We start from the raw sequence: 115,343 nt of genomic DNA, 5'->3' as shown, positions 1-115,343 counted from the left end.
CATAGGCAAGGCTTCCTGGCTCGGCGCGAACCGCGATGTGGTGACCTGCTTCCTCAAGGCGCTGATCGAAGCGCATGCGCTCACCAATGATGCGGCTAAGCATGGCATCACCCTGCCGATCTTCCAGCGCATCACCACGCCCGACAGTGAATCGCTGGCGCGGCGAGGCCTGGAATATATGCGCGGCATGGGCATGTGGCCGGACGGCCTTGCCGTGCCGGACAAGGCGCTCAGGACGACGATCGACCTGATGGTCAGGGCAAACCTGCTCGACGAGTCGAAGCGCAGTGCGGCTGAAGGTGTCTTTGACAGGTGCTATCTGGAGGGCGCCGCCTGATCGGCGGCGGCCGGCGAATCTTCGATCCGTGCGGACCCAGCCGTCCAGCGACGATGCCCATGCGTCAATGCTTGCCGGTCTTGATGACCTTGTCGAAGTAGGGTGCCGGCGCGACCTTTGCCTTGATTTCGCGGACCTGATGCGCCTCCACCGTATTGCGGCGCGACTCCGGCTCGCCCCACATAAGTGTGACCTCCGTCCCCGGTTGTGCATGCTCGAGGTCGACAAGTCCCAGCGAGATGAAGCGGTTGGCGTTCGCCGTGAAGGCCGGCCAAGTGGAGATGCCCGCAACTTTGCCCTTCCTCATGACGGCATCGACCTGGAATGTCGCGTACATGGGCATCGGCATGCTGAGAAACTTGGCGGGCGTCCCGTTGGCCGGGAAGATGGAGTCACGCATCACGGCGGTCGCGTCCTCATCGTTCCACTCAAGCGTCACCTTTGTGCGGCGCTGGTTGTTCGCCTTCTCAAGCAAGGCGTCGCGGCCGATGAAGTCCCGGCCGAAGTCGATCACGTTCCTGTAGCCGAGTTCGATCGGATCGACGTAGTAATCCGTGATGTCGTCCGACACGAAGCTGCCGCCGAGTGAGGCGACCGACTCCAGGAAGTAGCTGTTCAGCCACTCGCGGTATGGCTTCATGTCCTCGCCGTGATAGATGGCCGGCAAGGGCATCGGCACCCAGCCGGACTCCTGCGCGGTGGTCGAGTAGGCGAGTGCGCCGATCTTGCGCAAGCCGTACTTCTCGCCGGTCTTCTCCAGCGCCTCGCGCACCGCCTGCTGGTCGTCCCAGGCTCCGTAGATCTCGAAGCCGGGTTCGCCGGCCATGCCGTGCCGCAGGGCGCGGACGGATTTTCCCGCGATCTTGAACTCACCGATGTTGAAGAACTTGATGTCCGGCAGGCTGCCGCCCGTTACGTCGCGCATCAGCGCAAGGGCGTTCGGCCCCTGGATCTGGACGCGGAACACTTCGCGTGTGCCGGAGCGGATCGAGAAATTGTCGTCCTTCTTGGCCTCGACGTCGTAGTCGCTCTTCTGCGCATTGTAGAGCACCCAATCGCTGGCGAAAGGAGCGCCGACGACGCGGAAGAAGTCGTCAGCTTCCCGGAAAATGATGGCGTCGGCGATGTAGTATCCGTCATGGCCGGCCAGCACGAGCTGTTTGGCGCGCAGGACCGGGAATGGGTCGAATTTGTTGACTGCGATCTCCGAAAGGAAAGGGATGACCTGCGATCCGCGCAGGTGCAGTTCGGTCATGTGGTAGGATTGCTCGAGCAGCGCGCAGCTATCCTTCCACGCACGCACTTCGTCGCGCCAGTTCGTAAACTCCGGTGGGATGACGGGAAAGCGGTAGGGGCCAAGATTGGAGCCACGCAGCAGGTTTACGGGTCCTCCCGCCGTTTTCAGGATGCTCTCGAGGCTCTTCGGTGCCGCATTCGTCGTTGCCATATAGCTCTCCTCCATTTGCCTTGTAATTTCCCTTGGCTGCCCGAACGCGGCTTGGGCCTCGGCAAGTTCGCTTGAGAACAATGCCACGATCCACCTCTTATGGGGGCGTCCTCCAGCGCAACCATTCGCCGCGGCGCCAGGATGGCGCTTGCATCTCGCGGTGAGAGGCCGTGCGGGAAAGCCAAGATATCCTCCCAAATGAGCTTCGATTAGCTGGCTCCGATCCGGTCGGCAAGAACGATCCAGAAATAGGAAACTCATTCAGATTCTAAATAGTATCCAAAAACTATAATGAATGTCAATTGTCTGTTTCTCTGAGGAAGCATCAAAGGAACATCCGGAAATGGGAGGCTGGCTTTGGCAAGCCGTCAACTCGATCGCCACGACGCTCGCCAGTCTGCCACCGACCATAATAAGGCGGTCAATGGTCGAATAAGCAGACGACTTTGAACGCTTGGCTTTTCTCCCTTTGTCTGGAGCAAGGGAACGATTGACGCCGGAGACAGAGGCCCGCTCGGCCGAAGCTATTAGGAACCTTCAAGGTTGGAACGTGGCCGTCGGATAAACGCCAAGAGCGAATGTCACTATCAGTTCGGAATGGGTTGGCCATCCGGTGGCGGGACGATACGGAACAATACGGGAAGGTTTTTGATTTTTGCCCACGAAAAATCCAATGAAATCAATGCCTTCGCCGCGCCCTCCGGGCCCACCATTATCGTTATTTATCAATGGGTTACGAAGCGGTTCGCCCAAATTGATTCAAGAAGGTGATCCAGCCATTCGCTGAGCCGCATTTATCTTCTACCGAGTGGCAGCAATGCGCCTCATGTCGGCTGCTTTGAAGCGCGACCCCGCGAATGACCCCGACGGTGCACACTAGTCGGCAGCACCCCCCTAGCTGCTGTCTCGTTGCCATTGTGAACCCGCATCTTCGCTTACTTGTGGGGATTGAGCAGACTGCGCGCTACGTCTTCTATATGCGCCCGCATGGCGAATTCCGCCTGGACGGCGTCGCGACCGCTGATCGCATCCAGAATATTCCTGTGCTGCTGCGCATAGTGCTCCCGTCGCTCCGGCGTGAGTACAGCCTGTCGCAGCTGGCTCCATGTTCTTTGCCGTCTTATCGCGTTGAAGCTATCGAAAATCGAAAGCAGGAGTCTATTGCCCGTGACCAGACACAGTGCCCGGTGAAACTGCCCATCCCAGGACTCCCACGCTGCCGGATCTCCGGAGGCCCTTCCCTTCTGAACAAGTACGAACATATCGGAAATTTGAAGTTCGCTCGCACGCAGCGCTGCCATTCGGGCGATCTGAGGTTCGATCGCCAGGCGTGCCTCGAGCGCCTCGGCCGGACTCGTGTTTGCGGTAATGAACGACAGTTGTGTCGGTGCTTTTTCCGGACGCGAACCAACAAAGGTGCCCTGACCGACATGGCGCCAGATCCGTCCTTCCGCTTCGAGCCGATCAAGTGCCACCCGCAACCCCATTCGACTGACGTCAAGCTGACGCGCCAGATCGCGTTCCGGCGGAAGCCGGCCCTGCGGCTGGAATCGGTTCTCCCGCAGCATTTCGTCAAGTTTCTGGTGAGCGTAGTCGGACCTTTTCATTTTAGACCATTCCATATTGGTTTATTTTGGTTGGCGAGCGCCCACCGTGTTGACAGGGTCCATACGTTGGGGAATAGATAATGAAATTCATAACAAGAACACTATCAAGATTTAGACCAATAGACAATGGTCCAAATCGTTGGGCCGATAAGCAAGGGGAAGGTTGCCAGATGTCTCGTATTTCCAAAAGTGCCGGTTCCGCCATTGCGCTCGTCTTTGCGGTGGGCGTTGCACATGCAGCTGAGGTGACGCCACCAGCGGATATCGCCAAGGCAGGCAAGATCACGTATTGCGCGGAATTCGGGAATCCGCCGCTCGGCTTCTATGATGAAAACCAGGTTTTGGGTGGTCTGGATGTCGATATCGGCACCGAGATCGGGAAGCGGATGGGGGTAAAGGTCGAATGGAAGGAAACTGCATTCAGCGCGATCATTCCGGCTCTCCTGGCGAAGCAGTGCGATGCCATTCTGTCGCAGCTTTTCGACAAGCCGCAGCGCCGCGAAGTCGTTGATTTCACCAACTACATGTATTCGAGCCAGTCGCTCTTGGTGCCGAAGGGAAACCCCAAGAACGTCAAGGGGCTTGATGATCTTTCGGGCCTCAAGGCCGCGGTCGACAATGGCACGACGATCCAGAGCCTGCTGGACGAACAGAACAAGAAATTCAAGGAAGCTGGAAAGCCTGAAGTAACCGTCACCGTCTTCCCCAAGGATTCCGATGCCCGCCAGGCGCTGCAAATTGGCCAGGTCGATGCCTACGGAACCACCCTCGAAACAGCTGCTTACTTCCTTCAGAAGGCGGGCCATATCTTCGACATAGGCGGTGAGCCGTTCAGCAAGATTAAGACCGGGATCGCCACCCGCAAGGGTGAAGCCGAGATTCATGACGCCATCCAGAAGGCTTTCGATTCGATGAAGGCGGACGGCACCTACAAGAAGCTACTCGCGAAGTGGGGCCTCGAGGGCGACGCAATCGAATAGGCGGCCTTCATGAATTTCGAATGGAGCGTTTTCTGGGAATATCTGCTGTGGCCAAGCTCGGTCTATTTGCATGGCCTCTGGTTGACCTTGAGCATCAGCGTGGTCGCCCAAGCATTCGGAACCCTTCTGGGGCTGTTCGTGGCCTTAGCCCGAATTTCGCAGCATCGCATTCTACAAGTGCCCGCGCGAATCTTCGTGTGGGCGTTTCGCGGCACGCCATTGTTGGTGCAGATCGTCTTCATTTACACAGGTTTGGCGGCCGCGAACATTTTTCGCTTCGAGGACATCGATCTCGGCTTCGCGGTCCTTCCCGGCAATATGCAGGCAGGAATTCTTGCGTTGACGCTGAACGAAGCGGCCTACATGGCGGAGATCATTCGAGCGGGAATCAATTCCGTCAACATAGGCCAGGCGGAAGCATCAAAGTCCCTGGGTATGACTTATGGCCTCTACATGCGGCGCATCATCCTCCCGCAGGCTGCGCGCGTAGTTGTCCCGCCACTGGGCAACGAATTCAATGGCATGCTGAAAAACACAACACTGTTGAGCGTGATTGGCGTTCCCGAACTCCTGCTCGCAACGCAGATGGTAACCTCTGTAACCTTTCGAGTTTTTGAGCTGTATATGGTGGTCGCCTGCTACTACCTGACGCTCACCACGCTCTGGGGCTTCGTACAACAGCGCCTCGAGTTACGGTTCGGCGATCCTGCCGCGGCCGCTTCCCGCAAACTTGGATCCAAGGGATACAGACGTCTGTTCGGTTTTGGCCAGATTGGAGAACCGCGATGAGTGATGATCCGGCGGCCGAGCCTGCGATTGTCACGGTGCGCGGAGTGGAAAAACGCTTCGGCGACCTTCAGGTTCTTAAGGGAATCGATCTTACCGTTCGCAAGGGAGAGGTGGTCGTCATCGTTGGTGCGTCGGGGTCGGGCAAGACGACGTTCATACGCTGCATCAATCATCTTGAGAGAATTCAAAAGGGTCGGATCGAGGTCAACGGCCATTTGATCGGCTATCGCGAACGTAATGGCCAGCTTGTGGAAGACAGCGAGCGGAACATAGCTCGTCAGCGCTGCGAGATTGGAATGGTCTTCCAGCTGTTCAATCTGTTTCCACACCTGACGGCCCTCGAAAACATCATCGAAGCACCGATTCATGTGCGCAAGATCCCACGTGAGGAAGCGCTCCGGACAGGCCGCGCGCTGCTCGCTCGCGTTGGCTTGGCCGAGAAAGAGAATACCTATCCCGCGCAACTGTCTGGTGGTCAGCAGCAGCGTGTGGCCATTGCCCGTGCTCTGGCCATGCGTCCTGCCCTCATGCTGTTCGATGAGCCGACCAGCGCGCTCGACCCTGAGATGATTGGCGAAGTGCTGGACGTCATGAAGGAACTCGCCCGCGAGGGCATGACCATGATTGTGGTGAGCCACGAGATGGGCTTCGCGCGCGAGGTGGCAAACCGCGTAATCATGATGCATGGCGGCCGGATAATAGAGGACGCTCCTCCGGAGCAATTCTTCACCGCGCCGACACATGAGAGGACCGTGGCATTTCTGTCTCGGGTCATTAGCAAGTGAGACCAAGAGCGGTAAGCATGAATACGATCCGCGATATTCTAAGTACCGGGCCCTTTGAGGCTCGAGCAATTGGAGCTCCAGCTCGCCCGGATGTCCCCTTGGGAGAACTGCTGGCTTTTGTCGACCGGACGGTCATATCTCTCAACAATCTTGGCATTGGGAGGGGTGACAAACTCGCCATTGTTCTCGACAACGGCCCCGAGATGGTCGCCGCCTTTCTCGCCTGCGCAACCGCCTGTACCACCGCTCCACTCAATCCAGCCTACCGCGAAGACGAGTTTGTCTTTTATCTGGACGATCTCAAGGCGAAGGCGCTTCTCGTCGCAGCCGATAGCAACAGTCCGGCGCTTGCTGCGGCTGCGCGTGTCGGGATACCGATAATCCACCTGCATGCGCGAACGGAAGGTCCAGCGGGGCTCTTCGATCTCTCGGGCGCGTCGGCGGCGGCCACCACGCCTGGACCGGCTGAGCCTGAGGATGTCGCTCTGGTCCTGCATACTTCTGGTACGACCTCCAGACCCAAGATAGTGCCGCTCAGTCATACGAACCTGCTGACTTCAGCGGCAAATATCGTACGGACGCTCAAGCTCGAGCCGTCGGACCGTTGCCTTAACATCATGCCGCTCTTTCATATTCACGGTCTGGTCGCGGCCGTGCTGGCAAGCCTGTCAGCTGGCGGCAGTATCTTCTGCACGCCCGGATTCAACGCCCTGAAGTTCTTCGGCTGGATGAACGAGGCTAGACCGACCTGGTATACGGCCGTGCCGACGATGCACCAGGCGATCCTGGCGCGCAGCAGTGGCAATGCGGAGATTATTTCCGCCAACCCTTTGCGGTTCATCCGTTCGAGCTCGGCATCTTTGCCAGCGCCCGTCTTCGCCGAAATGGAACGGGTTTTTGGGTGTCCGGTGATCGAAGCATACTCGATGACTGAGAACGCCCATCAGATGACGTCCAATCAGTTGCCGCCAGGCCAGCGCAAGCCAGGAAGTGTCGGCCTCGCCGCGGGACCCGAGGTTGCGATCATGTCCGAAGACGGAAGATTGCTTCCTCAGGGTCAGGAAGGAGAAATCGTCACACGCGGGGTAAACGTCACGCGTGGTTACGAGAACAACCCGAAAGCGAATGCCGAGGCATTTGCTCACGGCTGGTTTCGCACCGGTGATCAGGGTGTGATGGACGATGACGGTTTTCTTCGCCTTACGGGCCGGCTGAAAGAGATCATCAACCGCGGTGGCGAGAAAATCGCTCCACTTGAGGTCGATGAAGTCTTGATGGCCCACCCTGCGGTTCACCAGGCTGTGACCTTTGCCATACCGCATGACAAGCTTGGTGAGGATGTCGCGGCTGCCATTGTCCTCAGGGAGGGAGCCCAGGTGGGCGAGCGTGACATTCGCGAGTTCGCAGCCGGTCGGCTTGCCGACTTCAAAGTGCCACGACGTGTGGTCTTTGTGCCGGAAATCCCGAAGGGCGCCACGGGCAAGATGCAGCGCATTGGCCTCGCGGCGAAACTTGGGCTGGCATAGCCATGATCAACTACAATCACGCGCCAGCATTGATCCGAGCGATGCCCACTCGCTTCAGGGAAGCGAATGCGAGCCCGATAGGATGCCAAGCCCGGGGCCGGCGCGACATTTTGCAATCGTAACTGACAAGCAATGGGAATGGTGACTCAGCTTGAGGCCCGCCGTTTTCATTCTGCGCGTTGCCAATAGGAGAACACTGTGCGCGACTTCCAACTACCTGGCCGCTCTCCGGCAATGGCCACGAGCGGCATGGCGGCCACCCACAACCCGCATGCGGCGCGAGTGGCCATTGAGGTGCTGCAGAGAGGAGGCGCGGCAATCGATGCGGCCGTTGCCGCAGCCGCGGTGCTTGCAGTCGTGGAACCGCAGCAAACCGGAATCGGCGGCGACTGCTTTGTCATCATGGCCAAGAACGGCACCGATCAGATTGTTGCCTATAATGGCTCCGGGCGAGCACCTTCCAGCCTTCCAGCTGACGGGCTTGCCGTTGGCCAGGGCCAACTTGAAGATTCGAGCCCGCATGCCGTCACCATCCCGGGCGCTATTGATGCGTGGACCCGGCTTGTGGCGGATCATGGACGCAAGGAAATCGGCGAGCTTCTTGCTCCGGCAATTGCCTTTGCGCGGGATGGATTTCCGGTTCACCCTCGGGTGGCGCAAGATTGGGCTGTGGATGAACCGCGGTTGCGGCGCGACCCCAATGCAACCCGCGTTTTTCTTCCGCGTGGCCGGGCCGCTCGGGCTGGGGAGATATTTCGCAACCCGGGCCTGGCTGACGCGCTCAGCCTGATCGCCGCCAAAGGGAGAGATGGATTCTACAAGGGGCCCGTGGCTGAGGATATCGTGAGCTATCTGCGCAGCCTGGGTGGCCATCACACCCTTGAAGATTTCGAGATCGCCGCAGGCGAATATGTCGAGCCGGTCCGGACGGATTACCGGGGCATGGAGGTCTGCCAGATCCCGCCCAATAACCAGGGCATCACCGCGCTCCTCATGCTCAATATCCTCGAGGGTTTTGATCTCGCGGCGCTCGAGCCTTTGGGCGCCGAGCGTCTCCATCTTGAAATCGAAGCCGGCAGGCTGGCCTACCGTGATCGTGATGCTTTCATCTGCGACACGCGGCATGCCGCATTTCCAGTGAATGAAATCCTGGCCAAGGATTACGCCGCACGCCTGCGAAATGAAATTCGTCGCGACCGTGTGGCAGACCATCTGCCGCCGCCACTGATGCGCAAATCAGACACTGTCTACCTGACAGTCGTCGACCGTGATCGCAACTGTGTCAGCTTCATCAATTCTGTCTATTGGGGCTTTGGCTCAACGCGAGTCTCGCCAACCTATGGTATCACGCTTCAAAATCGCGGCATGGGCTTTTCGCTCGATCCCACCCATCCCAACGCGATAGGGCCGGGCAAGCGCCCCCTCCACACGATCATGCCCGGGCTCGCCATGAAGGATGGTCGACCATTCCTTTGCTATGGGGTCATGGGTGGCGACTATCAACCATTTGGACATACACACGTATTGACCGGCATCGTCGACTTCGGGCTCGATCCGCAGGAGGCGATCGACCAGCCCCGCGTCTTCCATTCGCTGGGTGACACTGAGGTCGAGCGTGGCGTTCCGGTCAATACAGTCGAGGGGCTAAGAAAGCTCGGCCACCGGGTGGTCCAGCCAGCCGAACCGCTCGGCGGCGGACAAATGATAAAGATCGACTGGTCCGAAGGGGTGCTTATCGGGGGTTCTGATGCGCGTATGGATGGTTGCGCCCTTGGCTACTAGGTCGTCGACACCGGCCCCTCCATGCCGACAGTTCGACCGCGAGAGCTGGATGGGATGCTGATGCAAGGTTCGGCGGTGCAACGGGGGATCGGCTGATGCGTATCTGCGTCTTCGGCGCGGGAGCGATCGGAGGTCTCGTCGGCGCCAGGCTCGCCGCGCAAGACGGCGCCGAAGTGAGCCTCGTTGCCAGGGGTGCGCACCTTGCCATCATGCGCGAGAAGGGTTTGACACTGAAGTCTGAAGCGGGCGAGACCACCGTCACGGTGCGCGCGACGGATCAGCCGGCAGATCTCGGGCCGCAAGATTTCGTATTCCTGGCGCTCAAGGCTCATTCGCTTCCAGGCATCCTTGAAAGCCTGAAGCCGCTTCTGGGGCCCGAAACGGCGGTCGTCACGGCGCAGAATGGCGTTCCCTGGTGGTATTTTCATAAGCATGGCGGCGTGCATGAGGGGCGCCGTATCGAGGCCGTCGATCCGAAGGGGCTGCTGTGGGGCACGATTGGGCCTCAGCGTGTGATCGGCTGTGTCGTGCATCCGGCCGCAGAAATCGAGGCCCCCGGCATCATCCGCCACATCGAAGGCGATCGGCTGCCGATCGGCGAACCTTCAGGCGAGAAGACCGAACGCATCGCCAAACTGGCTGCGCTCCTCGTCTCGGCGGGTTTCAGGGCGCCTATTCGCCCGCAAATCCGCAATGAGATCTGGGTGAAGCTGTGGGGCAATCTCTCGCTCAATCCAGTTTCCGCCCTGACCGGCGGAAAGCTCGATGAAATCTGCGCCGATCCAGGCACGCGGGCGATCATTCGCGCAATGATGGTCGAAGCTCAAACGATCGGCGAGGCTTTGGGGGCAAGTTTCGGCGTCGATGTCGATCGACGGATTGCCGGCGCGGCCGCGGTCGGCGCGCACAAGACATCAATGCTGCAGGATCTGGAACTGGGCCGGCCGATGGAGGTCGATGCTCTGGTGTCGGCCGTCCAGGAGCTAGGCCTTCTCACCGGTCAGGCGACCCCGACGATCGATATCGTCGAGGCGCTCATTCGGCAGCGTGCGAAGCTCGCCGGCTGTCTTTGACGACCACCCCCTGCAGGCCATTTTCATCCAGACCGCCCCTAGGGAGTGGGCTTAATGAGAGGGTCAATTAGGTTCGGATCCGGCTATATCGCACACGGATCGTTGCTTCTTCCTAGTTGAAGTCTATATTGCAACTCCACGTATTGATCAAATTTATCCAGATTTCCAACTTGATCGCATTTCCGAATTGTGCGTTCCAATTGCTCACGACATGATCACACAGAGATTGGAACTTTGGTTGAAAATCATGATCGCTAGTTGAAATCTTTATTACGACATCTGGGACGGCAGCCGCGTGCACTGCCAAGGAATTAAATGCTATTGCTGTACACTGATTTAGCTCGACGATGATATCGTGATCAGGAACGTTGAGAACCTCTTTTGTCGCCTGATAAAGAATATCCATCATTGAGGCGCAGCGATCGGTCAACTGTTTTTGAGCTTCAGCGGATTTAGGGTAAATTTCGATGTAAGCCATTATAGTATATTCCTCTGCCTTCTGTTGTCTTTTCTATAAAGTTAAATTAGAAAATTATCATAATATAAAATAGTATTTGGCATGGGCTATTTTTATCTACTTTTTACTTCCATCAGTTCTATCGGAAATCCAATGGACGGTTCCATGTCCATCTTAACTTCTCTAGAGAATTCAGATGAAAGCGTGTCAGTCACCTGCCACCCGAGTTTTGATAGCCGATCCAATTCTGCGTCCATATTAGGGGTGAGGAAGCCAATTTCACTCAAGTGCCCAATTGGTGCGCCGCACCCGGTATCGTATCCCAGCCGTTGTTTTTCGAGAGGCTCCATTAGTTCAAGATAGAAATTGTCGTTCACCCACGCGCCGCTGACAAAAGCTTCACCTTTGAATAGATCTCCTTCAACACGAGTAAACCCTCCTTTGCCGATACCAAAAGACTCAGTCAGCAACCTTTCCGTGCGACCGATGTCGTCAACCCGAATGCAGACGTGGTTCATGATGAGCCTCTGTTCCTGATGGCATTTTTTTACCAAGCGCATCATTCGGCTCTCGAAACCTTCTTCTCTGTCTTGATTTTCCATAGCTAATTCCTCCAATAGTTTCGCTAATCAAAGATAGAAAGTATTGACAAGGTCGGTCGTCAAGCGCGGGGAACCAATTAGTCGTGGCTGTCAACGCAAGCGGCAACTCGCTCCTTGAGGTCAATCCCGTCCCTTAGGCCGGGTCGGTCAAAACATCCGGCGAGGCACAGACGCATCTAGCCCCCCGGCGCGACAACATTCAGGACGCAAGGACCAATTGCATCAAGGCAGTATCCCCCTTCGAGCACAAACAGGTGGGGGCAGCCCAAAGATGCAACGGTTTCGCCAATCCGGTTGAAATCAGCCAACTCCAGGGCCAGACGCCCCGCGGGATCGTTGGCATAGGTATCCACGCCGAGTGCCACCACCATATAGTCAGGAGAATAATCGCGCAGCCTCTCGAGTGCGGTCGTCAAACCTTCGCTATAGCCCGACCAGTCGGTGCCGGGTTGCAGTGGCAGGTTCAAGTTGAAGCCTTCTCCAGCCTCGGCCCCGATCTCCTCGGCGTAGCCGGAGAAATAGGGATAGTCCACCGCAGGATCGGCGTGGAGAGAGATGGTAAGGACATCGGACCTGGTCCAGAAGATGTCTTGAGCCCCGTTGCCATGGTGAGCGTCAACGTCCAGGATTGCGACCCGGGCGCCATCTCGCGTCAGTTCCTGTGCGGCCAGCGCGGTATGGTTGGTGTAACTCGTTCCACCACCCATGTTCCAGCAGGCATGGTGCCCCGGAGGACGAGCCAGGACCAGGCCCGGCAATCCAGAGACGCGAAGGTCCCTGGCAGCCTGAAGGGACGCCCCTGCTGCGCCCAAGGTTGCAGGCCACATCGCCGGCGTGATCGTACTTACGCCGTCGAACATGTAGTAGGCGATCTTGCCTTCTATCGCGCTTGGGCATCGAGGCGGCCGATTGCGGTGCGGCCAGACGAAGCCGACGCCGTCGAGTTCGGTTCCGAATGAGCTCGACCATTCATCCCAAGCCGTGGCCAGGAAATCGAGGTAGTCTTCGGAATGAATTGTGCGCAGATCTTCCTTCGATGCAGGTGCACAGTCCAAGACATCGGTGTGGCCAGCCTGTCGTAAGACGTCCAGAACAACGCTGGTGCGCTCCGCCACGTCGAGCGTCGGGATGAACCTCCCAGGGGTGAGTTCGACTTTCGATTGATGCTCCAGATGAGCATCGCATTTGTAGATTTTCATCTGCTAATCCCCGGTTGGCTCAGGCGCTACTTGCGATCCGAAGATCGGGCGGCACCTCTGTCAGCGCGGTGTGAAGGGCTTCGAAGCACCGGTCGGCGTCGGCGGTGCTGAAGGCCAATGGCGGCCTTATCTTGATGACGTTTCCCAAGGGACCTGTCGAGGCAACCAGGACACCGAGGCTCTTCATCCGTTCACGCACCCAGCGGGCTGCGAGTTTCGCGGGAGCGCGCGATGTCCGATCGACGACAAGCTCGACTCCGTAGAAGAGGCCGCGCCCATGAATGTGGCCGACAAGCTCGTGCGTGCCGATCAAGCCGTCGAGAGATGCCTTGAGATGCGCACCGACACGCTCGGCGTTGCCTTGCAGGTTCTCGCCCTGCAGAACGTCCAAGGTGGCGTTGGCGACAACCGTCGAGACCGTGTTGCCGCCAAACGTGTTGAAATAGCCAGTGCGACGCTGGAACTCCAGGGCAATTTCGCGACGCGTCACGAGCGCGGCGATAGGGTGGCCGTTGCCCATCGGCTTTCCCATGGTGACCATGTCGGGACGAACATTGAAGGCCTCGAAGCCCCACATGTCCGTGCCCGATCTTCCGAAGCCCATTTGAACTTCGTCGGCGATGCACAACGCTCCTGCGCGGCCCGCTTTCTCGAAGGCAAGGCGCATGTAGTCCTGTGGCGGCACCAGGGCGCCGTTGCCGTCAAAGATCGAGTCGATCAGCACGGCTGCAGCCCCGGGCCCCCTTGCTCCAAGGCGGGCCGCTGCTTCCGTCACGTGATCAGAGTATCGTTCCGCTAAATCGGCCTGGTCGCCTCGGTGGATGCCCCGGTAGACATTAGGAGCCGGCACCGCCTCGACCCAACTCGGCTTGTCCTTGATGTCGTATTCCAGCAACGAAAGCGGCGCGACCACCGATGTGTTGCCATGATAGCTGTTCTCCGTGACGATCACGCCTTCGTTGCCGGTAACCGACCGGGCAATGCGAACCGCCAGGTCGTTGGCCTCCGAGCCGGTGCAGACAAAGATCCAGGTATCCAGGCCTTCGGGGAGGGTCGCAGTCAGCCGCTCTCCCAGCCGCAGGATCTCGCTGTGAAGATAGCGGGAGTTGGTGTTGAGCGTGGCCGCCTGCTGGGCGAGCGCCTGCACCACATAGGGGTGGCAATGCCCCACGTTGGCGACGTTGTTGTAGCAATCCAGGTATTCCGTCCCGGAAGCGTCGAAGAGTTTCGTGCCGCGACCGCGCACGAGTTGCAGCGGCTCGTTGTAGAACGTGTAGGCTTTGCCCAGGACGGATTCCCTGCGCGACACCAGGGCTTGGATATCGGTCGCAGTCTGTTCCACCACGGGCGATGAGATCGGAGTGGGCACCACGGACGGTGTCATCGAGGCGACGAACGCGTCGTCGTCGATGTTGGCGAGGCGTGATACGGCGGCCGAGTACAGGGATTGCAGTTCGTCGAGATGCTGGTCATTCCGGCCGTTGACGACAGCCTGGTAGCGGACGAGCCCAACCTGCAGGATCAGCCGGGCCAGCACCAGATCCTTGAGCACCGCCAGATCGGCGGACTCAAGTGGCATATGGATTTGGTAGCCGCGGACGACCGCTGCCGCGGCCGCCAAAGGCTCCGGGCTCCAATGGATGAAAGACGCCACGGCAACGGCGAGGTCCTGCGCGACCGTCCCATAGACCATGTCGCCAAAGTCGATAACACCCACGACTTCGAGCAAAGGCTCGGCCCGGACCAGGACGTTGCTCTCGTGGAAATCATTGTAGATAACCTGCGATCGGAGGCGCGGCAGTGCTGCCAGGGTTGACCCGGCGAAGTGCTCCAATGCCCGGTCGACATCTGGGCGGATTTCTTCTGGGATATAGTCCCGCAGCCAATCACCAAGGACCAGGCTATTTGCCAGGTCCCACGGCATCGGTCGAAGGGCGCCGCGATGATTGAATCCCTGGAGCGCGCGTGCCAAACGGCCTTGCGCCGCACCGAGGCTCAGAAGGTCGTCGGTGGACAGATTGAAGCCTCGCTGGCTCAACAGATCCATGACGGTCTCGCCGGCGACGTACGAGAGAACCCGCAAAGCATACCTTCTTCCCTCTCCAGCCGAGATGCTGGAAAGCAGGTCACCTGCAAGGGTCCTGCGCACCCGTGGGACCTGGAGCGCCGGGTCTACCTGTTCGATATGTTCAAGTGCTTTCGCCTGAAAGATGAGACTTTCCTCATCCTCTTCGAGAGATGCAATCTTGACGACAAACCTCTCGCCGGCGGCAGTGACAAGACGATAGTTCTGTTCTCTTTCCCCTCCCAGCTGATGCCATTCGCCTGACAGCCCGTAGTGTTCGAGCACATGGTCCGCGACCGGCTTCAGGTCCAGTTGCGGCGCCTTGATGCTGCGCAGGAGAGAGCGCGCTTCAGTCTCGGTGATTTTCGTTTGCATGGTCGAACTGGTACCTCGATTTCGACGCCCGGCCAGCTACGCAGTCATAGCAGACGTGAGCGCGTCGCCCAGATCCTGGCGTCTCATGAACCCTACCGTTCTGCCGGTGGAATTGCCGAAGGCGATCACGCTGGCCCCGCCCTGGAAGGTTTCCGCGACTCTTCGAAGTGTCGCCTCAGCCTCGAGTTGCACGTCGAATTCGCCCGGCTCTCCACGCTGCATGAAATTTTCCGCCGTCAGTATTCGACTGCGTTCCGCGCTCGCGGTGAATGCTCTCACATAGGAATCCGCGGGGTTCAGGATCAGTTCCGCAGCCCTGCCGGTCTGGACGAGCTCGCCCTTGCGCAAAAGGGCGATGCGATCTCCAACGCGAGCAGCCTCGTTGAAGTCATGGGTCACGAACACGGCAGTCTTGGAGAGCGTTTTCTGTAGCCTGAGAATTTCGTCCTGCATCTCTTCGCGAATGAGTGGGTCTAGCGCTGAAAAGGGCTCGTCCAGCAGCCAAAGGCTCGGATTGGTTGACAAGCTGCGAGCAATGCCGACGCGCTGCTGTTGGCCTCCGGAGAGCTCGTGCGGGTAGTGATCTTCTTTGCCGGAAAGCCCGACAAGCCCAATCATATCCAGCGCCTTCTGCCTCCGCTCAGTTGCGCGCACGCCTTGGATCTCCAGTGGCAACTCCACATTGCCGACCACGGTACGGTGGGGAAGCAGCGCAAAATTCTGGAACACCATGCTCATGTGCGTACGACGCAGCAATTGCAGGCTCTTTTCAGGCACGGCGCGCAAGTCCTGACCCTCGAAGCGCAACTCTCCGGCCGTCGGCTCCACCAGGCGCGTCAAGCATCTCAGCAGAGTGGACTTTCCGGATCCGGAAAGCCCCATGATGACCAGGATCTCGCCCTTCGCCACGGAGAGATCGATGCCGGCCAACGCGACGAAACCGCCGCGCTGCTCCACCGAGGAGATATTCTCACTCAGTGGCGCTTCGGGATCGATACTATGTGCCTTGGCCGGTCCGTAAATCTTCCAAAGGTTCTTGCAGCTTAGCATGCCCGACAATCCTCAGCCCAGTTCCCTGGCTTCGTTCAACATGATCGCGTCAGAGGAGGTATAGCCGCCATCGACTGCGATGTTCGTGCCCGAGACAAAGCTGGCCCGCTCGGACAGAAGGAAGGCGACCACGCCAGCGACTTCGTCCGGCCTCCCGTCTCGCCCAAGAGGTGTGACTGACGCTGATCCCGAGGACGCCCCAGTCGTCATGTCGGTTTGTATCCATCCCGGCGAGACGGCGTTGGCGCGGATGTTTCGGGAGCCGAAATTGCATGCGAGGCTCTTGGCCAGATTGACCATCGCCGCCTTGGACGCCGCGTAAGCCATGCTTGCGTAGGAGCCGAAGAATGCGTCGGTGGAGGCTACCAAAACCACCGATCCTCCTGACACGATCTGCTTCTGCAGTCCAAGAGTCAGCCGCAACGCTGCATTCAGATTTACTTCGAAGGTGCGGTCCCAGATCGAGATGTCATATTCAGTAAATCGCTCGAATTTGACGATTCCCGCATTGTGGACGATGCCCCGAAGCTGGACACCCTGCAGGCGCCGCATCAACTCGTCCTGACTCTCGCGCGCGCCGGCATCGAAATGGTGAAGCGTGACGTTGCGCCCCAAGTCGTCGCCATACGAAACGAGGCCCTCTGCCGCTGTCGCATCGCTGATGTAGGTGGCATGCACATCGTAGCCATCCCGGAGCAACATCTCCGCAGTCGCTCGCCCAATACCGCGGGACGCGCCGGTGACCAGCGCAATCGGAGCTTCACTTGGATTCGACATATTGTTCCTCGATCCTCTTTTTGGCTTTTGGTCTTAGTTTCTGATCTTGATCCATTTCAAGGAACAGGTTCACGCCTTTGCAGGCATACTGCAGGGCAGAGGTCAGAATTTCCTTGGCACTGGCCGCGTCGGCCGCCTCCAAGGCGTCGATGATCGCAACCAGGGCCGCATTCAGTCTCGTGACGATGCCCTTTTCCTCGAAGGCCTCGCGCGCCGGCGGAGCTGTCTTGATCCAGACGCTTTCGATCATCTCGATGAGCGCCTGAGATTCCCCTCGCACATAGATCTTCATCAGAAGGCCGTTGAACCGAGGGGCGTATCCTACGGTGTCGCCAGCCTCGATGTCGCGCTGCATGCAATCGGCTTCGCTTCGGAGCGCCTGGATCGTTTCACTCGATATGCGCGCGGCGGCCCTCTCTAGCGCCAGGCATTCGAGGCTCACCGAGATCTCAAGGTATTCGTTGAAGCTCTGCCGGGAAACGAAGGGGACACGTGCCGATCGGTTTTCCTCGACGATAAGAATACCCTCTTCGCCTAGGCGCCGGAACGCGGTGCGGACCGGCATCGGGCTGACGCCCAGTTCGGCGGCGATATCGCGGATCTTCAGGCGCTGTCCGGCCCGCCACCGGCACTCAAGGATATCCTGACGGACAAGCTTGTACACGCGGTCCGAAGCGGTCGTGCTCTGTTCGTCCTTCTTTGTCATTTGTGACTCATTTGTGATATATGTCGTCCATACATACGTTGTATTGAACCCGATGTTCCCCAGCAATGCAACCTATTTTTCCATTTTTGTGATTGACATGTGATAAGAGTGGGCCCTACTTTGGGCTCATAGGTCATTTTGAAAGGGGTGTTTCGCGATGCGGTTTCCACTCTCGTCAGTCACGTTGGCGTCTGTGCTTTGCGCCAGTCTGTGCATTTCTTCCGGCGAGGCGCTCGCCGCCGCGCAGTCCCAGGATTCGGTACGGCTGGCGGTCGTTAGTGCGCCCGACGCGGACTTCATCACGAACGTGTTCGGGACCTTGCTCAAGAAGGCCGGATACAACATCCAGTACGTGCATACCGACTACACGGCGCAGTTCACGGCCATAGAACTCGGCGACCTCGAGATCAGTCCCGCAATCTGGTCGTCTTCTCCCGAGCTGATCGCAGCTGCGCTTGCGTCGGGCTCTGTGACGAAGGTGGGGTCGGTCGGCGTCAAGATCAGGGAAACCTGGTGGTACCCGAACTATGTTGCTGAGCTATGTCCGGGATTGCCGGACTGGAAGGCGCTCAAGGATCCTGCCTGCATCAAAGCGCTGTCCAACCCAGAGACGGACGGAAAGATCAATTATCTCGGAACACCGGCAGACTTTGATGCCGACGACGAGCGCCGCATCGCGGCGCTAGGCCTCGACGTCCACATAACCTTGCCGGGTACCATGGCGGCCATGGTCGCCACGATGCAGGGCGCTATCGAGAGGAAAAAGCCGATCATCGGATTTGGTTTCGTGCCTCACTGGCTGTACGGCTCCGGCGTGGGTACCTTTGTCGATTTCCCGCCCTATGAGGACGCGTGCCGCAGCGATCCCGCCTGGGGCGTCAACCCCGATCTCGTGGGTGACTGCGCTTTGCCCACGGGAGATATCATCGAATTGATCAACAATGATTTCGCCAAGCGCGAGCCCAATGTAACGGATCTCTTGAAGAAGTTTGTTCTGACCAATGACGATGTTGCCTGGGGCATCCTTAAGCAGGATAAAGGCGGACTTACGCCCGAAGCTGCCGCGGCTGAGTGGATTTCCACCAACGAGAAAAAGTGGTCACCGTGGCTTCAATAACCTTCGGCGCGACATCTGTGGCGCCGCTCATCCGCCACAAATGGCTGCTGAGCAGCCGTTTGTGGGTGACATTCGGCCTCATTTTGCTCGTCGCTGCCTATGTTGGGCGGGAGGTGCTGCCCGAAGGGTTGTACGTCTGGCCGAAGCAATGGCTGCTGCCGTTGCTTAAGATGTCCAACGATGTGCTCAACCAGTTGCTTCGCCGATCCGAAATTTTTGGCGAGCCTCTTCGGGTCTGGACGCGTGCGGGTGGGGAGGCAGTCGGCCTTCCGATGCGGGGCTTGCAGAACCTTCTGACCACCGGCTGGTCCTTTCCGGGTCGCACTGCAGCCGAAACGGTTACTCTGCCGCCATTGTCGTGGGTGTCGGTGGTTCTTGCTGCAACTTACATGGGTTGGCTCGCCGGTGGGCGCCGCCTGGCTGTCCTGGCGTTTGCAACTTTCGCGTACTTTCTTGTTTTCAATCTTTGGGCTCAAGCGACATTGACGCTCGCTTCCGTGGCGTTTGCGATCGTCGTCGGCGTGATCTTTGGCCTGGTGCTTGGCGTGATGCTGTTTCGTTGGCGTTGGCTCGAAACCGTATTGAACCCCGTCTTCGACGTCATGCAAACGATTCCGCCATTTAGCTATCTGGTGCCAGTCCTGATCCTCTTCGGGTTCGGTCCCGTCGCGGCGTTGGTGGCAACACTGATCTTCGCTTTGCCGCCGATGGCGCGAGCGGTGGTGTATGGCCTGCGTCGGTTGCCGGACCATACGTTCGAACTGTCCAGCATGACCGGTGCCTCCCGCTGGCAGGGCACATCGAAGATCCTCTTGCCAAGCGCGAGGGACGACCTCCTTCTGGGCGTCAATCAACTGGTGATGATGGCTCTGGCTATGGTCATTCTGGCTTCGATGATCGGCGCAGGTGGTCTGGGAGCGGAAGTGCTTCGCGCGATCCAATCCCTCAAGATCGGTCGCGGGTTGGAGGCGGGGATTGCGATAACACTGCTGGCCGTACTGCTTTACGGCTATGGGCATTCCATCGCCGTGCGTCGACCTTCTCATCTGTCTCGACCGCAACCGATAAGGCACCTCGCGATCCTGGCCGCCATCCTCGTCATTCCCACAGTCGCGGGAGTCGCAATCGCACCTCTGGCGCAATATCCGGCCGAGTTGACGATCTCGACCGCTGATTTCTGGTCACGCGTCATCAGTTGGCTGAACGGCAACTGGGGCGATGGTTTCGAAACCGCCCGGCTGACCATCACGCTCGGCGTCATTCGGCCCTTGTTGACGATACTGAGAGATCTCGGCTGGGCGTCGATTGTTGCTTCCATGCTGTGTTTCGGCTTCGCGCTGCGGCGGCCTTCTCTTGCTGTCCTGTCTTGCGCAACGCTCATCCTGATCGCTGCCATCGGCTATTGGGACAAGTTGCTGATCACCTTCAATCTGGTGACGGTCGGAACGCTGCTCTCCCTTTTTGTCGGAGCGCCCTTGGGAGTATGGGCCGGATCTTCGCGCCGCGTGCACGCGGTGTCGGAGGTTGTCGTCACGACCCTGCAGACGTTGCCTTCCTTCGTATATCTGGTGCCCGTTGTCATGCTTCTGGGTCCCGGAGATGCAACCGCGGTGATCGCCATTGCGCTCTACTCCGTGGCGACGACGGTGCGATACACGGACCATGCCATCCGCAATGTCGATCCAACCACGATCGAAGCCGCGGTGGCGTTCGGGGCCACCCCACTTCAAACGTTCTGGAAGGTTCGTCTGCCTCTTGCCCGACCTGGTCTGATGCTGGGTCTCAACCAAACGATCCTCATGTGTGTTGGGATGGTGGTCATCACGGCGCTTGTTGGCTCACAGGGGCTTGAACTGGAGACCGTGGATGCCATCGCTCGCGTCGAGGCCGGCAGAGGATTGCTTGCAGGCCTTGCGATTTCCGCACTGGCAATCATCCTGGACCGCTATGTAGGCGCGGTCGCGGAGAAATTGAACGCCCCCGGCTCGCCCCGCGCCAAATCATCATGATCATCTATGTTCCGGCTGCCCGCTACGGCTGCGGAAATGTGAACATTGAGGGTGGCACGTTGAAGTCATTCAGGGCCTCGATGGCGGGACGCGCCGTCGGCCAATTCCATGTCTTCCGATTCCAGGAACAACGCGACACAAGGAGAGGGTTTCGCAATGGTTGACTTTAATGAGCGCCTTGTAGCGCTGCGGGCGAAGTTCGCCGACAGTCTCGAGTTTCATGATCCGAAATTTCGCAAGGTTGGTGAGAAGATATTTAGCGGGGGGACACGTCTGGCGCCGTATTCCGGCATCTCAACCTTTGCCGGCTTGCCATTGAAGGCAATCGATTTCAAAGCACCCGACTTCGGCGATCTCCAGGTGGCGGTGGTCGGCGTGCCAATGGATCTTGGTGTAAGCAACCGGCCCGGATCGCGTTTCGGGCCACGTGCAATACGGGCAATTGAGCGGATTGGGCCGTACAATCACGTCCTCGAATGCGCGCCTGCGCTCGATCTTAGGATCGCCGACATAGGCGATATTCCTTTCGCAAGCCGCTACCGCCTGGAGCAAAGTCACGATGATATCCAGGCGGCGATTGCGGCGGTCGTCGCTGCGGGCTTAATTCCCGTCTCGGTTGGAGGTGATCACTCGATCACTCATCCTATCCTCAAGGCCGTCGGCCGCGATCGTCCGGTCGGGTTGATCCATATCGATGCGCATTGCGACACGGGCGGCCCTTTCGATCAGACGAAGTTCCATCACGGCGGCCCGATGCGTAACGCGGTCTTGGACGGCGTGCTCGATCCCGCTCGGACAATCCAGATCGGAATTCGCGGCTCGTCGGAGTATTTGTGGGAATTCTCCTACGCCTCCGGCATGACGGTCATCCACGCCGAAGAAATTTCGGGCCTTGGAATCGAAGCCGTGATCCGCAAGGCGAGGGCGATTGTAGGCGACGGCCCGACCTACCTTTCTTTTGATGTCGACAGCGTCGATCCGGCCTTCGCACCGGGGACAGGCACTCCAGAGATTGGAGGGCTCACGACGCGCGAGGTGTTGGAGCTCATCAGGGGACTGAAGGGCGTCAATCTTGTTGGCGCAGACGTCGTCGAAGTGGCTCCGCAATACGACTCGACGACCAACACAGCGCAGGTCGGCGCACAGGTGCTCTTTGAAATTCTAGGCCTGCTGACGTTTAGCCCTTCGCTTGCTTGAGCGAGGGAGTGAGCCTTATTCGAATTGGGAAGGAGCGTCGTTATGCTCGATAAGCGGAAGTTCTATATCGGCGGCGAGTGGGTATCGCCAATCGCCGGGCAGAACCTGGAAGTTCTGAACCCTGCAACCGAAAAGCCGATTGCCGTCATTTCCATGGGTACGGCAGAAGATATCGACAAGGCTGTCGCGGAAGCAAAAAATGCCTTCGGGTCCTACAGCCAAACCACTCTTGAAGAGCGCCTCCGGCTGCTCGAAAGATTTCTGGCCATTTATATGCGTCGTTACGACGAGATGGCTGAAACAATCACGTTGGAGCTTGGCGCCCCTATCACCATGAGCCGGCAGCAGCAGGCCGATGTCGGTGTTGGCCATCTGCAGGGATTCATCGATGCGCTGCGTGGTCTGAAAGCTCGCGAGGAATTGCCGAACGGCGATATTATTTTGCGCGAACCTATCGGCGTCTGTGGTCTGATTACACCCTGGAATTGGCCGATTAATCAGATCGCTCTGAAGGTGGTGCCGGCCCTCGCGACGGGTTGCACATGCATCTTGAAGCCCAGCGAATTCACGCCTCTCAATGCCATGCTGTATGCTGAGATGATTGATGAGGCGGGCTTTCCTGCGGGTGTCTTCAATTTGGTCAATGGTGGCGCCGACTGCGGCGCGGCTCTTTCAAAACATAGGGACGTCGACATGATGTCTTTCACAGGCTCAACGAGGGCCGGGATCGCAGTCAGCAAAGATGCTGCGGACACTGTGAAAAGGGTCACCCTGGAGCTTGGTGGCAAATCTCCGAACATCGTTTTTGACGATGCCGATCTCGACGAGCGGGTTTCCGCCAGTGTGGCCGAATGCTTCAATAACTCCGGCCAGTCCTGCGATGCACCGACGCGGCTCCTCGTACAGCGCTCTGTCTATCAAAGGGCAATCGAGATAGCGCGTCGCGCCGGCATGGCCGCCGAAGTAGGGGACCCCATGGAGGAAGGCGCGCACATTGGGCCTCTGGTGAGCGAAATTCAGTTCGCCCGTGTGCAAACCTTGATCAACGCTGCCATTGATGAAGGTGCGAAATTGATCGTTGGCGGCCCGGGCAAACCGGAGGGTTTTGAAGCTGGTTATTTCGTAAAGCCAACTATCTTCGTCGACGTCGAGAACGAGATGCGAATCGCACGGGAAGAGGTTTTCGGGCCGGTTCTTGCGATTATTCCTTTTGATAGCGAGGAAGAAGCCATCACCATTGCGAATAACACCGCCTACGGCCTTGCCGCGTATGTGCAGACCGGTGATCCGAAGAGAGCAGAAAGGGTGGCTTCGCGTCTGCGGGCTGGCATGGTGCATATCAACGGAGCGCCGCACCGCTACGGAAGTCCATTTGGCGGCTACAAGCAGTCCGGTAATGGCCGCGAGGGCGGCAAGTTTGGTCTTGAAGATTTTCAAGAAGTAAAAGCAATTCACACACCTGATGCAATCTAGAGCGTAGACTTATTACCGCGTAGTAAGATGCGGATTAGCACGAGTTTGAGGGCGGCGAGATAGTTCTCCGCGAGCTCGTCGTAGCGGGTCGCGATACGACGGAACAGCTTGACCTTGTTGAAGAAACATTCGACGCGGTTGGCCCTAGGCGAGATATCGGGCCGTGCTCTCTGCTCTATGACGGCAGCGCGCAAGGCGCCAGTCTCGACGCAATTGCCTTTGATGTCGCAACTGGCAGGAGCAGACGTCCTGGAGTCTCCCTGCCGATGCACAGTTGGAAGGGGATGCAGTTCGCTCTGGGGATGAAGTAACTAGCTCCGGCAACGCCGCTTGGGACCGGGATTAGCGCCCGCTGCTCTAGCAACGAGCGTTTGCTCATTCCCCTAGGCCGAGAAACACCTGGCAGCACAAAGATGCCTAGAGTGGAGATTGCTGCCCAATCTAAGATCACTGGGCCAGAAGATATTGAGCGTTCCCCAAAGCCTCGCGACAGCATTCCTAGTCGAGTTCGATGATGCTGCAGCCATAGGCCGGGAGCGACAGCTTACCGCCGCGTACTTTGCCATCGCCGAGCAAATCCTTGCCCGCGGGGACATTGCCGATGCTTGCCGGCTCGCCCAGCGTGTTGAGGATGAACAGCAGGCGGCGGTCCTTGCTCTCGCGGATGGTCGCCTCGACGCCGGCCGGCATGTCGGCGATGAGCGGCACGATGCCGGCGGGCGCCAACACCTGATCGGCCAGCACCCCGACCAGAGCATCGCTGAGGTACGTGCCGAGGTAGATCACTTTGCCCTTGCCGACTTTGCGCGAAGTCATCGCGGCTTGGCCCTCGGCGAAGCGACTGGCCCAGCTGCCGATAACCTCCGTGCCGGGCGCGGTGTTGAGCAGCTCATAAAGATGCGCCGCCGTCACCTGCGCATTCCCAATCTTGAGCTTGTATTGGCGGCTCGCCGACGTCGCCGGCAGCTTCTTGCGCACCGTGTTGGCGCCGAAGCGGCCGCCATGTTCGAACATGCCGTCGCCGCCGATCGGCGGCAGCAACCCGAACTCCTCGACCGTGATCCCGGCCAGCGCCGAGAGCGTCTTGCCCGGCGAGGTGTCGCGGATGACGTGGTTGTTAACGTCGCGTGATCCGGTGCGGCCGCCCAGGATTATCGTTCCACCCGCCTTAGCGAAGGCCTCGACCCGCGCCGTCCACGCATCGGTCCATTTCAGCCAATGCGGCACATAGAGCGCCTTGAGCTTGCTGAGATCATCCTCGGGATGGATGAAGCCGCAGGCGATGTTGTGGCGGTAGCAATAGCGGTGCAGCAGCGTCGCATCGTCCTGCGGGCTCGGCATGCCGATGGGGCAGGAGCGGTGCATCTCCTGATTGTCGAAATCTGATCCGGCGATGCCCAAATCCATGCGCACATGCGTGCCGAGGATCTTGTCCTTGAGCGCCGTGACCTCACCCGCAAACTGCTTGGCCTCGTCATAGCGACGCCGCGGGATGTCGTCGTGATCGATGATGCCCATCCAATAGATCTCGGCGCCGAAATGCGCCGGCCGCCAGCGGAAGAACATCACGCCATCGGCGCCGCGCGCCACCGAGGTATAGGCCATGCGGCGCATCTCTCCGGGTTCGGGCGTCAGCGTCGAGAAGTTCGGCTGCGCACCGAAGCCCGATTGCTGCTCGGGCACGATGAAGTTGCCGGTGAAGCCACGGCAGATGTCGAGATGCAGCGCCTGCGCCTCGCCGACGCCCCCAAGGCGCTGCATCTCGTCATAGAGGTGCGGATAGATGTCGAAGCCGAGAAAATCGAGATCGGTCGAGAACTCGCCGCGGAAGTCGATGTCGTCGATCCGCCCCAGATTGTGGAAGAGGAACCAGTCTGGATTGGCGGCGCGCATAATTAGCACCTGATCGTGCTGGAACCGCGCCGTGACGAAGGCGAGGAAGCGGTGATAGTCGACCACATGGGTCGGCCCGACCGGGGCCGGGGCGTAGTCGAGGGGCAGCACCACTTGATCGAAATCGTCGTAGGCGGTGGCCCAGAAATTTCCGCCCCACGCATCGTTGAGCGCGGCGATGGTCTTGTACTTGTACTTGAGAAAGGCCTGGAACTCGGCCAGAGTCACCGGACCGTAGGACAGCGATCCAGAGGTATTGAGCTCATTGTCCGTCTGCCAGCCGATGATGTGCGAATTGCCGCGATAATGCTCGGCCATCGCTTTAGTGATGCGCTTCGAATGCTCGCGGAACACTCCGCTCGCAAGATTGGCGTGCTGGCGCGAGCCATGGCTCATGGCGCGGCCATTGGCATCGACGCGCAAGACTTCGGGATAACGCAGCGTCAGCCAACGCGGCGGCGTCGCCGTCGGCGTGCACATGATGGTCTTGATGCCAGCCTTGCCCAACACATCTATGGCGCGGTCGAACAAATCGAAGTCGAACGTCCCCTCATGCGGCTCGATAATATGCCAGGCGAATTCCGCAAGTCGCACCGCGTTGAAGCCCGCGGCTGCCATGCGGTCGGCGTCGCGCTGCCAATAGCTCTCATCGACATGCTCCGGGTAATGCGGGGTACCGACGAGGAAAGTGTCGGTTGCGATCGGCCGCCAGACAGAGAGCGGCGCGGATTTCGAGGCAGTCGTCATAGTCGGAAAACTCCAGGCGATAGTCTATTTGATGGCGCCGGCGGTGAGGCCGCCCTGCCAGAACCGCTGCAGCAGCAGGAACACCACGATGACCGGGATGATGCTGACCAGCGCGCCGGTGATGATAATCGAGAAGAGCACCTGTCCGCCGCCACCGCCCTGCTGCGCGAGCTGATACCAGGTCGCAAGGCCGACCGTGATCGGCTGATACTCCGGCGTGCGCAGCACGATCAGCGGCAGGAAGTAATTGTTCCAGGTCCCGACGAACGAGAGCAGCGCCACGGTCACCATGCCCGGCGCCACCAGCCGCAGCACGATCGCGCGGAAGATCACGAACTCGCCGGCGCCATCCAGACGCGCTGCGTCGAGCAGTTCGTCGTCGACGCCCTGCTCGATATAGACGCGCATCAGATAGACGCCGATCGGCGAGATCATCGAGGGCAGGATCACGCCCAGCGGATTATCGCTGAGTCCCGAAAGCGCCAGCAGCAGGAAGGTCGGCACGACGAGGGCCGTCTGCGGGATCATCACAGCGCCCAAGACCAGTGCAAACAGCAGATTGCGGCCGACGAATTTGAATTTGGCTAACGCATACCCTGCCGCAGTAGCCAAGATCGCGGCGCCAAGCCCGGCGACGGTCGAATAGAGCAGGCTGTTGAACATCCAGCGCATGAAGACGCCGTTGTCGCGCGCCAGAAGATCGCTCAGATTCTGCCAGAAGTTGAACTCGGTGCCGAAGCCGAAGCCGAACGTGGTGAACAGGTCGCCATTCGTCTTCGTTGCCGATAGGACCAGATAGACCAGCGGCATGAAGCTGTAGAGGAGGAACAGTGACAGCAGCAGCGTGAGCATGATCCGCGAGCGCCGCTGCTCGCCGGGTCGGCGCTTGGCAGCTTCGAAAGTAGCTATGTCGGTGGTCGCAGTCATCATTGCTCCGGCCGACGGCGGTTGGCGATCAGGGTGAAGATGTAGGATGCCCCGGCGATCACGATGCCAAGCACGAACGAGACGGCGGCCGCATAGCCATACTGCTGGTTCGAAGTCGCCAGCGAATAGGCATAGAGGTTCGGCGTGTAGCTCGAATTGATGGTGTTTCTGGCGAGCGCGCGCATCAAATACGGCTCATTGAACAGCTGCAGTGTGCCGTTGATTGAAAAGATGATGGTAAGCAGGATCGCCGGCCACAGCAGCGGCAGCTGGATCATCCGCGCAAATTGCCAAGGCGAGGCGCCATCGACCCGCGCGGCCTCGGCGAGGTCCGAAGGGATCGCCTTCAGCGCGGCGTAGTAGATCACCATATTGTAGCCGACATATTCCCACGTCACGATATTGGCCAATGAGAAGATCATCACGCCCGGCGACAGGAAGTCCGGCGGCGGCAGGTTGAACGCCTTGGCCATCTGCGTGAACGGGCCGAAGGTGGGGCCGTAGAGATAACCCCAGATGATCGTCGCGATCACGCTCGGCACGGCGTAGGGGAGGAAGAAGCCGAGCCGGAAGAGGCCCTTGGCATAAACCTGGCCACGATCGAGCACGATGGCGAACAACAGCGCCAGGCCCAGCATGATCGGCACCTGCACGATGCCGAACAAAACGAGGTTCCACACGCCGCCCCAGAATTTGGCGTCTCCCATGACCTTGATGTAGCTTGCTGCACCCGCGAATTGCCGTCCGCCCACCAGCGTGTCGCGGTAGAGGCTCATGTAGAACGCATAAACCAGCGGCGCGACGATGAAGGCGATAAACAGCAGCACGAAGGGCGCCAGGAACAGATAGGGCGTGAGCTTTCGTGACGTGAAACCGCCCGATCGCGCTGGGCGCGTCGCTGCGGCTGGCGAATTCGACAATGCCATGGTCCCCCGTCCGGCAAGATGAAGAGATCGGGCGCGCCGGTCAAGCGCGCCCGGCCGTTGCCCGGGAGGAGTCAGGCTACGGTGAAGCCTTGTTCTTTCGCGTATGTGACCACGGCGTCCTGGATGCGGTCGAACGCGTCCGACAGCGTGCCCTTGCCGCCGATCGAGGCGCCGAATTCATCGGTCATCGACTGGTACAAGAAGCCCTGAAACGGGCTCCACTCAAATGGCGTCACAGCGTTCGCCGATTTGGCGAACACTTCGTTCACCGCCTGGCCGCCGTAGAAATCCATCTTGTTGCCCGCCCATTCCGGGCTCGACAGCAGCGCGGAGGTACAGGGGAAGAAGAATTGCTTGGTGGTGTAGAGCATTGTGGCTTCGGGATTCGTTGTCAGCCAAATCGCGACTTCGGCGGCCTCGGGGAGATGTTGGGTCGCTTTCATCACGGCCAGTGATGAGCCACCCCAACTGCCGGTCGCGAACTTGTTCGCGTCCCACTGCGGCAGATCGGCGGCACGCCACTGGCCCGCGCTGGTCTTGGCGAACGAGGTCAGGAACACCGGGCCCCAGCCCGCAGTGAGCCAGCTGGCATAGCGGCCCGTGTCGAGGCCGGTGTACCACTCATTGTTGAACCCCGGCTTGGTCTCGATGACACCCGCGGTAATAAGGTCCTGCCAATAGGCGGCGAAGTCCTTGGAAATCTTGTCGTTGATTCTAATCACGAGCTTGTCGCCATCGCGGCTGACCGGCTTCCAGCCCATCGGCCACAGCAAAGCAGTGACCCAGTCGCCTGAGCTGAACAGCGCGTCGGTGATGAACACATTCGGATCGGCCGCATGGATCTTCTTGGCCGCATCGGCAAACTCGGTCCAGGTGGTGGGCGGCGTGATCCCCTGCTTGTCGAAGATGTCCTTGCGATAGAGCATCGCCATCGGACCGGTATCCTGCGGCATGGCGTTGACCACATCGCCCTTGGCGACCTGTTTCCACGTGGCTTCGGGGAACTCGCCCTTATGGGCATTGGCGTACTGGCCGATGTCGGCGAAGGCGTCGACCTGGCGGAAGCTCTCGAGGTGCTGGTATTCGATTTGGACGACGTCGGGCAGGCCGCTGCCCGCCTGCAGGCCAGCACGGACCGCCTGATACTCCGGCTCGCCCTGGCCGGCATTCACGAGTTCAATCCGGATGCCCGGATGCGCGGCGTTGAACATGTCTACCTCAAGCTGGAGATTCGGCACCCACGACCACACAAGCACCTTGACGGGCTCGGCACCGCGAACTGCCGCAGGCAGAGCCCCTACCGCAACGCTCGCACCCGCAACTTTCAAGAAGTCACGACGCTGCATCGTCCGCCCAAGCGGATTGAAAATCTTCGTCATTGAAGTCCTCCCACGAAAGATACGCTCCCACACGACGCAGGACGCGGTTTTTCTTTCAGTCAGAAACTTAATGCCGACATACAGTCGCTGTCAATTACGGTCGATTGATCTTTATTCGCCCATCACGAGGCTGTCGCCAGGGTTGAGGGTCGTCGCATCGAGCACCAGACGCACCGCGCCCAGGACGATATCGCGGTGGCCCAGCGCGCCCATCACGAGGCGCGGCGGGTCATACACATTGCCCCTGAGGCGATGCCGCAGCACATCGAGCACCAGATCACCGCCGCCGACGATTCGGCCCGCCAGTACGATGATTTCCGGGTTCATGAAGGCAGCAACACTGGCCACCGCCATCGTCGCATAGTCGAGCAACTCGGTGACAACAGGCGCGATTTTGTCCGCCTGCCGGTCGGTGACGGCGGCCAGGGTGAGCTTTCCCGCCGCATACTGGGTGTTGGCCTCTTCGAGCATCTTGGTCGCCTGTTCGGGGATGCCGAAAAAGCGCAGAGATTGCTTGTCGCCCAGATGTTCGAACGGCCGCCCGGTGAGGAGGGGGTCGTCGAGATACCAGCCGAGCTCGCCCGCCGCATGCGAGTGCCCGCCATAGAGCTTGCCGTCGATCACGACGCCCGCGCCGGCGCCGGGCCCGATCGAGAGGCTCACGACGCTGTCGGCGCCACGCCCGGCCCCGAATCCCCATTCGCCCACGGCGGCGAGGTTGCGCCCGTTCTCGACGACGATGGGCATCTGAAAATGCTCGCTGAGCCGCGCCCGCAACGGCATGTCGCGCCAGCCGAGCCCGAGCGTCAGCACCACTTCGCCCTCCGGCTGCCTGACGATCGAGGGCAGGCCAATGCCGATGCCGCGAATGGTCTGGCCGCGCGGGCGGGGGGCCGCCATCAGCCGGCGGATCAGGCCGACCAGCTTCTCGAAATTGCGCTCGCCATCATCGTCGGCCGTCTCGTGCATTTCGGTCTGCACGACGCCCTCGAGATTGGCCACGGCGCCATAGAACTCGCCCTTGCCGGCCTCGATGCCGATGATCGCATGCGCCGCGCCGCGGAACTTGATGCGTGCCCGGGGACGGCCCCGGACATTGGCCTCGTCAAACCCGTCATACGCCACCAAATCCTCGGCAATCAGATCCTCGATCACCCGCATCACCGTCGGGATGCTGATGTTCAGTCGCTCGGCGAGGCTCGAAGGTGATGCCACTCCTTCGGTGCGGATCAAATCCACCACGGCCGAACGATTGAGTCGGCGTAACAGGCTCGACGTCGTGGGCTGGCGCTTCATTCATGGACCAGTTGCAAAAGGCCGGCGGACCGGCAACGAGCGTCGGCATAGACCAGAACCGTGCCAGAGTCCGCCTTTTTCTGATGACGCCGAACGTCAGTTGTCGCTCCGCAGTGAAAGCTACCGCGGTAGCCCGTTCGATGATTAAGGCGATCCGTGGCGGGCGCCCAAGCCCTCCGGAGTCAATGCGCATACTCGTGCAAATAACTGACGCCGGTTGCTTCAATCGGTTACGAGCTCGTCCGCCTTTGGCGCGGAACCAACATCAAATGACCGCTTTTGGCGCAAAGCGGTCCGCACTACGCTGGACGCAACGGTCGGCTTTCTTGCCAGTCATCCTGAAAGCTGCCAGGCCGTCAACGGCCCCATTTCGGTCATTCACTACCAGGGAGTTCCTGACGACCTGCGGCTACATCGGCGATATCTCGAAGCCTGTAATTAGTCGCGTTCATCGTCCTTAGGTTCGCCAGACCATACGAGAGAATACGAAGGAAACGGCTTGGCGAACCATCCGCTAACGTATTGATTTCCTGTAGAAAACGCTGTCCCTCTGGGTCCACAATTTTGTTATAAATCAGTGCCTTATACTTAATTCTTTGAGTTTGAATTGACCGTTGTCAGGTGAGCCCCCGACTTTGAGCGAAATGGTTTGGGCCTGTTCGTCAATTTTCTCCGTCTCGTTGATGGCACCCGTCACACGTAGCTCACGCTTCCCGGCTTCGAAAGACCCTTCAGCGTTGCCCGCGGCAATCCGCGGCAGCGGCGTGCAAATGGGCGGGTTCTGATCGTCGGCGTAAGGCGATTAATGGCGATCACAACGTGGTTCGTTTCCGCATCGGCCTCGCATCGGCTGGCAGTAGTTACCCTGAAATGCATGGGGGTGCCATGGACCGACATTTCCAAATGCATCTGCATTGGTCTCGCCCAGAGGGACCACGCCAAGGAGGCAGGTCTTGATCGCAACAAGGCTCTGCAAACATATCCGCCGTGCTCCGGGGCTGATCGAGCCTCCAGATGCGGGCTATGCATCCGATGACCTCACAATCTGTGAGGTGTATGAAGGCTCACCGGATGCGCTCTCCGTCGTCGCTGAACAGTCGCGCCGAGGTGGGCGCGAAATGCAGGGTGATCTTGTCGCCGGTCCTTGGTTGTGACGACCGGCGCTCCGCGATGATGGTCTCGCCGCTCGCCAGCGTGGTGTGAACATAGGACGTGGAGCCCATCGCTTCGACGAATTCCACGTTCGCCTCGAGGTCGATACCCTTGTCCTGGTCGAGATGCTCCGGCCTCAAACCCAGCTGCAGTTTCCGTCCGGGCTCAAGCGTGGTCCGTGCCGGGGTGTCCATCTCCCGGCCGCCAAATGCGAGGCGGCCCCCCGCCTGCACAGTGGCCGTCAGAAAATTCATCCGGGGAGAGCCGATAAAACCTGCGACGAACGCGTTGTCGGGATCTTGATAGAGATTTTGGGGCGTGCCGATCTGCTCGATGCGCCCACTGCGCAACACGATGATCCGATCGGCCATGGTCAGCGCTTCCGTCTGATCGTGCGTCACATAGATCATGGTGTTGCCAAGGACCCGGTGCAGCTTGGCCAGTTCCACGCGCATCTGCACCCGGAGTTCGGCATCCAGATTGCTGAGCGGCTCATCGAAGAGAAACACCTTCGGGTCGCGCACGATCGCGCGTCCTATTGCAACCCGCTGGCGCTGTCCTCCGGAGAGATGAGCCGGCTTGCGCTGCAAATAATCTTCGAGCTGCAGGATCTTGGCCGCGCGCCCGACCTTGTCGGTTATTTCCTGTTTCGGGCGGTGCGCCATCCGCAGGCCGAAGCTCATATTGTCCGCCACCGTCATATGCGGATACAGCGCATAGGACTGGAACACCATCGCCACTCCCCGGTCGGCAGGCTCCGCGTCTGTCACATCGTCACCGGCGATGAAGATCTCGCCTCCGCTGGTCTCTTCGAGCCCGGCAATCATGCGCAGCAGGGTGGATTTTCCGCAGCCCGATGGACCCACGAATACGGCGAACTCGCCCTCTTCGATCGAAAGCGAGACATCGCGGATGACCTCCGTCGATCCAAAGCTCTTGCTGACATGTTTCAGTTCGACACGCGCCATCGACTAACCTTTCACTGCGCCCACGGCGATCCCCGAAACAATTCGCCGCTGGAACAGGATGTAAAGAACAACGATCGGCGCCGCCGCGATGACGATGCCAGCGGTAAACAGGGGTATCTGGTCCGAGTACTGGCCCTTGAGCGCGGAAATCCCCACCATAAGGGTGCGGTGCTTCTGCATGACCAGCAGGGAAATCAGAATGTCGTTCCAGCAGCTGAGGGTGTTGAGGATAGCCAGCGTCACCAAAGCCGGCATTCCCAGGGGCAGCATCACATGCCACCAGACCTGCAGCAGCGTGGCCCCGTCGATCCGCGCTGCTTCGATCAGCTCGCGCGGCAGTCCGGAGTAGAACGCCGTCATCATGTAGACCGAGAAAGGCAGGAAAAATGCGGTGTATGACAGGATGAGCCCGATATGCGTGTTGACGAGGTCGAGGGCAAGCATCGTGCGCATGAAGGGCACGAGAACGACCTGCACGGGGATCATCAGCGACGACAGGATTACCGCAAACAGGAAGCGCCGATAGGGAAAGCGCAACGACGCCAGAGCAAAGCCGGCCATGGAAGACACGACCATCAACAGGATGACCGCGCCGAGCGTCGCAATCACGGAATTGAGGAAGTACTCATTGAGGTGTGCGCGGGTCCAGGCCTGGACGAAATTGTCGAACGTGGGCTTCAGGGCCAGCCCGAAGCGGTCGCGCATGTAGTCGTCACGGGTCTTGAACGCATTGTTGATCGCGAAAAAGATCGGGTAGAGGCAGCTCAAGGCCAGCAGCCCCATCGGGACCGCCGCAATCCTGAGGGCCAGCCTCTGTCGTTTTCCTGCTCCTGACACAACGCCCCCTTCAGATATTCGCGTTGCGTGACAGGATGCGGATCTGCAGCCACGCGAGAATGCTCGTCATGACGAACAGGACCATCGAGATGGCGGCCGCGTAGGCGGGGCGGTTGAGCCTGCCCTGGGCGGCCCAGATAAGATATTCGGGCACCGTCGTTGCCGTTCCGGGGCCGCCGCCGGTCAGCACGTAGATCAGCCCGAACATCGAAGTCAGCAGGCCGATGGTGGTAATCACCGTCGAGAACTCGATGATCGGGCGAAGCTCGGGAATGATGACATGCCACCAGATTTGCCACATCTTGGCGCCGTCGAGACGGGCCGCCTCGACCATCTCCTTTGAAACGGTCGACAGACCGGCAAGGAAGATCAGCACACCCATGCCGAAGGTCGACCAGCATTGGATCGCGAGCGTCACCGGAAGCGCGGTCGCCGAGTGCCCCAGCCAGTCCACACCCTTGATGCCCGCGAGGTCCAGCAGCGCGTTGAGGTTGCCATTGAAGCTCAGCACCACGCTGAAGATCGAACCGATGATGACGCTCGAAAGAATTGCGGGAAAGAAATAGACGGAGCGAAAGAACGTGCGTCCCGGCACGCCCTGGTGGATCAGGATGGCCAGCAGCATCGGAATGGTCACAAAGATCGGCACCGAAAGCAGCACCACGACGGCGTTGGCCATGGCGGAGCGGAAATTCGGGTCGTCCAGCGCCCGCAGATAGTTGCCGGCGCCGATGAACTGGCCAGGGTCGGTCGAAGTCGCGCTGGTCAGGGAGATGCCAAACCCCCAGAACAGCGGAAAAATGCGGAACACCAGAACAAGCAGGATTGCCGGAAGCAGGAACAGCAATGCAACGCGCGCTTCTGCTCGGCGGCCCCGACTCCGGCGGGAACGGGGCCGCACGGCCTGGCCAGTCTGGTGTAACGAATTGACGGTCATGCACTGGTCGCTGAGCTTGGGGATGGGGGCGCATGGTCGCGCCCCCCGCTGAGAAGATTACTTTTGCGGCTTGGCCTCAGCCTGGACCTTGTCCAGAGCAACCGCGGCCTCGTCCACCGTGGTTTCACCATTGTACAGAAGCTGGCTCTGGCGGTGCCATTCGTCGAGCTCTGCTGCCGAGGAATTGGCGTGCGTGGTCGGAACCGCTCTGGTTGCAAGCCAGCCCATGATCTGCTTGAGGCCGGGGCTGTCGATACCGGAGGTGTTGACTTCAGTGTTTGCGGGCACCGATCCGGTGTCGTTGACCAGATATGACAGGACCTCCGGCGAAGCGAGGATCCGCACCGCGTCAACGGCGAGATCGATGTTGGGAGAGTCCTTGTTGACGCCGTAGCCGACGCCGCCATCAAGCGGTACCCCGGGAGCGCCTTCATGCTGATCGGCGGCGACGGTCGGCGAGGGCATCGGATAGACGCCGACCTTGTCGACACCCATGTTCTTTTCGAACTGCTTCCAGTGCGCGACGTTGGAGAGCAGGCCCATCACGTTGGCCCCGACGCCTTGCTCGAAGAGAGCGAACTCGTCCATGAACATGGTCTGCGAGTTTCCGCCCTCCTGATACCAGCCGTTCTTGGCGGTATCGACCCAGGCCTGCAGGATCGCCTTGATCGGCGCATCCGACCAATGGAGCTTGCCGGCCAGCCAATCGGCCTGCTGTTGGGCGGTCAGCGACTGGTTCGCTGCCTCCGACAAGAAGAATTCAGCGTTGTAGCCTTCCTTGTTGGCCATCATGAAGCAAGCGGGTTTACCCTGCGCCTTGAAGGTGTCGCAGACCTTGGTCAACTCGGCCCAACTTGTCGGCGGCTTCTCCGGATCGAGCCCTGCGGCCTTGTAGAGCGCCTTGTTGTAGTAGACGACGTGACCCTGCAGCGTCGTCGGGATGAAGTACAGCTTGCCGTCAGGTCCGGTGAACGCAGACCTGCCAACGAGCTTTGAGATCAGGTCGGGCAGCTTGTCGTCGAGCGGGATCAGCCCGCCGACCAGGGCCTTGGCCTGGGCGCCACCATTGGCCCAGATGACGTCAGGGCCGGCTTTCGAAGCGAGCGCCGTACCCAGCAGCGTGTAGTACTCGGCATCCGGCTGGGACAGGAGGTTGAGCGTTGCTCCCGGGTGCGCGGCCTCGAATGCGGCCTTCGCATGATCGTAGTATGTCGCGTGGGCGGCATCGTCCACGTTAACGTCCCATACGGTGATTTCCTGTGCCAGCACGGGCGAGGCGACCATCATGGTCGCAATGGCAGTCAATATCTTCAGTTTCTGCACGTCATTCCTCCCTTTTTATCTAACAAACTTTCGCTTCATCCAGCGCTCGCTGCGAGTTTGGGACGCCCATCAACCCGCGGGTTGACGGGCGCATCGCCAAGGTCTTCGCGCGACAGGATTTCAGGGCGCGCCCAGGCCAGACGCGCAGTCTCCGACAAGACCAGCCCATGGCCCGGTCGGTCGGGCGCATAAATCCAGCCGTCTTGAATTTCGATTGTCTGCTCGACCAGGTGGTCGAAGTTCTGGAACGAGTATTCGAGCCACTCGACTTCGGGCAGCGCACAGGCCATGTGCACGCCGATTTCAAGAAACGTGTTGCCAAGCGTCACCGGAACGCCGAGTTCAGCTGCCAGCCAGCCGATCCTCATCACGTCGGTCACCTGCCCATGAACGTTCAGCATGTCGGTCGCCCCGGCCTGCATCAAAAGGCGCTTGCCGGCGGCGTCGAGGTATTCGCCTGAATTGATCATGGTCCAGGGCGTTGCCGCCTTCAGGTTGCGAAGGCCATCGAAGTCATGGCGCAGGATGGGGTCCTCGACCCACAGCAGATCATAACCAAGGCTATGAATTTTCTGCAGTTTTACCGATGCCTCCTTGGCCCCCCAAGCCTCGTTGGCGTCAATCATGATCGACGAGCCGGGCCGCACCGTCTTCCTCAGCAGCTCCAGCCGGGACAAATCCCGGTCGAAATCAGGATGGCCCACCTTGATCTTGAACGCGCGGTAGCCGATCGCCTCGGCATGGGCAAAGAATGCCTGGAACTCATCGTCGCCAAGGTGGAAATCGAGACCGGATGCATAGGTTTTCACGCGCTTGCGCCGGCTTCCCAGGAGCTCGTGCAGCGGCAGGCCGACCAGCTTTGCGCTTAGATCCCACAACGCAACCTGCAGGGCTTCCTCGAAAGGCAAGCCGAAGGCGCGCCTGTTCCCGCCGCGGGGTCGCTGGACCCGATGCACRAGCGCCAAAGGCGATTGCCCGACAAGGTCGGGCCAGGCCTCCTCGTCAAAGACCCGAACGATCTCCGCCTGGCTCGGCAAAGGGTGAAACAAGCTCTGGATAAAGCCCAGCCCGACCAGGCCATTCTCGGCAACGAGCTCAAGCGCGGCGACGTGAGCTGTATCGATGCGAACCTGGCTGTCGCCAATGGTCCGGTCCCGGGCGAATTGATAGCGGGTAATACGATACTCTGCGATGCGCATAGGCGGTCTCTGATATGTCAGAACGCGCGGTAGATATTTCAGATTTGGATAAGAGGCAAGTGGCCAGGCGCAAAACAGCCGGACGACAGGCACGGCAGCGCTGTGGACAACGCCTTGTCGACCGGACTTATGCGTGAATTCTCCAGGTGTCTGGGGCGCAAGGGAAAGCGCTCCCTCGTCGCGAGGCGATCCCCAAACAGCCCAGGATGCCGGCCGCGCGCTGCGCGATGCCCCCGGTCAGCCATATCCGGCACAAGTGAATTGATAAATGATCATGCGATATTCTACGATGCGCACGATCGGTAATGTTTCAGAATCGTATTTAGATATTTCAGATGTAGGGAGACAAAGGTGGCTCAGCACGAAGACCAGCCCGACGAGCCCACTGGAGCATCGGGCCAACGTCTTGGCGATCGGGCCTACACGCGAATTCTCGAAACGCTGTTTGAGCGGAAAATTCCTGCCGGGGCCTTTCTGTCGCAAGGCGATCTCGTCAAGATGCTGCAGATCCCGGTTGCGCCGCTGCGCGATGCACTCAAGTTGCTCGAGGCGGAGGGGATCGTCATCATCCATTCGCGCTCGGGCATCCAGTTCGTCAAGCCCGGGTTCGAACTCACCAGATCGACCTATCAGTTTCGCAGCATTCTGGAGCGCGCGGCGACAGGCGTTTACGCGCAAACAGCCGAAGAGGCGGAATTGGCGGAACTGGAACGACGACACCTGGCGGCCATCGAAGAGATCGAGCGCAGCGGCCTCACTGACCGCGGCAGGGCCGACCTCGAACAACTCGAGACCTTGCTGCATCACTCCATCATTGCCAGCCTGAACAATCCATTGATCGACAGTTCCTACAAGCGGCTGCACAATTACGTTCGGCTGATCCGGCTGGACAGAAAAGTCACCGTGCCTCTCGTGCTGCAGTCGCTGCGCGAGCACATGCAGGTCATCCTGGCATGCAAGGCGCGCGACCCCGAGGCAGCCGCCGTGGCGATGCAGGCGCATCTGGCGTCGGCGCTGCAGCGCGGTCTGGGCCTCTACTACGGCTACTAGGGTGCTGAACTGGATGACGGGGTCGGCCCGAAACTGCGGGCAGGACTACTCGACGCGCAGCACGCGCCCGGTCGCATCGGTGACGAAGGCGCCCTTGCTTTGGTCAAGCATCACCAGGGCATTGCCAAACGGATCGCGGACAACGGCGCAACGGCCGATCGGGATGTCGAACGGCTTCTTGATGATAGCGCCACCCGCTTCGACGAAACGTTCCGCCGCGGCGTCGACATCGTCCACAAGCAGGTCCACCGCGGGACCCAGATCGGTATGCAGGACCAGCTCCGTGTCTGTTCCCGGCATTCCCAGCCCGGCTGCATCTGGCGATCGCCAGAGAAGCGGATGCCCAAGGGCTTCGCAGTAGAACCCAAGAGCGGCATCCATGTCAGCCACCTTGAGCATCACGCAATCGATCTTGTGGAACAGTGGTCCGCTCATGATGCCTCCGACGCGTATCTGGGAGTTGGCGCGGGCCGACGGCGCCTCAGCGTGCCGATGTAGGCTTCCGAGACTGCGCGCGCGATGTCTTCCATGCGCGATGGCGTCCGTTCGACGGCTGTCGCAAGGGCGGCCACCTGTCGGTCGTTGATTTCCTTGTAGGGTGCGATCATGAGCCCCCGTATCGAAATGACTGTAGGCGACAGGTTTGCCGATCCGGGCTCGTTCGGCAAGCGCTCCACGCGTCAGCGCATCCGTCCCCTCTTCATGCATGATGGCATGGACATCCCCAGAAGCTGTGCCCGCCGACGAAGGTTTTTCACACGGCCACGAGGCGGGCCAACAGTGACGCGGTATCTGTGCCCGCCAGGCCAAGGTCGCGGACGCTGCTCATGTGATTGACCGCCGCAAGCGTTGTCCGTGAAACAGCCAGTCCTTGCTTTTCCAGCTGGTTCGCGAAGATTGCGGCCTGGTCGTGGAAGGGCGGTGTTTCATCGGCGCCGACCGCGATCTCGACGGCCACGGATGGATCGAAGCTGTGGTTGATCGGCGAGAACCGGCGGACGTCTTCATCGGTGATCGCGATCTCGGCGGCAAGGAACGAGGTCTGCAATGGCTTCAGGTCGTAAAGGCCGCCGAGCAGCAGTGCGGCCTTGATGCGGGAAGGCCGGCTGTCGCCGTCGAAAAGCATCGTTGCCAGATGCGCGCCCGCTGAATGACCGCTGACGGTCAGCAGGTCGGGATTGCCGCCATGGTCTGCTATATGGTCGAGCACCCATCGCCTGGCGCGGCGCACCTGGTCGACGATCGTGGCCATCCTGACGGCAGGCATCAGCGCGTAGTCGACAATGACCGCGATCGCCCCTGCCTTCGTCACGGTCTCGGCGACATAGGAATAGTCGCGCTTGGAAAACATGCGCCAGTAGCCGCCGTGAATGAACATGTGCACCGGCAGGCGGTCGCGTTTGCCCTCGGGAAAGAACAGATCGATGGTCTCGGTGGCGTCATCTCCGTAGGCGACATCGGCGACCATTGGAACGTTCGCTCTGGTGTCCTCGCTTCTGCGTACGATCTCGGCAACGATGTCGTCGAACTCGACCACATGATCGCGAATGCGAAACGGATCTTTGGGGTGATGTCCGGTCAAAGGGTCACGGCGATGTACTTCGCCTCCATGAACTCGGCAACGCCGTGCTTCTGACCGCCTTCGCGGCCCAGCCCGCTCTGCTTGACCCCGCCGAAAGGCGCCGCCGGATCCGACATCAGGCCGCGGTTGAGCGCGATCATGCCGGACTCGATCTTCGATGCCACGCGCATCCCCCGGGCCAGATCACGCGTGTAGATGTAGGCCGCCAGACCGTATTCGGTGTCATTGGCCTTGGCGATGACATCCGCTTCGCTGTCGAAGCGCATGATTGGCGCCACCGGACCGAATATCTCCTCATGGAGCATTGCGGCGTCGCAGGACACATCGCGAAGCACCGTCGGCGGGTAGAAGTAACCCTTGCCGTCGCCAATCGCTCCTCCGCACAAAACCTTGGCGCCACGGGCAACCGCATCCTGGACGAGCCGGTCGATGTTGTGCACGGCCTTCATGGTGATCATCGGACCGCACTCGGTCGGCGAATGGGTGCCTGGACCCATTGTGAGGGCAGCCATGCGTTTGCTCAAGCCTTCCGCGAAAGCATCATGGATGCCGGCCTGCACGTAAAGCCTGTTGGCAGCGGTGCAGGCTTCGCCGGCATTGCGCATCTTGGCAACCATCGCACCGTCGAGCGCAGCCTCCAGGTCGGCGTCGTCGAAGACGATGAACGGTGCGTTGCCGCCAAGCTCCATGGAACAGGAGATGACGTGTTTTGCGGCCTCGGCCAGCAGCACGCGGCCGACGCCGGTCGAGCCGGTGAAGGACAGCTTTCGCACGCGCGGATCGGCCAGCATAGCCGCCGTCACCGGCCCGGGGGTCGAGGTCGTCAGCACGTTGACAACGCCGGGCGGCACGCCGGCTTCCTCATAGAGTGCTGCAAGCGCATAGGCCGTCAGCGGCGTCTCGCTGGCGGGCTTCAGGATAACCGTGCAGCCGGCCGCCAGCGCCGGAGCGATTTTGCGTGTCGCCATGGCGGCCGGGAAATTCCATGGCGTGATGAGTACGCAAATGCCGATGGGCTGGTAGTCGACGATGATCCGGTTCGCGCCCGAGGGCGCGAGGCCGAACTCGCCGCTGATGCGGACCGCTTCCTCGGCGTTCCAGCGAAAGAACTCCGCGGCATAGGCGACTTCGCCGCGCGCATCGCGCAGCGCCTTGCCGTTCTCCAGCGAGATCAGCGCCGCCAACGTCTCCGCCCGTTCGGTCATCAGTTCGAAGCAGCGCCGCAGGATTTCCGATCGCCTGCGTGGCGGGGTCTCGCGCCAGCCGGCCGCCGCCTTCGCGGCGGCGTCGACAGCGGCGGCGGCATCAGTGAGCGTGGCATCGGGAACTGCCGCGATCACGGCTTCGGTCGAGGGATCGACCACCTCGATCACGCGGCCCTCCGATGAGGGCCGCCAGCGTCCGCCAATGTAGAGACCGTGCGAGACCGTGGCGTAGTCGAACATATCTTGATCCTCGTCGGATATGCCTGCGGCAATGTTCATTTTGAATGAGCTCCTGGTCGATCACATCATGGTGGCGGACATGTCGCCGTCAAAAGCGGCCCGGACCAACCGTCGCATCGCGGCGAGGTCGAACGGACGCGGATTGTTCTTGATCAGCCGGTCGATGCCGAGCGCCTGCTCAGCCGTCCAGTCGATCTTGTCTTCGGGAAGACCCAATTCGGCCAATGTCGGTGTGATGCCGATGGCGCCAAACAGCCGGCTCACCTCACGGATGGTGGCATGCGCCAACGCATCGGCGCCGCCGCCCGGAGGGGAAAGGCCAAGAGCAGTGCCGACTTCGGCAATTTCGTCGGTCGCGGCGGCCAGGTTGTAGGTCATCACATAGGGCAGCATGGTGGCGACGCCCAGGCCATGCGGGGTGTGGGTAAGCGCACCAACGGGATACTGCACCGCATGAGCGGCGGCCGTTCCCGCCGTGCCGAAGGCGCAACCGGCGGCCAGCGCTCCCATCATGACGTCGGCGCGCGCATCCTCGTCCGATCCGTCGCGATATGCCTTTTCGAGACTGCGCCCGAGCAGCCTGATGGCCAGAAGCGCGAAATGGTCGGTCAGAGCGCTCTTGCCGATGAAGACGTGCTGCTGCGGCAAATGAGGGTCGGCGCCGCGTCTGGCCGCTGTGAAGGCCTCGATGGCGTGCGTCAGCGCGTCGGCGCCGGCGATCGCCGTCAGGGACGGCGGACAGGTCACCGTCAGATCCGGGTCGCAAAGCGCCACGGCCGCGATGAGATGCGGGCTCGCGATACCCACTTTCAGCGTCCGATCCGGGTCGGAGATCACGGCGACAGGGGTCACCTCGGAGCCTGTCCCGGCCGTTGTCGGCACAGCGATCACGGGCAGGGTAGGGCCCGGTACCTTGAACTCGCCATAGTAGTCCTCGAGCCTGCCGCCGTGGCTGAGCAGAAGTGCTGCGCATTTGGCCATGTCGAGGCAGCTGCCGCCGCCGATCCCGATCACCATGTCCGGCTTGAAATTTTTCGCCTCCGCAATGCAGGTGGCCACGCTGTCACGAGGCACATCCGGCAGCGTTCGGTCGAAGACCAGCGTGTTAATCGAGGCTGCCTGCAAGCCAGCCAGAATTTCGGCGAACTGCGATGTTGCCGCGAAGCGCTCATCGGTACAGACGAAAGCGCGGCGTCCATATTTGGCGGCAACGGCAGGCAGGACATGGCGCTGGCCTTTTCCGAATAGAATCTCGCTCGGCAGGCGCGCTGCTGCAAACAAGCTCATGCACGAGATCCTTCGACGACGGATTGGGAGCCGACGGGCCTAGCTTCGTTCCAGAGATCGACGTCGACGCTGCAGGTTGTTGTCATGCGATGTCCCTATAAAATCGTATAGGATATAGGATTGAATTGGGCGGAGCATCGTGTTAGTGGGTGCTTCTGTCAAGAGGCTAACGATGCAGAACACGGACCTGACGGTTGACAATGAAGCCCGAGCGAGCGGCCGCATCCAGCGCGCCAACAGCCTGGCCGGCGACGTCTACGAGGCAATCTTCGCGCAACTGATGTCTTTGAGAATTGCTCCGGGATCGCGCATTACGGTCGACAATCTGGTGAAGGAATTCAACGTCTCGCATACGCCCATTCGCGAAGCGCTTGGCCGGTTGGAGGGGGAGGGCCTGGTGGTGAAGACCCACCTGATCGGCTATCGCGCCGCCCCGCAAATCACTCGTCGGCGCTTTGACGAGCTTTACGAGCTGCGCCTTCTGCTTGAGCCTGCTGCGGCGGCCAAAGCCACCGCCACACTGGACGAGGAGCGCCTTGCCGTGCTGCAGGAGGCGGCTGGTGTCATGGCCCGTCGGGTGGGGAAAGACGAACGTCTGCGCTATTCCAACTTCGCCCGTCAGGATGCGATCTTCCACGACAAGATCGTCGAGTTCGCCCGCAACGAGCTCATTCGCGAGACGCTGAATCACCAGCATACCCACTTCCACATCTTCCGCCTGATGTATCACTCGCGGGTGACCGAAGAGGCGCTCGACGAGCACGAGGCTATTCTCGCGGCCTTTTCCGCGGGCGATCCGGACGCCGCCGAAAAGGCCATGCGTGCGCACATCGAGAATTCGCGGGACCGGCTCCTGCCTGCGTTCGAGTAGCCCTGGCGATGTTGCTTGTCCGAGGCACCTTCAAAAGCGCGGCGCGCCAGTGTTCGCCCAAGCCGCCGCCTGCGAATGCTGTCCCCCATTCCACGCCGATTTCGATCCCGAGAAGCGAGGCGCGAAGTGCACCTCACCCCTGAAACAAGCCGAGAGGAAAAGACATGCCAGCCAAAAAAATCCTGATGCTGACCGGTGATTTCACCGAGGAGTATGAGATCTTCGTCTATCAGCAGGCGATGGAAGCGGTGGGACACACCGTTCATGTCGTGTGCCCCGACAAAAGCGCCGGAGACATGATCAAGACATCGCTGCATGATTTTGAGGGCGACCAGACCTACACTGAAAAACCCGGCCACAATGCGCTGATCAACAAGACCTTTTCCGATGCCGAGAAGCAGATCAGCCAATACGACGCTGTCTACTGCGCCGGCGGCCGTGGCCCTGAATACATCCGCACCGACAAGCGCGTGCAGGCGATGGTGCGTCATTTCCACGAGGCCAAAAAGCCGATCTTCACGATCTGTCATGGCGTCCAGATTCTGATCGCGGTCGACGGCGTCGTGCGTGGCAAGAAGGTGGCGGCGCTCGCTGCTTGCGAGCCGGAGGTAACGCTTGCCGGCGGCACCTACATCGATCTGTCTCCCACCGATGCCTATGTGGACGGAACGATGGTTTCAGCCAAAGGCTGGACGGCGCTTGCGGCGTTCATCCGCGAATGCCTGAAGGTGCTTGGGACGGAGATCCGCCACCCTTGAGCCTTTCCTCGACGCATTCCCGAGGGGATGCGTCGGTTCCGCCGCGGCGCCGTCATTCATCAAGTTCAGATCAGTGAACGCACCAGCGTTGCTCGTGCCGAAGCGAGATGCGCCTGGCAGGCCCGTTTGATGCGTTCGGAATCGCGGCTTTCGAGGGCATCGATATAGGCAACATGCTCGAGGATAGCCGCCTGGTTGCGCTGCTTTTCGTCCTGCTTGTTCCACTGGTAGTGGTAGTGAAAAATGAAGCTGATGATGTCGTAGAAATCGTCGATGAAGCGGTTCGGCGCCGCCTCGTTTATGAGCCGGTGAAAGCGGTTGTCGAGGCCGGAAAAATCGTGAAAGCGGATTTCAATTCGCTTCAGCAGTTCGGCATGCGCAATCTTGAGCGCAGCGAGCTTGTCCCACAGCGGAGAATTGTCGGGCTGGCGTGAAAACAGATGCGCCGAGCGCAGCTCGAACATCACCCGGATCTCGAACAGCTCAAGCGCGAAATCCTCGGTGAAGCCCTTGAAAAGCCAACCCGTATTCGGTCTTTTCTCGATCAGTCCAAAGCGGCTGAAGCGGATCAGGAATTCGCGAATTCCGTTGGTCGCAACGCCGAACTGGCGCGCCAGCTCAAGCTCGTTGATGCTGGTGCCGGGTCTGGTGTCGCCGCGCAGCATCCACTCCATGAATTGCTGTTCGACATGCTTGGCCCGCGGCGTGGTTTCGGCGTCGGGATAACAGTCATTTTCATCGACTGCTCGTCCCGCCGTCCTGATGCCGTCGCGTACAGTGACAAGCTCACGGCGAACTAGTTCTTGCAGAACCTTTCGGACGGTGGTGCGGCTGACGCCGATGAGCCGCCTCAGCTCATTTTCGGAGGGGAGTTCCCCGGCCAGTTGTCCGTCGCGCAGCATAGTTGCAGTTCGATTGAAGGCCTTCTTGTAGACGGTGTCGGTTCGCATCGCACCTCCAAACAATAGCTTGTCCCTTTTAGCATGAACTTTATCCATAAAAAACAACTTGACCCAACCATGCCAGTTGTTTTTTATCGATAAGAAGAGGACCTAAGCACGATTTGAGTTTTTGACGACGCGGCTCGCACGAGCTTCGGCGGGGAGGGGAATTTTGCCTGAAACGGGAGACACCGGCACCGCTGTCGGCGAGGCTGCATTGCCAGTACCAAGGAAGCAGGAAGCCGTTCCCGGCCTTGCGCTTGGCCTGGCGCTGCTGAGCGCAGGTCCGGTCGTCATCCTGGTCTTGCTGATCGTCGTTCTCAGCTTTCTGTCGCCGTATTTCCTGACGGGGCGCAACCTCAGCAACATCCTCGCCCAGACCGCCGTCATCTCGGTTGTGGCGATGGGCCAGCACCTGGTCATTCTGACGCGCGGGATCGATCTCTCCGTCGGCTCGAACGTCGCACTGGCTTCCGTCGTTGGCGCACTCAGCTTTCATGCTGGCGCGCCCGCCTTCGTGGTGATCGTGGTGATGGTTGGCTGCGGCGCGGCGGTCGGCGCCATCAATGGGCTCTTCTACGTCTTCGGCCGGTTGCCGCATCCGTTCATCATCACCCTGGCGACATTGAGCATCGCCAAGGGGCTGGCGTTGCAACTGGCCGACGGACGGGCCATCCCGGGAATGCCGCCTGCCATCGATGCGCTTGGCCGCGAGGCGGTCTGGGGTCTGCCTGGATCGGTCTTTGTGGTTGCGGGCGTTGCCGCGGTTCTTTTCGTCATGGCCAAAACGATGGTCTGGGGCCGTTGGATCTATGCCGTAGGCGGCCGGCCCGACGCCGCCGTGCGCATGGGCATTCCCGTGTCCTGGGTCCTGGTTTCGGTCTATGTGATCTCAGGGCTGTGCGCCGGCATCGGCGCGGTCATCCTTGCCGGCCGTACCGACGCCGGTTCGCCTTTGTTCGGCAATCTGCTGGAACTGGATACGATCGCGGCGGTGATCATCGGTGGCGCCAGCTTTCTCGGCGGCCGCGGCCATCTCGGCCATGCTTTGATCGGCGCCATCATGATCGGCGTCATCCGCAACGCGCTCAACCTGCTCAACGTCAACGTCTTCTTCCAGCTCATCGTTATCGGCGTGGTCATCGTCATAGCGGTCGAGTCCGACGTGCTGCGCAACTATCTCGAAGGGCGCGTGCGTGTCATCCAAGCTGGGAGGCAGTCATGAGCGCCGTTGCAACCAGCGTCGATCTTGCGGCCCTCGCCGACCATCCCGTGCTTGCGGTGCGTGGCGCGACCAAACGTTTCGGCTCGGTTGTGGCGCTCGACGATGTCAGCATCGAGGTGCGCCGAGGCGAGATCGTCGGGCTGCTCGGCGACAACGGCGCCGGCAAATCGACACTGACCAAATGCATCAGCGGCGTGCACCAACTCGATGCCGGCGCAATCCTTTTGGACGGTGCGCCAACGCAGATACGCTCCCCTGCGGATGCGCGCTTCGCCGGCATCGAGACCGTCTATCAGGACCTGGCGCTGTTCGACAATCTGACGCCGGGACAGAACTTCTTTGCAGGTCGCGAGCTGGCCTGGCCGCAATGGCTCCCGCGTGGTTTGCGCTTTCTCCAGCAGCGCAAGATGGACGCCGAGACTCGCACATTATTGATAAATCTCAAAGTCACACTGCCGCGGCTGGACGCCGTCGTCGCCATGATGTCGGGCGGTCAAAGGCAAGCCATCGCCGTGGCCCGGTCGACTGTGTTTGCCCGCAAGGTTGTGATCCTGGACGAGCCGACCGCCGCACTTGGCCTGCGTGAATCGCGGCAGGTGCTCAACCTGGTCGCAGCGCTCCGCGACCAGGGCAACGCCGTCATCCTGATCACCCACAATATGGAACATGTAGTCGAGCTTGCCGATCGCGCCGTGGTGCTTCGCCAGGGCCGCAAGGTTGGTGAACTTGTGCCAACCAAGGACAACAAGCAGGAGCTGGTTTCCATGATCGTTGGAGCCTGATCCGTTCGAAATTTGGGGGCCGTTCCGGTCCGCAAATGCCTGAAGCGACTTCCGCCGGAAGACGCCTCAATTCCAAGGGAGGAATGGAATGTCAATGAACCGAAAACTGTTCGCTGGGCTGGCGATCGCTGTTGCGTTTGCGATGCCGGCTTCGGCCGCCGACAAGATCAAGATCGGCCTGATTACGAAATTCCCGGTGCCGTTCTACTCGACCATGGAGGATGCCGCCAAGAAATACGCGGCCGCTCATCCCGAGATCGAACTGGTCACCGGCCAGGGCCAGGCGGCTACCGACATCGAGGGCCAGATCGCGCTGATCGAATCCATGATCACGCAAGGCGTCAAGGGTCTGGCGATCACGCCGGTCGATCCGACCGTTGCGCCGTCGCTCGACAAGGCGGTGGCTGCCGGCATCAAGGTGGTTCTCGTCGACAACAGCATTCCTGACTGGAAAGGTCAGACAGCACTGGTCTCCACCAACAATCTCAACGGCGGCAAGATCGCCGGAGAGTACCTGAAGACCGTGCTCAAGAGCGGCGACAAGATCGGCATCCTGCAAGGGGTTCCCGGGGTGCCGGCGCTGGACGACCGGGTCACCGGCATGATGGAGGGTCTCGGCGACGTCAAGGTCGAGGTCGTCGGCAAGGGTGCAACCAACTGCACGCTCGAACTTGGCACGTCAGTGACCGAAGACATCCTGACCGCCAATCCCGATCTCAAGGCGATCTACGCGGCCTGCGGCCCGCCAATCCCGGGCGCCGTCAAATCGATCAGCAATGCCGGCATTGCCAACGACAAGATAATCCTGGTCGGCTTCGACGCCTGCTGCGGTGAGATCGAAGCGATCAAGTCGGGCGCGGAAGATGCCAGCGTTGCACAATTTCCGGCAAAAATGGGCGAGCTTGGCATCGACACTGTCGTCAAGGCGATCCGCGGGGAGGCCGTCGAGGCCAATGTGGATACCGGCGCCGGCCTCGTGACGCTGCAGAACGTCAAAGACTTCGAATAGGCTCCCACACCTTGGCCCGGCGGTCATCCAGCCGCCGGGTTCTTTTTGGAACATTTCAGGAAGATGGTCTGAATGAAAGCGCTCGTGTGCCGCAAGCCCGGCGAATTGATCTTCGAAGATCGCCCGGCGCCCGACCTACCGGGCCCCGGATGGGCGCTGGTCAGCATCAGCCATGTCGGCATCTGTGGCACCGACTACCACATTTTTGAAGGCAAGCATCCGTACCTGGTCTATCCACGTATCATGGGGCATGAACTCTCGGGGACCGTGACCGTCGTAGGCGAAGGCGTCGCCATCGCGGTCGGAGAGCGGGTTGTCGTAAATCCCTATTTTTCCTGCGGCAAATGCATTGCGTGCCGTCACGACAAGCCGAATTGCTGCGTATCGATAGAGGTGTTGGGCGTTCATCGCGACGGCGGCATGTGTGAAGAATTGATGGTGCCTGCCAGCAACCTTTACCCGGCCGCAGGACTGTCACTCGTTGACGCGGCAGCTGTCGAATTTCTGGCGATCGGCGCCCACGCGGTGAGGCGCTCCAGGCTAGCTGCTGGCGTCCGTACGCTGGTCATCGGCGCCGGGCCTATCGGATTGGGTACGGCATTGTTTGCCCGTCTTGCAGGCCAGGCGGTGACGGTCATGGACATGAGCAGGGAACGGCTCGACTTCGCCGAAGGTCAACTCGGGTTTCCTGTCATCGACAATGCTTCGGCCTCAGCTGTCGACATGGTGCGGGAGCGAACCGATAGCGACGGTTTTGACCTCGTCTTCGACGCGACCGGCAGCAAGGTCTCGATCCAAGCCGCGTTCAGCTACGTGGCCCATGGCGGCGCAATGATATTAGTCAGCGTCATCAAAGACGAGATCAGCTTCTCCGACCCCGAGTTTCACAAGCGGGAAATGATTCTGATCGGCAGTCGCAACGCGACGCACGCCGACTTCCAGCACGTCATCGCCTCGATCCGCGATGGAAAGATACCAATTGACCAACTCGTCACCCACCGCACGACCCTGAGTGACAGCTCACGCGACATAGCGAACTGGGCTCAGCAAAAGTCCGGTTTGATCAAGGCCGTCATCGATGTGGCGGGGTCTGGCTGACTTCAGCAACCACAATCATCAGACCTCGCAGCAGGCGGATATTTGGGCTGGCGAGCGAATACGCGGCGCCTCAACCTTCACGAGCTGATAGAGAACGATCATTGACCACGGAAATCGTCACACCCATTTTCCAGTTCGGCACGAGCCGCTTTCTGCAGGCGCACGCAGCTCTCTTCGTGCACGAGGCGCTGTCGGCAGGCGACGCGGTCGGCCCGATCACGGTGGTCGCGATCAGCGGATCGGCCGCTGGCCGAGCCCGGCTGCAGGCGCTTGCACGCGATGAGGGCTACCCGGTTGTCATCCGCGGGCTGGAGAAGGGTCAGCGCGTCGAGTATGAAATCGGCGTGAAGAGCATACGGCGCGCGCTCGATGCCGAGGCTGATTGGCAACGGTTGGCTACCCTGTTCGCGGAGCAAGCGGAATTCGTCGTCTCGAATACGACGGAAGCGGGCCTCACCGTCCCGCCCGATCTGTTCGTCGACCTCACAGGTGGTCCCGGCCCAGCGCCGGCGGGATATCCGGCAAAGTTGCTCGTTCTGCTTGCACACCGATTTGCAGTTTCCGCAAGGCCAGTTGTGGTGCTTCCGACCGAACTGGTTCAGCGCAACGGCGACACACTGAGGCAAGCGTTGATCGCGTTGGCCAAGCGCAGCGGTGCCTCCGACGCACTTTTGTCTTTCATCGCTGACGACTGCGTACTTGCCAACTCGCTTGTCGACCGCATTGTCTCGTCGGCCATCGAGCCTGTCGGGGCAATCGCGGAGCCCTACGCATTGTGGGCGATTGAAAAGCAGTCGGGGCTGAGATCGCCCTGCCGTCATCCTGCTATCACGGTTGTCGAGGACCTTGAACGCATCGAGCGACTGAAACTCCACATCCTGAACCTTGGCCACACAGTGCTTGCACAATGCTGGATGGCCGATCGGCTGAGACCGGACCTGACGGTGCGCGAAATCCTGGAACTCGACGGATATCGAAGCTTGCTGACAGAGATTTATGGTTCCGAGGTCGTTCCCGGCTTCAAGGCACGGGGATTGGGGCAGGAAGCGACGGCATACGTGGCGACCACGCTTGAACGGTTCGACAACCCCTTTCTTGACCATCGTCTGAGCGACATCGCCGCCGGTCATCTGGTCAAGGTCCAACGGCGTATCGACGGCTTTCTCCGCTGGGTGCCGGAGGAGCGTCGTGGACAGTCGCCGTCTCTCGCAAAGATTCTCTCGGCGGTTGATCAGAAGGCGGAACGCCACAACGTCGTTCAGTAGTTGCATCGTTGCTGTCGTATTGGCTCACCTGCTTGTGCGATCAAGGGAATCGGAAGGAACAACCGAATGGACCTGTTCAAACTGGATGGCGATGTCGCATTGGTCACCGGCGCCGGCAGTGGCATCGGTCAGGCCATAGCGGTCGGGCTTGCTGAGGCCGGTGCCAATGTCGCCTGCTTCGGTCACCCGTCGAAGGGTGGACTCGAGGAGACGGCGGGAAGGATCACCGCGCTTGGTCGCAAGGCGCTGGCGATAACCGGCTCGGTAACGTCGGAAGCCGATCTCGCCGCCGCCCTCGAGCGTATCGAAAAAGAGCTCGGTGCGCTTACGGTTGCTGTCAACAATGCTGGTATTGGCGGCGCGCATGCGGCCGAGACTTTGCCGTTGGCAACGTGGGAAGAGCTTTACGGTATCAACGTTGGCGGTGTGTTCCTGTCCTGCCAGGCCGAGGCTCGCGTGATGCTGCCGCGCCGCAAGGGATCGATCATCAACGTGGCCTCCATGTCAGGCTCGATCGTCAACCGCGGCCTCCTCCAGACGCACTACAACTCATCGAAGGCAGCGGTCATTCACATGACGAAGAGCCTGGCGATGGAGTGGTCGGACCGGGGATTGCGGCTCAACGTACTCAGCCCCGGCTACACGCTGACCCCGATGAACCGGAGGCCCGAAGTGGCCGAGCAAGTGAAGAACTTCGAGCGCGATACGCCGATGGGGCGCCTCGCGATGCCCGAGGAGATGGTAGGGCCTGCAGTGTTCCTGGCCAGCCGCGCTGCGTCTTTCGTTACGGGCATCGATCTCATCGTCGATGGCGGTTTCGTCTGCTGGTAGCAGAAGCGAAGCACGGTCAAGGTCGAAAGAACGTCGCCGGCCGCCGAGGCCGCGCACCACACGACCCTTCAGGGCAGTCCGCACGATCTTTCTCGTTGGGCACATCAGAAATCGGGACTTATCAAGGCGGTGATCGCCTTTTAGCGCCTAAAAAGCCTCTGCATGCCGGCAACAGGTCTGGGGGGCGGCCTTAATCCGCTTGCCTGGCGTCACGTCTCAAAGAAAGTCAGAAGTTCGAGAAAGGCCGTTGCAGCGCCGTTGACGGGGGCCGACCCTTCACCGCGCAAGTGGGCCACCACCAATTCCCAGCAGATGACGGGCTCGGCCATCTCCGAAATGGCGATCCTGGGTGTGCGCATCTCGGCAATCGTTTCGGGCAAGAGCGCGATGCCAAGCCCCTTGCTGACCAGGTCGATGATCGTCTCGACATCCGTGACGTCGAAAACGGTTCGCCTTTGGAAGCCTGCCAGGCCGAACGCACGATCGATCAGAGGTCGAGTGCCCCAGCCAATCTCGAAATCCACGAAAGGGTAGCCAACCAGTTCGTCGAGGGTGACCTCACGCCGTCCGGCAAGCGGATGGTTCGGAGGTGTGGCGACAACCATGTCCTCGCAGGCGACGATCCTGGTGACAATGTCGTCGGGTGGGTCAAGCAGCGGCAGGAAGGCAAGGTCCAATTGTCCGGCCCGAAGCTGTCCCATGAGCCCGGCAGAATCGCCTTGCCTCAGACGGACCTCGATTCCGGAGTTCGTCCCGTGAAATCGCGAGATGAGGGATGGCAGATCGAGAAAAGCCGGCAGGCTGTGGACGGTCCCGATGGAAAGCGAGCCGCATCGCAGGCCTTCGATATCAGCGACGGATACGCGGCCGACATCGATCACTCTTATGACCTCGCGCGCCTTTTCCAGGAAAACTTGGCCCGCAGGCGTCAACTGAACCTGCCGCGTGCTGCGCACGAAAAGCCGCGCCTGGAGATCTTCCTCGAGTGTTCGAATGGAGGTCGACAGCGCCGACTGGACGATGTGGATCCGCTCTGCCGCGCGCGTGAAACTCCGCTCCTCGGCGACGGCGATGAAATGCTGAAGCTGCCGCAACTCCATCCTGGCCTCCATTTATCTACGGAATAGATCGAGACGATCTGTACTATCTGTTGGACGCATAAACAACTGTAGCCCATTCTTCTTTACAGCTGGAGATAAATCTCCAGCCGACCGATTTCGCGCGCCGCGAATTGAGATGAAGAAAAGGAGCTGTTGTGCCGGGGAAACTTGCAGGCAAGGTCGCCATCATATCTGGTGCCAGTTCTGGCATCGGGCAGGCAAGCGCGCGTAACTTGGCACGCGAAGGGGCTCGCCTCGTTCTTTCTGCGCGCCGGCGCGAGCGGCTAGATGCACTTATCGAGGAAATCAGTGCGCTCGGCAGTGACGCCATAGCCGCCATCGGCGACGCGCGTGACGAGGCGACGGCGCTCACCACGGTAGCGGCAGCCAAAAAGGCGTTCGGCCGCATCGATATCCTCATCAACAATGTCGGCGTCGGCAACTACAAGCCGCTGATCGACACCAGTCTCGAGGACTACGTCGAGATGATGGACGTGAATGTCCGCTCCACCTTCCTTTTCACCCGCCATGTCGTGCCTGTGATGATCGCGCAAGGCGGAGGTCTCGTTCTGATGATTTCCTCGATGGCGGGCGTCTACGGTTTCCCCGGTGAGGCCGTCTATTGCGCAACGAAATTCGCCCAGGTTGGCTTCGCGCAGGGACTGGACAAGGAGCTGCGCCCCCACGGGATCAAGGTGGGCACGATCTGTCCCGGCGGCGTGAAAACCGAATTTGCGATCGGCAAGGGGCGTACGGATGCAAGCGTCCGGGAATCGCAAATGCTGGAAGCGGACGACGTCGCGGCGGCCGTCCTTTTCGCCTGCACCCAACCGGCGGGCTCGCGCATCATTCAGGTGCAGATGCGCACGATGGCCGAGGCGCTCACGTGACGTGAGCCGCCGACCGACGGAGCGCATGTTTCTGATCGATTTGGAGGAAGCGCCGGTACTTACGCCGGTTCTATAAAAGGGGAGAAGTACGACATGAAATATACGGGTCTCGTCGCTGCGGGCGTAGCGGTTGGCATGTTGCTGTCGAGTGCAGCGTGGGCTGCGGACAAGAAGATGATCGTCTGGGTGCCCAACGGGGCATCGGATTTCTGGAAGCTTGCGGAAGCCGGCATGCGCAAGGCGCAAACGGAACTGCCCGATTTCGATCTTGAATGGAAATATCCCGAACGCGCCGATGCTGCCATCCAGCAGCGCCTGATCGAAGATCTGGCTGCGGCGGGCGCCGACGCGATCGCGGTGTCCCCACTCAACCCGAAAACACAGACCGATGCGTTCAACAAGATCGGCTCGCAACTGCCGCTGTTTACATTCGACAGCGACGCAGCAGACTCCAAACGCGTTTTCTACATCGGTTCGTCCAACACCGATCTTGGCAAGAACGCCGGTGAACTCGCGGTCAAGGCAATGCCCAAGGGCGGCAAGTGTATGGGCTTCGTCGGCAACACGGGCGCCGACAATGCGCGTGAGCGCATCGAGGGTTTCAAGGCGGCCGCCGGTCCACACAATATCGAGCTCGTCGACGTTCGAACCGACGACCACGACCAGACGCGGGCTCGCGCCAATGTCGACGACACCCTGGTCGCGCACGGGGAAATCGACTGCATGGTTGGCTTCTACTCCTACAACCCGCCGAAGATCTACGAGTCGCTGCGCGACAACGGCAAGCTGGGTCAGATTACCGTCATCGCATTCGACGAAGATCCGATTACGCTCGGCGCAGTCAAGGATGGCTCCTTCGCCGGCACGGTCGTGCAGCAGCCATTCGAGTGGGCATACCAAGGCAGCAAGCTGTTTGCGGCCTACCTCAACGGGGACAAGTCGGGTGTCCCGGCCAACGGTGTCGACATCATTCCTGGAAAGGTCATCACCAAGGACAATGTCGATGAGTTCAAGGCCGATCTCAAGGCAAAGTTGAGTTCCCAGTGAAGCTGAAATGCCAGCTGATCTGGGGCCCGCAGTCCAACAACGCTCTGATACGTCTTTGCGCTTCAGCAGTATCAGGACCTCCCGGGACTGCGGGCACGCCATCTTGAACGGCGCGTTCCCGACACCCGTTTCGCCTGAGGCCACGCGATTGGACGAACCGTTCCTGAGACTCGCCGGGATTTCCAAGTCGTATCCCGGCGTACTGGCGCTGTCCGACTTTTCGATGGAGGTGCGGCCCGGCGAGGTCATCGGCCTTGTTGGTGAAAACGGCGCTGGCAAATCCACCTTGATGAAGATCCTTGGCGGCATTGTCGCGCCCGATCGTGGCTCCATCGAAATCGACGGGGTGACCCACGAGGCGCTGGCCATCTCGGCGTCCATGGACGCCGGCATCGCCTTCGTCCACCAGGAGCTGAACCTGTTCGACAATCTGGACGTCGCCGCCAATGTATTTGTCGGTCGAGAACCTCGAACCCACGGATTCCTCAACATTATCGACAGCGCAAAGCTGCATGCGATGGTGCAGCCCTACCTTGACCGGCTGGGCGCCAATTTCCCCTCATCCGCTCCGGTCTCCAGCCTTTCCCTTGCCCAGCGACAACTGGTCGAAATCGCTAAGGCGTTGAGCCTGAACGCCAGGCTGGTGATCCTTGACGAGCCGACATCGAGCCTGCCCATCGCCGAGACCGAGAAGCTGCTCAATGTGATTGCCGGGCTGAAGGCCAATGGCATCGCGGTGATGTTCGTCTCGCACCGGCTCAACGAGGTGGTGCAGGCCAGCGACCGTGTGATCGTGCTGCGCGATGGCCAACTCGTGGGCCACCTCGAAGGCGAGGCGATTACACATGATGCGATGGTGAAGCTGATGGTGGGCCGTGACCTGAAAGTTGGGTATGAGGCGCCGGCGAACGTACCAGGCGAGGTGGCGCTCTCCGTCCGCAATCTCAGCACCAGCACATTCCCCTACGCGCAGCTGAGCGTCGATTTCCACCGCGGCGAAATCCTCGGCCTTGCCGGACTGGTCGGCGCGGGCAGAACCGAACTTGCGCACGCGCTGTTCGGTATCGACCGCAACGAAGGCGGCACCATCCTCCTCGACGGCGCGCCCGTACGCTTTGCATCTTCGGCCGAAGCGGTGAAGGCCGGCGTCTATCTGGTTCCAGAGGATCGCAAGCGGACGGGACTGCTGCTCGATCTGGCAATCACCCAGAATATCACGCTGCCGAACCTTGGCGCCTATGTGCGAGGCATAACTGTATCAAGCGCTGCAGAGCGGGAACAGGCCGAGCGAAGCCGCGGCGAACTCGACATTCGCGCGCCGAATGTCGGGGTACTCACCGGCTCGCTCTCGGGCGGGAACCAGCAAAAAGTCGTCCTTGCCAAATGGCTGGGGATGAAGCCACGGGTCATCATATTCGACGAGCCGACCCGCGGCATCGACATCGGCGCCAAATCCGAAATCTATCGGCTGATGCGTTCGCTTGCCGATGCCGGCGTTGCTGTCGTGATGATCTCCTCGGACATGGAGGAAGTGATCGGGGTTTCCGATCGCGTGGCGGTCATGCACCAGGGCGGCATCACGGGCATTCTCGCTCGGGACCAGTGCAGCGAGGAAAACATCCTCAGGCTCGCGGTTGGAGACCGGCAGGGCTGACAGCAAGCCAATCCGGCTTTCGTTGCAGCCTTCAACGGAAGATCTCGCCAACAGCCAGAATCATGGCGCTCGCAAAAGCGCATCCGGGACAATCCGTGGGGGACGATCAATGCTGAATCTCAAAAAAGACGCAGGGCTATTTGTCCTGATCATGGTCGTGGGTACAGTCGTGGCCGTCATAAACCCACGCTTTCTTTCGCCCATCAACATCGCCAATACAGCCAATCTTGTCGGCCTCTTTGGCGTGTTTTCGATTGCCGAGGGATTGGTGATCATTACCGGCGGCATCGATTTGTCCGCAGGCTCGGTCATTGCGCTGCTTGGCGTCATTTTCGTCGACCTCATAGCCAATCGCGGTGTGCCTTGGCCGCTGGCAGTGCTCATCGTGGTGTGCATTGGCCTCCTGTTGGGTCTGATCAACGGTTTGCTCATCACCAAGAAGCACCTGCAGCCCTTTATCGTGACGCTGTGCGGGCTTCTGATCTATCGTGGGATCGCCCGCTTCTATACCCAGGATGCGACGGCCGGGTTTCCCTACGAAACCCGGTTCGAGGAACTGGAATATCTAACCACCGGCCGCACCGATCTGGTCGCGGTTCTTACCAACAACGCCTACACGTCCATTCCCATTCCTCATTCCTTTGTCTTCCTGCTCGTGCTGGCGGCGGTGATGTGGATGGTTCTGCACCGTACCGCCTTCGGACGGTATCTCTACGCTGTCGGCAAAAACGAAGAAGCCGCGCGGTTCTCCGGAATCCGTACGGGGAGGGTCATCATCTCCGCATATGTGATCTGCGCCGGGCTGACAGCGCTGTCTTCCATCTTTCTCGCAATGTACACGCGCTCGATCCTGCCGAGCTCACACGGCAATTTCTACGAGCTCTACGCGATCGCTGCCGCCGTCCTTGGCGGGTTCTCGCTGCGCGGCGGGGAGGGCTCAATCATTGGTGTGGTGCTCGGAACGATCCTGCTGCAGGTGCTGCAGAACCTTGTCAATCTTCTGGGAATTCCCTCCTCGCTCAACTTTGCCGTGAGTGGATCGGTAATCCTGATCGGGGTACTGGCCGACCAGGAATACACAGAATTCCGAAAGCGCCGCGAAGTGATGCGGAGCAGGCTTGCTGCCGCCGAAGGTCGTGCCGTGATGCCAGAGCCAGTGAAATAGGTATTAGCAGCATTGCGATCGGCGAGCTGTCGGCCTCTTGATCTCGTCCCGTCTATCAGGGTTTGGGATTGGCTTTCCGCCATGCCTCATATTCATCGCTGGCATCTGGGTGCAGCGGATAATAGCGTTGCAACGACCCGCCCTGCATGAGCTTCTCGCGCGAGAACTCTTCCCAATCGTGATGCTTCTTGGCTTCTTCGATTACCCTTGCGGCCATTGCGACGGGAAGCACCACCACCCCGTCGTCGTCGGCGATGATGATGTCGCCGGGGATCACCGTGACACCGCCGCAGGCAATCGGAACGTTGACGGCGTTGGGATAGATGCTGGTCTGCACATGGTAGTTGGGCGTCCAGCCGCGCAGCCACAGGGGCAGATCGAGCTTTTCGACATTGGGCCGATCGCGCATGCACCCGTCGATGACGATGCCCGCGCCACCCCGACCCTTGAAATACGTCGACATCATATCGCCGAAGACGCCCGAACTCATGTCGCCGCGCGCGTCGACGACGACCACATCGCCCGCCTGCGCGTGATAGAGCACGTGCCGGTGCAGTTGCGTCTCCGGATCGGCATATTCGCCCTCGTTGAACAGGTCCGGGCGCTGCGGCAGGAACTGCAGCGTCAGCGCCGGCCCGACGATCGACTTGCCGTGGTTCTGCGCCACCGGACCGACCATGTGTGGATTGCGAAAGCCCATGTGGCCAAGCGTGCCGGCAACCGTCGCGGCGCCGATCTCCCTCAGCGCGTCGATCAGCTCTTTGGGCGGCCGCGTGATGTCGGGAGTGTGTGTCATCGTGGACTCCGGTTGAATTGGAACTACCAGTTGGTAACGGAACCGTCGCGGCGCCTGAGGTGTGGCGCTTCCCAGAAACGCAGACTCTGCGACTGCACCGCCGCTTCGTTGACCTCGACGCCGAGCCCCGGCAGATCGCTGACCGGATAGCAGGCGCCGTCGAGCCGCGGTTGCACGGGGAAGAAGTCTGAACTGTCGAAGCCCAGCTTTTTTTCGGGCTCCCTGGTCTCGAGCCACGCGAAGTTGGGTACCGCGGCGGCAAGATGCACGGTCGCCGCCGTGCATACTGGACCCAGGGGATTGTGCGGCATCATGTCGACATAGTGCGCCTCGCTCCAGCCAGCGACCTTCATCGCCTCGGTGAACCCGCCGACATTGCAGATATCGAGCCGGTTGAACTGATGGATGCCGCGCTCGATATAGGGCAGGAACTGCCATTTGCTGGCAAATTCCTCGCCAATGGCAAACGGGATGTCGGTCATCGTGCGCAGCGATTCGTAGGCCTCCGGCGTCTCGTCGCGTATCGGCTCCTCGAGGAAATCAAGCACGCCGCGGCCGAGCTTGTTGCAGAAGCTTGCCGCCTCGGCCACCGATAGCCGGTGATGATAGTCGATGCCGAGGACGACCTCGTCGCCCAGCGCCTCGCGTGCCTTGTTCAACATCCTTGCGGTAGCGCCGATCGACTCGCGCGGCTCGAAGATGTCTCTGCTGCTTTGTCCGACGGGGAAGAAGCGGATCGCCTGCCACCCCTGCGCGCGCAGTTCGCGGGCGCGCTCGATGGCAACATCGCCCTCGGCCTCGTCTCCGGTCGAGGCGAAGGTGGGGACGCGGTCGCGCTGCTTGCCGCCGAGCAGCTCGTAGACCGGCACCCCCAGCGCCTTGCCCTTGATGTCGTGCAGGGCGATGTCGATGGCGGAAATCGCCGCCTGCAGAACGCGTCCGCCTTCGAAGTACTGGCTGCGATAGACCTCCTGCCAGATCCGGCCAATCTGCATCGGGTCGCGGCCGACGAGAAACTCGCGATAGTGCTCGACCGCGCCGGCCACCGCCTTCTCGCGACCGCTCAGGCCGCTTTCGCCCCAGCCGAAGATGCCCTGGTCTGTCTCGACCTTGACGAGCATCTGGTTGCGCGTTCCCACCCACACCGGATAGGGCTTGATCGCGGTGATCTTAAGCTTCGCAGTCATTCACGCCCACGCTCGACATGCACCCGTCCCTGTCTCAATCGGCCTTGAGGGCCATTTCGGTTTCGCCGTCGAACAGATGCATCCGCTCCTGGTCGAACTCGAGCCAGATTTGCTCGTCGGGCGCGACTGCAATGGTTGGCGGCACGCTGACGTTGACGATGGCGCCCGACAGGAACGCCTGCACGAAGGTGACGTCTCCGGTCGGCTCCACCGTGTAGGCCTTGGCCGGGACGCTGCCCGGCACCGCGCTCTTGTGGAGCTTGATCGTCGAGTGACGTGCGCCGAGCACGACTTTCCGGGTCGTTGCCTTGGCAACCTTCCGGGCGTTGGGCTGCGAGAGCTCGAGACGCCAGCCCTCAGCGCCGGTCAACACGGTGTTGCCGTTTGCCGTCGATGCCTCCAGCGCGATAAGGCTCATTGCCGGGCTGCCGATGAAGCTGGCGACGAACATGTTCACCGGATGGGCAAAGACCTGCGCCGGTGAATCATATTGCTGCAGGAAGCCGCCATTCATCACCGCCATCTTGTCGGCCATTGTCACGGCTTCGAGCTGGTCGTGCGTCACATAGATGATCGTCGCCTTGAGGTCCTGGTGGAAGCGCTTGATTTCCGAGCGCATCTGCACGCGCAGTTTGGCATCGAGGTTGGAGAGCGGCTCGTCCATCAGGAACACTGCGGGGTCGCGCACGAGGGCACGGCCGAGCGCCACACGCTGCTGCTGCCCGCCCGAAAGTTCGCGCGGCTTGCGCTCGAGCAGGTGCGTCATGTCGAGCACCCGCGCCGCTTCCCTGACCTTTTTGTCGATCTCGTCCCTGGGCAGTTTGCGCATCTGCAGCGGGAACGCCAGGTTCTTGTAGACCGATTTCTGCGGGTAGAGCGCGTAGTTCTGGAACACCATTGCGATGTCCCGGTCCTTGGGGTCGAGGTCGTTGACCACCCGGTCGCCGATGACGATGTCACCCGATGTGATCGGGATCAGCCCCGCGACGAGATTGAGCGTCGTTGTCTTGCCGCAGCCTGAGGGGCCGACCAGTGCAACGAACTCGCCGTCATTGACGGTCAGCGAAACCTCGTTGACGGCTTTGAAGCCGCCATAGGTCTTGACGAGATCTCTCAGGACCACGTGGGCCATCGGCAAAACTCCCTAGTGCTTGACCGCGCCTTCTGTAAGGGCGCGTACGAAGTATCGTTGCAGGACGAGGAACAGCACCACGACGGGCACGCTCATCATGAAGCTGGCCGCCATCAGGCCCGGAAAGTCCGTTGTATTTTCCGAGAAGAAACGCTGGATGCCGACCGGCAGCGTCAGCTGCTCGTTCTTGGAGAGAAAGGTGTAGGCGTAGATATACTCGTTCCACGCGCCGATGAAGGAATAGATCGCGGTGGCGATGATGCCCGGCGTCGAGAGCGGCATCACGATCAGAATGAAGGCCTGGAACCGCGTTGCCCCATCGATGCGCGCCGCCTGCTCGAGCTGCACCGGGATGTTGTCGTAGAAACCCTTGAGCAGCCAGATCGCCAGCGGCAGGCCGAAAGTGAGATAGGTGAGGATCAGCGAGCCATGCGTGTTCACCAGCCCGAGCATGCGCATCAGGATGAAAAGCGGCACGAGAAAGATCACCGCCGGGAACATGTTGCGCAGCAGCACGGCGAAGAACAGGAAGTTCCGGCCGGGGAAACGGAAGCGCGAAAACGCGTAGGCCGCAGGGACAGCCACGATCACGGAAAGGATCGTCGTGGCGGTCGACACGAAAAGGCTGTTCCAGAAGAAGCGGAGGAAGTCCTGGCCGACACTGTTCTGCGGATCGAGTAGCTTCTGATAGCTGGCGAGGGTCGGCTCGTCCGGCCACCATTGCGGCGGGAATTGCATCGCCGCGAACCCGGACTTGATCGACGTAAGCAGCATCCAGACCATCGGCAGCGCGGTGTAGAGCAGCATGAACACGAGGAAGATGCGCCCCGCCCACCGCCATCCGTCGACGCGCATGCGCCGACCTGTCTGACCTCGAGGGACTGTCTCGGTGATCGTGCTCATGCGCCCCCCTCCTTGCGATCGTTGCCGCTGAGCGCCCGGACGTAGAAGTAGCCAAGCGTCATCAGCATGAGGAACAGCAGCACCGAATAGGCCGAAGCCACCCCCCAAAGCTGCCGTCCGAAGGCAAGCTCGTAAATGTGTGTGATCCAGATATGCGATGCATTGGACGGTCCGCCGCCGGTCATGATCCACGGGATGATGAAGGAATTGAAATTGGCAACTGCGAGCAGCAGGATCGTCACCGTCGAGACGCTGCTCAGATGCGGGAACGTAACGTGCCAGAAGCGCTGCCAGGCACTGGCCCCGTCGACTTTTGCGGCGCTCAGCAGCTGTTCGGGAACTGTCTGCAGGCCGGCCATCATCATGATCATGGCAAACGGAAACTCGCGCCAGATATTGACGACAATCAGGGAGGGCAGCACCGTGCTGACGTTGTCGATGAAATTCGGCGGCCGGTCGGCCAATCCGAGGCCGACCAGCACCGCGCCGATGATCCCGAAGTCCGAATGATAGATCCACTTCCAGATGTAGGAGGCGGCGACCGCGCTGATGACCCATGGAATGATCAGGATGGCGCGCATGACACCACGGCCGACAAAGTCGCGGTGGAGCGCCAGCGCTGCGCCAAACCCCAGGACGAAGGAGATGAACGTCGACGCCAGCGTCCAGATCAAAGTGTTCCAGGTGACTTTCCAGAACACCCGGCTGGTGAGGATGGCCGTGTAGTTGTCGAAGCCGATGAAGGTCTTGTCGCGGAGCTGCAGGCCAGGCGGCGTCTTAAAAAACGACAGCTCGATCGTGTAATAGATCGGATAGGCGATGACGATGAGCATCACGGCAATCGCCGGCAGCACGTATGCGTAGTCGGCGCGGTGCCCCCACACATTCCGCAGCACGCCGGACCAGCCGGTTTGCAATGTTCGGCGAGCCTCGGCCTTGCCGGTCATGATCGTCACTGTGGCGCGCCCTTGTTTTCTCGGAGCTAGCCGGCTGCACCGTCGGCACAGCCGGCCAGATCGTGTGTCAGGCTCAGGCTAGAGTTTGCCTTCCATCAGGTTCTTTACCTTCTCGGCCGCGTCGTCCGCTGCCTGGTCGACGGTCATCGCTCCGGTCAGGGCATTCTGCAGCATATCCGGGACGATGATGTTCATGATCTCCGGGGCCTGCGGCAGTGCTGGAAACGGGATGCCGTATGGCAGCATCGAGGTGGTGACATCGAGGAACTTGATCTTCTCCAGGCGTTCCTTCATCCATTTGGTCTTGAAGCCGTTGAGGTTGCCCGGGTTCGAGCCGGCATAGGCCATCTTCAGCGACCATTCGGGGCTGGTCCACATGCAGATGATCGCCTTTGCAGCCGGCTCGTCCACCTTGCCGCCCTCGACATATTCGGGCTTCAGGATGTGGATGTTCGAGCCGCCGAACACGACGGCGCGCTTGCCGTCGGGACCGGTCGGGATAAGACCGTAGCGCATGTTGTCGATGACGGTCTGCGCCTTGTCCTTGTCGGTGCCTGTCGCCTTCTTCTGCAGGTCGAGCATGACGTTGTAGTCGGACGGGTGCGAGATCATCATGCCAAGCTGGCCGGCGACGAACAGGGGCTGGTTATCGGCCTGCTGGTTGGTGAGTGCCGAGACCGGAACCGACTTGTCGCGAACATACATGTCGTACGAGGCTTGCAGCGCCGCCTTGCTTTGCGGGGTATTGAGTTCGACCTCCTTGTAGGTCGGGCTCGCCGAGGCTTCATCGAAGACGCCGCCGCCATAGCCCCACAGCTGCGGCATGAAACGGTACGGCGTGTTGCCGGCGTTCTTGCGGGCCACGAGACCGTAACCGGCAATGCCGAGCTTGTCGTGAATCTGCTTGGAATACTTGACGACGTCGTCCCAGGTTGCCGGAGCCTTGTCCGGATCGAGGCCTGCTCGCTTGAAGATATCGGCGTTCCAGATGAACGCCATCGTCTCGTTGTTGGTCGGAATGCCGTAGGTCACCCCATCCCAGGTCACGGCCTTCATGGCGCCGGGCCAGAAATCCTCGGTCGAATACCCCACATCCTCGGGTTTCAGCGGCTCCAGATAGCCCTTTGAAGCGAACTCGGTGCCACCCAGGATTTGCAGGCGGACCGCCATCGGCGCGGCATTGCCCAGCAGCGCGGTACGGAACTTGTCGAGCAGGTCGTTATAGGTGAGGGCCTGTTCCTCGAGCTGGATGTTTGGATAGGTCTTACGGAAGGTCTCGAAGAACTCCTTGTAGTACTGGCGCAGGAGGTCGGGGTCGCCCTCGAACACACCCTGGTACCAGAAGGTCAGTCGCCCCTTGTAGTCGAGCGGAGTGACCTTGCCGCAATCGGCCGCCGTATCAAACTCCTGTGTGCCTGCAATGGAGCGCACATACTCCGGCGACCATTTGCTCAAATCGACCGGCGGCGCGCCCAGCGCCGACGCGGACATCAGCGACACCATTAATGCAGTGGAGACAGTGCCGCGCAGGACGGCACCGCCGAGTGTGATCCTCGTCATAGGTATCCTCCAGGTTCTCTCCCATGCCGCTCTGCGTCGAGGCAGGCGGTCTCATTCGTTCGATCGCGGGACGTCTGCTGTTTTATGTATCCCTTCGGTCACTTCGTACGTTTTCAGATAGTGGATTACGTGTCAACGCGCTAAATCGTACATTGTTTATGGAAACCGTGCGTGATATCGAGCAAGGCGTGTATTAATTTGGGGAGCCGGCCTTGGCCGAAACAAGCGATTTCAAAGCAGAACCGCCCGAGGGGATTGACCCCATCGGGGCCTCCAGCGAGGGAGCCTCGCTCTATCAGCTGATCAGGGAAGACATCATTGAGGGACGGCTCGCCGCCAACGAGCGGCTTGTGGTGACCGATCTTGCCCGCCGTCACGGCACGTCGACCAACCCCGTGCGCGAGGCCTTGCAGCTCTTGCGCGGGGAGGGGTTTGTCACCTTCCTCCCCAATCGCGGCGCGCGCGTCCGGCCAATAGATCAGGATTTTGTCCGGGATATCTACGAGATCGGGGTGCTGATCGAGCCGGCTCTGACGCGATGGTTTGTGAATATGGCGACTGGAGAGGACATTGCCGAACTCGAACGCATCCAGGGCCTGATTGAAGAGAACAACTTTGCCGACACGTTCCGGCACAGTGAGCTGGATACCGCCTTCCACACCGTGATGTACCAGCGGCACTACAATCGCCATGCCGCCGAGCTTTGGTGGAAGCATCGCGAAGTGCTGCGAGCCGTGAGCCGGCGTTTCAACTTCACGCTTGCCCGGCGTGCCGCGATCATTCGCGAGCATCGCGAACTCATCGCGCATGTAAAAGCGGGAAATGCCGACGAGGCAGCCGAACTCATAGCACGCCATGTCGAAGGCTCCGGCCGGCATGTCCTCGAACACATGCGGGCACGCAACGCTGCCCGGGCAGGATAGAAGATCCGGTCTGGACAGCGCCAGCCTGACCCATTCCAGAAGAGGTAATTGAGATGAAGATCACGAGCATCCGGCCGTGGCTGATCAAGTCCGATGCTTCCTACTGGGGAGAGTATCTGTTCGTCGAAGTGACGACCGACGAGGGGGTGAGCGGTTGGGGAGAGATCACCACCACGACCAGGCTCGCCAACCGCGCTCTCTGCACGATCCTGCGGCAGATAGGCATCGCCCTGACCGGCGAGGACCCAGCGCGCATCGAGCACCTCTGGCACAAGGTTTTCCGCAGCTTCACCTACATGGGCAGCCGCGGCGCCGCCGTCGAATGCGTGAGCGCCATCGACATCGCCCTCTGGGACATCCGGGGCAAAGTCCTTGGCAAGCCGATCTACGAGCTGCTGGGCGGACCGGTGCGTGATGAAATTTCGCTCTACACCCATCCCAACCAGGCCAAATTTACCAGCAAGGAGGCTGTGGTCCGCGAAATTCTTGACATCGTCGAGTCCGGACACACGGCGCTGAAGTTCGACCCTTTCCCGCACCAGGGCCGCAGCCCCGACGGCCAGTCGCGCGAACAGCGGGACGGCTACCTCGATGGCGGCATGACGCGCAAGGACGAGCGCGAGGCGGCCGAACTGACCGCGCTGATCCGCGAAACGGCGGGCCCCGATGTCGACATCCTCATCGATGCGCATGGCCGCTTCGACGTTCCCACCGCCATTCGCCTCTGCCGCAGCCTCGAGGAGGCCGGCCAGATCGACTGGTTCGAGGAGCCCTGTCCGCCCGAGAGCCTCAACGCCCTCAAGCAGGTGCGCGAGAAGGTCAGTGCCGCCATCTCATGGGGCGAGCGCGGCCACACCAAGTGGGATTTCGTCCCGGTGCTGGAGAACAAGCTCGCCGACTACATCATGCCGGACGTCACCTGGACCGGGGGCATTACCGAGCTCAAGAAGATTTCCGCTTTGTGCGAAGCCTACTACATCCCGGTCTCGCCGCATGATGCCGCGGGGCCGATCAACGTGGTTGCCGGCGCGCAGGTGATGATGACCGTTCCCAACTTCTACAAGCTCGAGACGTCGGAGTGGAACCTGGGCAAATATGATCACCTCATCGACACACCGCTCGCCGTTTCGAACGGCAGCCTCAAGCTGACGTCGAAGCCTGGTCTCGGTGTCGAGATGGACCGCGACTACCTGCAGGCGCACGAGATAGAGCTGGGCTAGCAACACTCCATGCCGGCGCAGCGTGCGGACGAAAAGTCCCGCCGACTAGTACGAGGACAAGCATGCCAAAGACCAGTGTAGCCGGCGATGCCCTCAATCGGGTGAACACCAACTCCCGGCCGTCCGACCTTCGCATCACCGACATCAGGGTCGCTGAAATCGTCGGCGCGCCATTCACCTCGGCGCTGCTCAAGATCTACACCAACCAGGGGATCGTCGGGCTTGGCGAAGTGCGCGACGGCGCCAGCGCCACCTATGCGCTGATGCTCAAAAGCCGGCTGCTTGGCGAGAACCCTTGCGACATCGACCGGCTGTTCCGCCGCATCAAGCAATTCGGTGCGCACGGCCGGCAGGGCGGCGGCGTGTCGGCAGTCGAGATCGCGCTGTGGGATCTCGCCGGCAAGGCCTATGGCGTGCCCATCTACCAGATGCTCGGCGGACGGTTCCGCGACAAGGTGCGCGTCTATTGCGACACCGACGCGGACAAGCCCAGCGGCACCGAGACCGGCAAGCGGCTCAAGGCGCGGATGGATCTCGGCTTCACCTTCCTCAAGATGGACCTCGGCCTGGCGCAGGTCTCGCACATCCCGGGCGCGGTGGTGGCGCCGGCCGGCGTGCTCGACGGTTTCCGCACGCATGCCGCTCGCGGCCCGGCACGCACGCTGGACGAGCGCCGCGCGCGCAACGCCGCCTATGACGCGCAGAACGTCCCGCATCCCTTTACCGGCCTCCACTTCACCGAAAAGGGCATCGACCTGCTCGACCAATATATCCACGAAGTCCGCGAAGTGATCGGCTACGAGATCCCGCTCGCCATCGACCATGTCGGCCACATCTCGCTGCAGGACGGCATTCGCCTCGCCCGGCGCATCGAGAAATACGCACCAGCCTGGCTCGAGGACGTGATTCCCTGGCAATACACCGAGCAGTATCGGCAGCTGCAGCAGGCCACCTCCGTGCCGATCTGCACTGGGGAAGACATCTACCTCAAGGAAGCATTCGAGCCGCTGCTCAACGCAGGCATCTCGGTCATCCACCCGGACTTGCTTACGTCAGGCGGCATTCTCGAGACCAAGAAGATCGGCGACGCGGCGCAGGACCATGGCGTTGCCATGGCCATTCACATGGCGGAAAGCCCGATCGCCGCGATGGCGGCCGCGCATGTCGCGGTGGCCACGGAAAACTTCATGGCGCTCGAATATCACAGCGTCGAAGTGGAGTGGTGGGACGACATCGTCACCGGCTTGCCCAAGCCACTGGTCAAGGACGGGTTCATCACAGTGCCGGACAAGCCGGGACTGGGCATCGACGACGTGGTCGACGAGGTGATCAGCCGGCATCTGCAGCCCGGTGTCACGGGGATATGGCAGCCAACGGATCGCTGGGACAACGAGTATTCCTGGGATCGCACCTGGAGCTAAGTTTCGTGCCCAACCCCGCACTTTCACGGCCTTCCCCAAAAAAAGGGGGGAGGAACGCCTGATCCAATCCCCGCTATGTCACCGGTGGTCACGCTCCTCTCAATGGAAAGGATCGTGGACGGGGGTGAGGCCAAGCACACAGAATGGGGGACGAGCCCCCTCAACCGGCGCGAAGCGCCTGCCTCTCTCCAGGGGAGAGGCGACAAGGAGAAGACATGATCTACGAGCTGAGAGTCTACGAGTGCCTGCCTGGCCGGCTACCGGCGCTGCTCAAGCGCTTTAACGACCACACCCTGGCTCTGTGGGACAAGCACGGCATTCGCCAAGCCGGGTTCTTCACCACGATGGTGGGCGAAAGCAGCAATCGCCTCATCTACTTCATCGCCTGGGAATCGCTGGCTGAGCGCGAAGTGAAGTGGAAGGCCTTCGTCACCGATCCAGAGTGGTTCAAAGTGCGCGACGAGTCTGAAAGCGATGGGCCAATCCTCGCCAATATCACCAACCAATTGTTGGCGCCGACCGCCTTCTCATCGGTGAAATAGGCAGTCCCATGAAAATCACCGACCTCCGCTGTGCCGTTATCGGCAAACACCCCATCATTCGCATCGTCACCGACGAGGGCCTGCACGGCCTGGGCGAAGTCGAATACACCAAGCCCTATCTCAAACCCTGGGTGCTGCATTTTCGCGACGCCCTGATCGGCGAGGATCCGACTGACGTCGAGCGCGTGATGCTGAAGATCCGCCAACGCGGCTCTTTCAAGCCCTATGGCGCGGCGGTAAGCGCCATCGAGCACGCCTTGTGGGATATCGCCGGGAAAGCGGCGGGCGTTCCGGTCTACAAGCTGCTCGGCGGCAAGGTGCGCGACAAGGTGCGCGTCTACAACGGCTCGATCCGCCGGAAACGCACGGGTGACCGGCCGGAGGACTACGCCGCCGATGTTAAATGGATGATGGAGCAGCCGCAGAACTTCTTCATGGTCAAGCAAGGAATCTCGTTCCACTCCAACATGAAGGACAGCATCGAGAGCTTCCACTACGGCGTGACGCAGAACAAGGCCGGCTACCACGGTGCCATGGACCAGGGCGTGATCAGTGAGCGCGGTTTCAATCACATGCTCGACTGCGTGATCGCGATGAAGGAGGTTCTGGGTGACAAGGTCAGCCTGGCGCTTGATTGCGGCCCCGGCTGGATGCTGCCGGATGCGATCAAGTTCGCTCGCTCGGTCGAGAAGTACAATTTGATGTGGCTCGAGGACATGCTGACCGGCGATTATGTGCCGTGGGTCAATCCGCAGGCCTATCGGGAGCTGACCACCTCCACCTCGACGCCAATCCATACCGGCGAGCAAATCTACCTCAGGCACAATTTCAAGGAACTGATCGAGACGCAGGCGGTGCGCATCATCGGCCCCGATCCCGCCGATGTCGGCGGCATTGCCGAGCTGAAATGGATCGCCGAACACGCCTACATGCACTCGATCCTGATGGCGCCGCACGGTACTGCCAACGGCCTGCTCGGCCTTGGCGCGCTGATCAATGTCTGCGCCACCTTGCCCGCCAACTACATCGCTTTCGAATATCCGAGCGCCTCCGACCCCTGGTGGGAGGACATCGTCATTGGGCTGCCGAAGCAGGTGGTGACGGATTCGATGATCGACGTGCTCGAGGCTCCAGGATTGGGCGTCGACATCGACGCCGCAGGCGCGAAAAAGTATCTTGGCGAAGAAGACGCGGGCTTCTTCGACTGATTGTGCCAGCCTGGGCGAGCTGGCCGCGTTCGCTCGTGGCCGTTGCCTGTTCCTGCAAGCAGCTGTCCTACGCCCTTGCTTTGCCTGGAGACGGACTGCGAAAACGAGTGATAAGGTCGGCCTGCGCCCAGAGTCAAAGATGGGCCGGGAGTACGGAAAATGGCACACCGAATGGGCACCGCAATGCTTGGCTTCTCGGCCCTTGCCCTGGTCGCGTGCCAAGCCGCCCCTGAAACGCGGCAACCCGCCGCTCTCGAACCTGGGACAGAATCTGGTCCTACTCCATCCCAACCTGCCTTGGGTCCCGCCGTCGTTTCTTCCAGTTCGGCAAGCATGGATCAATCCGTGGCGATCACGCCTCCTGGCAAGGGCATTCCAGCAAAATACGCTGCCTTTTCGGGCCTATGGGCCGGACGATTGGAGGGAATGTATGAAGCCAAACTTGCGGTTCAGACGATTTCTTCCAACGGAAAGGTGACGGTCACCTATGCGTGGGGAAATCTGGCCGACAACTATCCGGGAGAGGCAGCCGGCGCAGGTAGAATTACAGGCACCACGTTGAAGCTTGGACGGCTCCCGAATGGCGCCGACCTCAGCTTTGCGATGCTGCCCGACGGAACCCTGGCCGCAACCGTTGCGCTTGCGGGCCAGACCTACACGGGCACGTTCGTCAGGCAATAGTTGCGCACGCAGCCGCGGATCAACCAAAGTGACCTGAGGTTCTGCCAGCGCATTGATTAAATCAGATATCCCGATATACAAGACAGTTTCGGGTACAGATTTTGGCGTGGGCTGGGAATTCCATGAGCAGCAATTTTCTGGTGATCGAACCTGAGGAAGGCATCGCCGTCCTCAAGGGGCTGGCCTCCTTGGCGCGAATTTCCATGCTGAAACTGCTGCATGAAAAAGGGCCGATGAATGTCAACGACATCGCTGCCGTGCTGTCGCTGCCGCAATCGACGGTCTCGACCAATATCCAGGTGCTCGAGGATGCGGGCCTGATCCGGACCGAGAACCAGAAGGCGAAGAAAGGCAGCCAGAAGATTTGTTACCCGACCGCCGAGGAAGTGCTCGTGGTGTTCAAGAGCGAGTATCGCGCGGTCAAGAACAACGCCATCGAAGTGTCGATGCCGATCGGGCTCTACACTGGTTTCGAGGTGACGGCACCCTGCGGCCTGTGCTCTCCAGATGGCATTATCGGTCTGCTCGACGTACCGAATACTTTCCTCGATCCGGACCGTATGAAGGCTGGGCTGCTATGGTTCACGCGCGGCTTTGTCGAGTATCAGTTTCCCAACAATGCCAAGCTCGCCAATGCCGAGATTACCGAGCTCGAAGTGGGGATTGAACTGTCCTCGGAGGTGCCGGGCACCAGCGCCGACTGGCCCTCCGACATCACGCTGACGATCAATGGCGTCGATGTCGGCACCTGGACGTCGCCCGGCGATTTCGGCGACAAGCGCGGTGTCTTCACGCCGGCCTGGTGGAAGCTCAAGGGCTCGCAATATGGTAAGCTGAAGAACTGGCGAATTTCCGCTGACGGCACTTACGTCGACGGGGTCAGGATTTCCGAAACCAGCCTCGCCGCGCTCGACCTCAAGGGCCATCATTCAATCCGCATCCGCATCGGCGTCAAGGACGACGCCAAGCGCCCCGGCGGGATCAACATTTTCGGCAAGGGATTTGGAAACTACGACCAGGACATTCTGCTCAGGATCAAAACCGGTTGATATCATCAAATCGGGTTTCGAAGATAACGCAGCAATTTCAGTCGTTTGCTTACATTGATGACCGAGGCTGCAGTTAAATTGTCAGACATTTGGCTGTTTTTGACTTGACGGATGGGTGCTGCTTCCCTTTGATATCGGACAAGATGATTTAAATCATCATTTGTGATATCATGGGAGGAAAACGCATGAAGGCAGCCGTCACGGCGCATCCGCACTATGTCGTCTCGAAAATCGATCCGAGGCTCTATGGGTCCTTTATCGAGCATCTCGGGCGTGCGGTTTACACCGGCATCTATGAGCCGGGCCATCCGACGGCAGATGCCAATGGCATGCGTCAGGACGTCATCGATCTGGTCAGGGAACTCAATGTTCCGATCGTGCGCTATCCCGGCGGCAATTTTGTTTCCGCCTACAATTGGGAAGACGGCGTCGGCCCCAGGGAAGAGCGGCCGGTGCGCCTCGACCTTGCCTGGCATACGTCGGAAAGCAACGAAGTCGGCCTGCATGAATTTGCCGACTGGTGCGCCTCCGCCAACACCGAGATGATGCTGGCCGTCAATCTCGGCTCGCGTGGCCTCGATGAAGCCCGCAACCTTCTGGAATACGCCAATCATCCTGGCGGCAGTGAGTGGAGCGACAAGCGCATCGCCAACGGCCGCAAGCAGCCCTTCGACGTCAAGCTCTGGTGTCTCGGCAACGAAATGGACGGCCCCTGGCAGATCGGCCACAAGACCGCCGACGAGTATGGCCGCCTGGCCCACGAGACCGCCAAGGCGATGCGCGCCTTCTCCAAGTCGCTCGAACTCGTGGTCTGCGGTTCTTCGAATGCCAGGATGCCGACCTATCCCGAATGGGAAGCGGTGGTTCTCGACCACACCTACAACGAGGTCGACTACATCTCGCTGCATATGTATTTCGACAACGAAGCCAATGATGCGCCGAACTACCTCGCCATGAGCGAGAAGCTCGACGACTACATCGTCTCGGTCTCAGGCGTCATCGACTACATCAAGGCCAAGAAGCGCTCCAGCAAGCAGGTCTACATCTCGTTCGACGAATGGAACGTCTGGTACCATTCCAAGGAGCAGGACAAGAAAATCCTCGGCGGCAATGACGGCTGGCCCTTTGCCCCGCCACTGCTCGAAGACATCTACAATTTCGAGGACGTGCTGCAGGTCGGACTGATCCTCAACACCTTCATCCGCCGTTCCGACGTCGTCAAGATCGCGTGCATGGCGCAACTGGTCAACGTCATCGCACCGATCATGACCGTTCCCAATGGCCCGGCATGGCGCCAGACGATCTTCTATCCCTATCTCTATGCCTCGATCTACGGCCGCGGCAACGCGCTGGATCTCAAGGTCGAAAGCCCGACCTACAAGTCCAACGTCGCCGGCGACGTTGCCTATGTCGACGTCGCCGGCGTGCATGACACGCAAACCGGGCATGTCACCTTCTTCGCCGTCAACCGCCATCCGGACGAGGCAATCGAAACCGTCATCGACATCAGCGGTTTCGGCACGGGCGACATCGTCGATCACCAGGCGATCACGCACGCGGATCTGAAAGCCGTCAACTCGGCCGGGAACCCCGGCAATGTCGGCCCCAGGAAGGGGGAGGGCGCCTCGCTGGCTGGCGACAAGCTCCGCCTGTCGCTGCCGGCCTATTCCTACCAGATGATCCGCCTGAAGCTCTGACTTCAGGCGGATTGTCGGAAAGTGCATGCGCTGAGGAGGAGCGTCGACGTGACGGCCGATATCGAGATCAGGAATGTGAGCAAGCGGTTCGGTACCATGTCGGTGCTTGAGGACCTGTCGCTTTCCATCAAGGCACGTGAATTCATCGTGTTCCTTGGACCGTCCGGCTGCGGAAAATCGACGCTGCTGCGCATGATCGCCGGCCTCGAAACCGTCGACAGCGGCGAGATCGCCATCAACAACGAACGCATCGACCACCTGCCGCCGGGCAAGCGCGGCATTGCCATGGTGTTCCAGTCCTATGCGCTTTATCCGCATATGAGCGTGCGCGACAACATGGCCTTCGGGCTTGAGAACGTCGGCATGTCGCGCGAGGTCATCGACGCGCGGATCAACGAGGCCGCCCGCATCCTCGAAATGCCGCATCTGCTCGAGCGCAAGCCTGGCCAGCTCTCCGGCGGCCAGCGCCAGCGTGTCGCCATCGGCCGGGCGATCGTCAAGGAGCCCAAGGCCTTCCTGTTCGACGAGCCGCTCTCCAATCTCGATGCGGCGTTGCGCACCCGCACCCGCCTCGAACTTGCCCAGCTTCACCAGCGCCTGCAATCGACGATGATCTTCGTCACTCATGATCAGGTCGAGGCCATGACGCTCGCCGACCGCATCGTCGTCATGAACAATCGCAGGATCGAGCAGATCGGCTCGCCGATGGAGATCTACGAACGCCCGGCGACCAGATTTGTCGCCGGCTTCGTCGGCGCCCCGGCGATGAATTTTGTCGAGGCGACGCTCGACAGATCGGGAGACAATGCCGCCGCCAGCTTTGCGGACGGCATATCGGTCCAGACCGGGGTCGCCTCCACCCAGCTGAGCGACGGCAGGTACAGCTTCGGCATCCGTTCGGAAGATGTCCGCATCGTTGCCGCCGGACAGGGCAATGCCGACGGCGTGGTCGATGTGCTCGAGCGGCTCGGCGAACGCACCTTGGTCTACGCGCGGCTGGGCGACGGCCAGCAGATCGTCGCCTCCGATGCCGGCAACAGCCGTGTCGCGGTCGGCCACAAGGTCGGGCTCGCCTTCGACGGCCAGAAATCACATCTGTTCAACGAGACCGGCCGCGCCTGGCATGCGGGGGAGGCCTGATATGGCTGACCGGCTGACGATGCCGCAGACCGCGACGCCGGCCGCGAGCGTCAGGGCCCCAAGCGTCGACATCTACGCGCCGCAATGGCGAAACTTCATGTTCGTCGCGCCATTCCTGTTCTTCTTCACGACGCTGCTCGTCTTCCCGCTGCTGTGGGGAATGTGGCTGAGCTTCCACAAGGCCGACACCTTCTCGTCCGGAAATTTTGTCGGGTTCGGCAACTATGTCAGGCTGTTCCACGACAAGGTGTTTTTGCAATCGGTCTGGAACACCTTCTACTTCGTGCTTCTGACGGTGCCGACACTGGCGCTGATCGGCCTGTTTCTCGCGCTTTGCCTCAACCGCCGCACCCGCACCGCCGCCGTGCTGCGGACCTTGTTCTTTTCTTCCTCGGTGCTGTCGGTCACCATCGTAACACTGATCTGGCGCATCGTGTTCATTCCGAATGTCGGCCTGCTGTCGACGATCTACGGATGGTTCGGCGCCACTGCGCCGGCTTTCATTTCCGATCCCAGCCTTGCGATGATCGGCATCGCCATTGCCACCATCTGGTGGTGCATCGGCCTGCCGATGATGCTCTTTCTCTCGGCCCTGCAGCAAATCCCGCAGGATATCTACGAAGCAGCCGCCCTGGACAATGCCAATCGCTGGCAGACGCTGCGCTCGATCACCCTGCCGTCGATCAAGCGCACCTTCATCCTGGTGATCATTGTCCAGATCGTGCTGCAATTTCAGCTGTTCGGCCAGGCCTGGCTGATGACGCGCGGCGGCCCGAACAACCTGACCAAGCCTATCGTTCTCTACATCTACGACACCGCATTCCGTCGCTGGGATCTGGGCCTGGGTGCGGCGGCATCGGAGATCCTGTTCATCCTCATCCTGATCGCGGCCATGGCCCAGTATCTCGTCACGCGCAACAAGGCGGATCAGCCATGAGAGCGCCAGCCATTTCCATCGGCGGACGCGCATTTGGCGACCGCGTGTTGCTGGCTCTCGTCATCCTGCTTTCGATGGTCATGATCGCGCCGGTGCTGTGGGTCATCGGCCTGTCACTGAAGGACAATGTCGAGCTGATGGCCGATCCGAATTCGGTCTTTCACGCGCCCTACACGCTCAAGAACTACATCAACACCATCGGCACCTCGTCGGTGTTCGTCTGGGTGTTCAACAGCATCATCGTCTCGGGCGGATTGACGCTTGGCACGCTGATCCTGTCGTCGCTCGCCGGCTACGGTTTTGCACGGCTGAACTTCCCGGGCCGAAACATCCTGTTCGTCATCGTGCTCTTCGGCCTGGCGGTTCCCGAACAGGCCGTGCTTGTCGCCCGCCACCAGATCTTCAGCGTATTGAAGTTCCACAACACCTATCACGGGCTCATCCTCCCGGGCCTGTCGGCTTCGTTCGGCGTCTTCCTGATGACCCAATATTTCAAGGCCATCCCGAAGGAGCTGGACGAAGCCGCCATGCTCGACAATGCCAGCCGGTTCAGGATTTTCTGGAAGGTGCTTCTGCCGCTCACGGTGCCCGCGCAGGCAACCCTCGGCATCTTCACCTTCCTCGGCGCATGGAACGACTATCTGTGGCCGCTGATCTCGGCGACCAAGCAGGACATGTACACGCTGACCGTCGGCATGGCCTCGACGCAGACCAATTTCGCCCAATCCGAAGGCATCGGCTTCCTGATGGCGCAGGCGGTGTTCGCCGGCGCGCCGATCCTCATCGTCTATCTGTTTTTCCAGAAATACATCGTCACGGCCGTCTCCGGTGCTGCGGTGCGATGACGAGATTGCCTGACGGCGCAGGAGCGCGCCGCGGTGATGGAACGCATGACGCCAATCCAGGGTGGAGTGGCGGAAACAGGAGGAGAAACTGACATGAGAATGAAGAGAATGCTGCTTGCCGCGGTCTCCGCGGGGGTAATGATGCTGGCCAGCCCGAGCCTTGCGGCAACCGAACTGACCGTGCAGCGCTTTTTCGGTGCTTGCGATGCCGATTTCGGCACCAACACCGATGTCACCAAGGCCGTCGGCGAATGTGGCATCATCACTTCGCTGATCAACAAGTTCAATGCCGACAATCCCGATGTGCACGTCACCGTCTCCACTGTGGAATGGCCGGGCTATGACCAGCTGACGGCGCAGTTCGCTTCGGGCGATGCTCCCGACATCGTCACGATCCATGAATCGGCGCTTTCCGACTACCAGTCCAAGGGCCTGTTGATGCCGCTCGACGACCTCTTGAAGTCCGTTGGCGTGACGCCTGACGCCTTTACCGATGCGGCGCGCAACGGCGCCACCAAGGACGGCAAGATCTACGGCCTGCCGATCGACAGCTGGACCATGCTCTATCACATCAACATGGATCTCTTTAAGCAAGCCGGCCTCGTCAACGCCGACGGCACGCCGATGCTTCCGAAGTCGCCGGAGGAATTGCTCGCCCAGGCCGAACAATTCAAGCAGAAGACCGGCAAGCCCTATTTCGTCCAGAACCTGGCCAATGAGACGGCGCTCTACACCCGCAATCTCTACACCTATCTCTTCCAGCAGGATTCCGACTTCTTTGCCGACCCGAAGCATGTGAAATTGAACACGCCGGAAGCCAAGAAGGTCGTGGAGATGTACAAGGCGATCTTCGACAAGGGCTACACCACCAAGGACCTCGACTATGGCGGCGCGATCAACGCTTTCCTCGCTGGCGAAGGTGGCGTCCAGCTCAACGGCACGTGGGTTGTCGGTGACAACAACGCCCAGTCCGAAACAAAGGGCACTGCGCTCAACAAGGGTGGCTATGCGGTCTACCCCTATCCGCAGCTGTTTGGTGGCGCCCATGCGCAATATGCCGACGGCCACACCTGGGCCGTGTCGCAAAAGGACCGCACGCCTGAGCAGACCGCGGCCATCGGCAAGTTCCTGAAGTTCTTCGCCGACAACGACTTCGAATGGTCGCGCACCGGCCATCTGCCGGCTTACAAGGCCATCATCACCTCCGATGCCTTCAAGGCGCTGCCACATCGCAACACGATCTCCGCCGTCGCCGATCTCGGCAGGCCACTGCCGTCAGCGGTGCAGCGCCAGTTTGCGATCCAGGACATTGTCGGCGAAGAGATGAGCGCTGCGATCACCGGCCAGAAAGACGTCGATGCCGCGCTTGCCGACATGGAAAGCCGCGTCAACGAATTGCTCGCCAACATTTGACCGCGGAGGCGAATGCTCCGCTCCACCCCACGGCTGGAAACATTCATGGGGTGGAGCGAGCAATCTCCTTTGTCCATGCAGGACCATTCCAGCCTTCAAGGCTGCAGTGAACCCCGACAAATCGAAATTCGGGCTCACCATCAGGCGGCCTCCGGCATCCGCAAGATGCCGCACGTCGCCGGAACATCATTGGCGCGTGTCCAACAGGATCATCTCCGCCGCCTTCTCGGCGATGAACCTTTTAGGCACATAGTCCCTCAACTTTGCGGTGAGTGGATCGGCGATCCTAATCGGCGTACTCGCCGACCCGGAATATACGGAGTTCCGTCTCATTGCGCGGCGCTTTCGCAGCCAACTCGCTGCCGCCGAGTCGCTGCATCGGATTGAGCCTGCATCCGTTCGGGAGGAGGTGGAGGCGGCTGGCTTCGTACTGGACGCGGAAAGCACCATGCTCGCGAACAAGGACGATCCGCACTCGATCAAGGTGTTCGATCCCTCGATTAAGGGCCAGACCGATCGCTTCGTCTATCGATTTTTGAAGATCTAACACTGAGCTATTCGCCAACGATGAGGTCGACCCTCGTACGGGAGGCGGCTTTGACAAGTGCGACGACCGATTGTGGGTTGGTTTCGGAACGACAGCTTACCGCAGACGTCGGTTGAAACCGGATCGTCCGCTCTCGGCCCACTGCGGCCATTCTGGAGCATGGCTCCGACCGTTCGCAAATGAGGTTAGCTAAAGTCGGCTGTATGGCGTCACGGGACCATGCGGAACGATACGGGAAGATTTCTGATTTTGGCCCACGAAAAACTCAACAAAATCAACGATTTTAATACGCCCTCTGGGCCCGCCAAAAGACTCATGTAAGTATTTGATTTTGCTGTATATTTATGAGGTAGCCCACAATGGGGACTCGAACCCCTCTTGCTGACCGAAAACTAACCCCAGCGATTTTCCTCGCGATCTCCGTGAGATGGGTTCCGATCCAGCCAACAATGTCATGGTTCGGCTTGCCGGCGACTGACGGAAAGCCGACGAGACGATCGAGAATGTCTAGGACGTCCATTCAGCCCTCAAAAAGCGTTTCGGATTTTCGTGTAAGTCACGTTAGAGCGACGTTTCGGCGGACCGGACGTAGACTGAGGTCGGCGGGCTTTTTCACTCCGGCATTTGAAACCGATGGAAGGTTCGGACGTCGAGGGAAGGGCAGGGACCGGGTGGCATGGCGGGCCGATGATGGCAAGGAAAAAGCCCGGAAAACCGGGCCATTCGGGACTGGCAATTGCAGGCCCCTTGTTGAAGAAGCCCGACATGCTCTGCTCCAGCTGAACGACGCTCAACGCGAGCGTGACGATCGATTCTTGATCTCTACCTCAACCGCAGGCGCCCTCCCGCACAGCGGGTTGGTTCTCCGGCCCAAAGCGGACGTGAAGAGGTAGGTGCACCCTTGGATGGCCAACTTAAGAGCCAAGTCGTCTTCAAATGCTCTCCGGGCTGTACATATCGAATGGAAACGTGATCCTAAATACCCCGTGATCAGGACCTGCGTTCTTCGCTTTCACCAGAGTTGCAATAGTCTCTGATGCAAAACGCTCTATGGGATGTGACAGGATTAGCGAAATCGTACCGTCTATCAAAGCAGCCCGCGTATCTTCAAAGAGTTCATAGCCTACGGTAACGAAGTCTTCCCGTTTTGGAGTAGCCCTGAGTGCGGCTATCGCACCTGTAACACCGCCCCCTGAGATGAATAGTCCGCACATATCCGGATGGTCTGTCAGCAGCTTTTCCACATGTTCACGGGCAACCACGGCTGACTCGTAAGTTGGCAACGGTTCGAGCAGCGTGAATCCCGAATTATGTTCACGAAAGTAAGAACGAAACCCGCTTTCGTTCATTTCCTGGTTTCGCAATCGGTGGCTGCCCACAAGAATGCCTATTTTCCCCGGCTGTCTCACCATGCGGTCAAACGCCCATGCAGCGGTGCGTCCTACTTTCCAATTATCGAGCCCCACAAAGCTGATGCCTCCCTTGGCCGTGAGGGGGCCGATAAGTGAAACGACCGGCACGCCGCTTTCAAGAACTGCGTCAATCGCGTCAGCAACGGCAGGATGCTGCGGCGCTACAATCGCAAGTGCTTCGCACCGCCCGCCGAGCGACTGAATATGTGCCGCGACTTTCTCCGGCGTGAGGTCTTCCATGTACTCGACCGTCAGATCGATATTGCAGGCAGGATGAACTTTCGCAGCTTGCGCAATTGAATCGCCGAGTAGGCGATAGAAGCGTCTCTCCCGTCGCTGCAGCAAAACCCCAACACGGTGAATCACCTCTTGTGCCTTCGCCGCCTGCTTGATGGTGCCAAGTCCGTAGAAGCCGATTTCCTCAGCGGCTGCCAATACGCGGGTGCGCGTATTGCTCCGGACCGATTCAGGCTCGGAGAGTACTCGATTGACCGTTGAGACGGATACACCTGCAGCTTTTGCCAAGTCTGGAATCGTTGGTCTCTTCATGTCAAAAATTCCATCACTCTGGTTTCGGCATCTCAAAAAAGGTCATCCGTACAAATTTTTGAAATGATTTGAGACGAAGTTCTGAGGCGATCATAATCCAGATTGACCTGAAAGATGTCAACGTAGCATTCATTACGCGTTGACGGTGCTCAGCGATCTAGGAGCCGTCAGCGCTTTGGGGGAGGCCCAGCGCACAATTTGGACGAGGAGGCTCAACGTCGTTGTGTTGAGATCGCGGACCTGCGCGTGCCTACCGGCATCGGCCGCACGGCCAAAAAAGGCAAAAAAGTATGTCGAGCCGCAACCATGCGGCTTTAACGTGAGGAGGAATTCGACATGTCGTTCACCAAGAAAATCGCTACCGCAGCCATGGCATTCATGCTGGCATCCAGCGCTCATGCGGGTAACACGGATATCGCCGTCATCGTGGGTTCGGCCCAAGATGGCTTCTGGAACATGGTCAAGAAGGGCGTCGATGATGCTTCGCTGATGGTCAAGGCTAATGGCGGCACCGTCAATTTCATGCAGACCCAAAACTATGACAACTTCGGCCCGGACCTCGCTTCGCTAATCGAACAGGCTGTAGCCCAGGGCGCTAAAGGCATTGCTATCCCGAACTGGCTGCCAGAATCCGAAACCCCTGCCCTCAAGGCTGCGCGGGACAAGGGCGTGGTGATCATCTCCTTCAACGCTGGCCAGAGTGAGATGGATAATTACGGCTCGCTAAACTATTTCGGGTCGGACGAATATCTGGCAGGTGTTGAGGGTGGCAAGTATCTCGCTTCTCATGGTGCAAAGAAAATCCTCTGCCACATCCAGAACCCAGGTGCCGTAAATCTCGAGACCCGCTGCAAGGGCGTTCAAGACGGTGCGAAGAAGGCTGGCGCAGACACCTTCATCCTCCGTGTTCCTGCTAACCTTGACCAGGACATGAATGGTACTTCTGAAGCAATCAAATCCGAGCTGATCGCGGATCCGTCCATTGACGCCGTCATCACGCTCGCTGCATGGGCTGCAGATGCTGCCGCTAGCTCCATCGATCAGCAGAGCAAGACCGGCAAGATTGAGCTTGGCACCTTTGATATGTCGGCCTCGGTTCTGGATCGCATTTCAAAGGGCACCCAGACCTTCGCAATCGACCAGCAGCCTTATCTGCAGGGGTTCCTCGCAACCTCCATGCTGTTTGCAAACCTGAAGTTCGGCACTGCGATTGCGACGAAGCCGGTTCTGACTGGTCCCGCGATTGTCGACAAGACCAATGTTGCTTCGGCAATCGAAGGCGTCAAACTCGGCGCACGTTGAGGCTGGACCGAGGCTGAGACCTGGCCGCTAACCTGGCCGGGTCTCATCCATGCTCCCTCTATGCACTTCGTCTGCGGCAACTGAGGATCTTGCTTCCATGACCGCCACAAACCTAAGCACCAACACCGTAGAAACACCCGCCATCGAGAGTGAATCGGCCGTTTCATCCATCAAGGCCTTTTTTCGCACCCCTGCCGCTGGTGCTTTCATGGGTTTCGTGGCTGTATTCATCCTTTTTGCGATGTTCGGATATAGCCGCAACTTTTTGTCCGTGGCTGGTGTAACTACGTGGGTGAACTTCGCGTCACTCATAGGAATGATTGCAATTCCGGTCGGGTTCCTGATGATTGCCGGTGAACTCGATATTTCAACCGGTGCGGTACTTCCCGCCTCCACGATGACAGTTGCTATTGTCTGCGAGCACTATCAGATGCCTGTGCTTGTCGGTGTAGCTGCAGCTCTTGCCATCGGTGCACTGATCGGCTTCATCAATGGATACATCGTAACCCACACGCGCGTGCCGTCGTTCATCGTGACGTTGGCGACGCTCTTTGCAGTGGCAGGCCTCACGCTCTACCTGTCGATCTTCTTCATCAACAACACCAATTCCTTCTATCATGCGCCAGATTGGGCGAAATCGCTCTTCGGCGGGAAGGTGTATGGCTTCAATTCTTCCGTCTTCTGGTGGGGTGGGCTTGTCGCAGCATTCGTCTTCTTTCTGCATTACTCTCCCAAGGGAAGCTGGGTCTTTGCTCTTGGTGGAGACCAAGAAAGCGCGAGAAATGCAGGTATTCCTGTAACCAGGATGAAGATTGCACTCTTCATGTTGTGTTCCATGTCGGCGACCTTTGCTGGCGTCCTTCAGGTGATGACATTCAGCTCCGCAACGTCTCAGGCCAATTTTGGCCTAATCTTCAACACCATTATCGCCGTGGTCGTAGGTGGCGTTCTCCTCACGGGTGGTTTTGGTACTGTAATGGGCATTGTCTTCGGGGTGCTCACCCTTTCCATTGTCACCCAAGCTATTGGTTTCACAGAGATCGACAGAAACCTGTCTTTCCTAATTATCGGTGTCATGCTTTTGATCGCTGTCCTGCTCAATGACACGTTTCGTCATTTGGCCACCAGCTGGTCGACGTTCAAAAAGAAATAGGGAGAGCGGCAATGTCCGATAAGAAACCCGTTCTCGAGTTTCGAAACGTCGACAAATCGTTCGGTCATATTGATGTTCTGAACGATATCAACCTCAAGGTCGGTGAAGGTGAAGTGCTCTGCCTGCTTGGCGACAACGGCGCGGGTAAGTCGACGCTCATCAAGACGCTGTCTGGTGTCTATCAGCCGACGCGTGGCGAAATTCTGATGGATGGTCAGCCCGCACTGTTCTCCAGTCCCCGTGAGGCTCAGGAACGCGGGATAGCTACGGTTCACCAATTCGGTGGGACATATCCATTGATGTCCATAGGACGTAACTTTTTCATGGGTTCGGAGCCGACAAAGGGTTGGGGACCGTTCAAATATTTCGACCGCAAAACCGCTGCCCGAGTGGCAGTTGCAGAGATTCAGAAAATGGGGATCACACGCATCACCGACGGTAATCGTTTGGTCGGTGGCCTTTCCGGAGGGGAACGCCAGTCGCTCGCGATTGCCCGTGCTGTCTATTTCGGAGCCCGTGTTCTCATCCTTGATGAGCCGACGGCAGCCCTCGGCGTCAAGCAGGCTGCTCACGCACTGCGTATCGTCAATGAAGCCAAGCGTCGTGGCCTGGCGGTCATTTTCATCACCCATCAGGTGATGCATGCCATGGCAGTGGGCGATCACTTCACAGTGCTCATTCGTGGTGCAATTGCAGCTGACTTCCGCAAGGGGGAAAAGACACGCGAGCAGATCGCTGATCTGATGGCCGGTGGTGAATCCATGGCGAGTCTCGAAGCCTCTATTGAAGGCTATATGGAGACACATGACGGTCTTCCGCCACCCCCCGCTAACTGAGTGAATATGGGCATAGCCGCCAGGTAGCGGAATTTGTTGAATGGAAAGCGGTTGGGCTTTGGCCAACCGAACGCAAGGAGTTTGTCCAATGGTGCGTGTAGCAGTCATTGGTGCAGGGCTGATGGGCGCTGACCACGCCAGGATCGTCGTGGAGGAAATGCCGGGCGCGAGCCTTCAGGTGGTCTGCGACATGGATGAAGTCCGCGCACGCAAGGTGGCCGATGCCCATGGTGCGGCAGACGTTGCAAGTAATCCGGAAGCCGTGATTGCCCGTGCCGATGTGGATGCGGTGATCGTCGCGAGCCCGGACTTCACTCATGCGCCGCTGTCACTCGCCTGCATCAGCGCGGGCAAGAAGGTGCTCTGCGAAAAGCCCCTATCGCAGTCCTCGGCCGAATGCCTCTCGATCATGCAGGCCGAACAGGAAGTTGGTCAAAAGTTCGTCCAGCTCGGCTTCATGCGGCGCTACGACCAGTCCTATGTCGAGATGAAAGAGGCAATTGAAAATGGCACGCTTGGCCGAGTCCTGATGATGCACAACTTCCACCGCAATGTGGAAGCGCCAGCCTCCGACTTCACCGGTGCCATGGCAATCACCAATTCCGCCCCGCATGAGTTCGACGTCGTGCGCCATGTACTTGGCACCGAATATGCCTGGATCTCTGCCTTCCAGCCGAAGCGCTCTGATCGACGCGTCGCGCCCGTCTTGATGGTCCTCGAAACCGTCGATGGCCAACTCGTCAACATCGAGATCAACAACAACGCTGCGTACGGCTACGACGTTCGTGCCGAACTCGTGGGCGAGCAGGCGAGTATTTCCATGAGCCATGTCGCTTATACCCATCTCGAACATTCGCTTGGCGTCCACACCGGCTACGATGCCGATTGGCGGACCCGCTATTTCGATGCCTATCGCCGCCAGAACCGCGCCTTCCTACGCTTCGTCGACACAGACGCGTTTCCCGACATCGCATCAAGCTGCTGGGATGGCTATGCCGCTGCAGTTGCCGCCGAGGCAGGCGTAACGGCACTCGCTTCCGGGCAGAAGCAGCTCGTCACCATGATTTCCAAGCCGAAGTTCTACGCATGAAACTGGGTTTTGTATCTGACAGCCTCGCCGGCATGCCGCTCGACGACCTTCTCGACAACGCTGCACGCATGGGCGTCTCCGGTATTGAGGTCAACACCTGCGGCTGGTCGACCGCACCGCATTTCGATCTGAAATCCATGCTGGGTAACACGGTCGCGCAGAAGGACTTCCTCAGGGGCTTTTCAGATCGTGGGCTTGATGTGATCAGCCTCAATGCCAATGGCAATCCGCTTCACCCGACCGATCCGGCTCAGGGCGAAGGTCTGAAGAACACCATCCGGGTCGCAGGCGAGATGGGTATCAGGACGGTCTGCACCATGTCTGGCCTGCCTGCGGGCAATCCGTCCGATACCCTGCCAAACTGGGTCGTCTCTTCCTGGCCGCCGGAAACGCAGGCGATCCTCAAATACCAGTGGGCAGAAAAACTCTTCCCGTTCTGGACCGAGATCGTGGCGCTGGCAAATGAATGCGGTGTGGAAAAGATTGCGCTCGAACTGCATGGCAACCAGTGCGTCTACAACGTGCCGTCGCTCCTGAAACTCCGTCAAGAAGTCGGCCCCGTCGTTGGCGCGAACCTGGATCCCTCGCACCTCTTCTGGATGGGAGCCGATCCGCTGATAGCAGCCGAGGCATTGGGGGAGGCCGTCTATCACGTCCATGCCAAGGACACATTCCTGAACGCGCCCAAACAGGCAGTGACCAGCCTTCTCGAAAACGGCAACCTGACCGACATTCCAGCCCGCTCCTGGTCATACATCACACTCGGCTTCGGCCACAGTGAGGAGTGGTGGCGACAGTTTTGCTATCGCTTGAAGATGGCTGGCTACGACGGCTGGCTTTCAATCGAGCATGAGGACGTGCTTCTCAACTCACTTGAGGGCCTCGAAAAATCCGTGGCCCTTCTCAAGGGTGTCATGCCGGTTGCACCGGCCGATTTCAAACTTCAGGAAATCTAAGTTGAGTTTCCAACTTGCCGCTTGCGCCGAAATGCTCTGGCGCAACAAACGAATCGAATGGCGGGCAAGCCGCCTGAAAAGGGGAAGGGCCGAGGATGTCTCCCGGATCGTGCGCAGCCTAGTCGGTGGCGATTTTGTGTTTGCGACCGGCTCGGTTGTCCACGCCGATGGCGGGCTTTCTCTATCGCGACTTGAGTTCCATACAGCGGATATCTACTCGCTACCAACTGACCAAGAGCTTTAGAAATTCCGGTTGTAAAACGACTGGGTCTCCGGTTGGCCTTGACAACAAAGGTCAGCCGGGATTCTGGTAATTTTCGGATCGGCCGCTCGACATCATGCGGGCCTGCGCCCAGGCTCCGGCTCAGCACCTCCGCAATGAGCCACACCCTGTCGCGGCTCAGGGAGGCGCTCGGCGATCCGGTCTTGGTGCCTGCACAGGCGCGGCGGCAACCGGCTGTGCCTCGGTCAGGAAAGACAGCACGGCCGCGGGTAGCGCTGCGGAATTGGGCGCATAGATGCCGCAACGCGATATAAGACTCCTCTTGTTGACGCGTTTCCCCAGATAGTGCCAGACGGTGCGGGTGGCGTAGGGCAGATTGTTGGCTCGCCACGATATGCCCATAGTAATGCCCCGCAGGTAACGCCGCTGGTACGTTTCGAACGGCATGAGGATCGTCTGTCCAAAGGTTGGGGCCTCGCCGCGCGTCAGTTCCGTCAGGAAGATGCGCTGGTGCCGATACGCCGCGAGCCCGACGTACCGTGAACGCTGCACGATGCCGTTTTCGGTATCTTCGATGCGCTCAAGCGTGGAAACCAGAACTTGTCCGCCATTTTCGCGCAGGTGAGCGCAGGCGCAGACGATCCGGTCAGGCCAGGACAGCGACGTGTGCCACGCCTGGTAGAATCCGAGATAGGGTTCGAGTGCATGCAGGTCGCCCGGGAAGGCATCGGCTAGTGGGCCTGTAAGGTCGGCGTGTCGGCGCCGCTCGCCCAATTTGCTGCGGAACACGCCCGGAGGAAGGTCGAAATCGGCTGGTTCGAGGCCAAAAGCTGCCGCGATCATCAGGAGATTGTGGGCGGAAGGAAGGGTTCCTGCATTGAGGTAGCGATTGAACTGCTGCCGGTTGATACCGATGGTGCGGCATAGATCGGATACCGATCTGTGCGTGCTGCAGGCGAGTTTCAGGTTGCTGCTGAGATTGGCCCATGGCTTGCTCATGGAGACAGTATAAACTCGCTTAAAAACGCTTCAAGCGACGAAATTGCGTTGCCGCGGGCTCTGCCTAGTATCGGCCACAAGGCTTCAATCCAAAGGGGAACCCAATGAGCGCTTCCAGCAGGTTATCGAGTCTCTCGCGCCGTGATCTTCTTCAAGCGGGGGTGGCTCTAGGCCTTGTCGCAGCCGCAGGTTCGCTGGCGTCACCGGCCGCGGCGCAAACGCCAGTGCGCGGCGGACAGTTGCGGCTGGGGCTCGAAGGCGGCGCCTCCGCCGATACGCTCGACCCGGCCCTGGCGTCCGCCAGCGTCAATTTTGTGATCGCGCATTGCTGGGGCGATACGCTGGTCGAATCCCATCCCAAGACGGGCGCGGCGGTTCCCTCGCTGGCCGAATCCTGGTCTCCGTCGGCCGACGCCAAGGAGTGGACCTTCAAGATACGCAAAGACGTTCGTTTCCACGATGGCAGGGCGTTTACCGTTACCGATGCAGTCGAGACCTTGCGCCGCCACGCCGGGAAGAAATCGCAATCGGGCGCACTCGGCCTGCTGTCCGGGATAGACCGCATCGAGGAACGGTCGGGCGACATGGTGGTGACGCTGAAGGAAGCCAATGCCGACTTGCCGCTGATATTTACCGATTATCATCTTCAGATTCAGCCGGGCGGCGGCGTGGAAAAACCTGCGGCAGCGATCGGCACCGGTCCCTACAAGCTGGCCGCATTCGAGCCGGGCATTCGCGCTGCTTTCGAAAAAAACGAGGACGACTGGCGCCAGGACCGGGGCTACGTCGACAGCGTCCTTATTACCGTGATGAACGACCTGACTGCGCGGACCAGCGCCTTGCGGTCCGGTCAGGTCGATTTTATCAGCACCGTCGAACCCAAGATCGTGCCGTTGCTGAAGCGGGTTCCGGGCGTCGAGATCCTGCACACCTCCGGCAAGGGGTTCTATTCCTTCCTGATGCATTGCGACACCGCGCCCTTCGACAACAATGATCTGCGTCTGGCGCTCAAATATGCGATAGACCGCGAGGCTATTCTCAAGCGGGTTCTGGGCGGGTTCGGCACCATTGGCAATGATTACCCTATCAACGCCAACTATGCGCTCGCGCCCACCGATATAGAGCAGCGCAATTACGATCCCGACAAGGCAGCATTCCACTTCAAGAAGTCTGGCGTTCAGGATCCAATCATGCTGCGCACTTCCGAGGCGGCGTTTCCCGGCGCGGTCGACGCGGCCCAGCTTTTCCAATTGAGCGCGGAAAAGGCCGGCATCAAGATCAATGTGCAGCGCGAGCCGAGTGACGGCTACTGGTCGGAAGTCTGGAACGTCAAGCCGTTCTGCACCTCCTTTTGGGGTGGTCGTCCGACGCAGGACGCGCGCTATTCCACTTCCTACGTCTCCAACGCGGAGTGGAACGACACCCGCTTCAAGCGGCCCGACTTCGACAAGATGGTGGTGCGGGCGCGCGGTGAACTGGATGAGAGCAAGCGGCGCGTACTCTACCGTGACATGGCGCTCATGGTGCGAGATGAGGGCGGCTTGATACTGCCGGTGTTCAACGACTTCATCAACGCCTGCACGAGCCATCTCAAGGGTTTTGTTCCCGATATCGGCAATGACTTTTCCAATGGCCGCATCGCCAGCCGGGTCTGGTTGGAGGCTTGAACCGGGATGATCGTACCTTTCCGGCGGCGGGATGGTGTGCTTGCCACCGCGTGGAACTTTGGTGGTTGATCGCATGACGAACAGGAATTTCCGTGTCATTGAAAATGAGTGGATCGTCCTGAAAGACGGCACCCGGCTCGCGGCGCGCATCTGGATGCCCGAAACGGTTCCTGGCGGCGTACCGGCGGTGCTCGAATTCCTGCCTTATCGAAAACGCAACGGCACCGCCGCGCGTGACGAGTCCACCTATCCGGTCTTCGCGGCGGCCGGCATCGCGGGCGTGCGTGTCGACATTCGCGGTTGCGGAGAATCCGACGGCGTGATCGACGGCGAATATACCGCGCGCGAGCTTGCCGATGCGATCGAGGTTATCGAATGGATCGCAGCGCAGGACTGGTCGAACGGCAATGTCGGCATGATGGGAATTTCCTGGGGCGGGTTCAACGCGCTTCAGGTCGCGGCTCTCAAACCACCAGCTCTCAAGGCCGTGATTTCCCTGTCGTCCACCGTCGACCGCTACAATGACGACATCCACTACAAGAATGGCGCGCATCTGTCGGCGCAACTGTCATGGGCGGCGACGATGACTGCCTTGCAGTCGCGGGCCCCCGATCCCGATCTCGTCGGAGAACGCTGGCGCGACATGTGGCTCGAGCGCCTGGAGGGCGAGCCGTTCTTCATGGAGGAGTGGCTGTCCCACCAGCGGCGCGACGACTTCTGGCGTCACGGTTCGATCTGCGAGGACTTTGACGGTTTTTCCATTCCCGCACTGGTGATTGCCGGATGGGCCGACGGCTACCGCAACACGCCCTTGAAGGCCGTCGCCGGGATGCCGGAAATGGCCTGGGGCCTGATCGGTCCATGGGTTCACAAGTATCCGCATTTCGCCTATCCGAAGCCCCGCGCCGATTTTCATGCCGAGGCAATTTCATGGTGGCGGCATTGGCTATGCGCAGAAGACAACAAGGTGGAGCATACCCCGAGGCTCCGTGCCTATATCCTGGACGGGCCGCGACCCGGCCGCCGGCGCGAGACCGACCCCGGCTATTGGGTTGCCATGGACAGATGGGACGTTCCCGACACACTCGTCCTTAGCCTGGACGCGTCGGGCAGGCTCGCTCGGTGCACTTCATCGCATGCTAAGGGGAAGGCCCTCCTGCACTCCCCACAAGATACGGGCACCGCTGCGGGAGAGTTCTTTCCGCGCGGGCCAGATTCGGAAATGGCCGGTGACCAGCGTGTTGACGATGCTGGATCGATCACCTTCGACAGCGCAGTCCTTGCTGAGGAATGCGTCGTGTTTGGCCAGCCGCTCGCAAAGCTGTCGCTTTCCAGTGATGCCAACTTTGCCAACCTTGCCGTCAGGCTCGTCGACGTCCATCCCGACGGCGTGGCGACGCGCGTCAGCTACGGTGTGCTCAATCTCGCGCATCGCAGCGGCAATGCCGCCCCGCAGCCTCTGAAACCGGGCGAGACGGTCGAGATCGAGTTGGTGCTCGATGCGTGCGGCTACCGTTTTGCGCCCGGTCACCGTCTGCGTCTGTCCTTGTCGAGCGCCTATTGGCCGACGATCCTGCCCCAGCCCTGCGACGCAATGCTGACGATCGATCTTGCCACGCTGCGATTGGAACTGCCGCTGCTTGGCGAGCATCGAAGGGTCGAAATCCCGCAGCCATCCAATCCCGATCCTCTGCCCCGTTACGAAGTCCTGACAGACGGATCGTCGGACCGCTCTGTTGAACGCGATCTGCAAAATGGCGTGACGCGCTACCGGGTGCACGAGGACACAGGTCTTAGCCGCCATCCGGGCAACGGCTTGTGCACGCGCGACATCCGGCAGGAGGTATGGTCGATAGCGCCCGACAACCCGCTGTCGCTGACGGCAGAGATCCGCTGGACGTGCCGTGCAGAGCGGGAAGGCTGGCGAACGCAGAGCCATTGCACCACGCATCTCTCCTGCACGGCGACCGAATGGGTGGTTTCGCAACGAATCGAAGCACTGGATGACGGCCGCAAAGTGTTTGAGCGCGAGCGCAATTCCCGCATCCCGCGTGACCACATGTAATAGATCGCCTATCGCTGCGGCCGCAGCAATGCCGGGCATTTCAGCCGGGTGTTTCGCCAGCACACCGGCATCACCCTTACCCAGGAAGGCATCCGAACCGATGCGCAAGCGGCTCTACCAATGCGTGAACTAATGCGTGACGTGAGTATGGAACCGGATGGAGCTGCGCCAAGTCCGATTTCTGCTCAATACTCCCGAAATCCGAGATGCAGCTCTATCCCTAAGCCAGGAATTAATCTCGTTCATCGTCCTTAGGTTCGCCAGCTGATACGAGAGAATACGAAGGAAACGGCTTGGCGAACCATCCGCTAGCGTATTGATTTTGTGTAGAAAACGTCGACCCTCCGGGCCCACTAAAACGACCGCGTAAGTTATTGATTTTTATGCCATTTTCTGAAGGGGCCCACGACGTGGACTCGAACCCCCTATTTCTACCCAAGCACTTATTGGTCGAACGTCCGCCAGTGCCGCCGTTGTCGAGGCAGACATCTGAAATACGATTTTCACATTGAGACGATATCCTAACAGTTCAATTCTATAGGGCGCACTTTTAAGGACGCTGCCCTGGAGGGAGAGTAACCGAAATCCAACGTTCTCCACTCAAGCCTCAATTTCGAGAGAAATGCTCGACCCGCTCTAAAGATTGCGAGTTACGCGTAAAAGCCGCCGACCTTGAGATCTATTCAATCTACCGACCATTGAGCAGCCATCTGGCAACGTCTAATCTGGTAACGTCTAATATGAGGAGGGCATCAGAGGTCGCTGGGGTGACATTTGATCGGTTCGGATCGGCTAGCCGCTCTTGTAACGCTATTCCTGCTGCAACTTGTTAGTTGTCTGGCTTGGCCTGAATACGGGCAATCGCAGTCAGCGAAGCCGCTGCACGGTGTGGCTCTGGTCATCGGCGAGTCGCACTATCTGGAACTGCCAGGTTTGAGCAATCCGGCCAATGATGCGCGCGCTGTAGCCCAGCTTCTTGGCAATCTTGGTTTCGAGGTCAACTCCGTCGCCGACGGCGACGCCAGTCGCCTCAAGATCAGCCTCAGTCGCTTTGTCCAGGATGCGGCTGGCGCCGACGTCGCGCAGGACGTGCACAAAGGCGGGTCTGCTTCGCGCCGCATGTTCATCATTCCGGGCGAAGCGCAGCCTTCCCGGAAGCGGTCATCGCTCAACTTGCCCCAAAGGCCTGGTCGGGAGGGGCTCTGCTGGTTAATTTCGAGCATACATGTTTTTGCTTAGTGCTTCGGCGGCGCAAGTTGAAGCGCTATTGGACAGCGCCTGTTCCTCACCAGGTCTGGCGGTTTACCAGCCTAACGCCACATCAACCGCGAAGGCCGTCACGGATGGACGAGAAATAGCGGTCGGTTCCTACCTGCCCGCCCTTCAACGCAACCTCCAGCCCGTCGATCGCCTTGACGCGCGAATGGGCGACGCAGAGCGGCGAGCCTGGTGACGCCGGCAGCGGCATCCTGACCGTCAGCGCATCGACGCCCATCTGCCCCAGCGCATGGCTCGACGTGTCGCCGCCGGCGATGATGACGCGCTTTAGGTCCTGATCTTCGGTCAGTTGCCGCAGCAGCGCACCAAGGCCGCGGCCAAGCTTGTGGCGGGCGCCTTCCTGGCGGTCGATCTCGGCGCCGCGATCGGCCGCAGGTCCGAGCGCGGTGTAGAGGATGACGCTGCGCCCGGCTTCCAGGCTGGCGCGGCCGCTTGCCGCCGCGCGCGCTATCGCCTGTTCGGACGTCTCCGAGACCAGTTCGACGGGATCGACCTCGATGCCGTCGAAGCCGTCGGTCAAAGCGTGCCGGATCTGCCTTTCCGTGGTCGGCGAGCAACTGCCCGACACGACGGCGATCCGGTTGGCGGTACCTGGCGGAGAAAAGCGGGACGCTGCCCGAACGACGGCAGTCTCCGCCCATTCGGCGAGCAACGCGTACTCGACGCCGGACGAGCCGACGACGAAGGTGCCACCGGGCTTGCGGCTACGCCAAATCTCCTTGCCAGCAAGCGCCTGCGTTTCCAGGCTGTCAACATCGACAAGCACGATAGCGGTGCCCTCGGCGACCACACGGTCGAAGGCTTCCGACCGGCCCGCCGACTGCAGCGTCGCGAGATCGACCAGCCCTGACGTCAGCTCCGTTTGTCGCGACAGATGGATCAGCAGATCGGACTCATCCATCGGCGTGGTCGGGTGGCGGCTCATCACCGGATGGCGGTCGATGCGGAAATACTTTTCCCGATAGGCGGCGAACAGGTGGCCAAAGGCGGTGTAGCGCTTGAGCTGCGGCGCGCCGACCAGCAGCGGCACGCTGTCCTGCGTAAAGACCGAGCGGCCGATCTCGATCGCCCGGCCGATGCTGCCGATCGTCGGACTGGAATCGAAGGTCGAGCAGACCTTGTAGTGGCAGATCGCTGCGTTCAGCGTCTTCAGCCAGGCGAACGCATCGCGCAGGTTCGTGTCCATCCAGTGCGGCGTCTCGCTGCGGCTGGTGCCGGCTAATCCGATCGCGCGGCAATGGTTGAACTGCGCCAGCTGTGCCGCGTCCGGCTGGCGCATGAACAGCACCGTCGGCACGCCGCCGAGTTCAAGCGCCTCCATCACGTCGGTCGAACCGGTGAGGTCATCGCCATAATAGCTGAGCAGCAGGTCTTGCATCGCTTCAGGCTGCCTTGCCGTTGCCGAATTTTTCGATCGACCGCACCAGCTCAGGATGGCTCAAGGCGAACTCCGCCAGCGGAATGCCGTCGACCGCCGCTTGCCAGGCCTGCTGCACGGCACGCACGCCGGCGCCCGGCCCGTCCGGGTGGCTGACGATGCCGCCGCCGCAGAGATAGAGCAGATCGACCGTACGGCCGGTTCGCTCGTACGTCTCGGGCGCTTGCCCGCCCCATTGGCCGGAGCCCGCCACCGGCAAGGCACAATCCTCAGGCGCAAAGATCGGCGTCGTCACCGCCTTGAAGGACTCGACGAAGGACGCGTCCGGCTCCCAGTATTTCGATTGAATGCCATTGATCTGGAACTGGTCGACGCCGAGCAACCGCCAGAATTTTTGCCAGACCTTGAAGTCCATGCCGAGGCCGGGATGGCGGGTGAGAATGTCCCAGCCGTTGCGGTGGGCGTGCAGCACCAAGCTGGAGCGCTTCCTGAGGAAAGCCATGCCGCCAAAGCCGATGGAATTGATGTTGACCACCGCGCAATTGCCGCCGGCCTTGGCGACAAGGTCGTGGTTGCGCATCATCTCGTCGGGGTCGGCATGCGAGATGCCGAAGGCGTACATCACCTTCTTGCCGGTCCTCTGCTCATGGTCGAGGATCAGCGGCATGATTGCCTTCACCCGTTCCGCCAAGGGCGAATAGGCCGGGCTCATCAGCTTCTCGTCGTCCTTGATGAAATCGACGCCGGCGGCGATCAGCTCGCCCACCATTGCGGCCGTCTCGTGCGGCCTGAGCCCCAGCGCCGGCTTGACTATAGTGCCGATGATCGGGCGGCCCTCGACTCCGGTCAGCCGGCGGCTGCCGGCGACGCCAAACTGCGGACCTGGATGCGCGCCGCGATAGTCCTCCGGCAGTTTCATGTCGACGACGCGAATGCCGGATAGGCCCTTGATCGAATAGGCGCCGCCGATGGCAATGGTCATCAGCGCCGAGAGGTCGGTGCCGATGGCATCGAACGGAAAGGCGATGTCGACATCCGCGCGCTTGAAGGGCCCATCACCGGCTTCGGGAATGGAGGGCCGAAGGGCGTCAGGCAAATGCCGTATCGCCAGAACATGCGCCGCCACCCGGGCCTTCAGTTCCTCGGTTTCGCCGGGCAGCGCAACGAAGGTTCCGGTCGACTGGTCGCTGGCGATCTTGGCTGCCAGCGCCTCGATGCTGCCTGATGTTTCGATGCGGTAGGTGAGCGTGATCATGGTTCGTCGTCTGAGGCCTAAGGAGGTTCGAAAAGAGTTCCTTGATCGTCGAAATCTGGTATAATGAGTACATAAGCTTTGCAAGCAATATCCTGCTCGCACGATATGAGCAGATTGGCCGGCAGGCATTCTGGAAATCGTGGCGGCAGTGCTAGATAGACACCGGTCAAGGGAGTGATTCGCGACGATGAACCGTTCGGAGCCGATCGTCCGGCGCAAACTTTCCGACGAAGTATTTTTGCGGCTGAAGCGCCTGATCACCAGCGGAGAATTGACGCCGGGCGACGACATGCCGTCGGAGCGCGAGCTGATGGAGCGCTTCGAGGTCGGCCGGCCCGCCATCCGCGAGGCGATGCAGGCACTGAGCAATATGGGCCTCGTCGCCATCTCGCATGGCGAGCGCGCCAAGGTGCTGCAGCTGACTGCCAAGTCGATCATCAAACAGGTCGACGGCGCCGCCAAGATCATCCTGTCGTCGTCGAAGGACACGCTGGAGCACCTCAAAACCGCGCGCATCTTCTTCGAGCGCGGCATGGTCAGGGAAGCGGCCGAAAACGCCACCGCCGAGGACGTCGAGCGCCTGCGGGCCACCGTTGCCGAGCAGCGCGGCTTTCGCGGCGACTCTGAGGCCTTCATCTCCGCCGACATGAAGTTCCATACCCAGATCGCGGCGATTTCAGGCAACCCGATCTATGTCGCCGTCAGCGAGGCGATGCTGGGTTGGCTGAAGGAATATCACACCGAAATGCTGATCTGGACCGGCAAGGAAAAGTTCACGCTGACCGAGCATGAAGAGATCATCGGCCGCATCGAGAAAAAAGATGCCGACGGCGCCGAGAAGGCGATGATTAAGCATCTCGAGCGCTCGCGCGCGCTCTATGTGATGAATTCCGAAAAATAGCTCAGCCGAACCGGGCAATCGCGTAGGGCGCCATCACGAACTGGCCTCGGCCAAGCGCTGAGATGTCGACCGGTACATCGTCCGCCGTCAGGTTCGCCAGCCACGTGACGGTCTTGCCCGAAGCGGAGCGGCCGGCCAGCGCCAGCACCTTGGTCTCGTCGCTTGTCCCTGCCGCCACATGCGCAAGGCCGGCCATTTCACAAAGCCCCTTGATGGCTTGGAAGATCGGCCGGGGAGATCCTTCCGCGACGGGTTCCCCAGAGGCGGCCAGCACGCCGAATGGTCCGGTGAAGCCGGAGAGCGTGAGCACCTCCAGCCCTGCCGGCGCGACGCGCGCGGCATAGCCGATCGTCCACGCGGCGGAGAACAGGCCGGCGTGACGAGGGTCGCGATCGGCCAAGGCGATGCGCTGTCCCCCGGGATTGGCCTTGGTCGCGCCACCATAGGGGTTCTGGCGCATGGCAATCGTCGACGGGCCGATCCGGTAGGGCTTTGCCCCGAAGATCGCCCGCACCGATGCGGTGATGAAGGGCAGCGCCTCCAGCGATTGCATGACGCTGAGATCGTCGGCGGCGTGCACGATCGGGCAGGTGCAGTGGGTGACGAAATCGAGCAAGCCGGCCGGCACGCGCTTGCGGTTGAGTTCGGTGAAATAGCTGAACATGCCGCCGCCAAGGCGGATATCGGGAAAGGCGCGCCGTGCCGCGGCGTAGACGTCTTCGAGCGGCGGACAATCCGGCCACGCACTGCCCGGCGGCGTCGACTGCCGGTCGACCGAGGGCGAGACGGCGATGGCCGAGAGTTTTAGCCCAGCCTGGCGCACCATGTCGGCGACGGCTGAAAGTTCAGCATCGAGATCGCCGGCAGAGGCGACGACGCATTCCAGCGTCGTGTCGGCTGGATATGCTGCTGCGAGCCGGGCAAAGGAGTGCAGAGCGTCGAGCCCATGGCCGCGCGTGGGATCGTATTGGAAGATCAGCTGTTGCGGGCCAAGCGTAGAGAGCACCGGCAGGTTCACAAGTGCTGCTTCGACCTCATCCGGGTAGATAATCACGCCGATATCCGGCAGCCTCTGCCCGGCCTCACCAAGCTCGACACGGACCGGTTCGCTGCTTGCCGCGACAACCGGCAGCTTCCTGTCGCCGGTGATGCGCAGGCTGACCGTTTGTCTGACGGTTTGCCCGGCCGGCAGCACATAGGGCCATGGCAGCGCCAACGGCCGCACATAGGTCTTGTAGGAGGCGTCCGACCAGTTGCGCTGGTCCTCCATCTCAAAGGTATCGCCTTCCATCCGGCACTCGGCACTGACACCGGGCCGCACCTCATGGGTGATGGCGCGCAAATCCCTGAAAGGCTGCCAGGGATCGATCAAAAGCGGCAGTTTCGTCGCCACCACACTGCCGTCGGTATGCTCGACAGTGACCGGGCTGCCGGCCAGGCCAGCGATCGGATGCAGGATGCAGAAGCCGCAGCGATTGGTCTCGAAGTCCCTATCAGTTAGAGCGCTGACATCGAACAACAGTTCGCCGCTGGCGGAGCCCTTGATGGTGGCGCGGAAGCTGAGCCGGCTTGCATCCGGCCCGACGCAGCTCGCCGTGTAGCCGACCGAGAAAGTGTCGGCGCCCTGGTTGATGACAAGGTCGGTCAGTTCAGGCTCGTAAGTGCCCCAGTCGCGGTCGCGCACGATATAGGCGATGGCGCGCAGCACTTCGGTGCCGCTATGGCGGATGGTGCGCAGATTGCCGTTGACGAAGTCGGCGCTGAGCAGGCCCGCACTCAGCCTGACTGGCTCGGCTTCGACGGTATGGGTACCGTAGAGGAGGAAGGCGTCGGCTGTCATTTCAGCAAGGCATCGAGGTGGACAGGTTCGTGGCTCGCCGCGCCCAGATAGGCGGCCTCGACCAGCGCGAAGGTCTTGAGATTGTCCGCCCCCGAAGTCGCCGGCTCGGTTGCCTTTGCGAGGCAGTCGACCCAGTGCTGTTGGATGGCAACGACGCTCTCCTGGATGTTGTGCCAGGGCCGCGATGCCCAGGGCAGCAACGGCGGCGAGATGTCGGTGATCTTCGTGCCGCTTCTGCCAGTGACCGTGAGCCGGTATCCTTGCGCCAGCCGGATGGTGCCGTCGCTGCCGTCGATCTCGATCAGCGTTTCCGGAAACGGCTCCATGGCAAGCTTCGTCGCGTAGCTGCAATCAACGACAGACATCGCGCCGCTCTTGTGATCCATCAGCATCGTCGCGACGTCCTCGCCGGCGATGGCAGGGTTGATGCGCGCCGTTCGCGTCGTGATCGTCGAGACGTCGCCGAGCAGGAAGCGGGCGATGTCGAGACTATGGATGCCGAGGTCCTCGATGATGAAACGCTTGCCCTTGGCGAGATAGGGCTGGCCGGAAAACACGTCATAGGCGGAGCGGAAGGAGATGCGTCCAAAGAAGGGCGTGCCGATCTCACCGCTGTCGAGCACCGCGCGCACCGCCTGGATCGGCGACTGCCAGCGAAAGTTCTCATGCACCATCAGCGGTACGGCGGCATCGACGCAGGCCTTCACCATTGCCTTGGCGTCGGCAAGCGTCGGCGCGAACGGTTTTTGGCAGATTGTCGGAACGCGGTGCTGTGCCGCCATCTCGACCAGCGGACGATGGCTCGGCGCCGTGGTGGCGATATCGACGAAATCCAAGCTTTCGCTTTCGAACAAAGCAGCCGCGTCGGTGTAGCGCTTGGCAACGCCGAACTGGTCGCCTACGATCCGCAGCCGGTCCGGATCGCGGTCGCAGATGGCGACAATCGAGGCGCCTTCAATGTCGCGCCAGGCATGCATCTGGTTGACGGCAAAGAAGCCGCAACCGATCAGCGCTCCCCGCAACTCCGCCATGCTCAGCCTGCCTTTGCCATCTGCATCAGCGTCACCCGGCTCTGCAGCCGGCGCTGCGCCTGGTCGACGACGACCGCGACGATGATGACGAGGCCCTTGATCACCATCTGCCAGAACGAACTCACCCCCATCATCACCAACCCGTCCGAAAGAATGCCGATAACGAAGGCGCCGACAATGGTGCCGCCGATCGTGCCGCGCCCGCCCGACATCGAGGTGCCGCCGAGCACCGCCGCCGCAATGGCGTTGAGCTCAAAACTTTCACCTGTTGCCGGATGCGAGGCCATCAGCTCGGACGAGATGATCAGGCCGACGATCGCTGCGCAGAAACCGGAGAACATGTAGACGAACATTTTCACCATGTTGACACGGACGCCGGAAATTCGCGACGCCCGTTCATTGCCGCCAACGGCGAAGATGTGGCGGCCGAGAGGCGTGTATTTGGCGAGATAGGCCGCCGCCAGCGCAACGACGATCAGGATCCAGATCGCCACCGGCAGGCCGAGCAACCGCCCGGCGCCGAGGAAGCCGAAGCCGGTGGTGCCGAGCTCAGGCTTGCCGACCAGGTTGGGGAAGGTGCGGCCATCCGACGACAGCAGCGCCAGGCCGCGCGCGACATAGAGCACGCCAAGCGTGGCGATGAACGGCGCGACATTCAGCCTGGTGATCAGCAATCCGTTGACGGCGCCGATCAGAATGCCGACCGCCAGCGTGATCAGCGCGATCTCGACCACGTTGAAGTAGATGGTGTAGCCGATCTGCAGGTCGATGCCGTTGAGCACGAGATAGCCGGCGACCATGCCGCACAGGCCGACAATCGAGCCGACCGACAGGTCGATGCCGCCGGTGATGATGACGAAGGTCATGCCCATCGCCAGGAACGCGTTCAGCGCCACATGCTTCGACATCAGGATCAGATTGGCGGTCGACAGGAAGTTCGGCGCCGCAATCGAAAAGAAAATCAGCACGGCGATCAGAGCGATGAAGGTTCTCGCCTTCATCAGCGTCAGCAGCAGCGAGCCGCTCGAGACGGAGGAGGAGGCCGCCTTGGCCGGGATATCAGTCATGGGCTCTCCGTGTGCGGGGCCGGTCCGTGGCCAAGTGCCGAGGCGGCTACCAGGGCTGCTTCCGTCGCCTCGGCGCGATCGAACATGCCGGTCAGTTTTCCATTGCTCATCACCGCAATGCGGTCGGACAGTGCCATCACCTCGTCGAGATCGGAGGTGGCGAAGAGAATGCCCAATCCGTCGCGCGACAGTTTGCGCATGGTGCGGAAGACGTCGGCCTTGGCGCCGACATCGATGCCACGGCTGGGCTCATCCATCAGCAGCACCTTCGGCCCGGTGAGCAGCGCCTTGCCGATCACCACCTTTTGCTGGTTGCCGCCGGACAGCGATGAGACCTCCTGCGCCGGGTCGGCGACCTTGATCGCCAGTTCCCGCACCATCTGCGTCACAGCCTGCCTTTCGGGGCCGCCACGGATGTGGAACAGGCGGACAAACCGCGACAGGCTGGCCAGCGTCAGGTTGCTGGCCACCGAGAGGATCGACACCAGTCCTTCGCGCTGGCGGTCTTCGGGGATCAGCGCCAGTCCGCGCCGGATGCGCCGCGTCGTGTCGCGCTCCTTGACCTTTTTGCCGGCGATGAAGATCGCACCGGTGGCCTGGCCATGACGGCCCATGATGCAGTCGAACAGCTCGCTGCGCCCGGCGCCCATCAGGCCGTAGATGCCGAGGATTTCGCCGGCGCGCAACGACAGCGAGACGTGGTCGACCGCAAGCCCGCCGGTCGCGCGCGGCAGGCATATGTCTTCGGCGCGGAATATCTCTTCGCCGGGAACATGGCCGTCGGCCTTGGCGAAATCCTTGGCGTCGGAGCCGATCATCTGTCGCACGATCCACCGCGTGTCGACGTTCTTCATCTCCTCCTGGCCGGTGATGTGCCCATCGCGCAGCACGGTGATGTAGTCGCCGATCCGGATCAGCTCTTCCAGCCGATGCGAGATGTAGACGATGGCCACGCCGCGCGCCTTGAGGTCGGCGATCACCTTGAACAGTATCTCGACTTCCGCAGCACTCAGCGCCGAGGTCGGCTCGTCCATGATCAGGATGCGCGCATCGAGCGAAACCGCCTTGGCGATCTCGACCAGTTGCTGCTGGCCGATGCGCAGATCCTCGACCAGCATGTCGGGCCTTATGCCAGCTTGCAGCCGTTCGAGAAATTGCGCCGCGCGGCGTTCCTGCTCCTTGCGGTCGATCTTGCGGAACCGGTTGGTGATCTCGCGCGTGGCAAAGATGTTCTCGGCGACAGTCATATTGCCGAACAGGTTCAGCTCCTGGAACACCATGCCGATGCCGCGGTTCACTGCGTCTCCCGATGACGAGAAGGAAACTTCCTCCCCTTCTAGAAGGATCCGGCCGAGCGTCGGTTGTTCGACACCGGCGATGATCTTCATCAGCGTCGATTTGCCGGCGCCGTTTTCGCCGACCAGCACATTGACCGCGCCCTTGCGCACCTCGAAATTCGCGCGCTTGACCGCAACGGTGCCGGAATAGACCTTGGAGACGTCTTCCAGCTTCAGGATGACATCGTGAGCGGAGGCGGCACTCATGGTTTCGGTCCGATTTCGGCCTCCGCCGGCGTCACCAGCGGCAGGTCCTGGCCGCCTTCGAGCGTATAGGCGCCGAGAACCTTGGCGGTCCGGCCTTCCAGCGCGTCGCGCGGCAGTTTGGAAAGCACGGTCTTGTCGGCATAGGCGTTGAACGCCTTGCCGAACTGGGCGAAGTCGATCTGATTGGTAAAATCGTTGAACTGGATGAAATCGAGGCTGTCGCGCAGCGCGGTTCCCCGCATCGCGGGTCCGATCTGCACCCGCGCATCGGCCTTGCCGTCGCCATCGACATCGATATCCATCGTCGCCGCGCGCGACGCCGTGTTGGCGGCGATGATCTTGCCCTCGACGCGAACCGCGAAGGTCCATGGCGAATTCGCCTGCTTGTTCGGATTGCCATATTTGGCGCCGGCGGAAGCGGGATCGGTTTTCGCCAGCGCGTGAACCTCGGCAAACGGTCCGGCCTTCCGCTGGAGATAAGGCACGACCTTCGCCGCCCAGATCTCCTCGACCATCTTGTCCGGATTGAACGCTGCGGCATTGCCGCTATCCCCCGAAGGCGTCGGCAGAATCTTGCAGGCGGTCAGGCTGATGCCGACTGTCACGGCAAGGATCGGCCAGGTCGGCTTGTTGTTCAGCATGGCGGCCTGTTGTTCATGGTGGTCGGCACCCACGGAAAATGGCGGCGAGGGACGACCCCTTGGGTCGCCCCTCGCTAGTCATGTCACGCCGGCTCAGTTGGTCAGCGCAAACGTTTCCAGCTTGGCAGCATTGTCGCCATTGACCAGAAGGCAGTCCATCAGCTGCTTCTCCTTCTCGGGCGACTTCTTGTTCTTGATGAAATCGTTGGCCTGCTCGACCGCCATCTGCGCCTGCGCATAAGCCGGCTGCAGGACAGTTGCCTTGATGCCGCCCGCGGTGATCGAGTCACGCACGTCGTTCGATCCGTCGAAGCCGACGACGATGACGTCCTTGCGGTTCGCCGCTACCAGCGCCGCATAGGCGCCCATCGCCATCGTGTCGTTGCCGGAGATGACGCCCTTGATGTCGGGGTTGGCCTGCAGGATCGATTCCATCTTGGCGTAGGCCTCGGTCTGGCTCCAGTTGGCCGACTGCTGGGCGACCATCTTCAGGTCCGGATAGTCGTCGATGACATCGTGATAACCCTTCGAGCGGATGCCGGCATTGGTGTCGGATTCCTTGCCGACCAGCTCGACGAAATTGCCCTTCTCGCCCATCAGCTTGACGAACTCCTGCGCGCCGAGCTGGGCGCCCTGGTAGTTGTTGGAGACGATCTGCGCCACGGCAACGCCGGTGGCATTGATCTCGCGATCGATCAGGAACGACGGCACGCCGGCGTCCTTGGCCTTCTGCACGGCGGCGACGGTGGCGTCGGCGCCGGCATTGTCGAGGATGATCGCCTTGGCGCCGCGACCGATTGCCGTGTCGATCAGCTCGGACTGCTTGTTGGCATCGTCGTCATGCACGAGCACCAGCGCTTCGTAGCCGAGCTCCTTGGCCTTGGCTTCGGCGCCGACGGCTTCCGCCTTGAAGAACGGATTGTCATGCGACGGCGTGATGATGGCGATGAGGTCCGCCGCATAGGCGGGCGCCGCCGTGCCAAGCGCCAGCATACCGGCGAAAGCCGCGAGTGTCATTCTGCGTGTGAGTTTCATGATGTCCTCCCGTTTGAAAAATGCCTTGGTCAACCAAGGCCACTGTCTGCATTCGAATTCGTCACGCAGCGCGGGCCGCCGATCGGTTCAGGCTCAAAAGCCGTTCGCCGGCTTCCCTGACGATCGTTGCTCCCCCGCCATTCCCTCCACTCGTCCAAGCCTCGAACTGCCTGCGAAACCTGATCGATCCGAGCAATGAACAGCTAAGCCAACTGGTATGATGAGTCAATCACAAATTCAGATGATATGTACCTGATGAGGGTTCTAAGCTGAGCGTCGGCGACGGTGCCCCGACGCTTCCACGCGTTCCGGCAAGCGCTTGGATAAACCTCAGGTGATGCGCTGAATGCTCGCGGCGATCTCTTCCGGCTCGAACACCCGCTTCCAGTCGTCGCGCATCAACACCGGCTTGCCGAACTCGATCGCCTTGTTGCAGGCGTCCGAGAACACGCCATTGGTTTCGCCGAAAATGACGGCGCCAAGCACGTTCATATGGCCGAGCAGGAAATCGAGCGCGGCTTGCTTGTCGACGCCGCGCGCCACCACCTCGTCGACGGCTTCCTTCATGACGACGAGCAGCGAGGCGCATACGGTTTCCGAAAGGCCGGGCTCCAGCAACGCCATCTGATCGACAGTGACACGGTGCGAGCGCATCACCGGCGCCCAGATGATCTTGGCGATCGCCTCACCCTTGGCAAAATCCTCTTCCGGTCCTTGCATCAGCGCGCTGACCATATGCTGCTTGGCCTTGACGCCGCCGAAGTAGTCCTTCTTGGCCGCCAGGTCGGTTTCGTCGTTGAAGATCGGCGGATGGCAGGGATGGGTGACGAAATAGGTCAGGTCCGTCCGCTTCGGCAAATGGCCGGCGAACGGTGCGGCTGCGTCGAGCACCACCACCATCGTGCCCGATGCAAGCTTGCTCTCGATGCTGGCCGCCACCTTGCCGATATGCGTATCGGGAACCGCCAGGATCACCACATCGGCCCCGTCGAGCGCTTCATCGGCGCTGACGGCATCGAAGCCCAGCCCCGACTTCAGCCGCTCGCGGCCGGCCTCGCTGACCTCGACATGGCGTATAGTGTAGGGCGATCCGCGAAAATTGGTCGATAGGCGGTAGCCCATTTTCCCGCCGGCACCGAACAGCGCAATCGTTGTCATCTAATCTTGCTCCTGATCTTCCAACGATGGCCGCGCCGATCGTCAAGTTATTAACTGGTATGATCACTCTACCACATTGCGATGGTTTGACCAGAGCCCTTCGCCGCCGTTTCATCCCTTCCGGTCGCCTGATTGCATGGCGGGACTGTTATCGCTGCCTGTCGACTCGACCCGCGCTCGCCGCGTCACCGTCTGTCGCCTGGCAAGCGCCAACACCAATCGGAGGCCGAAAAAATTACCGATGCGGGGATCCCGCATACTGCCAACGCCAGACGTTCAAGGGTCAGATTTCCAACCGAATCTTTGCGGCAACAACAGCACCTATTTTGTAGGATGGGCTGGCCGGACGCTGAAGGAAGCCGTGTTGCGCCGGTCGCCGGAAAGCACGGTGCTGATCGCAGGTGGGATCGGTCGAGTCGCCCAAAACTCAAATCTCCGGGATGTTTTCCCGGAAGATCACCTGCAGCCGGGGCTGGTGCAGTTCGTAGGGCAGGCCTTTCACCGCATGGGTCAGCGTATTGAGCGCCTCGCGCGCTTCGACGCGCGGGTTCTGGTCTATGACCGCGTCGAGCGTGCCGTCGAGCAAAAGGTCCTTGGTGCCGTCCGTCACTTCATGGCCGAGAAAGACGGTCGAATGTTCGCGGCCACGCTCCTTCAGCGCACGAGCAATGCCGGTGTTGCCGGCGCCGACATTGTAGATCGCGGCGAGATCCGGGTGCCGCTCCAAAAGGGCCGACGCCTCCGAATAGGCTTTCTCGCGGTCGTCGAGCATTTCGCGCATTTCGACGATCTGCAGGTTCGGCGATTCTTCCGTCAGTATGTGGCGGAAACCCATCTCGCGTTCCTCATGGCCGCGATAGGACAGCGAGCCGGCGAACAACGCCACCTTGCCCGGACGCCCTGATCCCATGAAGCGGTTGAGCAGATAGCCGGCCAGCCGGCCGGCGGCGCGGTTGTCGATGCCTATATAGGCGACCCTGGGCACATGCTGGATGTCTGAGGCGATGGTGACGACCTTGATGTCGTTGGCCGACAAAGAGCGGATCGCCTCGCGCACCGTCGGATGATCGAGCGCGATGACGCCGACACCTTGCGTCTGGCCGCGCAGGTCCTGCAGCAGGCGGGCGAGCCGGTCCGGATTGAAGCCTTCGATGGTGGAGACATGGACGTCGAGATCGGGCCGCGCCTGCGCCTGCGCCTCGATGTGGCGATGCAGCATCTTGATGAAGGAGTTGGTGCCGGCGGGCAGCGCGAAGTCGAGCCGGATGACGTCGCCGGAAAAGACGCTACGCGGCACCGGGCTGTTCGAATTCTCCGCGATGTAGCCAAGCCGCTGTGCGGTTTCGAGCACGACTTCGCGGGTGCGCGCCCGAACACCGGCACGGTTGTTGAGCACACGGTCGACCGTGGCCGGGGAAACACCGGCTTCCCGGGCTATGTCTGTCAGCGTGGACCGCACTGTCGATCACCTCATCTAGAGCATCAAAATCACGCAACCGGATAGCATTGACGGTTCATCCCCGTCGGCGATTCTGATGGGAAATGATGTAACCGGCCTTGGCCGATGCGCAAGCCATCGCGCTAAACCAAATCAAGCGGCCCCGCCGCAAATTTGGGGCGCACTGCATTTTCCCATCAAATACAGGCATCGGGAGCGGTGGATGGCGGTCGGTGTAAGGCATATTCTCTCCCTTCTGCGATGTTATGATGTTTTTTGATTATTTATGATGTTGACAGCCTTTGCATAGTGCCGTCAATATCAATCATCGAGGCCATGGAGGAACAAGGCCTTGAGGGAGGAGTTTTCAATGTCTGATTTGATCCGCATGTCGCGGCGCCGTTTGCTGGCGTCCGGTGGAAAGGCGGCCGTCTTCGTGGCCGCGGCAGGTATCGCACCGCAGTTCATTCGTCCCGGCCGCGGCTTTGCGGCCGACGCGCTGGCGCCGGGCATGATCGGTGGCCCGACCGGCTTCGATGGCGCCGAGCGCTATCAATATGGCGCCGACACCCCTGAAGGCCGCGCCATCGAGGCGGCCAAGGCGCTCAAGGGCGCCGGCAAGGCGCCGGCCAAGATCGTGCTCGGCCTGTCGGATGGCTCGATCGGCCAGCTGACGCAGCCGTTCCCGGCCGGCGCGCCATCGATCAAGGATCTGTGGGAAAAGGAAACCGGAATTCCGATCGAAATCGTCGGCCTGCCGAACGGCCAGGAATTCACCAAGACGATGCAGGACATCTCCACCAAGGGTGGGGCCTACGACATCTACTCTACGGAATGGAACCGCCTCGGTGATCTCGCCGAGACCGGCGGCATCGCCAAGCTCGACGACTTCGTCGCCCAGTACAAGCCGGAGTGGGACGACCCCAAGACCGGCTATGTCGACGGCGCCAAGGGCGTGTCGCTGCTCAACAAATATCGCGGCTCGACCTATGGCGTGTCGCTGGATGGCGATTTCCAGACCTGGGTCTACCGCACCGATCTGTTCGGCGACGAAGCCGAGAAGAAGGCGTTCAAGGACAAATACGGCTACGACCTGGCGCCGCCGAAGACCTGGAAACAGCACGGCGACATCGCGGCGTTCTTCCAGCGTCCGGACAAGGGCCTGTTCGGCTCGACAGACCTGCGCAACCAGGGCTGGGGCTATACCAACTGGTACCAGCGCTATGTCTCTATGGCATCGCCCAACCAGTTCCTGTTCGGCGAAGACGGCAAGCCCTTGATCAATTCCGAGCAGGGCATCGCCGCCACCAACGAATACATCGCCTCGCTGGCGCATCATTCGCCCGATGCGATCTCGTGGGGCTGGCCGGAGCAGTACGGCAATTTCGCCAAGGGCGGGGCGGCCATGACCTGCGCCTTCTCCAACCTGCCGAAATTCCTCGACAATGCCGGCAACAAGGATTCCAAGGTTACCGGCAAGATCGGCTCCATGCTGCCGCCCGGTCGCGAGATCGGCGGCAAGCTGATCAGCCGTTCCGTGCTCTGGTTCTCGCTGACCGGCATGGTCTCATCGCAGTCGAAGAACCAGGAGGTGGCGTATCTCCTGCTGCAATGGCTGGGCTCCGCGCGCATCTACGCCTGGATGACGGCCAATCCGGGCGGCTACTTCGATCCGTTCCGGCTGTCGGACTTCTCCGATCCGCTGGTTCGCCAGACCTATCACGCCTACCACATGGATGTGGTGCGCGAGACGGTCGCCCGCACCGTGCCGACCATCAACTATCCCGGCGCCACCGCCTTCCACAATGCGCTGGACGAAAACCTGATGGCATCGCTGACCAAGGCCAAGACAGCAGAGCAGGCAATGGCCGACACCGAGAGCGAGTGGAAGAAGATCGCCCGCCGCATCGGCGAGGACAAGCTACTTGAAGCCATCAAGACCAACAAGGAGGCCTGGCCGACGGTTCTCGATCCGATCAGCTGATCCTCCTCCTGGGATCACGATGGAGGGGAGGGGCTAGTCGCTCCTCCCTCCGCAAACGACGCCACCAGCAAAGCAGCCAGATGAAGCGTTCCGTTCCCTTCGAGATATTCCGCTATGCCGCGATTGCCGCGGCGATGGCGGTGACGTTGATCCCGATCCTGTGGATGGTGTCGATGGCGTTCAAGCCGATCGCCGAATGGTCGGCGACCGGCGCCGAGCTGACATGGTGGCCAAAAAACCCGACGCTGAGCAATTTCCGCTTCGTCTTCGGCGAGTCCACCAACAATCTGATCGTGGCGCTCGATCGCAACGCGCTGAAACCGATCCTGTCGTCGCTGCTGTCGGCCACGTTTGGAACGGCCATCGCCATGTCGGCCGGCACTGCCGCGGCCTACGGGCTGTCGCGCTTCGGCTCGGGCCAGAACCTGCCGCTGGCGCTGATCCAGCTCAGGCTGTTTCCGCCGATGGCGGTGATGACGCCTGTCATGATCATGTGGGCCTTTCTCAACTTCACCGACAGCTGGTGGGGCCTGTCGCTGATCTACGGCATCGTCACGCTGCCTTTCGCCTTCTGGCTGATGAAGACCTTCTTTGACGACATGCCGCGCGAAATCGAGGAAGCCGCACTGGTCGAGGGTTGTTCGCGGTGGCGCGTCTTCACCCGCATCACGCTGCCGATGATGCGCGCGCCGCTGGCCAGCGCCGCGCTCTTCGTCTTCATCCTCAACTGGTCGGACTATCTGATCGCGCTGCTGTTGACGACGCGCGAATGGGTGACGATCCCCGTCTACATGGCCTCGCTGTCGTCCTCGATGACCGGGCAGCTCTACGGCGCCAAGGCAGCGCTTGGCCTGATCGCCGCCGTGCCGCCGGTGATCATGGGCATCGCCATCCAGCGCCATCTGGTGCGCGGCCTGACCTTCGGGGCGCTCAAGCAATGAGCGCGGTAACTGCAACGATTTCGGAGGACGACATGGACGCCGTCCTGATAAAGCCGGCCCAGCGGGACGATGGCGCAAAGCTCGGCTTTCGGCTGACTCTGCCGGCGCAGATCCTTGTGCTGTTCATCGCCGTCTTTCCGCTCCTGATGCAGCTCTACATCAGCCTGACCGACTGGTCGCCATTGTCCGGCCTCGGCTGGTGGAGCGCCTGGTCGATGTGGAACAGTTTTGCCAACTACACCGACCTTGCCGCCGATGCGCGCTTCTGGAGCGCGCTGAAGCGCACGGCCATCGTCATGATCGTCTGCGTGCCGGTCGAATTCCTGCTCGGCTTGGCACTGGCGACGCTGTTCGCCGACGAGTTTCCGGGCAAGCGCATCTTCTATTCGATCCTGCTGATGCCGATGATGGTGGTGCCGGCGGTGGCCGGCTACATGTTCTTCATGCTGTTCCAGTCGGGCGGCCCGGTGAACGACATCCTGTCGTCACTCACCGGTTCGCCCGTCACCATTGCCTGGCTGTCGGATCCGACGCTGGCGCTGTTTGCCGTCATGGTCGCCGACATCTGGCAGTGGACGCCGCTGATGTTCCTCATCCTGCTGGCCGGCCTGGTCGGCGTGCCCGAGGACCAGATCAAGGCTGCGACGCTGCTTGGCGCCAATCCGTGGCAGCGCTTCGTCACCATCGTGCTGCCTAAGATGAAGACGATCATCATCATCGCGATGGCGATCCGGGTGATCGAGAACTTCAAGATATTCGACACGCTCTACATCATGACCGGCGGCGGTCCCGGCGTCGCCACCGAAACCATCTCCGTCTACATCTACAAGCTCACCACGCAGGACCTGATCTGGGGCTATGTCGCGGCGATCGCACTGGCCATATTGATCGTGCTGTCGATCGCCGCGGTGTTTGCCATGAAGCGCATGGCGCGCACATCGGAGATACCGGCATGAGCACCATCCATCTGCAGAACCTGGTCAAGAAATTCGGCGACTTCACCGCGCTGAAGACGATGGACCTCGCCATCACCGACGGCGAGTTCATGGCGCTACTCGGCCCCTCAGGCTGCGGCAAGTCGACGACGATGAACATGATCGCCGGCATGGAAGAACCGACCGGGGGCAAGATCCTGTTTGGTGAGCGCGACATGGCCGGCGTGCCGATGGGGCGGCGCGGCGTCGGCTTCGTGTTCCAGAATTATGCCATCTTCACCCATATGACGGTTCGCCAGAACCTTGGCTATGGACCGAAGATGCGCGGCGCGGCGCGTGCGGAAATCGACCGCCGCGTCGGCGCCATTGCCGAGATGCTGCAGCTGACGCCGCTGCTCGACCGCAAGGCCGACCGGCTGTCGGTCAACATCTTGCAGCGCGTGGCGATCGGCCGCTCGGCGATCATGGAGCCGGCGATCTTCCTGCTCGACGAGCCGCTGTCCAATGTCGACGCCGCCTTCCGGGCTGTCATGCGCACCGAGCTGAAGCAGCTGCAGCGGCAGTTCAAGCAGACCATGGTTTATGTCACCCACGACCAGCTCGAAGCCATGACCATGGCCGACCGCATCGCCGTCATGGACCATGGCGTGCTGCAGCAGGTCGGCACGCCGCTCGAAGTCTACAACAATCCGGCCAATCTGTTCGTCGCACGCTTCATCGGCGCGCCCGGCATGAACCTGCTCAAGGGCTGGCTGGCGGAAAGCGATCGCGGCCTGGTCGTCGACCTCGGCCCGCTTGGCGCGACGCCACCGCTGCCCGACGATATCGCCGCTTCCGTGCGCCGTGCGCGCGGCGAAGTGTTTTACGGCTTTCGCCCGGAGCAGGTGACACTGGTGCAGCACGGCCCGGGCCTGTCGATGCCGGTGACGTTCGTCGAGCGGATCGGCGCGCGCACCATCGTTCATCTCGGCGAGGGTGAGAGCGCGGTGAAGGCGGTGTTCGACAATGATGTCGGCCTGGCGATCGGGCAGACCGCCACCCTCGCGCCGGCCGCTCATTCGGTGCGCATCTTCGACGCTGCCACTGGCGTCGCCATGAAAGCGGACTGAAACCATGGCCGACATCGTCTTCCGCAATGTGACCAAGCGCTACGGCAAAACGCTGGCCGTCGACGACGCCTCGTTCACGGTCAACGACAACGAGTTTTTTTGTTTTTTTGGTCCGCCGCTATCCGGCAAGTCGACGATCCTGCGGCTGGTGCTCGGCCTCGAAACGCCGGATGTGGGCGAGATCCTGATCGGCGGCAAGCCGGTCAATGCGGTGTCGCCGGCTGAGCGCAACGTCGCCATGGTGTTCCAGAACCTGGCGCTGTTTCCGCATATGAGCGCGCTCGACAATGTGCGCTTCCCGCTGGTGGAACGCGGGGTCGCCGAGCTGCAGATCAAAAAGCGCGTCGCCGACGTCGCGGCGAAACTGCATATCGGCCATATCCTGCACAAGCCGCCGGCGCAGCTTTCGGGCGGCGAGCGGCAGCGTGTGGCGATCGCACGTGCGCTCGTGCGCGACCCAAATGCCTATCTGATGGATGATCCGATCTCGGCGCTCGACGCCCGGCTGCGCGAGGAGACGCGCGTCGAGTTGAAGCGCATCCAGCGCGAACTCGGCAAGACGCTGATCTATGTCACGCACGACCAGGAAGAGGCGATGTCGGTCGCCGACCGCATCGCCATCCTGGAGAATGGAAAGATCCGGCAGATCGGCGCGCCGTCCGAGATCTACGACCGGCCGGCCAGCACCTATGTGGCGCGGCTGCTCGGTTCGCCGATGATGAATATCCTGAAATCGGTGCGCGGCGCCGGCGGCGTCGAGGCGGCGGAAGGCACGATCCGCGTTGCGGATGCAAAGGCTCCCAGCGATGCCGTCGAGATCGGGCTCAGGCCGGAAGACATCAAGGTCGGGCCATGGGTGGATGGGACGTCAAGCCGTCCGGCGCGGGTGTTCGAGGTCGAGCCGCTCGGCGGCTATACGGTGGTGACGCTGGCCGCCGGGCAGGCGCGGCTGCGGGCATTGCTGCGCGGCCAGCCCGACATCAGGCCGGACGCGATGGTGGCGATATCCTGCGAGCCGGCCCGCGTGCATTATTTCGGACAGAGCGGGGGAGCGCTGGCACGATGACGGCGACGCTCAGAGAAGGATTTCGGGAGGACCAGATGGCAAACAAGGGCTTTGAGCCGGACGTGAAGGTCCGCACGAAGGAATACAGGATCGGCTGCGTCGGCGCCGGCATGATCATGGCCGAATGCCATCTGGCTGCCTATCACGAAGCGGGTTTTCCCGTGGTGGCGATTGCCTCGCGCACCAAAGCCAGCGCCGAAAAGGTCGCAAAACGATGGAGCATCCCGACCGTCCACGACACGCCTGAACAGCTGATCGAGGATCAAAACGTCGAGATCATCGACCTTGCCTTTCCGCCGGACCAGCAGCCGGCGCTGATCCGCCATGCGCTGAAGCAGAAGCACATCAAGGCGATCCTGGCGCAGAAGCCGCTGGCGCTTTCGCTCGAGGATGCGATCGAGTTGCGCGATGCGGCGGCCAAGGCCGGCAAGATCCTCTCGGTCAACCAGAACATGCGCTACGACCAGTCGATGCGCGTCCTGAAGCAGATCATGAACAGCGGCGCGCTGGGCGACATCGTCTTCGCGCAGATCGACATGCACGCCATCCCGCACTGGCAGACTTTTCTCGAGGACTATGACCGGCTGACGCTCGCCAATATGAGCGTGCACCATCTCGACGTTTTGCGTTTTCTGTTCGGCGATCCCGACGAGATCACGACGCTGACCCGCAAGGACCCGCGCACAAAATTCGACCATTCCGACGGCATCACGGTATCGACGCTGCGCTTTCCCTCCGGCGTGCTCGCCGTGTCGCTCGAGGATGTCTGGTCCGGTCCGCGCCAGGACGGCTACAAGGACGACCAGCACATCAACTGGCGCGTCGACGGCATCAAGGGCGTCGCCAAGGGCACGATCGGCTGGCCCACAGGCTCCGCCTCGACGCTGACCTACGCCTCGACCGAGACCACAAACGGCAAATGGGTGACGCCCAACTGGGACACGATGTGGTTCCCGCACGCCTTTATCGGCGTGATGGAACAGCTGCAGCACGCGGTGAAGACCGGCACGCCGCCGGCGCTGTCGGTCGCCGACAACGTCAAGACCATGGCGCTGGTCGAAGCCGGCTACCGCTCGATCGACAAGGGTCGCACGGTCAAGCTTTCCGAAATCTCGACAAACTGAATCAACCGAATCGCTTACAGGGAGGACTTCACACCATGATGCAATCCGGGATTTTTACGGGGTACTTCCCCTACGGACTCGAAGAGACGGCGAAGAAGATTCGCGGCCACGGCTTCAACACCGTGCAGCTCGACCTTCACTTCAAGGATATCGACCTGTCGGCCGGCCAGATCACCAAGGACAAGGCCAAGAAGGTGCGCGATACGTTTCGTGGCTACGACCTGCCGATCTGCTGCATCTCGGGCTACACCAATGTCATTCATCCCGACCTCGCGCACCGCAAGGCGAATGTGGATCGGCTGAAGGAAATCATCCGCAACGCCCGCCAGCTCGGCAGTGCTTACGTGATCTCGGAGACCGGCACCTACAACACCGAGAGCGAGTGGATGAGCGATCCCAAGAACAAGTCCGAAGAGGGCTTCGAGATGTGCCGCAAGGTGATCGCCGAGCTGGCGCAGGAGGCCTACGATCACGGCTCGATGTTCCTGCTCGAAACCTACGTCAACAATGTAGTCGGCTCGGTCGAGGAAACGGTGCGCATGTTCGCGCAGGTCGACCATCCCGGTCTCGGCCTGCTGATGGACCCGACCAACTATTTCGAAAGCCACAACATCGACCAGATGGACAAGGTGCTGAACCAGGTGTTCGACACGCTGGCCGACAAGGTCAAGATTGCGCACGCCAAGGATGTCGCGCGCGCCGGCGACGACAAAAGCGAGAAGCACGCCGATATCGGCGATGATGACGCGCTCGCCTCGCATACGTTCCGCGGCGTCGGCGAGATGGTGCTGAACGCACCGGGCACCGGTTCGCTCAACTACGATCTCTATCTGCAGCGCCTGGCGCAGAAGAACCCGAACATTCCTGTCATCATCGAGCATCTGTCGGAAGACGATGTGCCGAGGGCGAAGAAATTCCTCGACGACAAGTTCCGCGCCAACGGCCTTTGACACCAACACACCTTGCGTCGCCGCTTTGCGGCGGCGCATCGCTACAGGGAAGTGAGAGAAGCGGCCGGCAGATGGTAGAGCTTTACGGCAAGACACTTTCGCGCCGACAGGTCAGCGAACGTTCGGGCATGCTTTCGCAATTTGCCGGCGTGCGGCTGATGACGCTCGGCGACGGCGTCGAGCGCGGCATCCGCATGCTCGAATTCCGCACCGGCTCCGGCCTGCGCTTCACCGCGCTGGTCGACCGGGCGCTCGATATCGCCGACTGCGACTTCAGGGGCCAGGCGGTCGGCTGGCATTCGCCGAGCGGCTTCCGCCATCCCGGCCTGCACGACTATGAAGGCGAGCAAGGCCTTGCCTGGGCGCGTTCGTTTTCCGGTCTGCTTTTGACCTGCGGTCTCGACCATATTCTCGGCCGCGATGAAGTGCCGGCCGACACCTACAACTACCCCGGCAAGAAGAGCGTGGTCCATTCGCTGCATGGCCGCATCGGCACCATCCCGGCGCGGCTGACCGGCTATGGCGAGGCCTGGGACGGCGACCGTTGCGTGCTGTGGGCCGAGGCGATCGTCCAGCAGTCGACGGTGTTCGGCGAGGATCTCCACCTGTTGCGCCGCATCGAGGCCGATGTCGGCGGCAACGAGATCCGGCTTTCAGACCGCGTCGTCAATCACGGCTTCAACCGCACGCCGCATATGTATTTCTATCACATCAATGTCAGCCATCCCTTGCTCGACGAGGGGTCGCGCTATCTGGCGCCGATCAAGGATGTCGTCTGGGCCGGACATGCCGGCGAGCGCTACGAGGCGCAGAAAGTCGGCTACCGCACGATGCCGGCGCCGCAGCTGGGGTTCAGCGAGCAGGTCTGGCAGCATGAAATGGCGGCCAATGCCGCCGGCGAGGTGCCGGTGGCGGTGGTCAACGACCGGCTCGGCCTCGGCTTCGAAGTGGTGACGCGCAAGGACCAGTTGCCGTGCGTCTATCAATGGCAGAATTTCCAGGCCGGCCAGTATGCACTGGGCATCGAACCCTCGACGCATCATGTGCTCGGCAATCTGGCGGCGCGCGAACGCGGCGAGATGATCTGGCTGGAGCATGGCGAAAGCCGCTCCTACGATGCGGTGTTTCGCGTGCTCGACGGCACTGATGAGATCATCGCTGCCGAGCGCCGGATCGCTGGCATCGCGCAGCAGCCGCGCGAGGAATACCCGAGGCCGTCGGGCAATTTCCCAAAATTGGCGGGCCGGGCATGACCGGGTTGCAAAACGTCGGCTGGCGGGCCGGAAATCGGAGGTCGATGTGACGGAGAACAAGCGCGATTATAGCCTGGTCGGCGAAAGCACACGGCGGGCGATCGAGACCGGTCTGGCCTCGGCCGAATGGTATCACACCGATGTCTCGCGCAAGGCGATGAAGGAGCTGATGCAGCGCTCGGACGGCCCGGCGATCCGCGACACCATCATCTGGATATCAGCCATACTAGGGTCCGCCGCCGGCGGAATCTGGTTCTGGGGCACATGGTGGTGCGTGCCGTTCTTCTTCGTCTATGGCTTGCTCTACGGCTCTTCCAGCGACTCGCGCTGGCACGAATGCGGCCATGGCACCGCGTTCAGGACGCGCTGGATGAACGATGTGATCTATCAGATCGCCAGCTTCATGGTGGTGCGCAATCCGGTGACCTGGCGCTGGAGTCATGCCCGCCACCACACCGACACGATCATCGTCGGCCGCGACGCCGAGATCGCGGTGATGCGCCCGCCGGACCTGCTGCGCGCCGCACTTGCCTTCACCGGCATTCTCGATTTCCGCTATTCGCTGCCGACCCTGGTGCGCAACGCCTTCGGCAACATCTCGCCCGACGAGAAGAGCTACATCCCCGAGATGGAGCAGCCGAAGGTCATCACGGCCGCACGCTGGCACGTCGCCATCTACGTCGCGACCATCGCGCTGGCGCTCTATATGTGGTCGTTCCTGCCGTTGATGATCATCGGCCTGCCGCGCCTCTACGGCAGCTGGCACATGGTGCTGACCGGCCTGCTGCAGCATATCGGTCTCGCCGACAATGTCGTCGACCACCGGCTCAACACCCGCACCGTCTACATGAACCCGATCAGCCGGTTCATCTACTGGAACATGAACTACCATGTGGAGCATCACATGTTCCCGATGGTGCCCTATCATGCGCTGCCAAAGCTGCATGAGCTGATCAAGCATGATCTGCCGGAGCCCAACCCGTCGATGTGGCATGCCTATCGCGAGGTCTGGCCGGTGATGCTCAAGCAGCTCAAATACGAGGACTATTTCCTCAGACGCGAACTGCCGGCGACGGCGCGACCCTATCGTGGGGAGTTCCACGACTTGAACATGTCGGCGGCGGCGGAATAGGTTTTCGCCGGGCGACTGCGGCGCCAAATGCAGGGAGGAAAAAGATGGCCGTGTGGGTTGAAGCGTGCAGCGTCGACGCTGTCGACGAAGAGGATGTCATCCGCTTCGACCATGGCGGCCGCAGCTTTGCGATCTATCGCTCGCCCGATGATGAATTCTTTGCCACCGACGGATTTTGCACGCATGAGAACACGCATCTTGCCGACGGGCTGGTCATGGACGACATCATCGAATGCCCCAAGCACAACGGCCGCTTCAACTACAAGACAGGCGCCGCCAAGGGCGCGCCTGTCTGCGTCAATCTCAGGACCTATGCAGTCAAGGTCGAGGCTGGCAAAGTGATGATCGACATCAGCTGACCGGCCTGCCGTAGCCGCAACACGAGGAAGCAAAATCGATGAGCCGGAAAAGACCGACTGTGGCGGATTTGCGCGCCATGAAGGGCAAGCGCCAGCTAACCATGCTGCGCGTGATGACGATGGACGAGGCCGAGGCGGCCGAGCGGGCAGGTGTCGACATCGTCTCGGTGCCGCCGGAGCTGGTGCTCAATCCTGAGTACCGCGATGCGGCGCCAAGCCTGTTCACCATGCCGGGCGAAAATTTCTATGAGATCGGCACCGCTGACGATTTCATCCGCTGGGCGTTCCGGGTCTACAAGGCGAGTGCCGACGCGGTCTATTGCAGCGCCGGCTTTGCCACCGTCAAGCGGCTGACCGATGACGCCATACCGGTAATCGGCCATGTCGGCCTCATTCCTTCCCGTGCGACCTGGACGGGCGGCTTCAAGGCGGTCGGCAAGACCGCCGATACCGCTATGCAGATCTTCGAGGCGGTGAAGCAGTATGAGGCCGCCGGCGCCATCGGCGCCGAGATCGAGGTGGTTCCGGTCGAGGTGGCGAAAGCGATCTCGGAGCGGACGTCGCTGATCTCGCTGATC

100 protein-coding genes and 2 pseudogenes (1 of these 102 running past the window's edge) are annotated in these 115,343 nt (G+C 60.6%); 58 read left to right on the top strand and 44 right to left on the bottom strand.

Features of this window, described 5'->3' with window-relative positions; genetic code table 11:
- Positions 1 to 337, top strand: partial view of an ABC transporter substrate-binding protein gene (locus AC1DVW_RS25290; RefSeq protein ID WP_477326742.1) — the 3' end only. The gene continues 590 nt to the left of window position 1, outside the view; the window shows 337 of its 927 coding nt (coding positions 591–927); its start codon lies off the left edge, out of view; the stop codon is at positions 335 to 337.
- Between the two features lie 64 nt (positions 338 to 401).
- Here the strand turns inward: AC1DVW_RS25290 and AC1DVW_RS25285 are convergent, their stop codons facing one another.
- Together AC1DVW_RS25285 and AC1DVW_RS25280 are read right to left on the bottom strand one after the other, a co-directional pair.
- On the bottom strand, positions 402 to 1,784 hold the full coding sequence (locus AC1DVW_RS25285; RefSeq protein WP_477326740.1) for an aminomethyl transferase family protein: 1,383 nt from the start codon (positions 1,782 to 1,784) through the stop codon (positions 402 to 404).
- Positions 1,785 to 2,719: 935 nt separating this feature from the next.
- Positions 2,720 to 3,391, bottom strand: coding sequence for a FadR/GntR family transcriptional regulator (locus AC1DVW_RS25280; RefSeq protein WP_477326738.1), 672 nt, complete (start codon positions 3,389 to 3,391; stop codon positions 2,720 to 2,722).
- 170 nt (positions 3,392 to 3,561) lie between these two features.
- Here AC1DVW_RS25280 and AC1DVW_RS25275 point away from each other — a divergent pair, with 170 nt between their 5' ends.
- The 6 genes from AC1DVW_RS25275 (at position 3,562) to AC1DVW_RS25250 (ending at position 10,326) form a co-directional block, all read left to right on the top strand.
- Positions 3,562 to 4,371, top strand: a complete 810-nt coding sequence (locus AC1DVW_RS25275) for an ABC transporter substrate-binding protein (protein ID WP_477326736.1) — start codon at positions 3,562 to 3,564, stop codon at positions 4,369 to 4,371.
- Between the two features lie 9 nt (positions 4,372 to 4,380).
- Positions 4,381 to 5,160 carry an amino acid ABC transporter permease gene (locus AC1DVW_RS25270; RefSeq protein ID WP_477326734.1) on the top strand — a complete coding sequence of 260 codons (780 nt, stop codon included), beginning with the start codon at positions 4,381 to 4,383 and terminating at the stop codon, positions 5,158 to 5,160.
- A complete protein-coding gene (locus AC1DVW_RS25265) occupies positions 5,157 to 5,945 on the top strand; it encodes an amino acid ABC transporter ATP-binding protein (protein ID WP_477326732.1) in 789 nt (262 codons plus the stop codon). The genes AC1DVW_RS25270 and AC1DVW_RS25265 overlap by 4 nt, the downstream gene beginning before the upstream one ends.
- A 17-nt stretch (positions 5,946 to 5,962) precedes the next feature.
- Positions 5,963 to 7,471, top strand: coding sequence for an acyl--CoA ligase (locus tag AC1DVW_RS25260; protein ID WP_477326730.1), 1,509 nt, complete (start codon positions 5,963 to 5,965; stop codon positions 7,469 to 7,471).
- A gap of 198 nt (positions 7,472 to 7,669) precedes the next feature.
- Positions 7,670 to 9,253 carry a gamma-glutamyltransferase gene (ggt, locus tag AC1DVW_RS25255; protein WP_477326728.1) on the top strand — a complete coding sequence of 528 codons (1,584 nt, stop codon included), beginning with the start codon at positions 7,670 to 7,672 and terminating at the stop codon, positions 9,251 to 9,253.
- A gap of 95 nt (positions 9,254 to 9,348) precedes the next feature.
- Positions 9,349 to 10,326 (top strand): 2-dehydropantoate 2-reductase, encoded by a 978-nt coding sequence (locus AC1DVW_RS25250; protein ID WP_477326726.1) that lies wholly within the window; start codon positions 9,349 to 9,351, stop codon positions 10,324 to 10,326.
- A 112-nt stretch (positions 10,327 to 10,438) separates the two neighbouring features.
- Here the strand turns inward: AC1DVW_RS25250 and AC1DVW_RS25245 are convergent, their stop codons facing one another.
- The 7 genes from AC1DVW_RS25245 to AC1DVW_RS25215 form a co-directional block, all read right to left on the bottom strand.
- Positions 10,439 to 10,804, bottom strand: coding sequence for a hypothetical protein (locus AC1DVW_RS25245; RefSeq protein ID WP_477326724.1), 366 nt, complete (start codon positions 10,802 to 10,804; stop codon positions 10,439 to 10,441).
- 92 nt (positions 10,805 to 10,896) lie between these two features.
- On the bottom strand, positions 10,897 to 11,385 hold the full coding sequence (locus AC1DVW_RS25240; protein ID WP_477326722.1) for a VOC family protein: 489 nt from the start codon (positions 11,383 to 11,385) through the stop codon (positions 10,897 to 10,899).
- Positions 11,386 to 11,561: 176 nt separating this feature from the next.
- Positions 11,562 to 12,584 carry a histone deacetylase family protein gene (locus AC1DVW_RS25235; protein ID WP_477326720.1) on the bottom strand — a complete coding sequence of 341 codons (1,023 nt, stop codon included), beginning with the start codon at positions 12,582 to 12,584 and terminating at the stop codon, positions 11,562 to 11,564.
- Between the two features lie 19 nt (positions 12,585 to 12,603).
- On the bottom strand, positions 12,604 to 15,024 hold the full coding sequence (locus tag AC1DVW_RS25230; protein WP_477326718.1) for an aminotransferase class III-fold pyridoxal phosphate-dependent enzyme: 2,421 nt from the start codon (positions 15,022 to 15,024) through the stop codon (positions 12,604 to 12,606).
- Positions 15,025 to 15,060: 36 nt separating this feature from the next.
- A complete protein-coding gene (locus tag AC1DVW_RS25225) occupies positions 15,061 to 16,074 on the bottom strand; it encodes an ATP-binding cassette domain-containing protein (RefSeq protein ID WP_477326716.1) in 1,014 nt (337 codons plus the stop codon).
- A 12-nt stretch (positions 16,075 to 16,086) separates the two neighbouring features.
- Complete coding sequence (locus AC1DVW_RS25220; protein WP_477326714.1) at positions 16,087 to 16,851, bottom strand: SDR family NAD(P)-dependent oxidoreductase; 765 nt, start codon at positions 16,849 to 16,851, stop codon at positions 16,087 to 16,089.
- Positions 16,835 to 17,557, bottom strand: coding sequence for a GntR family transcriptional regulator (locus tag AC1DVW_RS25215; RefSeq protein WP_477326712.1), 723 nt, complete (start codon positions 17,555 to 17,557; stop codon positions 16,835 to 16,837). The genes AC1DVW_RS25220 and AC1DVW_RS25215 overlap by 17 nt, the downstream gene beginning before the upstream one ends.
- Positions 17,558 to 17,714: 157 nt before the next feature.
- On the opposite strand from AC1DVW_RS25215, the gene AC1DVW_RS25210 reads away from it, so the two are divergent.
- The 4 genes from AC1DVW_RS25210 to AC1DVW_RS25195 all read left to right on the top strand — a co-directional run bounded on the left by AC1DVW_RS25210 (position 17,715) and on the right by AC1DVW_RS25195 (position 23,353).
- Positions 17,715 to 18,674 (top strand): ABC transporter substrate-binding protein, encoded by a 960-nt coding sequence (locus AC1DVW_RS25210; RefSeq protein WP_477326710.1) that lies wholly within the window; start codon positions 17,715 to 17,717, stop codon positions 18,672 to 18,674.
- Positions 18,653 to 20,683: an ABC transporter permease gene (locus tag AC1DVW_RS25205; protein ID WP_477326708.1), complete on the top strand. Its 2,031-nt coding sequence runs from the start codon at positions 18,653 to 18,655 to the stop codon at positions 20,681 to 20,683. Before AC1DVW_RS25210 ends, AC1DVW_RS25205 begins: the two co-directional genes overlap by 22 nt.
- A 156-nt stretch (positions 20,684 to 20,839) precedes the next feature.
- Positions 20,840 to 21,880: an agmatinase gene (gene speB, locus AC1DVW_RS25200; protein ID WP_477326706.1), complete on the top strand. Its 1,041-nt coding sequence runs from the start codon at positions 20,840 to 20,842 to the stop codon at positions 21,878 to 21,880.
- Positions 21,881 to 21,922: 42 nt separating this feature from the next.
- Entirely contained in the window at positions 21,923 to 23,353 is a 1,431-nt protein-coding gene (locus AC1DVW_RS25195) for an aldehyde dehydrogenase family protein (RefSeq protein WP_477326704.1), read from the top strand.
- On the opposite strand, the pseudogene AC1DVW_RS25190 reads toward AC1DVW_RS25195, so the two are convergent.
- From AC1DVW_RS25190 to AC1DVW_RS25140, 11 genes and pseudogenes are all read right to left on the bottom strand, one after another.
- Positions 23,350 to 23,493, bottom strand: a pseudogene (locus AC1DVW_RS25190) (IS5/IS1182 family transposase); the annotation flags it as partial. The gene AC1DVW_RS25195 and the pseudogene AC1DVW_RS25190 sit on opposite strands and share 4 nt — an antisense overlap.
- 358 nt (positions 23,494 to 23,851) lie before the next feature.
- Positions 23,852 to 25,993, bottom strand: a complete 2,142-nt coding sequence (locus tag AC1DVW_RS25185) for a beta-galactosidase (protein ID WP_477326702.1) — start codon at positions 25,991 to 25,993, stop codon at positions 23,852 to 23,854.
- A 24-nt stretch (positions 25,994 to 26,017) separates the two neighbouring features.
- Positions 26,018 to 26,920 (bottom strand): carbohydrate ABC transporter permease, encoded by a 903-nt coding sequence (locus AC1DVW_RS25180; protein WP_477277830.1) that lies wholly within the window; start codon positions 26,918 to 26,920, stop codon positions 26,018 to 26,020.
- Positions 26,920 to 27,846: a carbohydrate ABC transporter permease gene (locus AC1DVW_RS25175; protein WP_352592096.1), complete on the bottom strand. Its 927-nt coding sequence runs from the start codon at positions 27,844 to 27,846 to the stop codon at positions 26,920 to 26,922. The genes AC1DVW_RS25180 and AC1DVW_RS25175 overlap by 1 nt, the downstream gene beginning before the upstream one ends.
- 71 nt (positions 27,847 to 27,917) lie before the next feature.
- Positions 27,918 to 29,225 carry an ABC transporter substrate-binding protein gene (locus tag AC1DVW_RS25170; RefSeq protein ID WP_477277832.1) on the bottom strand — a complete coding sequence of 436 codons (1,308 nt, stop codon included), beginning with the start codon at positions 29,223 to 29,225 and terminating at the stop codon, positions 27,918 to 27,920.
- A 111-nt stretch (positions 29,226 to 29,336) separates the two neighbouring features.
- Entirely contained in the window at positions 29,337 to 30,521 is a 1,185-nt protein-coding gene (locus AC1DVW_RS25165) for an ROK family protein (protein WP_477277834.1), read from the bottom strand.
- Between the two features lie 1,064 nt (positions 30,522 to 31,585).
- Positions 31,586 to 32,641 carry an ABC transporter ATP-binding protein gene (locus AC1DVW_RS25160; RefSeq protein WP_477326700.1) on the bottom strand — a complete coding sequence of 352 codons (1,056 nt, stop codon included), beginning with the start codon at positions 32,639 to 32,641 and terminating at the stop codon, positions 31,586 to 31,588.
- Positions 32,642 to 32,644: 3 nt separating this feature from the next.
- The gene (locus AC1DVW_RS25155; RefSeq protein WP_477277838.1) at positions 32,645 to 33,424 is read right to left on the bottom strand and encodes a carbohydrate ABC transporter permease; all 780 of its coding nucleotides are present in this window, start codon (positions 33,422 to 33,424) and stop codon (positions 32,645 to 32,647) included.
- A 64-nt stretch (positions 33,425 to 33,488) separates the two neighbouring features.
- Positions 33,489 to 34,325, bottom strand: coding sequence for a carbohydrate ABC transporter permease (locus tag AC1DVW_RS25150; protein ID WP_477277840.1), 837 nt, complete (start codon positions 34,323 to 34,325; stop codon positions 33,489 to 33,491).
- Positions 34,326 to 34,472: 147 nt separating this feature from the next.
- Complete coding sequence (locus AC1DVW_RS25145) at positions 34,473 to 35,738, bottom strand: ABC transporter substrate-binding protein (protein WP_477326698.1); 1,266 nt, start codon at positions 35,736 to 35,738, stop codon at positions 34,473 to 34,475.
- 35 nt (positions 35,739 to 35,773) lie between these two features.
- Positions 35,774 to 36,937: a mandelate racemase/muconate lactonizing enzyme family protein gene (locus AC1DVW_RS25140; protein ID WP_477326696.1), complete on the bottom strand. Its 1,164-nt coding sequence runs from the start codon at positions 36,935 to 36,937 to the stop codon at positions 35,774 to 35,776.
- 351 nt (positions 36,938 to 37,288) lie between these two features.
- On the opposite strand from AC1DVW_RS25140, the gene AC1DVW_RS25135 reads away from it, so the two are divergent.
- Complete coding sequence (locus AC1DVW_RS25135) at positions 37,289 to 37,987, top strand: GntR family transcriptional regulator (RefSeq protein WP_477326694.1); 699 nt, start codon at positions 37,289 to 37,291, stop codon at positions 37,985 to 37,987.
- Between the two features lie 45 nt (positions 37,988 to 38,032).
- Here AC1DVW_RS25135 and AC1DVW_RS25130 read toward each other — a convergent pair whose 3' ends face one another.
- From AC1DVW_RS25130 to AC1DVW_RS25115, 4 genes are all read right to left on the bottom strand, one after another.
- Positions 38,033 to 38,422: a VOC family protein gene (locus AC1DVW_RS25130; RefSeq protein ID WP_477326692.1), complete on the bottom strand. Its 390-nt coding sequence runs from the start codon at positions 38,420 to 38,422 to the stop codon at positions 38,033 to 38,035.
- Positions 38,423 to 38,741: 319 nt separating this feature from the next.
- Entirely contained in the window at positions 38,742 to 39,569 is an 828-nt protein-coding gene (locus AC1DVW_RS25125) for an alpha/beta hydrolase (protein ID WP_477326690.1), read from the bottom strand.
- Positions 39,566 to 41,014, bottom strand: a complete 1,449-nt coding sequence (locus AC1DVW_RS25120; protein WP_477326758.1) for an NAD-dependent succinate-semialdehyde dehydrogenase — start codon at positions 41,012 to 41,014, stop codon at positions 39,566 to 39,568. Before AC1DVW_RS25120 ends, AC1DVW_RS25125 begins: the two co-directional genes overlap by 4 nt.
- 60 nt (positions 41,015 to 41,074) lie before the next feature.
- Positions 41,075 to 42,301, bottom strand: a complete 1,227-nt coding sequence (locus AC1DVW_RS25115) for an iron-containing alcohol dehydrogenase (protein ID WP_477326688.1) — start codon at positions 42,299 to 42,301, stop codon at positions 41,075 to 41,077.
- 172 nt (positions 42,302 to 42,473) lie between these two features.
- Here AC1DVW_RS25115 and AC1DVW_RS25110 point away from each other — a divergent pair, with 172 nt between their 5' ends.
- Entirely contained in the window at positions 42,474 to 43,172 is a 699-nt protein-coding gene (locus tag AC1DVW_RS25110; RefSeq protein ID WP_477326686.1) for a GntR family transcriptional regulator, read from the top strand.
- A 164-nt stretch (positions 43,173 to 43,336) separates the two neighbouring features.
- Positions 43,337 to 43,930 (top strand): DJ-1/PfpI family protein, encoded by a 594-nt coding sequence (locus AC1DVW_RS25105; RefSeq protein WP_477326684.1) that lies wholly within the window; start codon positions 43,337 to 43,339, stop codon positions 43,928 to 43,930.
- Between the two features lie 65 nt (positions 43,931 to 43,995).
- Here AC1DVW_RS25105 and AC1DVW_RS25100 read toward each other — a convergent pair whose 3' ends face one another.
- A complete protein-coding gene (locus AC1DVW_RS25100; RefSeq protein ID WP_477326682.1) occupies positions 43,996 to 44,880 on the bottom strand; it encodes a GntR family transcriptional regulator in 885 nt (294 codons plus the stop codon).
- Between the two features lie 265 nt (positions 44,881 to 45,145).
- On the opposite strand from AC1DVW_RS25100, the gene AC1DVW_RS25095 reads away from it, so the two are divergent.
- The 6 genes from AC1DVW_RS25095 to AC1DVW_RS25070 all read left to right on the top strand — a co-directional run bounded on the left by AC1DVW_RS25095 (position 45,146) and on the right by AC1DVW_RS25070 (position 51,081).
- Positions 45,146 to 46,096, top strand: coding sequence for an ABC transporter permease (locus AC1DVW_RS25095; protein ID WP_477245895.1), 951 nt, complete (start codon positions 45,146 to 45,148; stop codon positions 46,094 to 46,096).
- Complete coding sequence (locus AC1DVW_RS25090) at positions 46,093 to 46,878, top strand: ATP-binding cassette domain-containing protein (protein ID WP_477245078.1); 786 nt, start codon at positions 46,093 to 46,095, stop codon at positions 46,876 to 46,878. The genes AC1DVW_RS25095 and AC1DVW_RS25090 overlap by 4 nt, the downstream gene beginning before the upstream one ends.
- 142 nt (positions 46,879 to 47,020) lie before the next feature.
- A complete protein-coding gene (locus AC1DVW_RS25085; RefSeq protein ID WP_477245893.1) occupies positions 47,021 to 47,887 on the top strand; it encodes a sugar ABC transporter substrate-binding protein in 867 nt (288 codons plus the stop codon).
- Between the two features lie 72 nt (positions 47,888 to 47,959).
- On the top strand, positions 47,960 to 48,985 hold the full coding sequence (locus AC1DVW_RS25080) for a zinc-binding alcohol dehydrogenase family protein (RefSeq protein ID WP_477277855.1): 1,026 nt from the start codon (positions 47,960 to 47,962) through the stop codon (positions 48,983 to 48,985).
- A gap of 101 nt (positions 48,986 to 49,086) precedes the next feature.
- Entirely contained in the window at positions 49,087 to 50,250 is a 1,164-nt protein-coding gene (locus AC1DVW_RS25075; RefSeq protein ID WP_477277857.1) for a mannitol dehydrogenase family protein, read from the top strand.
- Positions 50,251 to 50,316: 66 nt separating this feature from the next.
- Positions 50,317 to 51,081, top strand: a complete 765-nt coding sequence (locus AC1DVW_RS25070) for an SDR family oxidoreductase (protein WP_477326680.1) — start codon at positions 50,317 to 50,319, stop codon at positions 51,079 to 51,081.
- 209 nt (positions 51,082 to 51,290) lie between these two features.
- Here the strand turns inward: AC1DVW_RS25070 and AC1DVW_RS25065 are convergent, their stop codons facing one another.
- Entirely contained in the window at positions 51,291 to 52,181 is an 891-nt protein-coding gene (locus tag AC1DVW_RS25065; RefSeq protein WP_477277861.1) for a LysR family transcriptional regulator, read from the bottom strand.
- A gap of 155 nt (positions 52,182 to 52,336) precedes the next feature.
- Between AC1DVW_RS25065 and AC1DVW_RS25060 the strand changes: the two genes are divergently transcribed.
- The 4 genes from AC1DVW_RS25060 to AC1DVW_RS25045 all read left to right on the top strand — a co-directional run bounded on the left by AC1DVW_RS25060 (position 52,337) and on the right by AC1DVW_RS25045 (position 56,937).
- A complete protein-coding gene (locus tag AC1DVW_RS25060) occupies positions 52,337 to 53,071 on the top strand; it encodes an SDR family oxidoreductase (protein WP_477326678.1) in 735 nt (244 codons plus the stop codon).
- 93 nt (positions 53,072 to 53,164) lie between these two features.
- Positions 53,165 to 54,118, top strand: coding sequence for a sugar-binding protein (locus tag AC1DVW_RS25055; RefSeq protein WP_477245066.1), 954 nt, complete (start codon positions 53,165 to 53,167; stop codon positions 54,116 to 54,118).
- Between the two features lie 148 nt (positions 54,119 to 54,266).
- A complete protein-coding gene (locus tag AC1DVW_RS25050) occupies positions 54,267 to 55,772 on the top strand; it encodes a sugar ABC transporter ATP-binding protein (protein WP_477326676.1) in 1,506 nt (501 codons plus the stop codon).
- A 109-nt stretch (positions 55,773 to 55,881) separates the two neighbouring features.
- Positions 55,882 to 56,937, top strand: a complete 1,056-nt coding sequence (locus AC1DVW_RS25045; RefSeq protein WP_477326674.1) for an ABC transporter permease — start codon at positions 55,882 to 55,884, stop codon at positions 56,935 to 56,937.
- A 55-nt stretch (positions 56,938 to 56,992) separates the two neighbouring features.
- Here the strand turns inward: AC1DVW_RS25045 and AC1DVW_RS25040 are convergent, their stop codons facing one another.
- The 6 genes from AC1DVW_RS25040 to AC1DVW_RS25015 all read right to left on the bottom strand — a co-directional run bounded on the left by AC1DVW_RS25040 (position 56,993) and on the right by AC1DVW_RS25015 (position 63,471).
- On the bottom strand, positions 56,993 to 57,733 hold the full coding sequence (locus tag AC1DVW_RS25040; protein ID WP_477326672.1) for a ribonuclease activity regulator RraA: 741 nt from the start codon (positions 57,731 to 57,733) through the stop codon (positions 56,993 to 56,995).
- A gap of 23 nt (positions 57,734 to 57,756) precedes the next feature.
- On the bottom strand, positions 57,757 to 58,920 hold the full coding sequence (locus tag AC1DVW_RS25035) for a mandelate racemase/muconate lactonizing enzyme family protein (RefSeq protein WP_477326670.1): 1,164 nt from the start codon (positions 58,918 to 58,920) through the stop codon (positions 57,757 to 57,759).
- A 34-nt stretch (positions 58,921 to 58,954) separates the two neighbouring features.
- Positions 58,955 to 60,052: an ABC transporter ATP-binding protein gene (locus AC1DVW_RS25030; RefSeq protein WP_477245057.1), complete on the bottom strand. Its 1,098-nt coding sequence runs from the start codon at positions 60,050 to 60,052 to the stop codon at positions 58,955 to 58,957.
- A gap of 12 nt (positions 60,053 to 60,064) precedes the next feature.
- Positions 60,065 to 60,955: a carbohydrate ABC transporter permease gene (locus tag AC1DVW_RS25025; RefSeq protein WP_477245055.1), complete on the bottom strand. Its 891-nt coding sequence runs from the start codon at positions 60,953 to 60,955 to the stop codon at positions 60,065 to 60,067.
- Entirely contained in the window at positions 60,952 to 61,911 is a 960-nt protein-coding gene (locus AC1DVW_RS25020) for a carbohydrate ABC transporter permease (protein WP_477245053.1), read from the bottom strand. The genes AC1DVW_RS25025 and AC1DVW_RS25020 overlap by 4 nt, the downstream gene beginning before the upstream one ends.
- Positions 61,912 to 61,989: 78 nt before the next feature.
- A complete protein-coding gene (locus AC1DVW_RS25015; RefSeq protein ID WP_477245051.1) occupies positions 61,990 to 63,471 on the bottom strand; it encodes an ABC transporter substrate-binding protein in 1,482 nt (493 codons plus the stop codon).
- Between the two features lie 212 nt (positions 63,472 to 63,683).
- Here AC1DVW_RS25015 and AC1DVW_RS25010 point away from each other — a divergent pair, with 212 nt between their 5' ends.
- From AC1DVW_RS25010 to AC1DVW_RS24950, 13 genes and pseudogenes are all read left to right on the top strand, one after another.
- Positions 63,684 to 64,394: a GntR family transcriptional regulator gene (locus AC1DVW_RS25010; protein WP_477326668.1), complete on the top strand. Its 711-nt coding sequence runs from the start codon at positions 63,684 to 63,686 to the stop codon at positions 64,392 to 64,394.
- Between the two features lie 53 nt (positions 64,395 to 64,447).
- Positions 64,448 to 65,614, top strand: coding sequence for a mandelate racemase/muconate lactonizing enzyme family protein (locus tag AC1DVW_RS25005; RefSeq protein ID WP_477326666.1), 1,167 nt, complete (start codon positions 64,448 to 64,450; stop codon positions 65,612 to 65,614).
- Between the two features lie 62 nt (positions 65,615 to 65,676).
- A complete protein-coding gene (locus tag AC1DVW_RS25000) occupies positions 65,677 to 67,035 on the top strand; it encodes a mandelate racemase/muconate lactonizing enzyme family protein (RefSeq protein WP_477326664.1) in 1,359 nt (452 codons plus the stop codon).
- A 215-nt stretch (positions 67,036 to 67,250) separates the two neighbouring features.
- Complete coding sequence (locus AC1DVW_RS24995) at positions 67,251 to 67,577, top strand: NIPSNAP family protein (RefSeq protein ID WP_477326662.1); 327 nt, start codon at positions 67,251 to 67,253, stop codon at positions 67,575 to 67,577.
- Between the two features lie 8 nt (positions 67,578 to 67,585).
- A complete protein-coding gene (locus AC1DVW_RS24990; RefSeq protein ID WP_477326660.1) occupies positions 67,586 to 68,785 on the top strand; it encodes a mandelate racemase/muconate lactonizing enzyme family protein in 1,200 nt (399 codons plus the stop codon).
- A gap of 345 nt (positions 68,786 to 69,130) precedes the next feature.
- Complete coding sequence (locus AC1DVW_RS24985; protein WP_477326658.1) at positions 69,131 to 69,466, top strand: hypothetical protein; 336 nt, start codon at positions 69,131 to 69,133, stop codon at positions 69,464 to 69,466.
- A 122-nt stretch (positions 69,467 to 69,588) separates the two neighbouring features.
- Complete coding sequence (locus tag AC1DVW_RS24980; protein WP_477245038.1) at positions 69,589 to 70,515, top strand: ArsR/SmtB family transcription factor; 927 nt, start codon at positions 69,589 to 69,591, stop codon at positions 70,513 to 70,515.
- 185 nt (positions 70,516 to 70,700) lie between these two features.
- A complete protein-coding gene (gene arfA / locus AC1DVW_RS24975) occupies positions 70,701 to 72,212 on the top strand; it encodes an arabinosylfuranosidase ArfA (protein WP_477245037.1) in 1,512 nt (503 codons plus the stop codon).
- A 48-nt stretch (positions 72,213 to 72,260) separates the two neighbouring features.
- Positions 72,261 to 73,352: an ABC transporter ATP-binding protein gene (locus AC1DVW_RS24970; RefSeq protein ID WP_477245035.1), complete on the top strand. Its 1,092-nt coding sequence runs from the start codon at positions 72,261 to 72,263 to the stop codon at positions 73,350 to 73,352.
- A gap of 19 nt (positions 73,353 to 73,371) precedes the next feature.
- Entirely contained in the window at positions 73,372 to 74,289 is a 918-nt protein-coding gene (locus AC1DVW_RS24965) for a carbohydrate ABC transporter permease (protein ID WP_477245891.1), read from the top strand.
- On the top strand, positions 74,286 to 75,134 hold the full coding sequence (locus AC1DVW_RS24960; RefSeq protein WP_477326657.1) for a carbohydrate ABC transporter permease: 849 nt from the start codon (positions 74,286 to 74,288) through the stop codon (positions 75,132 to 75,134). Before AC1DVW_RS24965 ends, AC1DVW_RS24960 begins: the two co-directional genes overlap by 4 nt.
- Positions 75,135 to 75,233: 99 nt before the next feature.
- Positions 75,234 to 76,547, top strand: a complete 1,314-nt coding sequence (locus AC1DVW_RS24955) for an ABC transporter substrate-binding protein (protein WP_477245889.1) — start codon at positions 75,234 to 75,236, stop codon at positions 76,545 to 76,547.
- Positions 76,548 to 76,841: 294 nt separating this feature from the next.
- Positions 76,842 to 77,094, top strand: a pseudogene (locus tag AC1DVW_RS24950) (class I SAM-dependent methyltransferase); the annotation flags it as partial.
- Positions 77,095 to 78,026: 932 nt separating this feature from the next.
- Here AC1DVW_RS24950 and AC1DVW_RS24945 read toward each other — a convergent pair.
- The gene (locus tag AC1DVW_RS24945; RefSeq protein WP_477326655.1) at positions 78,027 to 79,055 is read right to left on the bottom strand and encodes a LacI family DNA-binding transcriptional regulator; all 1,029 of its coding nucleotides are present in this window, start codon (positions 79,053 to 79,055) and stop codon (positions 78,027 to 78,029) included.
- Positions 79,056 to 79,391: 336 nt separating this feature from the next.
- Between AC1DVW_RS24945 and AC1DVW_RS24940 the strand changes: the two genes are divergently transcribed.
- The 6 genes from AC1DVW_RS24940 to AC1DVW_RS24915 all read left to right on the top strand — a co-directional run bounded on the left by AC1DVW_RS24940 (position 79,392) and on the right by AC1DVW_RS24915 (position 84,636).
- Positions 79,392 to 80,357, top strand: a complete 966-nt coding sequence (locus tag AC1DVW_RS24940; RefSeq protein WP_477326653.1) for a substrate-binding domain-containing protein — start codon at positions 79,392 to 79,394, stop codon at positions 80,355 to 80,357.
- 97 nt (positions 80,358 to 80,454) lie between these two features.
- The gene (locus AC1DVW_RS24935) at positions 80,455 to 81,510 is read left to right on the top strand and encodes an ABC transporter permease (RefSeq protein ID WP_352975947.1); all 1,056 of its coding nucleotides are present in this window, start codon (positions 80,455 to 80,457) and stop codon (positions 81,508 to 81,510) included.
- An 11-nt stretch (positions 81,511 to 81,521) separates the two neighbouring features.
- Positions 81,522 to 82,346 (top strand): ATP-binding cassette domain-containing protein, encoded by an 825-nt coding sequence (locus AC1DVW_RS24930; protein WP_477326650.1) that lies wholly within the window; start codon positions 81,522 to 81,524, stop codon positions 82,344 to 82,346.
- A gap of 40 nt (positions 82,347 to 82,386) precedes the next feature.
- Complete coding sequence (locus tag AC1DVW_RS24925) at positions 82,387 to 83,436, top strand: Gfo/Idh/MocA family oxidoreductase (RefSeq protein ID WP_477326648.1); 1,050 nt, start codon at positions 82,387 to 82,389, stop codon at positions 83,434 to 83,436.
- The gene (locus tag AC1DVW_RS24920; protein WP_477326646.1) at positions 83,433 to 84,392 is read left to right on the top strand and encodes a sugar phosphate isomerase/epimerase family protein; all 960 of its coding nucleotides are present in this window, start codon (positions 83,433 to 83,435) and stop codon (positions 84,390 to 84,392) included. Before AC1DVW_RS24925 ends, AC1DVW_RS24920 begins: the two co-directional genes overlap by 4 nt.
- A 1-nt stretch (position 84,393) precedes the next feature.
- On the top strand, positions 84,394 to 84,636 hold the full coding sequence (locus AC1DVW_RS24915; protein ID WP_477326760.1) for a hypothetical protein: 243 nt from the start codon (positions 84,394 to 84,396) through the stop codon (positions 84,634 to 84,636).
- Between the two features lie 156 nt (positions 84,637 to 84,792).
- Here the strand turns inward: AC1DVW_RS24915 and AC1DVW_RS24910 are convergent, their stop codons facing one another.
- Positions 84,793 to 85,614, bottom strand: coding sequence for a helix-turn-helix domain-containing protein (locus AC1DVW_RS24910; RefSeq protein ID WP_477326644.1), 822 nt, complete (start codon positions 85,612 to 85,614; stop codon positions 84,793 to 84,795).
- Positions 85,615 to 85,718: 104 nt separating this feature from the next.
- On the opposite strand from AC1DVW_RS24910, the gene AC1DVW_RS24905 reads away from it, so the two are divergent.
- From AC1DVW_RS24905 to AC1DVW_RS24895, 3 genes are all read left to right on the top strand, one after another.
- Entirely contained in the window at positions 85,719 to 87,281 is a 1,563-nt protein-coding gene (locus tag AC1DVW_RS24905) for an ABC transporter substrate-binding protein (protein ID WP_477326642.1), read from the top strand.
- A gap of 73 nt (positions 87,282 to 87,354) precedes the next feature.
- The gene (locus AC1DVW_RS24900; protein ID WP_477326756.1) at positions 87,355 to 89,346 is read left to right on the top strand and encodes a CocE/NonD family hydrolase; all 1,992 of its coding nucleotides are present in this window, start codon (positions 87,355 to 87,357) and stop codon (positions 89,344 to 89,346) included.
- Positions 89,347 to 90,120: 774 nt separating this feature from the next.
- Positions 90,121 to 90,585: a caspase family protein gene (locus AC1DVW_RS24895; protein WP_477326640.1), complete on the top strand. Its 465-nt coding sequence runs from the start codon at positions 90,121 to 90,123 to the stop codon at positions 90,583 to 90,585.
- Between the two features lie 82 nt (positions 90,586 to 90,667).
- Here the strand turns inward: AC1DVW_RS24895 and AC1DVW_RS24890 are convergent, their stop codons facing one another.
- Both AC1DVW_RS24890 and oiaX read right to left on the bottom strand, forming a co-directional pair.
- Positions 90,668 to 92,002, bottom strand: a complete 1,335-nt coding sequence (locus AC1DVW_RS24890; RefSeq protein ID WP_477326638.1) for a four-carbon acid sugar kinase family protein — start codon at positions 92,000 to 92,002, stop codon at positions 90,668 to 90,670.
- 4 nt (positions 92,003 to 92,006) lie between these two features.
- A complete protein-coding gene (gene oiaX / locus AC1DVW_RS24885; protein ID WP_477277890.1) occupies positions 92,007 to 93,257 on the bottom strand; it encodes a 3-oxo-isoapionate-4-phosphate decarboxylase OiaX in 1,251 nt (416 codons plus the stop codon).
- Positions 93,258 to 93,444: 187 nt separating this feature from the next.
- Here oiaX and AC1DVW_RS24880 point away from each other — a divergent pair, with 187 nt between their 5' ends.
- Positions 93,445 to 94,158, top strand: a complete 714-nt coding sequence (locus AC1DVW_RS24880; RefSeq protein ID WP_477244051.1) for a transcriptional regulator NanR — start codon at positions 93,445 to 93,447, stop codon at positions 94,156 to 94,158.
- A gap of 1 nt (position 94,159) precedes the next feature.
- On the opposite strand, the gene apnL is transcribed toward AC1DVW_RS24880, so the two are convergent.
- The 8 genes from apnL to AC1DVW_RS24840 all read right to left on the bottom strand — a co-directional run bounded on the left by apnL (position 94,160) and on the right by AC1DVW_RS24840 (position 103,933).
- Positions 94,160 to 95,998 (bottom strand): D-apionate lactonase, encoded by a 1,839-nt coding sequence (gene apnL, locus AC1DVW_RS24875; protein WP_477326636.1) that lies wholly within the window; start codon positions 95,996 to 95,998, stop codon positions 94,160 to 94,162.
- Positions 95,995 to 97,029: a Gfo/Idh/MocA family protein gene (locus AC1DVW_RS24870; RefSeq protein ID WP_477277896.1), complete on the bottom strand. Its 1,035-nt coding sequence runs from the start codon at positions 97,027 to 97,029 to the stop codon at positions 95,995 to 95,997. Before AC1DVW_RS24870 ends, apnL begins: the two co-directional genes overlap by 4 nt.
- 2 nt (positions 97,030 to 97,031) lie before the next feature.
- The gene (locus AC1DVW_RS24865) at positions 97,032 to 98,096 is read right to left on the bottom strand and encodes an ABC transporter permease (protein WP_477304660.1); all 1,065 of its coding nucleotides are present in this window, start codon (positions 98,094 to 98,096) and stop codon (positions 97,032 to 97,034) included.
- The gene (locus AC1DVW_RS24860; protein WP_477326634.1) at positions 98,093 to 99,640 is read right to left on the bottom strand and encodes a sugar ABC transporter ATP-binding protein; all 1,548 of its coding nucleotides are present in this window, start codon (positions 99,638 to 99,640) and stop codon (positions 98,093 to 98,095) included. Before AC1DVW_RS24860 ends, AC1DVW_RS24865 begins: the two co-directional genes overlap by 4 nt.
- Positions 99,637 to 100,281 carry a DUF2291 family protein gene (locus tag AC1DVW_RS24855; RefSeq protein ID WP_477326632.1) on the bottom strand — a complete coding sequence of 215 codons (645 nt, stop codon included), beginning with the start codon at positions 100,279 to 100,281 and terminating at the stop codon, positions 99,637 to 99,639. The genes AC1DVW_RS24860 and AC1DVW_RS24855 overlap by 4 nt, the downstream gene beginning before the upstream one ends.
- Before the next feature lie 93 nt (positions 100,282 to 100,374).
- Positions 100,375 to 101,316 (bottom strand): substrate-binding domain-containing protein, encoded by a 942-nt coding sequence (locus AC1DVW_RS24850; protein ID WP_477244062.1) that lies wholly within the window; start codon positions 101,314 to 101,316, stop codon positions 100,375 to 100,377.
- Positions 101,317 to 101,646: 330 nt separating this feature from the next.
- Complete coding sequence (locus AC1DVW_RS24845) at positions 101,647 to 102,474, bottom strand: phosphogluconate dehydrogenase C-terminal domain-containing protein (RefSeq protein ID WP_477326630.1); 828 nt, start codon at positions 102,472 to 102,474, stop codon at positions 101,647 to 101,649.
- 427 nt (positions 102,475 to 102,901) lie between these two features.
- Positions 102,902 to 103,933, bottom strand: coding sequence for a LacI family DNA-binding transcriptional regulator (locus AC1DVW_RS24840; protein ID WP_477244066.1), 1,032 nt, complete (start codon positions 103,931 to 103,933; stop codon positions 102,902 to 102,904).
- Positions 103,934 to 104,282: 349 nt separating this feature from the next.
- Between AC1DVW_RS24840 and AC1DVW_RS24835 the strand changes: the two genes are divergently transcribed.
- The 11 genes from AC1DVW_RS24835 to AC1DVW_RS24785 all read left to right on the top strand — a co-directional run.
- Entirely contained in the window at positions 104,283 to 105,896 is a 1,614-nt protein-coding gene (locus AC1DVW_RS24835) for an extracellular solute-binding protein (RefSeq protein ID WP_477326628.1), read from the top strand.
- 80 nt (positions 105,897 to 105,976) lie between these two features.
- On the top strand, positions 105,977 to 106,837 hold the full coding sequence (locus AC1DVW_RS24830) for a carbohydrate ABC transporter permease (RefSeq protein ID WP_477326626.1): 861 nt from the start codon (positions 105,977 to 105,979) through the stop codon (positions 106,835 to 106,837).
- Positions 106,834 to 107,793, top strand: a complete 960-nt coding sequence (locus AC1DVW_RS24825) for a carbohydrate ABC transporter permease (RefSeq protein WP_477326624.1) — start codon at positions 106,834 to 106,836, stop codon at positions 107,791 to 107,793. Before AC1DVW_RS24830 ends, AC1DVW_RS24825 begins: the two co-directional genes overlap by 4 nt.
- Positions 107,790 to 108,881: an ABC transporter ATP-binding protein gene (locus AC1DVW_RS24820; RefSeq protein WP_477326622.1), complete on the top strand. Its 1,092-nt coding sequence runs from the start codon at positions 107,790 to 107,792 to the stop codon at positions 108,879 to 108,881. The genes AC1DVW_RS24825 and AC1DVW_RS24820 overlap by 4 nt, the downstream gene beginning before the upstream one ends.
- 4 nt (positions 108,882 to 108,885) lie before the next feature.
- Positions 108,886 to 109,947 carry an ABC transporter ATP-binding protein gene (locus AC1DVW_RS24815; RefSeq protein ID WP_477244076.1) on the top strand — a complete coding sequence of 354 codons (1,062 nt, stop codon included), beginning with the start codon at positions 108,886 to 108,888 and terminating at the stop codon, positions 109,945 to 109,947.
- Positions 109,948 to 109,982: 35 nt separating this feature from the next.
- Positions 109,983 to 111,071, top strand: coding sequence for a Gfo/Idh/MocA family protein (locus AC1DVW_RS24810; protein WP_477326620.1), 1,089 nt, complete (start codon positions 109,983 to 109,985; stop codon positions 111,069 to 111,071).
- Positions 111,072 to 111,106: 35 nt separating this feature from the next.
- Positions 111,107 to 112,021, top strand: coding sequence for a sugar phosphate isomerase/epimerase family protein (locus AC1DVW_RS24805; protein ID WP_477244080.1), 915 nt, complete (start codon positions 111,107 to 111,109; stop codon positions 112,019 to 112,021).
- Between the two features lie 71 nt (positions 112,022 to 112,092).
- Complete coding sequence (locus AC1DVW_RS24800; protein ID WP_477326618.1) at positions 112,093 to 113,274, top strand: aldose 1-epimerase family protein; 1,182 nt, start codon at positions 112,093 to 112,095, stop codon at positions 113,272 to 113,274.
- Positions 113,275 to 113,320: 46 nt separating this feature from the next.
- Complete coding sequence (locus AC1DVW_RS24795; RefSeq protein ID WP_477326616.1) at positions 113,321 to 114,406, top strand: fatty acid desaturase family protein; 1,086 nt, start codon at positions 113,321 to 113,323, stop codon at positions 114,404 to 114,406.
- A gap of 44 nt (positions 114,407 to 114,450) precedes the next feature.
- On the top strand, positions 114,451 to 114,765 hold the full coding sequence (locus AC1DVW_RS24790; RefSeq protein ID WP_477326614.1) for a MocE family 2Fe-2S type ferredoxin: 315 nt from the start codon (positions 114,451 to 114,453) through the stop codon (positions 114,763 to 114,765).
- A 38-nt stretch (positions 114,766 to 114,803) separates the two neighbouring features.
- Positions 114,804 to 115,343, top strand: a 540-nt coding sequence (locus AC1DVW_RS24785) for a 3-methyl-2-oxobutanoate hydroxymethyltransferase (protein ID WP_477326612.1), incomplete at its 3' end; no start/stop codon positions are given.

The organism is Mesorhizobium sp. P3_B5 (genome assembly GCF_056402815.1).
The sequence above is the reverse complement of the archived record's forward strand: the minus strand, read 5'-3'. Positions and strand labels throughout refer to the sequence as shown.

Coding starts and splice junctions, on each gene's coding strand:
- AC1DVW_RS25285 (WP_477326740.1), bottom strand. CDS start 1,784: ATGGCAACGACGAATGCGGCACCGAAGAGCCTCGAGAGCATCCTGAAA.
- AC1DVW_RS25280 (WP_477326738.1), bottom strand. CDS start 3,391: ATGAAAAGGTCCGACTACGCTCACCAGAAACTTGACGAAATGCTGCGG.
- AC1DVW_RS25275 (WP_477326736.1), top strand. CDS start 3,562: ATGTCTCGTATTTCCAAAAGTGCCGGTTCCGCCATTGCGCTCGTCTTT.
- AC1DVW_RS25270 (WP_477326734.1), top strand. CDS start 4,381: ATGAATTTCGAATGGAGCGTTTTCTGGGAATATCTGCTGTGGCCAAGC.
- AC1DVW_RS25265 (WP_477326732.1), top strand. CDS start 5,157: ATGAGTGATGATCCGGCGGCCGAGCCTGCGATTGTCACGGTGCGCGGA.
- AC1DVW_RS25260 (WP_477326730.1), top strand. CDS start 5,963: ATGAATACGATCCGCGATATTCTAAGTACCGGGCCCTTTGAGGCTCGA.
- AC1DVW_RS25250 (WP_477326726.1), top strand. CDS start 9,349: ATGCGTATCTGCGTCTTCGGCGCGGGAGCGATCGGAGGTCTCGTCGGC.
- AC1DVW_RS25245 (WP_477326724.1), bottom strand. CDS start 10,804: ATGGCTTACATCGAAATTTACCCTAAATCCGCTGAAGCTCAAAAACAG.
- AC1DVW_RS25240 (WP_477326722.1), bottom strand. CDS start 11,385: ATGGAAAATCAAGACAGAGAAGAAGGTTTCGAGAGCCGAATGATGCGC.
- AC1DVW_RS25235 (WP_477326720.1), bottom strand. CDS start 12,584: ATGAAAATCTACAAATGCGATGCTCATCTGGAGCATCAATCGAAAGTC.
- AC1DVW_RS25230 (WP_477326718.1), bottom strand. CDS start 15,024: ATGCAAACGAAAATCACCGAGACTGAAGCGCGCTCTCTCCTGCGCAGC.
- AC1DVW_RS25225 (WP_477326716.1), bottom strand. CDS start 16,074: ATGCTAAGCTGCAAGAACCTTTGGAAGATTTACGGACCGGCCAAGGCA.
- AC1DVW_RS25220 (WP_477326714.1), bottom strand. CDS start 16,851: ATGTCGAATCCAAGTGAAGCTCCGATTGCGCTGGTCACCGGCGCGTCC.
- AC1DVW_RS25215 (WP_477326712.1), bottom strand. CDS start 17,557: ATGACAAAGAAGGACGAACAGAGCACGACCGCTTCGGACCGCGTGTAC.
- AC1DVW_RS25210 (WP_477326710.1), top strand. CDS start 17,715: ATGCGGTTTCCACTCTCGTCAGTCACGTTGGCGTCTGTGCTTTGCGCC.
- speB (WP_477326706.1), top strand. CDS start 20,840: ATGGTTGACTTTAATGAGCGCCTTGTAGCGCTGCGGGCGAAGTTCGCC.
- AC1DVW_RS25195 (WP_477326704.1), top strand. CDS start 21,923: ATGCTCGATAAGCGGAAGTTCTATATCGGCGGCGAGTGGGTATCGCCA.
- AC1DVW_RS25185 (WP_477326702.1), bottom strand. CDS start 25,993: ATGACGACTGCCTCGAAATCCGCGCCGCTCTCTGTCTGGCGGCCGATC.
- AC1DVW_RS25180 (WP_477277830.1), bottom strand. CDS start 26,920: ATGACTGCGACCACCGACATAGCTACTTTCGAAGCTGCCAAGCGCCGA.
- AC1DVW_RS25175 (WP_352592096.1), bottom strand. CDS start 27,846: ATGGCATTGTCGAATTCGCCAGCCGCAGCGACGCGCCCAGCGCGATCG.
- AC1DVW_RS25170 (WP_477277832.1), bottom strand. CDS start 29,225: ATGACGAAGATTTTCAATCCGCTTGGGCGGACGATGCAGCGTCGTGAC.
- AC1DVW_RS25165 (WP_477277834.1), bottom strand. CDS start 30,521: ATGAAGCGCCAGCCCACGACGTCGAGCCTGTTACGCCGACTCAATCGT.
- AC1DVW_RS25160 (WP_477326700.1), bottom strand. CDS start 32,641: ATGGCGCGTGTCGAACTGAAACATGTCAGCAAGAGCTTTGGATCGACG.
- AC1DVW_RS25155 (WP_477277838.1), bottom strand. CDS start 33,424: ATGGGGCTGCTGGCCTTGAGCTGCCTCTACCCGATCTTTTTCGCGATC.
- AC1DVW_RS25130 (WP_477326692.1), bottom strand. CDS start 38,422: ATGAGCGGACCACTGTTCCACAAGATCGATTGCGTGATGCTCAAGGTG.
- AC1DVW_RS25120 (WP_477326758.1), bottom strand. CDS start 41,014: ATGTTCGACTACGCCACGGTCTCGCACGGTCTCTACATTGGCGGACGC.
- AC1DVW_RS25115 (WP_477326688.1), bottom strand. CDS start 42,301: ATGAGCTTGTTTGCAGCAGCGCGCCTGCCGAGCGAGATTCTATTCGGA.
- AC1DVW_RS25110 (WP_477326686.1), top strand. CDS start 42,474: ATGCAGAACACGGACCTGACGGTTGACAATGAAGCCCGAGCGAGCGGC.
- AC1DVW_RS25105 (WP_477326684.1), top strand. CDS start 43,337: ATGCCAGCCAAAAAAATCCTGATGCTGACCGGTGATTTCACCGAGGAG.
- AC1DVW_RS25100 (WP_477326682.1), bottom strand. CDS start 44,880: ATGCGAACCGACACCGTCTACAAGAAGGCCTTCAATCGAACTGCAACT.
- AC1DVW_RS25090 (WP_477245078.1), top strand. CDS start 46,093: ATGAGCGCCGTTGCAACCAGCGTCGATCTTGCGGCCCTCGCCGACCAT.
- AC1DVW_RS25085 (WP_477245893.1), top strand. CDS start 47,021: ATGCCGGCTTCGGCCGCCGACAAGATCAAGATCGGCCTGATTACGAAA.
- AC1DVW_RS25080 (WP_477277855.1), top strand. CDS start 47,960: ATGAAAGCGCTCGTGTGCCGCAAGCCCGGCGAATTGATCTTCGAAGAT.
- AC1DVW_RS25070 (WP_477326680.1), top strand. CDS start 50,317: ATGGACCTGTTCAAACTGGATGGCGATGTCGCATTGGTCACCGGCGCC.
- AC1DVW_RS25065 (WP_477277861.1), bottom strand. CDS start 52,181: ATGGAGTTGCGGCAGCTTCAGCATTTCATCGCCGTCGCCGAGGAGCGG.
- AC1DVW_RS25055 (WP_477245066.1), top strand. CDS start 53,165: ATGAAATATACGGGTCTCGTCGCTGCGGGCGTAGCGGTTGGCATGTTG.
- AC1DVW_RS25045 (WP_477326674.1), top strand. CDS start 55,882: ATGCTGAATCTCAAAAAAGACGCAGGGCTATTTGTCCTGATCATGGTC.
- AC1DVW_RS25040 (WP_477326672.1), bottom strand. CDS start 57,733: ATGACACACACTCCCGACATCACGCGGCCGCCCAAAGAGCTGATCGAC.
- AC1DVW_RS25035 (WP_477326670.1), bottom strand. CDS start 58,920: ATGACTGCGAAGCTTAAGATCACCGCGATCAAGCCCTATCCGGTGTGG.
- AC1DVW_RS25030 (WP_477245057.1), bottom strand. CDS start 60,052: ATGGCCCACGTGGTCCTGAGAGATCTCGTCAAGACCTATGGCGGCTTC.
- AC1DVW_RS25025 (WP_477245055.1), bottom strand. CDS start 60,955: ATGAGCACGATCACCGAGACAGTCCCTCGAGGTCAGACAGGTCGGCGC.
- AC1DVW_RS25015 (WP_477245051.1), bottom strand. CDS start 63,471: ATGACGAGGATCACACTCGGCGGTGCCGTCCTGCGCGGCACTGTCTCC.
- AC1DVW_RS25005 (WP_477326666.1), top strand. CDS start 64,448: ATGAAGATCACGAGCATCCGGCCGTGGCTGATCAAGTCCGATGCTTCC.
- AC1DVW_RS25000 (WP_477326664.1), top strand. CDS start 65,677: ATGCCAAAGACCAGTGTAGCCGGCGATGCCCTCAATCGGGTGAACACC.
- AC1DVW_RS24995 (WP_477326662.1), top strand. CDS start 67,251: ATGATCTACGAGCTGAGAGTCTACGAGTGCCTGCCTGGCCGGCTACCG.
- AC1DVW_RS24990 (WP_477326660.1), top strand. CDS start 67,586: ATGAAAATCACCGACCTCCGCTGTGCCGTTATCGGCAAACACCCCATC.
- AC1DVW_RS24980 (WP_477245038.1), top strand. CDS start 69,589: ATGAGCAGCAATTTTCTGGTGATCGAACCTGAGGAAGGCATCGCCGTC.
- arfA (WP_477245037.1), top strand. CDS start 70,701: ATGAAGGCAGCCGTCACGGCGCATCCGCACTATGTCGTCTCGAAAATC.
- AC1DVW_RS24965 (WP_477245891.1), top strand. CDS start 73,372: ATGCCGCAGACCGCGACGCCGGCCGCGAGCGTCAGGGCCCCAAGCGTC.
- AC1DVW_RS24960 (WP_477326657.1), top strand. CDS start 74,286: ATGAGAGCGCCAGCCATTTCCATCGGCGGACGCGCATTTGGCGACCGC.
- AC1DVW_RS24955 (WP_477245889.1), top strand. CDS start 75,234: ATGAAGAGAATGCTGCTTGCCGCGGTCTCCGCGGGGGTAATGATGCTG.
- AC1DVW_RS24945 (WP_477326655.1), bottom strand. CDS start 79,055: ATGAAGAGACCAACGATTCCAGACTTGGCAAAAGCTGCAGGTGTATCC.
- AC1DVW_RS24940 (WP_477326653.1), top strand. CDS start 79,392: ATGTCGTTCACCAAGAAAATCGCTACCGCAGCCATGGCATTCATGCTG.
- AC1DVW_RS24935 (WP_352975947.1), top strand. CDS start 80,455: ATGACCGCCACAAACCTAAGCACCAACACCGTAGAAACACCCGCCATC.
- AC1DVW_RS24930 (WP_477326650.1), top strand. CDS start 81,522: ATGTCCGATAAGAAACCCGTTCTCGAGTTTCGAAACGTCGACAAATCG.
- AC1DVW_RS24925 (WP_477326648.1), top strand. CDS start 82,387: ATGGAAAGCGGTTGGGCTTTGGCCAACCGAACGCAAGGAGTTTGTCCA.
- AC1DVW_RS24920 (WP_477326646.1), top strand. CDS start 83,433: ATGAAACTGGGTTTTGTATCTGACAGCCTCGCCGGCATGCCGCTCGAC.
- AC1DVW_RS24910 (WP_477326644.1), bottom strand. CDS start 85,614: ATGAGCAAGCCATGGGCCAATCTCAGCAGCAACCTGAAACTCGCCTGC.
- AC1DVW_RS24905 (WP_477326642.1), top strand. CDS start 85,719: ATGAGCGCTTCCAGCAGGTTATCGAGTCTCTCGCGCCGTGATCTTCTT.
- AC1DVW_RS24900 (WP_477326756.1), top strand. CDS start 87,355: ATGACGAACAGGAATTTCCGTGTCATTGAAAATGAGTGGATCGTCCTG.
- AC1DVW_RS24890 (WP_477326638.1), bottom strand. CDS start 92,002: ATGCAAGACCTGCTGCTCAGCTATTATGGCGATGACCTCACCGGTTCG.
- oiaX (WP_477277890.1), bottom strand. CDS start 93,257: ATGATCACGCTCACCTACCGCATCGAAACATCAGGCAGCATCGAGGCG.
- AC1DVW_RS24880 (WP_477244051.1), top strand. CDS start 93,445: ATGAACCGTTCGGAGCCGATCGTCCGGCGCAAACTTTCCGACGAAGTA.
- apnL (WP_477326636.1), bottom strand. CDS start 95,998: ATGACAGCCGACGCCTTCCTCCTCTACGGTACCCATACCGTCGAAGCC.
- AC1DVW_RS24870 (WP_477277896.1), bottom strand. CDS start 97,029: ATGGCGGAGTTGCGGGGAGCGCTGATCGGTTGCGGCTTCTTTGCCGTC.
- AC1DVW_RS24865 (WP_477304660.1), bottom strand. CDS start 98,096: ATGACTGATATCCCGGCCAAGGCGGCCTCCTCCTCCGTCTCGAGCGGC.
- AC1DVW_RS24860 (WP_477326634.1), bottom strand. CDS start 99,640: ATGAGTGCCGCCTCCGCTCACGATGTCATCCTGAAGCTGGAAGACGTC.
- AC1DVW_RS24855 (WP_477326632.1), bottom strand. CDS start 100,281: ATGCTGAACAACAAGCCGACCTGGCCGATCCTTGCCGTGACAGTCGGC.
- AC1DVW_RS24850 (WP_477244062.1), bottom strand. CDS start 101,316: ATGAAACTCACACGCAGAATGACACTCGCGGCTTTCGCCGGTATGCTG.
- AC1DVW_RS24845 (WP_477326630.1), bottom strand. CDS start 102,474: ATGACAACGATTGCGCTGTTCGGTGCCGGCGGGAAAATGGGCTACCGC.
- AC1DVW_RS24835 (WP_477326628.1), top strand. CDS start 104,283: ATGTCTGATTTGATCCGCATGTCGCGGCGCCGTTTGCTGGCGTCCGGT.
- AC1DVW_RS24830 (WP_477326626.1), top strand. CDS start 105,977: ATGAAGCGTTCCGTTCCCTTCGAGATATTCCGCTATGCCGCGATTGCC.
- AC1DVW_RS24825 (WP_477326624.1), top strand. CDS start 106,834: ATGAGCGCGGTAACTGCAACGATTTCGGAGGACGACATGGACGCCGTC.
- AC1DVW_RS24820 (WP_477326622.1), top strand. CDS start 107,790: ATGAGCACCATCCATCTGCAGAACCTGGTCAAGAAATTCGGCGACTTC.
- AC1DVW_RS24815 (WP_477244076.1), top strand. CDS start 108,886: ATGGCCGACATCGTCTTCCGCAATGTGACCAAGCGCTACGGCAAAACG.
- AC1DVW_RS24810 (WP_477326620.1), top strand. CDS start 109,983: ATGGCAAACAAGGGCTTTGAGCCGGACGTGAAGGTCCGCACGAAGGAA.
- AC1DVW_RS24805 (WP_477244080.1), top strand. CDS start 111,107: ATGATGCAATCCGGGATTTTTACGGGGTACTTCCCCTACGGACTCGAA.
- AC1DVW_RS24800 (WP_477326618.1), top strand. CDS start 112,093: ATGGTAGAGCTTTACGGCAAGACACTTTCGCGCCGACAGGTCAGCGAA.
- AC1DVW_RS24790 (WP_477326614.1), top strand. CDS start 114,451: ATGGCCGTGTGGGTTGAAGCGTGCAGCGTCGACGCTGTCGACGAAGAG.